Annotated in this window: 106 protein-coding genes, 1 tRNA gene and 1 other RNA gene (2 of these 108 cut by a window edge); 76 read left to right on the top strand and 32 right to left on the bottom strand. The window is 59.1% G+C overall.

Going from position 1 to position 115343, the window contains the following annotated elements; all coding sequences use genetic code 11:
* Positions 1-63, bottom strand: partial view of a DUF1476 domain-containing protein gene (locus PhaeoP97_RS06615; protein WP_072504399.1) — the 5' portion only. It extends 255 nt beyond the left edge of the window; only the first 63 of its 318 coding nucleotides appear in the window; its start codon is at positions 61-63; its stop codon lies beyond the left edge, outside the window.
* Positions 64-343: 280 nt separating this feature from the next.
* On the opposite strand from PhaeoP97_RS06615, the gene purC reads away from it, so the two are divergent.
* The 7 genes from purC (at position 344) to PhaeoP97_RS06650 (ending at position 9391) form a co-directional block, all read left to right on the top strand.
* Positions 344-1105 carry a phosphoribosylaminoimidazolesuccinocarboxamide synthase gene (gene purC / locus PhaeoP97_RS06620; RefSeq protein ID WP_072504400.1) on the top strand — a complete coding sequence of 254 codons (762 nt, stop codon included), beginning with the start codon at positions 344-346 and terminating at the stop codon, positions 1103-1105.
* Between the two features lie 109 nt (positions 1106-1214).
* On the top strand, positions 1215-1448 hold the full coding sequence (purS, locus tag PhaeoP97_RS06625) for a phosphoribosylformylglycinamidine synthase subunit PurS (RefSeq protein ID WP_072504401.1): 234 nt from the start codon (positions 1215-1217) through the stop codon (positions 1446-1448).
* Complete coding sequence (purQ, locus tag PhaeoP97_RS06630) at positions 1445-2113, top strand: phosphoribosylformylglycinamidine synthase subunit PurQ (RefSeq protein ID WP_072504402.1); 669 nt, start codon at positions 1445-1447, stop codon at positions 2111-2113. Before purS ends, purQ begins: the two co-directional genes overlap by 4 nt.
* Positions 2114-2150: 37 nt before the next feature.
* Positions 2151-3920, top strand: coding sequence for an ATP-binding protein (locus PhaeoP97_RS06635; RefSeq protein WP_072504403.1), 1770 nt, complete (start codon positions 2151-2153; stop codon positions 3918-3920).
* Positions 3921-3949: 29 nt separating this feature from the next.
* Positions 3950-5287, top strand: coding sequence for a sigma-54-dependent transcriptional regulator (locus PhaeoP97_RS06640; protein ID WP_072504404.1), 1338 nt, complete (start codon positions 3950-3952; stop codon positions 5285-5287).
* A gap of 576 nt (positions 5288-5863) precedes the next feature.
* A complete protein-coding gene (locus tag PhaeoP97_RS06645) occupies positions 5864-8899 on the top strand; it encodes an Rne/Rng family ribonuclease (protein ID WP_072504405.1) in 3036 nt (1011 codons plus the stop codon).
* Positions 8900-8974: 75 nt separating this feature from the next.
* A complete protein-coding gene (locus tag PhaeoP97_RS06650; RefSeq protein ID WP_192849684.1) occupies positions 8975-9391 on the top strand; it encodes a nuclear transport factor 2 family protein in 417 nt (138 codons plus the stop codon).
* Positions 9392-9420: 29 nt separating this feature from the next.
* On the opposite strand, the gene PhaeoP97_RS06655 is transcribed toward PhaeoP97_RS06650, so the two are convergent.
* The gene (locus PhaeoP97_RS06655; protein ID WP_072506344.1) at positions 9421-9654 is read right to left on the bottom strand and encodes a sulfurtransferase TusA family protein; all 234 of its coding nucleotides are present in this window, start codon (positions 9652-9654) and stop codon (positions 9421-9423) included.
* A 93-nt stretch (positions 9655-9747) separates the two neighbouring features.
* Here PhaeoP97_RS06655 and PhaeoP97_RS06660 point away from each other — a divergent pair, with 93 nt between their 5' ends.
* The 3 genes from PhaeoP97_RS06660 (at position 9748) to PhaeoP97_RS06670 (ending at position 13439) form a co-directional block, all read left to right on the top strand.
* A complete protein-coding gene (locus PhaeoP97_RS06660; RefSeq protein WP_072504407.1) occupies positions 9748-10500 on the top strand; it encodes a cytochrome c biogenesis CcdA family protein in 753 nt (250 codons plus the stop codon).
* Between the two features lie 144 nt (positions 10501-10644).
* Positions 10645-11961, top strand: coding sequence for a hypothetical protein (locus tag PhaeoP97_RS06665; RefSeq protein ID WP_237029016.1), 1317 nt, complete (start codon positions 10645-10647; stop codon positions 11959-11961).
* An 86-nt stretch (positions 11962-12047) separates the two neighbouring features.
* A complete protein-coding gene (locus tag PhaeoP97_RS06670; RefSeq protein WP_072506346.1) occupies positions 12048-13439 on the top strand; it encodes a cytochrome P450 in 1392 nt (463 codons plus the stop codon).
* Here the strand turns inward: PhaeoP97_RS06670 and PhaeoP97_RS06675 are convergent.
* The 4 genes from PhaeoP97_RS06675 to fumC form a co-directional block, all read right to left on the bottom strand.
* Positions 13436-13714 carry a hypothetical protein gene (locus PhaeoP97_RS06675; protein ID WP_157891236.1) on the bottom strand — a complete coding sequence of 93 codons (279 nt, stop codon included), beginning with the start codon at positions 13712-13714 and terminating at the stop codon, positions 13436-13438. The two genes, PhaeoP97_RS06670 and PhaeoP97_RS06675, sit on opposite strands and share 4 nt — an antisense overlap.
* A gap of 199 nt (positions 13715-13913) precedes the next feature.
* Positions 13914-14165, bottom strand: coding sequence for a ribbon-helix-helix domain-containing protein (locus PhaeoP97_RS06680; protein ID WP_072504409.1), 252 nt, complete (start codon positions 14163-14165; stop codon positions 13914-13916).
* On the bottom strand, positions 14158-14364 hold the full coding sequence (locus PhaeoP97_RS06685) for a DUF4169 family protein (protein ID WP_072504410.1): 207 nt from the start codon (positions 14362-14364) through the stop codon (positions 14158-14160). The genes PhaeoP97_RS06680 and PhaeoP97_RS06685 overlap by 8 nt, the downstream gene beginning before the upstream one ends.
* Complete coding sequence (gene fumC, locus PhaeoP97_RS06690) at positions 14364-15758, bottom strand: class II fumarate hydratase (protein WP_072504411.1); 1395 nt, start codon at positions 15756-15758, stop codon at positions 14364-14366. Before fumC ends, PhaeoP97_RS06685 begins: the two co-directional genes overlap by 1 nt.
* A 220-nt stretch (positions 15759-15978) precedes the next feature.
* Between fumC and PhaeoP97_RS06695 the strand changes: the two genes are divergently transcribed.
* The gene (locus PhaeoP97_RS06695; protein WP_096740451.1) at positions 15979-16557 is read left to right on the top strand and encodes a hypothetical protein; all 579 of its coding nucleotides are present in this window, start codon (positions 15979-15981) and stop codon (positions 16555-16557) included.
* A 213-nt stretch (positions 16558-16770) separates the two neighbouring features.
* Here PhaeoP97_RS06695 and PhaeoP97_RS06700 read toward each other — a convergent pair whose 3' ends face one another.
* From PhaeoP97_RS06700 to PhaeoP97_RS06710, 3 genes are all read right to left on the bottom strand, one after another.
* Positions 16771-17247, bottom strand: a complete 477-nt coding sequence (locus tag PhaeoP97_RS06700; RefSeq protein WP_072504412.1) for an SspB family protein — start codon at positions 17245-17247, stop codon at positions 16771-16773.
* Between the two features lie 135 nt (positions 17248-17382).
* Positions 17383-18681, bottom strand: coding sequence for a chromate efflux transporter (gene chrA, locus PhaeoP97_RS06705; protein WP_072506348.1), 1299 nt, complete (start codon positions 18679-18681; stop codon positions 17383-17385).
* 102 nt (positions 18682-18783) lie between these two features.
* A complete protein-coding gene (locus PhaeoP97_RS06710; RefSeq protein ID WP_072504413.1) occupies positions 18784-19248 on the bottom strand; it encodes an ester cyclase in 465 nt (154 codons plus the stop codon).
* Positions 19249-19716: 468 nt separating this feature from the next.
* On the opposite strand from PhaeoP97_RS06710, the gene PhaeoP97_RS06715 reads away from it, so the two are divergent.
* The 26 genes from PhaeoP97_RS06715 to PhaeoP97_RS06840 all read left to right on the top strand — a co-directional run bounded on the left by PhaeoP97_RS06715 (position 19717) and on the right by PhaeoP97_RS06840 (position 48144).
* Entirely contained in the window at positions 19717-20826 is a 1110-nt protein-coding gene (locus PhaeoP97_RS06715) for an efflux RND transporter periplasmic adaptor subunit (RefSeq protein WP_237028988.1), read from the top strand.
* A gap of 27 nt (positions 20827-20853) precedes the next feature.
* Positions 20854-21561: an ABC transporter ATP-binding protein gene (locus PhaeoP97_RS06720; RefSeq protein ID WP_014874477.1), complete on the top strand. Its 708-nt coding sequence runs from the start codon at positions 20854-20856 to the stop codon at positions 21559-21561.
* Complete coding sequence (locus PhaeoP97_RS06725) at positions 21558-22700, top strand: ABC transporter permease (protein ID WP_072504415.1); 1143 nt, start codon at positions 21558-21560, stop codon at positions 22698-22700. The genes PhaeoP97_RS06720 and PhaeoP97_RS06725 overlap by 4 nt, the downstream gene beginning before the upstream one ends.
* 15 nt (positions 22701-22715) lie before the next feature.
* The gene (locus PhaeoP97_RS06730; RefSeq protein WP_237028989.1) at positions 22716-23906 is read left to right on the top strand and encodes an ABC transporter permease; all 1191 of its coding nucleotides are present in this window, start codon (positions 22716-22718) and stop codon (positions 23904-23906) included.
* Positions 23907-24576: 670 nt separating this feature from the next.
* Positions 24577-25524, top strand: coding sequence for a 3-oxoacyl-[acyl-carrier-protein] synthase III C-terminal domain-containing protein (locus PhaeoP97_RS06735; RefSeq protein ID WP_072504417.1), 948 nt, complete (start codon positions 24577-24579; stop codon positions 25522-25524).
* Between the two features lie 24 nt (positions 25525-25548).
* The gene (locus tag PhaeoP97_RS06740; protein ID WP_014879848.1) at positions 25549-25809 is read left to right on the top strand and encodes a phosphopantetheine-binding protein; all 261 of its coding nucleotides are present in this window, start codon (positions 25549-25551) and stop codon (positions 25807-25809) included.
* Positions 25802-26482, top strand: coding sequence for a hypothetical protein (locus tag PhaeoP97_RS06745; protein ID WP_072504418.1), 681 nt, complete (start codon positions 25802-25804; stop codon positions 26480-26482). Before PhaeoP97_RS06740 ends, PhaeoP97_RS06745 begins: the two co-directional genes overlap by 8 nt.
* Before the next feature lie 146 nt (positions 26483-26628).
* Positions 26629-27021 carry a hypothetical protein gene (locus PhaeoP97_RS06750; protein WP_237028990.1) on the top strand — a complete coding sequence of 131 codons (393 nt, stop codon included), beginning with the start codon at positions 26629-26631 and terminating at the stop codon, positions 27019-27021.
* 4 nt (positions 27022-27025) lie between these two features.
* Positions 27026-28402 carry an MATE family efflux transporter gene (locus PhaeoP97_RS06755; protein WP_072504420.1) on the top strand — a complete coding sequence of 459 codons (1377 nt, stop codon included), beginning with the start codon at positions 27026-27028 and terminating at the stop codon, positions 28400-28402.
* Positions 28392-29342 (top strand): alpha/beta fold hydrolase, encoded by a 951-nt coding sequence (locus tag PhaeoP97_RS06760; protein WP_072504421.1) that lies wholly within the window; start codon positions 28392-28394, stop codon positions 29340-29342. The genes PhaeoP97_RS06755 and PhaeoP97_RS06760 overlap by 11 nt, the downstream gene beginning before the upstream one ends.
* Positions 29342-30268 (top strand): 3-oxoacyl-[acyl-carrier-protein] synthase III C-terminal domain-containing protein, encoded by a 927-nt coding sequence (locus PhaeoP97_RS06765; protein WP_072504422.1) that lies wholly within the window; start codon positions 29342-29344, stop codon positions 30266-30268. The genes PhaeoP97_RS06760 and PhaeoP97_RS06765 overlap by 1 nt, the downstream gene beginning before the upstream one ends.
* Before the next feature lie 33 nt (positions 30269-30301).
* Positions 30302-30583 carry a hypothetical protein gene (locus tag PhaeoP97_RS06770; RefSeq protein WP_072504423.1) on the top strand — a complete coding sequence of 94 codons (282 nt, stop codon included), beginning with the start codon at positions 30302-30304 and terminating at the stop codon, positions 30581-30583.
* A 3-nt stretch (positions 30584-30586) separates the two neighbouring features.
* Positions 30587-33073, top strand: coding sequence for an acyl-CoA dehydrogenase family protein (locus tag PhaeoP97_RS06775; protein ID WP_072504424.1), 2487 nt, complete (start codon positions 30587-30589; stop codon positions 33071-33073).
* Positions 33070-33945: a beta-ketoacyl-[acyl-carrier-protein] synthase family protein gene (locus PhaeoP97_RS06780; RefSeq protein WP_072504425.1), complete on the top strand. Its 876-nt coding sequence runs from the start codon at positions 33070-33072 to the stop codon at positions 33943-33945. Before PhaeoP97_RS06775 ends, PhaeoP97_RS06780 begins: the two co-directional genes overlap by 4 nt.
* A complete protein-coding gene (locus tag PhaeoP97_RS06785; protein WP_072504426.1) occupies positions 33942-34958 on the top strand; it encodes a beta-ketoacyl-[acyl-carrier-protein] synthase family protein in 1017 nt (338 codons plus the stop codon). Before PhaeoP97_RS06780 ends, PhaeoP97_RS06785 begins: the two co-directional genes overlap by 4 nt.
* The gene (locus PhaeoP97_RS06790) at positions 34948-36549 is read left to right on the top strand and encodes a class I adenylate-forming enzyme family protein (protein ID WP_072504427.1); all 1602 of its coding nucleotides are present in this window, start codon (positions 34948-34950) and stop codon (positions 36547-36549) included. The genes PhaeoP97_RS06785 and PhaeoP97_RS06790 overlap by 11 nt, the downstream gene beginning before the upstream one ends.
* 36 nt (positions 36550-36585) lie before the next feature.
* Entirely contained in the window at positions 36586-36849 is a 264-nt protein-coding gene (locus PhaeoP97_RS06795; RefSeq protein WP_027247433.1) for an acyl carrier protein, read from the top strand.
* The gene (locus PhaeoP97_RS06800; protein WP_072504428.1) at positions 36846-38450 is read left to right on the top strand and encodes an AMP-binding protein; all 1605 of its coding nucleotides are present in this window, start codon (positions 36846-36848) and stop codon (positions 38448-38450) included. Before PhaeoP97_RS06795 ends, PhaeoP97_RS06800 begins: the two co-directional genes overlap by 4 nt.
* Positions 38447-39805, top strand: a complete 1359-nt coding sequence (locus PhaeoP97_RS06805; protein WP_072504429.1) for a cytochrome P450 — start codon at positions 38447-38449, stop codon at positions 39803-39805. The genes PhaeoP97_RS06800 and PhaeoP97_RS06805 overlap by 4 nt, the downstream gene beginning before the upstream one ends.
* A 41-nt stretch (positions 39806-39846) precedes the next feature.
* Entirely contained in the window at positions 39847-41406 is a 1560-nt protein-coding gene (locus PhaeoP97_RS06810) for an AMP-binding protein (RefSeq protein ID WP_072504430.1), read from the top strand.
* Positions 41403-42815, top strand: a complete 1413-nt coding sequence (locus PhaeoP97_RS06815) for an NAD(P)/FAD-dependent oxidoreductase (protein WP_072504431.1) — start codon at positions 41403-41405, stop codon at positions 42813-42815. Before PhaeoP97_RS06810 ends, PhaeoP97_RS06815 begins: the two co-directional genes overlap by 4 nt.
* Before the next feature lie 16 nt (positions 42816-42831).
* Positions 42832-43824: an LLM class flavin-dependent oxidoreductase gene (locus PhaeoP97_RS06820; protein ID WP_072504432.1), complete on the top strand. Its 993-nt coding sequence runs from the start codon at positions 42832-42834 to the stop codon at positions 43822-43824.
* 9 nt (positions 43825-43833) lie between these two features.
* Positions 43834-44997: an acyl-CoA dehydrogenase family protein gene (locus tag PhaeoP97_RS06825; RefSeq protein WP_072504433.1), complete on the top strand. Its 1164-nt coding sequence runs from the start codon at positions 43834-43836 to the stop codon at positions 44995-44997.
* 8 nt (positions 44998-45005) lie between these two features.
* A complete protein-coding gene (locus PhaeoP97_RS06830) occupies positions 45006-45779 on the top strand; it encodes a 4'-phosphopantetheinyl transferase family protein (RefSeq protein ID WP_072504434.1) in 774 nt (257 codons plus the stop codon).
* 150 nt (positions 45780-45929) lie between these two features.
* Positions 45930-46520: a hypothetical protein gene (locus tag PhaeoP97_RS06835; protein ID WP_072504435.1), complete on the top strand. Its 591-nt coding sequence runs from the start codon at positions 45930-45932 to the stop codon at positions 46518-46520.
* A gap of 556 nt (positions 46521-47076) precedes the next feature.
* Positions 47077-48144, top strand: coding sequence for a helix-turn-helix domain-containing protein (locus PhaeoP97_RS06840; protein ID WP_072504436.1), 1068 nt, complete (start codon positions 47077-47079; stop codon positions 48142-48144).
* A gap of 63 nt (positions 48145-48207) precedes the next feature.
* Here the strand turns inward: PhaeoP97_RS06840 and ssrA are convergent.
* Positions 48208-48560, bottom strand: a transfer-messenger RNA (tmRNA) gene (gene ssrA / locus PhaeoP97_RS06845).
* A gap of 60 nt (positions 48561-48620) precedes the next feature.
* Positions 48621-49370 (bottom strand): FadR/GntR family transcriptional regulator, encoded by a 750-nt coding sequence (locus PhaeoP97_RS06850; protein WP_072506349.1) that lies wholly within the window; start codon positions 49368-49370, stop codon positions 48621-48623.
* A 188-nt stretch (positions 49371-49558) separates the two neighbouring features.
* Here PhaeoP97_RS06850 and acuI point away from each other — a divergent pair, with 188 nt between their 5' ends.
* Both acuI and PhaeoP97_RS06860 read left to right on the top strand, forming a co-directional pair.
* Positions 49559-50551: an acryloyl-CoA reductase gene (gene acuI, locus PhaeoP97_RS06855; protein ID WP_072504437.1), complete on the top strand. Its 993-nt coding sequence runs from the start codon at positions 49559-49561 to the stop codon at positions 50549-50551.
* A 383-nt stretch (positions 50552-50934) separates the two neighbouring features.
* The gene (locus PhaeoP97_RS06860) at positions 50935-52572 is read left to right on the top strand and encodes a BCCT family transporter (protein WP_072504438.1); all 1638 of its coding nucleotides are present in this window, start codon (positions 50935-50937) and stop codon (positions 52570-52572) included.
* A 67-nt stretch (positions 52573-52639) separates the two neighbouring features.
* Here the strand turns inward: PhaeoP97_RS06860 and PhaeoP97_RS06865 are convergent, their stop codons facing one another.
* On the bottom strand, positions 52640-53020 hold the full coding sequence (locus PhaeoP97_RS06865) for a VOC family protein (RefSeq protein WP_072504439.1): 381 nt from the start codon (positions 53018-53020) through the stop codon (positions 52640-52642).
* Positions 53021-53160: 140 nt separating this feature from the next.
* On the opposite strand from PhaeoP97_RS06865, the gene PhaeoP97_RS06870 reads away from it, so the two are divergent.
* The 13 genes from PhaeoP97_RS06870 to PhaeoP97_RS06930 all read left to right on the top strand — a co-directional run bounded on the left by PhaeoP97_RS06870 (position 53161) and on the right by PhaeoP97_RS06930 (position 68398).
* Positions 53161-54384: an aminotransferase class V-fold PLP-dependent enzyme gene (locus PhaeoP97_RS06870; RefSeq protein ID WP_072504440.1), complete on the top strand. Its 1224-nt coding sequence runs from the start codon at positions 53161-53163 to the stop codon at positions 54382-54384.
* A 32-nt stretch (positions 54385-54416) separates the two neighbouring features.
* A complete protein-coding gene (locus PhaeoP97_RS06875; protein WP_072504441.1) occupies positions 54417-55856 on the top strand; it encodes a cryptochrome/photolyase family protein in 1440 nt (479 codons plus the stop codon).
* Between the two features lie 68 nt (positions 55857-55924).
* A complete protein-coding gene (locus PhaeoP97_RS06880) occupies positions 55925-57130 on the top strand; it encodes an SAM-dependent methyltransferase (protein WP_072504442.1) in 1206 nt (401 codons plus the stop codon).
* Between the two features lie 15 nt (positions 57131-57145).
* Entirely contained in the window at positions 57146-57586 is a 441-nt protein-coding gene (locus PhaeoP97_RS06885; protein ID WP_072504443.1) for a TrgA family protein, read from the top strand.
* Positions 57587-57614: 28 nt separating this feature from the next.
* A complete protein-coding gene (locus tag PhaeoP97_RS06890) occupies positions 57615-58733 on the top strand; it encodes an NUDIX domain-containing protein (RefSeq protein WP_072504444.1) in 1119 nt (372 codons plus the stop codon).
* A 90-nt stretch (positions 58734-58823) separates the two neighbouring features.
* Positions 58824-59858, top strand: a complete 1035-nt coding sequence (locus PhaeoP97_RS06895) for a cysteine synthase A (protein WP_072506350.1) — start codon at positions 58824-58826, stop codon at positions 59856-59858.
* A gap of 8 nt (positions 59859-59866) precedes the next feature.
* Complete coding sequence (locus tag PhaeoP97_RS06900) at positions 59867-62341, top strand: DUF3772 domain-containing protein (RefSeq protein ID WP_420848998.1); 2475 nt, start codon at positions 59867-59869, stop codon at positions 62339-62341.
* Positions 62338-63069, top strand: a complete 732-nt coding sequence (locus PhaeoP97_RS06905) for an alanyl-tRNA editing protein (RefSeq protein WP_072504446.1) — start codon at positions 62338-62340, stop codon at positions 63067-63069. The genes PhaeoP97_RS06900 and PhaeoP97_RS06905 overlap by 4 nt, the downstream gene beginning before the upstream one ends.
* 91 nt (positions 63070-63160) lie before the next feature.
* A tRNA-Ser gene (locus PhaeoP97_RS06910) sits at positions 63161-63250 on the top strand.
* Between the two features lie 195 nt (positions 63251-63445).
* Positions 63446-64507: a LacI family DNA-binding transcriptional regulator gene (locus PhaeoP97_RS06915; protein ID WP_072504447.1), complete on the top strand. Its 1062-nt coding sequence runs from the start codon at positions 63446-63448 to the stop codon at positions 64505-64507.
* A 2-nt stretch (positions 64508-64509) separates the two neighbouring features.
* Positions 64510-65814: a xylose isomerase gene (xylA, locus tag PhaeoP97_RS06920; RefSeq protein ID WP_072504448.1), complete on the top strand. Its 1305-nt coding sequence runs from the start codon at positions 64510-64512 to the stop codon at positions 65812-65814.
* Between the two features lie 38 nt (positions 65815-65852).
* Entirely contained in the window at positions 65853-67289 is a 1437-nt protein-coding gene (xylB, locus tag PhaeoP97_RS06925; protein ID WP_072504449.1) for a xylulokinase, read from the top strand.
* Between the two features lie 521 nt (positions 67290-67810).
* Entirely contained in the window at positions 67811-68398 is a 588-nt protein-coding gene (locus PhaeoP97_RS06930; protein WP_237028991.1) for a Hint domain-containing protein, read from the top strand.
* Positions 68399-68440: 42 nt separating this feature from the next.
* Here the strand turns inward: PhaeoP97_RS06930 and PhaeoP97_RS06935 are convergent, their stop codons facing one another.
* From PhaeoP97_RS06935 to PhaeoP97_RS20430, 6 genes are all read right to left on the bottom strand, one after another.
* Positions 68441-69067, bottom strand: coding sequence for a nucleotidyltransferase family protein (locus PhaeoP97_RS06935; protein WP_072504451.1), 627 nt, complete (start codon positions 69065-69067; stop codon positions 68441-68443).
* A 244-nt stretch (positions 69068-69311) separates the two neighbouring features.
* Positions 69312-71729: a GcvT family protein gene (locus PhaeoP97_RS06940; protein ID WP_072504452.1), complete on the bottom strand. Its 2418-nt coding sequence runs from the start codon at positions 71727-71729 to the stop codon at positions 69312-69314.
* A 200-nt stretch (positions 71730-71929) separates the two neighbouring features.
* Positions 71930-73240: an HlyC/CorC family transporter gene (locus PhaeoP97_RS06945; RefSeq protein WP_072504453.1), complete on the bottom strand. Its 1311-nt coding sequence runs from the start codon at positions 73238-73240 to the stop codon at positions 71930-71932.
* Between the two features lie 106 nt (positions 73241-73346).
* The gene (locus PhaeoP97_RS06950; protein ID WP_072504454.1) at positions 73347-74357 is read right to left on the bottom strand and encodes a tyrosine recombinase; all 1011 of its coding nucleotides are present in this window, start codon (positions 74355-74357) and stop codon (positions 73347-73349) included.
* 26 nt (positions 74358-74383) lie between these two features.
* Positions 74384-76129, bottom strand: a complete 1746-nt coding sequence (locus PhaeoP97_RS06955) for a hypothetical protein (RefSeq protein WP_072504455.1) — start codon at positions 76127-76129, stop codon at positions 74384-74386.
* Positions 76119-76268 (bottom strand): hypothetical protein, encoded by a 150-nt coding sequence (locus PhaeoP97_RS20430; protein WP_192849685.1) that lies wholly within the window; start codon positions 76266-76268, stop codon positions 76119-76121. Before PhaeoP97_RS20430 ends, PhaeoP97_RS06955 begins: the two co-directional genes overlap by 11 nt.
* A gap of 81 nt (positions 76269-76349) precedes the next feature.
* Between PhaeoP97_RS20430 and PhaeoP97_RS06960 the strand changes: the two genes are divergently transcribed.
* Positions 76350-76940, top strand: a complete 591-nt coding sequence (locus tag PhaeoP97_RS06960) for a shikimate kinase (protein WP_072504456.1) — start codon at positions 76350-76352, stop codon at positions 76938-76940.
* Positions 76941-76954: 14 nt separating this feature from the next.
* On the top strand, positions 76955-78070 hold the full coding sequence (aroB, locus tag PhaeoP97_RS06965) for a 3-dehydroquinate synthase (protein WP_072504457.1): 1116 nt from the start codon (positions 76955-76957) through the stop codon (positions 78068-78070).
* 224 nt (positions 78071-78294) lie between these two features.
* On the opposite strand, the gene ssb is transcribed toward aroB, so the two are convergent.
* Positions 78295-78834, bottom strand: coding sequence for a single-stranded DNA-binding protein (ssb, locus tag PhaeoP97_RS06970; protein ID WP_072504458.1), 540 nt, complete (start codon positions 78832-78834; stop codon positions 78295-78297).
* Between the two features lie 340 nt (positions 78835-79174).
* Here ssb and PhaeoP97_RS06975 point away from each other — a divergent pair, with 340 nt between their 5' ends.
* Positions 79175-79759: a lytic transglycosylase domain-containing protein gene (locus PhaeoP97_RS06975; RefSeq protein WP_072504459.1), complete on the top strand. Its 585-nt coding sequence runs from the start codon at positions 79175-79177 to the stop codon at positions 79757-79759.
* Positions 79760-80001: 242 nt separating this feature from the next.
* Complete coding sequence (locus PhaeoP97_RS06980) at positions 80002-80382, top strand: hypothetical protein (protein ID WP_237028992.1); 381 nt, start codon at positions 80002-80004, stop codon at positions 80380-80382.
* A 77-nt stretch (positions 80383-80459) separates the two neighbouring features.
* On the opposite strand, the gene PhaeoP97_RS06985 is transcribed toward PhaeoP97_RS06980, so the two are convergent.
* The 6 genes from PhaeoP97_RS06985 to miaA form a co-directional block, all read right to left on the bottom strand.
* Positions 80460-82547, bottom strand: a complete 2088-nt coding sequence (locus PhaeoP97_RS06985) for a dipeptide ABC transporter ATP-binding protein (RefSeq protein ID WP_072504460.1) — start codon at positions 82545-82547, stop codon at positions 80460-80462.
* Between the two features lie 95 nt (positions 82548-82642).
* Positions 82643-84085, bottom strand: coding sequence for an ABC transporter permease (locus PhaeoP97_RS06990; RefSeq protein ID WP_072504461.1), 1443 nt, complete (start codon positions 84083-84085; stop codon positions 82643-82645).
* Positions 84086-84099: 14 nt separating this feature from the next.
* Positions 84100-85152 carry an ABC transporter permease gene (locus tag PhaeoP97_RS06995; protein WP_072504462.1) on the bottom strand — a complete coding sequence of 351 codons (1053 nt, stop codon included), beginning with the start codon at positions 85150-85152 and terminating at the stop codon, positions 84100-84102.
* 131 nt (positions 85153-85283) lie between these two features.
* Positions 85284-86948: an ABC transporter substrate-binding protein gene (locus tag PhaeoP97_RS07000; protein ID WP_072504463.1), complete on the bottom strand. Its 1665-nt coding sequence runs from the start codon at positions 86946-86948 to the stop codon at positions 85284-85286.
* Between the two features lie 401 nt (positions 86949-87349).
* Positions 87350-88174: a helix-turn-helix transcriptional regulator gene (locus PhaeoP97_RS07005; protein WP_072504464.1), complete on the bottom strand. Its 825-nt coding sequence runs from the start codon at positions 88172-88174 to the stop codon at positions 87350-87352.
* Between the two features lie 257 nt (positions 88175-88431).
* Entirely contained in the window at positions 88432-89304 is an 873-nt protein-coding gene (miaA, locus tag PhaeoP97_RS07010) for a tRNA (adenosine(37)-N6)-dimethylallyltransferase MiaA (protein WP_072504465.1), read from the bottom strand.
* Between the two features lie 147 nt (positions 89305-89451).
* On the opposite strand from miaA, the gene pyrH reads away from it, so the two are divergent.
* The 13 genes from pyrH (at position 89452) to lpxB (ending at position 101982) form a co-directional block, all read left to right on the top strand.
* Positions 89452-90201, top strand: a complete 750-nt coding sequence (gene pyrH / locus PhaeoP97_RS07015; protein WP_072504466.1) for a UMP kinase — start codon at positions 89452-89454, stop codon at positions 90199-90201.
* Positions 90202-90480: 279 nt separating this feature from the next.
* On the top strand, positions 90481-91044 hold the full coding sequence (gene frr, locus PhaeoP97_RS07020) for a ribosome recycling factor (RefSeq protein ID WP_072506352.1): 564 nt from the start codon (positions 90481-90483) through the stop codon (positions 91042-91044).
* A gap of 9 nt (positions 91045-91053) precedes the next feature.
* Entirely contained in the window at positions 91054-91812 is a 759-nt protein-coding gene (locus PhaeoP97_RS07025) for an isoprenyl transferase (protein WP_072504467.1), read from the top strand.
* Positions 91809-92597, top strand: coding sequence for a phosphatidate cytidylyltransferase (locus PhaeoP97_RS07030; RefSeq protein WP_072504468.1), 789 nt, complete (start codon positions 91809-91811; stop codon positions 92595-92597). The genes PhaeoP97_RS07025 and PhaeoP97_RS07030 overlap by 4 nt, the downstream gene beginning before the upstream one ends.
* On the top strand, positions 92597-93769 hold the full coding sequence (gene dxr / locus PhaeoP97_RS07035) for a 1-deoxy-D-xylulose-5-phosphate reductoisomerase (RefSeq protein ID WP_072504469.1): 1173 nt from the start codon (positions 92597-92599) through the stop codon (positions 93767-93769). The genes PhaeoP97_RS07030 and dxr overlap by 1 nt, the downstream gene beginning before the upstream one ends.
* 4 nt (positions 93770-93773) lie before the next feature.
* Positions 93774-95123, top strand: a complete 1350-nt coding sequence (rseP, locus tag PhaeoP97_RS07040; RefSeq protein WP_072504470.1) for an RIP metalloprotease RseP — start codon at positions 93774-93776, stop codon at positions 95121-95123.
* A gap of 189 nt (positions 95124-95312) precedes the next feature.
* On the top strand, positions 95313-95438 hold the full coding sequence (locus tag PhaeoP97_RS20790) for a hypothetical protein (RefSeq protein WP_257786529.1): 126 nt from the start codon (positions 95313-95315) through the stop codon (positions 95436-95438).
* Between the two features lie 125 nt (positions 95439-95563).
* Positions 95564-97960 carry an outer membrane protein assembly factor BamA gene (gene bamA / locus PhaeoP97_RS07045; RefSeq protein ID WP_072504471.1) on the top strand — a complete coding sequence of 799 codons (2397 nt, stop codon included), beginning with the start codon at positions 95564-95566 and terminating at the stop codon, positions 97958-97960.
* Positions 97961-97965: 5 nt separating this feature from the next.
* Positions 97966-98616: an OmpH/Skp family outer membrane protein gene (locus PhaeoP97_RS07050; RefSeq protein ID WP_072504472.1), complete on the top strand. Its 651-nt coding sequence runs from the start codon at positions 97966-97968 to the stop codon at positions 98614-98616.
* 154 nt (positions 98617-98770) lie between these two features.
* Positions 98771-99235, top strand: a complete 465-nt coding sequence (fabZ, locus tag PhaeoP97_RS07055) for a 3-hydroxyacyl-ACP dehydratase FabZ (RefSeq protein WP_072504473.1) — start codon at positions 98771-98773, stop codon at positions 99233-99235.
* Between the two features lie 5 nt (positions 99236-99240).
* Positions 99241-100026, top strand: coding sequence for an acyl-ACP--UDP-N-acetylglucosamine O-acyltransferase (gene lpxA, locus PhaeoP97_RS07060; protein ID WP_072504474.1), 786 nt, complete (start codon positions 99241-99243; stop codon positions 100024-100026).
* A 4-nt stretch (positions 100027-100030) separates the two neighbouring features.
* Positions 100031-100819 carry an LpxI family protein gene (locus PhaeoP97_RS07065; RefSeq protein WP_072504475.1) on the top strand — a complete coding sequence of 263 codons (789 nt, stop codon included), beginning with the start codon at positions 100031-100033 and terminating at the stop codon, positions 100817-100819.
* Positions 100816-101982 carry a lipid-A-disaccharide synthase gene (lpxB, locus tag PhaeoP97_RS07070; RefSeq protein ID WP_072504476.1) on the top strand — a complete coding sequence of 389 codons (1167 nt, stop codon included), beginning with the start codon at positions 100816-100818 and terminating at the stop codon, positions 101980-101982. The genes PhaeoP97_RS07065 and lpxB overlap by 4 nt, the downstream gene beginning before the upstream one ends.
* Positions 101983-102038: 56 nt before the next feature.
* On the opposite strand, the gene PhaeoP97_RS07075 is transcribed toward lpxB, so the two are convergent.
* Positions 102039-102506 (bottom strand): GNAT family N-acetyltransferase, encoded by a 468-nt coding sequence (locus PhaeoP97_RS07075; RefSeq protein WP_237028993.1) that lies wholly within the window; start codon positions 102504-102506, stop codon positions 102039-102041.
* Between the two features lie 19 nt (positions 102507-102525).
* Positions 102526-103671, bottom strand: a complete 1146-nt coding sequence (gene mnmA / locus PhaeoP97_RS07080; protein ID WP_072504478.1) for a tRNA 2-thiouridine(34) synthase MnmA — start codon at positions 103669-103671, stop codon at positions 102526-102528.
* A gap of 150 nt (positions 103672-103821) precedes the next feature.
* On the opposite strand from mnmA, the gene sciP reads away from it, so the two are divergent.
* The 5 genes from sciP (at position 103822) to PhaeoP97_RS20795 (ending at position 109742) form a co-directional block, all read left to right on the top strand.
* On the top strand, positions 103822-104100 hold the full coding sequence (gene sciP, locus PhaeoP97_RS07085) for a CtrA inhibitor SciP (RefSeq protein ID WP_072504479.1): 279 nt from the start codon (positions 103822-103824) through the stop codon (positions 104098-104100).
* A 126-nt stretch (positions 104101-104226) separates the two neighbouring features.
* Entirely contained in the window at positions 104227-104946 is a 720-nt protein-coding gene (ctrA, locus tag PhaeoP97_RS07090) for a response regulator transcription factor CtrA (protein ID WP_072504480.1), read from the top strand.
* A 173-nt stretch (positions 104947-105119) separates the two neighbouring features.
* Entirely contained in the window at positions 105120-107339 is a 2220-nt protein-coding gene (ligA, locus tag PhaeoP97_RS07095; protein WP_237028994.1) for an NAD-dependent DNA ligase LigA, read from the top strand.
* Positions 107336-109426, top strand: a complete 2091-nt coding sequence (gene recG, locus PhaeoP97_RS07100; protein WP_072504482.1) for an ATP-dependent DNA helicase RecG — start codon at positions 107336-107338, stop codon at positions 109424-109426. Before ligA ends, recG begins: the two co-directional genes overlap by 4 nt.
* Before the next feature lie 193 nt (positions 109427-109619).
* Complete coding sequence (locus PhaeoP97_RS20795; RefSeq protein ID WP_257786530.1) at positions 109620-109742, top strand: hypothetical protein; 123 nt, start codon at positions 109620-109622, stop codon at positions 109740-109742.
* 308 nt (positions 109743-110050) lie between these two features.
* Here the strand turns inward: PhaeoP97_RS20795 and PhaeoP97_RS07105 are convergent, their stop codons facing one another.
* On the bottom strand, positions 110051-110503 hold the full coding sequence (locus PhaeoP97_RS07105; protein WP_072504483.1) for an iron-sulfur cluster assembly scaffold protein: 453 nt from the start codon (positions 110501-110503) through the stop codon (positions 110051-110053).
* A 76-nt stretch (positions 110504-110579) separates the two neighbouring features.
* On the opposite strand from PhaeoP97_RS07105, the gene hisI reads away from it, so the two are divergent.
* Positions 110580-110939, top strand: coding sequence for a phosphoribosyl-AMP cyclohydrolase (gene hisI / locus PhaeoP97_RS07110; RefSeq protein WP_072504484.1), 360 nt, complete (start codon positions 110580-110582; stop codon positions 110937-110939).
* A 54-nt stretch (positions 110940-110993) separates the two neighbouring features.
* Here hisI and gluQRS read toward each other — a convergent pair whose 3' ends face one another.
* The 4 genes from gluQRS to PhaeoP97_RS07130 all read right to left on the bottom strand — a co-directional run bounded on the left by gluQRS (position 110994) and on the right by PhaeoP97_RS07130 (position 114999).
* The gene (gluQRS, locus tag PhaeoP97_RS07115; RefSeq protein ID WP_072504485.1) at positions 110994-111854 is read right to left on the bottom strand and encodes a tRNA glutamyl-Q(34) synthetase GluQRS; all 861 of its coding nucleotides are present in this window, start codon (positions 111852-111854) and stop codon (positions 110994-110996) included.
* Positions 111851-112465: a class I SAM-dependent DNA methyltransferase gene (locus PhaeoP97_RS07120; RefSeq protein WP_072504486.1), complete on the bottom strand. Its 615-nt coding sequence runs from the start codon at positions 112463-112465 to the stop codon at positions 111851-111853. The genes gluQRS and PhaeoP97_RS07120 overlap by 4 nt, the downstream gene beginning before the upstream one ends.
* A gap of 33 nt (positions 112466-112498) precedes the next feature.
* Complete coding sequence (gene trmFO, locus PhaeoP97_RS07125; RefSeq protein ID WP_072504487.1) at positions 112499-113842, bottom strand: methylenetetrahydrofolate--tRNA-(uracil(54)-C(5))-methyltransferase (FADH(2)-oxidizing) TrmFO; 1344 nt, start codon at positions 113840-113842, stop codon at positions 112499-112501.
* Between the two features lie 368 nt (positions 113843-114210).
* The gene (locus tag PhaeoP97_RS07130) at positions 114211-114999 is read right to left on the bottom strand and encodes an enoyl-CoA hydratase (protein WP_072504488.1); all 789 of its coding nucleotides are present in this window, start codon (positions 114997-114999) and stop codon (positions 114211-114213) included.
* 128 nt (positions 115000-115127) lie between these two features.
* On the opposite strand from PhaeoP97_RS07130, the gene PhaeoP97_RS07135 reads away from it, so the two are divergent.
* Positions 115128-115343 carry the 5' portion of a PaaI family thioesterase gene (locus PhaeoP97_RS07135; RefSeq protein ID WP_072504489.1) on the top strand. 207 nt of this gene lie beyond the right edge of the window, so 216 of the gene's 423 nt are visible here — the first part of the coding sequence; it begins with the start codon at positions 115128-115130; its stop codon lies off the right edge, out of view.

Raw genomic sequence — 115343 nt, forward strand, 5'->3', positions numbered from 1 at the left:
CATTTCCTCGTCATGGGCGTATTTCGTTTCAAATGCCTGCTCACGATTGTCGAATGTGGTCATGGTTCCTCCTTCATGATTATACCTGTGCGATATCAATATGATATGTGGACGGATGATGGCGGTAGCAAGGGGCGGGCGGGGCAGTTTCGATGTTGACTGCAGCGTTTACTCGTTCGCAATCTGACGGTTTGCCATGCCTGCCTCGCCCCATGTTACCAGCAGTCTGGTTATCACAGAAGAGCAGCTGGCATGGACCAAGCTTGCGGCAACGTTCCCCTTGCCTTATGAGGGCGGCAGTTCCCGGGCATGAGATTCCCGCTTTTTTCCCGAAAGGCTCTGCATGGCACGTCGCAAAAAGATCTACGAAGGCAAGGCGAAGACGCTTTATGAGGGTCCCGAACCGGGCACCATTGTTCAGTACTTCAAGGACGACGCAACCGCCTTTAACGCAGAAAAGCGTGATGTCATCGAAGGCAAAGGCGTGCTCAATAATTTGTTGAGCGAATTTTTCATGCTGGGTCTGGGCCAGATCGGCGTCCCGACACATTTCCTGAAGCGGCTCAATATGCGCGAACAGCTGGTACGCAGCTGCGAGATCATTCCGCTTGAAATCATCGTGCGCAACTATGCTGCCGGGTCCATTTCCAAACGCCTTGGCATCGACGAGGGCACTCAGCTGCCGCGTCCCATTGTGGAATATTGCTACAAGGATGATGCGCTTGGCGATCCGTTGGTCACCGAAGAGCATATCGCGGCCTTTGGTTGGGCCAGCCAGCAGGATATGGACGATATTCTTAGCTTGGCGCTGCGGGTCAATGATTTCCTTTCCGGCGTCATGATGGCCGTGGGCATCAAACTGGTGGACTTCAAGATCGAGATCGGACGGGTCTATGACGGTGATTTTCAGCGTCTTGTGATTGCTGATGAAATCAGCCCTGACAGCTGCCGCCTATGGGATAGTAAAACCGGGCAGAAGCTGGACAAGGACGTGTTCCGCCGCGATCTGGGCAATCTGACTGACGCCTATACCGAGGTGGCGCGGCGACTGGGCGTAATGCCGAACAATCCGCCTGCGGCTGGCAAGCCGACGCTGGTGAACTGATCCAAGAATGACATCTGATCCCGTCTTTCCAAAGGGCGGGATTTTGACAATCTATCTAAAGCCAAAGCCTGGATATGGGCTTTGTCATCGAAACCTGAGGAAAGATGCGATGAAGGCACGTGTGCATGTGATGCTGAAAAACGGGGTTCTGGATCCGCAGGGCGAGGCCGTGCGCCACGCGCTTGGCGCCATGGGCTTTGACAAGGTGGACGGCGTGCGCCAAGGCAAGGTGATCGACCTTGATCTGGCGGATGATGCGACCGAAGCCGACGTCACTGCGATGTGCGAAAAACTGTTGGCCAACACCGTCATTGAATCCTTCAGCGTTGAGATGCAGGGATGAAGGCGGCTGTTGTAGTCTTCCCCGGCTCCAACTGTGATCGCGATCTGGCGGTTGCTTTTGAACAAGCAGGCTGTGATGTCTCCATGGTCTGGCACAAGGACAGCGCGCTGCCCGAAGGTATCGATATCGTCGGCGTTCCGGGCGGTTTCTCCTATGGCGACTATCTGCGCTGCGGTGCGATTGCGGCGCAATCGCCGATCTGTCAGGCGGTTGTCGATCACGCCAACCGTGGCGGCTATGCCATCGGTGTGTGTAACGGGTTTCAGATCCTGACCGAAACCGGCGTTCTGCCGGGGGCGCTATTGCGCAACGCAGGTCTGAAATACATCTGCCGCACCGTGGACCTGGAGATCGCCACCGCCGATAGCGTCTTTACTGATGGCTACAGCGCGGGTGATGTGATTGGCGTGCCGATCGCGCATCATGATGGCAATTACTATGCCGATGCCGAGACTGTTGCTGCGTTGCAGGATCAGGACCGTGTGGCGTTCCGTTATGTCGACAACCCCAACGGTTCAGTTGCGGATATTGCAGGTATCCTTTCTGAAAACCGCCGGGTGCTGGGTATGATGCCCCACCCCGAACGGGCCGCCGATGCGGGTCATGGCGGCACCGACGGGGTGGCAGTGTTCCGCGCACTGGCCGGGCTTGTCACTGCGGCGTGACTTGTGAATGCGCCGTGGCTTGCGCTAGGTTTTGCCAATGACTGCCGCGCATGACGCATCCATAACCTCAGAAAAACCACGCTCCCGCACGACATCGTGGCGGGTGCGTCTTGCTTTGTTACTATTGATGACGGTCGCGGCGGTCACCGTTTGGGTAACCAATCGTGCACTGACACACCGCTTTACCGAGAGCACCCGCAACCGGGCCGAACTGCGCTTGGCGCTCTATTCCGGCAATTTGGTGAGCGAACTGGGTCGCCATGCCATCGTGCCGCAGCTGCTGGCACGAGATCAGGCGCTGATCTCGGCGCTGCAATCCAATGACTTCTCGCTTTCCACTCAACGGTTGATTTCCTTTGTTGAGGAGATCGGCGCCGCCTCCATCATGCTGATGGCGCAGGATGGGCGGACCGTCGCCGCCACCGATCGCAACCGACTGGGTGAGACCCACCGCAATGCCGCGTATTTTGTGGATGCACTGCGTGCCAGAACAACGGTGTTTTCCGCGATCCGGCGCGAGGTTGGGAGCTACCGGTTTACGTATTCCCGGCGCATCGTTGATACGTCGGGCATTCTTGGCGTGATCGTGGTCGAGGTCGATCTGCAAAAGTTTGAACGCGCCTGGGCGGGGATTTCTGACGCGGTGATGGTCAGCGACAGTACCGGGACAATCATTCTGGCCACGGAATCGCGCTGGCGGGGCCTGTCGGAAAGCGACGCGTTGCAGTTGCAGACACCAGAAGGCGCCATCCAGCGTGCGATCCGAGCCACCGCGGACTGGACGGCGCTGCCAGCGGATGCCTACTTGCAAGGCGAGGCTGTGATGCGGCTGGAGTCGCGGATCCCGTTTCAGGGTTGGCGGCTGACCTCTTTCACCACTTATGCGTCCATCCGAGAACGGGTGAACACGGTTTTGGCGTTGGAGATCATGGGATTCGCCATCCTATTGGCGCTGGCCTTCTACGCATTGAGCCGTCGCACCGCGCTGCGCATGGCGCTGTTCCAACGAGAGTCGGCAGAGCTTCGCGTATTGAACGCACGGCTCCAGCGGGAAATTGCCGAACGCGAACGTATGCAAGAGACGCTCGCCGTGGCTGAACAGAGCCTTGCGCAAAGCTCCAAACTGGCGGCATTGGGGGAGATGTCAGCCGCCGTCAGCCACGAGCTGAACCAGCCGTTGGCGGCGATGAAAACCTATCTTGCCGGCGCGCGTCTTCTGCTCAATCGCAACCGTCCCGAAGAGGCACTGGCGTCCTTTGGGCGGATCGACGATCTGATTGAGCGAATGGGCGCCATCACCCGCCAGCTGAAATCCTATGCGCGCAAGGGCGGCGATGCGTTCAGCCCCGTAAACATGGGCGATGCGCTGGCCTCCTCTCTGTCGATGATGGAGCCGCAGCTGCGGCAGAGGCATGTCAAAATCGCCCGCATTCTGCCTGAACAACCGGTCTATGTGATGGGGGATCGGATGCGAATTGAACAGGTTATGGTGAACCTGCTGCGAAACGCGCTAGATGCTACAAAATCAGTGGAACACCCCGAGGTCGAAATCCTGCTTGCAGCGGGTGAGACAGCGACCCTGTCGGTGCGTGACAACGGGATGGGGATCAAGGAATTTGGCAGCCTGTTTGAGCCTTTCTACACCACCAAGCAGCCCGGTGACGGTGTCGGTTTGGGTCTTGCCATCTCTTCGGGTATCGTGAACGACCTAGGCGGTCGGCTGACCGCCCGCAACGGGCAGAGCGGTGGCGCCGTATTTGAAATGCAATTGCCGATCCTTGTGGACGGCATCGAGGCCGCAGAATAGCGCGGTATCACTGGATGGAGGGCACGCGAATGGCACAGGCCATGAAAATCGCGATCGTCGATGATGAACAGGATATGCGGCAGTCGATCAGCCAATGGCTGGCACTGTCAGGCTATGACACTGAAACCTTTGCCAGCGCCGAAGATGCGTTGAAGGTGTTGGGTGCGGATTACCCCGGTATCGTCATCTCGGATATCAAAATGCCGGGGATGGACGGAATGCAGTTCCTCAAAAAGCTGATGGGCAGTGACTCTGCGTTGCCGGTGATCATGATCACCGGTCATGGCGATGTGCCCATGGCCGTTGAGGCGATGCGGGTTGGTGCCTTCGACTTTCTCGAGAAACCCTTTAACCCGGACCGCATGTCGGAATTGGCCAAGCGTGCCACCGGAGCCCGCCGTCTGACCCTCGACAACCGGGTGCTGCGGCGCGAGTTGTCCGATGGCAGCACGATCATGAAAAAGCTCATTGGCTCAAGCCCGGTGATGGAGCGGCTGCGTGAGGATATTCTGGATCTGGGGCAGGCCGACGGCCACGTGCTGATCGACGGCGAGACCGGCACCGGCAAGACACTGGTGGCGCACGCGCTGCATGCGGTCGGCAGTCGGGCGGGCAAAAAATTCGTGTTGGTTTCCTGTGCGGCACTGGAGGAAGAGGCCTTGTCCAAACGTCTGTTCGGGCCGATGCAGCCCGAGGACAGCTCGTTGCCTGCAATCGAGGAAGCCCGTGGTGGCACGCTGGTTCTGGAAGACGTCGAGGCGCTGAGCGAGACGCTGCAGGCCAAGCTTCTTAGTGTCATCAACGAGCAGGGTATCCCCGGCGAGACCCGCATCGTGGCGATCTCCAACCTCCAGGAAGCGGGCAAGACCTGCGAGGACGCGCTGCGCCCGGACTTGTTCTATCGCCTGGCGGCGTTGCGCATCACCGTGCCGCCGCTGCGCCAGCGCGGTGAGGATATCCTGACGCTGTTCACCCGCTTGTCAGAGCAATTCTCAGAGGAATATGGCTGTGACGCGCCGCAGGTCAGCGCCCAGGAGGCAGCCCAGCTGTTACAGGCTCCCTGGCCGGGCAACGTGCGCCAGTTGATCAACATTGCCGAACGCGCTGTGCTGCAATCTCGCCGCGGATCAGGCACAATTGCGTCGCTCTTGATGTCAGATCACGAGGACATGCAGCCCGTGATGACGACTGAAGGCAAGCCGCTGAAGGAATATGTCGAGGCGTTTGAGCGGATGCTGATCGACAACACCATGCGCCGTCACAAAGGCTCTATCGCCAGTGTCATGGACGAACTGTGCCTGCCGCGCCGGACGTTGAACGAAAAGATGGCCAAATATGGGTTGCAGCGCTCTGACTACCTGTCCTGATACCGAAGAACTGGATCAGTCACGCCGTTAACCAAGAAAAGCCGCGATCGCGAGGTTGCGGCTTTTGCGATTCTAGTAACCAAATATTCACGATATTTACCCTAGGAACCAATGGGATAGTATTTAGATCGCAGGTGTGACGAATGACCATTGTCATTACCTATCCACAGGTCTTATGCTGTTCAGATGGGGATGAGACCATAGTGATCTTCTCCCCTCTTGATGAGATTCGCTGCCTTTGTTTTTGTCCGGCAAGATCCGAGAAAGCAAAGTCAGACCGATTGGTCCCGCAATATTTCGGGGCAGTTTAGCACCTGACTGGGTTTTCCCAGCGGGGATATAATCAGGGCAGGGCGCGGATATTCCCACCTGTCGGAGAAGAAACGCGATGACGCGCGCGAGAGAGAACAGCAGACAGGCAGGAGGGCCGGACAGATGTTCCGGGGCTAACCGCTGTACTGCATGGGCCAATCGCACGCCACAAGACATCGCCCAGACAAGACATCACCCCGATCGCTCACGTCCGCCCGGCAACGGGCCAGATGCGCGTATGCGCGGTAGGTGCACTAAGGACACATGGCTAAGAAGATGCTTATTGACGCCACCCACGCGGAAGAGACCCGCGTCGTGGTGGTCGACGGAAACAAGGTTGAGGAGTTCGACTTTGAATCTGAAAACAAACGCCAGCTTGCTGGAAATATCTATCTCGCAAAAGTAACTCGCGTCGAACCGTCGCTGCAGGCGGCTTTTGTGGATTATGGCGGAAACCGTCATGGTTTTCTGGCATTTTCGGAGATTCATCCCGACTATTATCAGATTCCCGTCGCTGACCGTGAGGCATTGATGGAGGAAGAGCGCGCCTATGCCGAGGCTCAGCGCGCCCGAGATGACGAAGAAGATGCAAAGCCTGCTCGGCGTCAGTCGCGGTCTCGCCGTAGCCGGACCAAGGCTGCGGATGTTAAATCCGCGGATGTAGTCGAGACCAAGGATGTCAGCCTTGAGGCGGCCGAAACTGGCGCCGATATCGCGGGTATGGAAACGATCGACCTGACCGATGATATCGACGCAGGCGATACCAAACCGACCGAGACGCCAGATAGTGCGTCTGCCGGCGCGCCTGTTGCGTCTGCCGAAGCTGAGGCTCCGGTTGTGGAAGAGGCTGTCAAAGATGCCTCTGATGCGCCTGAGATGCCGGCGGTTGATACGATTGCTGAAACATCGGAGCCTCAGGCCGATGCGGGTGCTGAAACACAAGACGACAGCGCAGCAGACGCTGCTGAGGCCGAAGCCGCAACGGCCACTGAGATCGACGCACCTGAGATTGAAGCAGATGACAGCGTCGAAGAAGAGACCGCAGCTGATGCGACGTCCAAGGACGAAAGCATCGAATCTGTTGCGGATGAAGATGACAGCGAAGACATCCGCCCGGTTCGTAAACCGCGCCCACGTCGTTACAAAATTCAGGAAGTGATCAAGGTTCGTCAGGTCCTGCTTGTGCAGGTCGTGAAGGAAGAGCGCGGCAATAAAGGCGCTGCCCTCACAACCTATCTGTCTCTGGCTGGCCGGTATTGCGTGCTGATGCCCAACACCGCACGTGGTGGTGGCATTTCCCGCAAAATCACCAACGCAGTTGATCGCAAGAAACTCAAAGATATCGCGGTTGAGCTGGACGTGCCCACGGGCGCGGGCCTTATTGTTCGTACTGCCGGTGCCAAGCGCACAAAATCCGAGATCAAGCGCGACTATGAATATCTGCAACGCCTGTGGGAACAGATCCGCGAGCTGACGCTGAAATCCATCGCGCCCGCCAAAATCTACGAAGAAGGTGACCTGATCAAACGTTCGATCCGCGATCTTTACAGCCGCGAGATTGACGAAGTTCTTGTCGAGGGCGAGCGCGGCTACCGCATCGCCAAGGACTTCATGAAGATGATCATGCCGTCCCACGCCAAGAACGTGAAGAATTACCAGGACCAGCTGCCGCTCTTTGCACGGTTCCAGGTGGAAAGCTATCTGGGTGGAATGTTCAACCCGACCGTTCAGCTGAAATCGGGTGGCTATATCGTGATCGGTGTGACCGAGGCGCTGGTGGCGATTGATGTGAACTCTGGCCGGGCCACCAAGGAAGGCTCAATCGAGGAAACCGCGACTAAGACCAATCTGGAGGCTGCCGAAGAGGTGGCCCGCCAACTGCGTCTGCGCGATCTGGCTGGTCTGATCGTCATCGACTTCATCGATATGGACGAGCGCAAGAATAATGCCGCCGTCGAAAAGCGCATGAAAGACAAGCTAAAGACCGACCGCGCTCGCATTCAAGTGGGTCGTATTTCGGGTTTTGGTCTGATGGAAATGTCCCGTCAGCGTCTGCGTCCGGGGATGATTGAGGCGACAACCGCGCCGTGCCCGCATTGCCATGGCACTGGCCTGATCCGTTCGGATGACTCGCTGGCGTTGTCGATCCTGCGCCAGATCGAGGAGGAAGGCACACGCCGTCGCTCCCGCGAGGTCTTGGTGCGCTGCCCGGTCAGCATCGCCAACTATCTGATGAATCAGAAACGCGAACATATCGCTCAGATCGAAACCCGCTACGGTCTCTCCGTGCGGATCGAAGGTGACCCACATCTGGTCAGCCCTGATTTCTCGTTGGAGAAGTTCAAGACCGCGTCGCGTGTGGTCCCTGTCGCAACCGCCCCCGTGGTTTCTGTCGACACCTCGATCATGGATCAGGTTGATGCCGATGAGGCGAATGACGAGATCGAAGAGATCGAGGATGACGTGGCCGAGGTTGAGGCCGCTGAGGCCAATGCCGAGACTGGTGATGACGGCGAGGGAGACAACAAACCCAAGCGCAAGCGTCGTCGTCGGCGGCGGCGGAAGTCCTCCGGTGGCGAAGGTGACGACACCAATGGGGAGCCCCAACGCGACGCTCAGGGAGAGGCAAACAGTGACGGCCAGCCTGCTGCTGAGGGTGGCGCTGATACCGACACGGGTGAAAACGACGCCAAGGCAGATACAGCCGACGGCAAGGACGCATCCGCTGAGGGTGAAGGCGCGGTGAAGAAACGCACCCGGACTCGCACCCGCTCGCGCAGTCGGAAGAAAAAGACGGATGAGACCGTTGCAGCAGAGACGCAGGAAACTGCGGCGGCAGAGGCCAAGACCGAAGAGGCATCAGCCGAGACAATGACATCGTCTGATGCACCCGTGGCGGACACTGCGGGCGCGATAGCGAAAACCGAGGTCAAAGCTGACGCTTCAACCCTAAACGGCGCGGCCCCAGAAGCGGAATCTGCGGCAGTGGAAGCTAAGACAGACGAGACGCCGGTCGAAGTGGCAAAAGTCGCAGAGATCAAGGCCGATGATGCCACAGCGCAGGATGTCCCTGCGGAACAGGCAGAAGTCCAGGTCGAGATCCAAGCGGAAACCCCGGCAGAGCCGACGCCTGAGCCGTCTTCCGAGCAACCAGAAACAGAAACTTCCGAAGCGCCAGTGGCGGAAGAACCTGTTGCTGAGGTCAAACAGACGCCTGAACCTGCGCTTGCCGCAGCTGAGGTCGAACCAGCGAGCCCGCCCAAGCCGAAACGGCGCGGCTGGTGGTCAGTTGGCAGCTAATCTTTAACCCCAAAAAAAGGCGGGCATTTAGCCCGCCTTTTTTATGTCTTTGACCCAAGGGAAATGCCAATCAGTATGTCCATTGAAACAAATGACACCCTATCAGAACAATTGCTGCGAGAGTTGTTAGAGGCGGAAACCGCGGTCTGGACAGCCTTGCAGCAAGGCGACGTCGCGGCAGATCTTGCGGCACTGCATCCGCAGTTTCTGGGTGTCTATCCCAGTGGATTTGCCGGTCGCAATGACCATGCAGAGCAGCTGGAAAATGGCCCCTCGGTCGCGGAATTCACCATAGAGGATGTGCGTGTTCTGCCGCTTGCAGCGGGGTGTGCGTTATTGGCCTACCGCGCCTGCTACCGGCGCACTGGCCAAGACAAGACAGCTGCCATGTATGTCAGTTCCATTTGGCAGCGCTGCGACGGGGCATGGATAAACATCTTTAGTCAAGACACCGAAGCCCTGCCTGCCGGCGCGCCAAACACGCTGCCATAGATCATCTGTAATCCGGAGAACTGAGGAATTCAGCCACCCTTACGGATCAGATAGGTCTGGTGCTTCTGATTGTCGCGGATTCCCAGCAGCTCATGCCCGGCTTCATGGCAGAAATGTGGGATGTCCACTACCGCAGCTGGATCATCCGCATGGATTTCCAAAATCGCCCCGGTTTCTAATGGTTTCAAACGCTTGCGCGCCTTTAGGACGGGCAGGGGGCACAGCAGCCCGATGGCGTCGAGGGTCTCGTTCGTGTCTGTCATATCTTGCAGATAAGGCGCTTGTTTCATCCTGTCCACAAGGTTGTGACCGGCCCCCCCCGTGACCTTTGTCAGAGGCTGGTCTAAGGGTTGGGCATGTTTGGAATTGAAATCATCGACGCAGGGCTGATCCCTGCCATGCTGGTGGCGCTAATGGCTGGGTTGGTCAGCTTTCTGTCACCCTGTGTGCTGCCCATTGTGCCGCCCTATCTTGCCTATATGAGCGGTGTATCCATCGGCGAGATCCAAGGCACGTCGCAGGCGCGGCGCAAGGCCATCGTGGCGGCGCTGTTCTTTGTCATGGGTCTTTCCACCGTGTTCCTGCTGCTGGGGTTCACCGCCTCGGCATTCGGGGCGTTTGTGTTGCAAAACCAAGAGCTGTTCGCCCAGGTGTCTGGCGTTGTTGTCATCATATTTGGTCTGCATTTCCTGTCGGTGTTCCGCATCCCCATTCTGGACCGTGAGGCGCGGATGGAGACGGACCAGTCCGGGGGCTCGGCTGTTGGCGCCTATATTCTTGGCCTGGCTTTTGCTTTTGGGTGGACACCCTGTATTGGACCGCAACTGGGTGCGATCCTGTCGCTGGCCGCGACCGAAGCCTCTGTTGCGCGCGGCACGCTGTTACTGGGGATCTATGCGCTTGGGCTTGGGGTTCCGTTTTTGCTCGCGGCGGTATTTCTGACGCGCTCAATGGTACTGATGAACCGGATCAAACCTTATATGGGGCTGATTGAGAAACTCATGGGCGGGCTGCTGATCCTTGTTGGCTTTATGCTGGTCACGGGCCTGTTTTCTGAGTTCTCCTTCTGGCTCCTGGAAACTTTTCCGGCGCTTGCAACATTGGGCTGAACCGTATTGCGCCTCGACGGACCCTGTTGGATTGTATAAGCCCCGCTTGGCAGATGCCCGGCGGGGCTTACGCTTTTGATGTGACGCGGTTAAGCTGGTCCAAGACACCACATCCGGGCAGGACAGGTCGAACAGGCCGTGCAGATAGAACAGGGCAAGAGCGTATTGGCAGCGGACTGTAGCCATGACGACACCGCAGCACCCGTGCGGCGTCGCAAGCTGTTCTATATTCCGGGTTACGATCCCATCCACCCCCGTCGCTACCGCGAGCTGTACCGCAAGGAAGGCGCAGAGCAAGCGGCGATTTCTGGCTATGAAATCGCGCTATCGGCACGCCCGAACCGACAAGCTGCGCAACCAGGAGTGTCCGGCGGTGGCTATGGCTGGCAGGTTGATGCAGTGATCGACGGACACAGCACCCATACCGAGGTAGAGGTACTTGTTTGGTCCGATATCGTGCGTGGCAGCATGACCCCTTCTATCGCTGAGACATACGGGCAGATGCTGCGCACTGCGTGGATTTATATCAGCACCGGCACCCTGCGCCGCCTGATGTGGCTGCGCAAGGGGCCGGTTATCGCAGCGCTTTATCCTGTTGCAGTCTTGCTTTTGCAGGCCATTCTTGCCGCTATTCTGGCGCTGACCATTGCTAGGATTGGGCCGTGGGGCACTGCGGCATTGGGGAGGCTGGCCGCTTGGATTGACGTTCTGGTCGCCGGCCTGTTCTGGACCCTTGGCCTTGCGGCAGCGGTTATGTTGATGCGCTGGTTCCGCAGTATGGATGGCAAAATCTACGCCTATTACCTGATGCATGATTATGCCCATTCTGCGGCCTTGCGCGGCGCCTATGCACCCGAGCTGGAGCAACGTATTGCAGAATTTTCAGCAGAGGTCGCCACAGCACTGAATGATCGGGATCTGGATGAGGTTCTGGTGGTTGGCCATTCCTCCGGCGCACATGTCGGGACCAGCGTATTGGCCGATGTCATGCGCATGGGGCAGGCAGGCCGCTGTGTGCCGCTAGGGTTTCTGAGCCTCGGGCAAGTGGTGCCGATGGTGTCTTTCCTGCCCAAGGCGCAGCGCCTGCGACGCGATCTGCAAGAGCTGTCGCAGCGCGGTGATATCTGCTGGGTTGATGTTACGGCACCGGGGGATGGCTGCGCCTTTGCCCTGTGTGATCCAGTGGCTGTCAGCGGCGTTAGCACTGCGAAAACACGCTGGCCACTTGTGATTTCCGCCGCCTTTACCCAGACATTAAGCCCGCAGCGTTGGGCGACGCTGCGTTGGCGGTTTTTTCGGCTGCATTTTCAGTATCTCTGCGCGTTTGATCAGCCTGGTGATTATGATTACTTCCAGATTACTGCGGGGCCGCAGACCCTGGCTGAACGCTACCAGCACCGCAATGCGTCGGGATCGCGGATTGATGTGACAGCCTCGAAACATACGTCGGTGAGCGATTGATGGACAATGCCCCCATATCAGAGCCAGCTACCGCACCAATAGGTGCTGCTGACACCACATCCGCCAGTCAGTCTGGCCAGCAGGAAGTGCTTCCGCCCAAGCCAACGGCGCGGCAGGAAAAGGTCTCGCTTTGGCGGTATCTGCGATTGTTCCGGGCGGATTTGCTCTCGGCGCAACCGGCCAAGCTATACCGCGCCTGGATGGCAGAGTTTCGCACGCCGTTCTTTCGCTCTTATCTGGTGAATCAGCCGGAACTGGTCGACACCGTGCTAAAGTCACGGCCGGATGAGTTTCCAAAGTCGAACCGTGTCAGCGAAGGATTGCGTCCGCTGCTTGGCAATTCGGTCTTTGTCACCAATGGTGCCACCTGGAAACGCCAGCGCCGGATTATTGATCCCGCGTTTGAGGGGGGGCGCTTGAAACACAGCTATCCTGCAATGCACGCGGCGGCACAGGCGGCAGTGGCACGTCTGACCGATCGGATCGCCGCAGCACCAGATAATTCGATTGAGATAGAGGCAGAAACCTCGCATGCGGCGGCGGATGTGATCTTTCGCACGTTGTTTTCCATTCCGATCGAACACCATCTGGCACAGGAGGTGTTCCATCGGTTTCGTGCCTATCAACAGGGGCAACCGATTTTGAATCTGGCCGCCTTTGTGCCGTTGCCGCGTTGGCTGCCGCGGTTCCATCGTCGCGACACCCGCCGCAACGCCGCTCACATCCGTGCATTGATCACCCGTCTTACGGAGGAACGGATGCAGGCGATCGCAGCAGGCTCAGCGCCGCGGGATCTGGCAACGAAGATCATGACCACTGCGGACCCGGAAACCGGCGAACGGTTTTCAACCGATGAAATGGCTGATCAAGTGGCGATCTTCTTTTTGGCGGGCCATGAAACCAGCGCCTCGGCCCTGGCCTGGGCGTTATATCTGGTCGCATTGGCCCCGAAGTGGCAGGACCGCATTGCCGAAGAGGCCGCTGACCTGCCGTTAGAAACCTTCTCGGCCGCCTCAAAACTGCGCATCAGCCGCGACGTCTTTCGTGAGGCGCTGCGGCTCTATCCGCCGGTGCCGATGATGGTGCGCGAAGCCACCTGTCCACAGCAATTCCGGGGCCGTACCCTGCCGAAAGGCGCGCAAGTGGTGCTGAGCCCTTGGCATCTGCATCGCCACACGCGGCTCTGGGACAATCCCGATGGCTTTGATCCGGGACGATGGGAAACGGATAATGGTAAGACCTGTCAGAGAGAGGCCTATATACCGTTCTCAGCTGGTCCGCGCGTTTGTACCGGTGCTGGCTTCGCAATGATTGAAGGACCGCTGATCCTATCGATGATCCTGCAACGGTTTCGGGTGGAACCTGTTGCTGGCCAGGAGCCGATCCCGGTCGCCCATCTGACAGTCCGGTCAAAAAACGGGATCTGGCTGCACCTGGCGCCGCGACAGCGCGAAGCGCAGCCAGATAATGATCGCTAGTTGGTGAATTTCACCGGTGTACCTGTTGCATGGCGGCACCCCCAGCTCAGCGGACAGACCTGGATACCAGTGACATTGACGCCGATGACAGCGTCAGCGCCGACCTTGGCGGCTTCGATCCGCAGTTTTTGCTGGGCTTGTGCAACCGTGGGAGCAGGGTGGAAAGCCGTGACCTTGGCTACGGTTGTCTTGAGAGGCGGAAGGGACGTGAAGTTTCCGCCGTTAACCGTCGCCGACGAGACCAGCTTGATCTCATTCACAGGTGTCGCAGACACCGCGTTCGCAGCCTTGGACTGTTTTTCTAGCTGAGAAGGATAGCTAATTGTGTCTCCACAGGCCGACAATAGGGCCAATGCTGCAACAAGAGTTAGGTTTTATTTTAAATCCTTATTTTCAATAATGATGACGGCAAGCTTAGGGCTTTGATCCAAGCCGTTCGCGGTAAACTATTGATTGGCGTGATGTCATCCAGAGTTAAGTGGGTTTTTGCGCATCGCTGGAGACGACGCGCTGTTTTCTTAAACGTCGCAACACATGCAGACGAATGGCCGAGGCCAGACCACAGTCCACGCCTCTATTTTCGTCTATTTCAGCGGCCAGGTCGTTGATGGCTCGGTTGTCTTCGGCGGCAATCTCGCGGAAGGCCTGCCAGAACTCATCCTCCAGCGACACCGAGGTGCGGTGACCACGCAGGGTAAGCGAGTGTTTCCGTGGGCGATTAGTCATCGTTGGTCTTGGGATCGTCGCATTTTGTGCCATCCAGTCGCCGCATATCTTGCGCGTTGCGGGCCTGGTCCAGATCCTTCTCGGCCTTGGTCCGGCCATAAGTCACGGCATTCTGGTCGGCGCGGGCCTTCTTCTCAGCCCGCGCCTTTTCCTTGCGATACCGGTTCAGATTGACCGGGCCTGAACCGGAACCAGCCATCAGTCTTTCGGGCCGATCATCTGCTCTGGGCGGACAACGGCGTCAAACGTCGCCTCATCGACGAAGCCAAGCGCGATGGCCTCTTCCTTCAGCGTGGTGCCGTTCTTATGCGCGGTTTTGGCAACCTTTGTGGCATTGTCATAGCCGATGGTCGGGGCCAGAGCAGTGACCAGCATCAGCGACTCTTTCATCAGCTTGTCGATGCGCGGTTCATTGGCCTCGATGCCATTCAGCATCCGCTCGGTGAAGCTGTCCGCAGCGTCGCCCAAGAGTTGGATCGACTGCAAAAGGTTATAGGACATCATCGGGTTGTAGACGTTCAGCTCGAAATGGCCCTGCGAGCCTGCGAACTTGATCGCGGCGTCATTGCCCATCACATGGGCGGCCACCTGGGTCAGGGCCTCGGCCTGTGTTGGGTTCACTTTGCCGGGCATGATCGAGGAGCCCGGCTCGTTTTCCGGCAGGATCAACTCGCCCAGACCGGAGCGCGGACCGGAGCCAAGGAAGCGGATGTCATTGGCAATCTTGTAGCAGCTGCCTGCAATGGTCGCGAGCGCGCCCGACAGAAACACCATGGCGTCATGGGCGGCCAGTGCTTCAAACTTGTTTGGCGCGGTGACGAAGGGCAGGCCAGTGATTTCAGCCATATTGGCGGCGACGGTCTCGCCCCAGCCTTTTTGCGTGTTCAGACCGGTGCCAACAGCGGTGCCGCCTTGCGCTAGTTCATAGATGCCGGGCATCGTGGCCTCAACCCGTGCCAGACCCTGGCGGATCTGATGCGCGTAGCCGCCAAATTCCTGGCCCAGCGTCAGCGGGGTTGCATCCTGCGTATGGGTGCGGCCGATCTTGATGATATCCTTGAAGGCCTCGGATTTGGCTTCCAGCCCTTCGGCCAGCTTGGTCAGGCCGGGCAACAGTACGTCGCGCACCGACATTGCGGTGGCGATATGCATTGCGGTGGGGAAGGTATCGTTGGAGGACTGGCCCATGTTGCAGTGATCGTTTGGGTGCACCGGATCCTTGGAGCCAATGGTGCCGCCCAGGATCTCGATCGCGCGATTGGCGATGACTTCGTTGGAATTCATGTTGGACTGGGTGCCGGAGCCGGTCTGCCAGACCACCAGCGGGAAGTTGTCGTCAAACTTGCCCTCGATCACCTCGCCGGCCGCTTCGATGACTGCATCCGCGATCTTGACGTCCAGTGCGCCCGAGGCCTTGTTGGCCATGGCGCAGGCCTGCTTGATCACCCCCAGTGCGCGCACGATGGCGACAGGCTGTTTTTCCCAGCCAATCGGGAAGTTCATGATCGACCGTTGGGTCTGTGCGCCCCAGTACTTGTTGGCGGGGACCTCAAGCGGACCGAAGCTGTCGGTTTCGGTGCGGGTATCGGACATAAGTCTCTCTCCGTCTGATGATGACTAAATGTATGCGTCGGTATGCCGTGTAACCTGAGCCGGGCTATCAGGCAATTGCGCAGTTTCGCGCAGCATAGTCATTCCGAACCCGAGGTATAGAGCCCATTGCAGGATGAGCCATTGCACCGCGCCAGAAGACCGCTAGATTAACTCCAGATTGCACCAGTTGGAGGGCCTGCCTGTGTTCACATACCGACCAATGCCAATCGGCCTGGCCAAAACCTGGTTGCCCTGCATCCGCAGCGGGGTATTGGCTGTGTTCGTTGTCGCAGTGTCTCTGATCGTGACCGGGCAGGCGATGGCCGCGGACGTGCGGCCGTTCTTTGGCCGATATCAGGGGGCGTTGGTGGTGCCAAATGCGGATGGCACCGAGGAACAGCGAGACGCGACGGTGCAGATCGGTCCGATTTCCAAAGACGATGGCTTTTACGTGCAGTGGACAACTACATCGCTCAAGAACGATGGTCGGCGTAAGACCAAGTCTTATAACGTGGAATTCCAATCAACCGAGCGGGCAGATATCTTTGCCGCTGCGATGAAGCGCAATGTCTTTGGCCATACTGTTCAGCTCGACCCGATGAAGGGGGAACCTTATGTTTGGGGTCGGATCGTCGGTGATACGCTGACGGTGTTTTCCATGTTTATTGGTCCCAACGGGGACTACGAGATGCAGCAATATGATCGTAGCCTCGCCGAGGGCGGTTTGGATCTGGTCTATTCTTCGCATCGCAACGGTTTCCCGCGCAAGGAATTGAAAACGTTCTTGGAACGTCAGTGATGCAAATTTAAAACGTGGTAAACAAAGCATTACAACAGCTTGGACCGAATAGTTGAAGCGGTGCGAATAGACTGATTTGGTGATGTGGCGGTCAATCAAACGCGCGTGGTCGGGGCCAGTTTACGCGATATGGCTTGGTTACCAATAAAATATGCGCCGCACGAAACATGCAGCGCATCAGGCCTATTCCATCTATGTCACTGAATATGGAGGTTATTTGCGGAAGCTGTCCAATGACACCACATCGGCCGGCTTGTTGTCCTCAGGATCTTCGTCGACTTCTATCTCGATGTCATCGTCCAGCTCAGTGATGATTTCGTCAGGGTCGCCGTCCTCTTCGGGGGTTTCGAAGCGCAGGCCAAATTCTACAGACGGATCGACAAAGGTCTTAATCGCGTCATAGGGGATATATAGCGGTTCGGGCGCGTCACCGAAGTTTAGCGTAATCGCAAACCCGTCTTCTCCCACATCAAGATTGTCGAACCAATGCTGCATCACCACTGTCATTTCTCCGGGATAGCGGTCAGACAGCCAATCGGCCAGTTCCGCATCCGGATGTGCTGTGTCGAATGTGATGAAGAAATGATGATTTCCGGGTAACCCATGTTCGGCCACCCCGTCCAGAACCGAACGGATTAGGCCACGCATGGCCGAATGCATCAGATTTCCATAGTCAATTTCGCGGGACATTCCGATACCCTTGTTCTCTTTGAACTTAGAATACGTATTTCTGACGGAAACTAAAGGGCCGCTCGCGAGGGATTCGTAAATAATTTCTGACACTAGCAGGATGCTACTCAGACCTTTGCGCTGTGTTTATGCGGCTCAGATCGACAAGGAGACACCCACGCCAAGGCCTGCCATCACCGGCAGCAGAAATGCCAGTCGGCCGCCACAGACCAAGGCAACAACCGGCGCGGCTAGCACCAATAGCGCTGCGCTAACGTTCAGGCTGGACATCACAGGTACCATCAGCATGACAGCGGGCAGGTCCAGCACTGTGATCTCACGAAACAGTATATGCAGCAGGAACCAGACCGACAGATTGAGGATAACACCAACAACCGTTGCAGTGATCGCCCGCAGCGCCGCCCCAAGCTGGGGATGGCTGGCAATCCGCTCAACATGTGGAGCTGCGAGAAAAATCCATAGAAAACAGGGCATGAACGTCGCCCAAAGTGCAACCAGACCCGCTGCCAGAGCCATCCAAATGCCGGAGGTCAGCGCGCCGGTCAGCATCGCCACAAACTGTGTCACCAAGATCAGTGGACCGGGGGTGGTTTCCGCCATCCCCAGGGCGTCGATCATCTGGCCGGTGTCGATCCACTGATAGTGTTCGACTACAGTCTGCGACATATAGGCCAGTACGGCATAGGCACCACCAAATGTGACCACAGCAAGCTTGGCGAAGAACCAGCCAAGATCCGCAAGAAGCTGTGGACCGAACAGGCTGAGCATCGCCAGCGGCATGAGCCATAGTCCAGCCCAGATCAGCAGGGTTGGCCAAAATCGACCGGAAACGGTTGGCGGCAGGGGTGTTGCATCACTCACCCTATGCCACGCTCGCAAGCCACCTATGGCACCTGCCGCCAGTACGACCAGTGGGAAGGGCAAACCAAAGAAAAACAGTGCAACAAACCCAAACCCCGCCAGTGCCAGATCAACAGGGCCATGCAGGGCTTTCTTGCCCAAGCGTTGCAAAGCCTGCAGAACAATCGCCACAACAGCGGCTTTGATCCCTAAGAATGCTGCCTGAACAAGGGGCTGCGTGCCATAGTGGACGTAGAGAATGACCAACGCCGTGATCACTATCGCGCCCGGCAGAACAAAGAGTAACCCTGCAATCAGCCCACCAATCCCCCCGCGCAGACGCCATCCTGCATAGGTCGCAAGCTGCATCGCCTCGGGGCCGGGCAGCATCATACAAAACGACAGCGCCCGCAGAAAACCGGCGTCGCTCAGCCAGGGGCGGTCTTCGACCAGTTCCTTGTGCATCAGCGCGATCTGCGCGGCTGGTCCGCCAAATGACATCAGCCCGATGCGGCCAAAAACCCGCACAAGATCTACCATGGCAATTGTATGAGCTTGGGGCTGCACTTTGGGCTCAGGAGAGATATCGGTCATCGGCGCACCATTGGCTGGACGCTGATCTTGTATCATCCGTTGCATATTTCGCCAGTGCTCTCCGGGGATGAAGAGCCGAAATTTGGCGCTTTTACAAAAGCTTCATTCGGCGTCTTTAGGCGAGCGAATGTGATCGTCCATCCAGATCAGGCGTTCTCCGGTCATGCAAATTGGAAGACAGTCGGGCGGAAGCTGCCCGAGCTGTTCGAACATAGTCATGTAGTCAAAGTTCGACTGGAATTCGCGGATCTTACCATCCTGCATTCGTACGATCAGCTGACCAGAGTAGTCTAGGACATGATCCGGCGTGTTGCCAGATCCGCGCACCCGCATCCGCAGAGCGACAAAATCGCCGTCGTTCAATGCATGGGTAAGGCTTATATCTAGATCGTGAATAATATTGCCCAGAGTGTTCACGACTTCGCGGTAGTCCTCTGCAATCGCGATCGCTCCGTGGAGCGGGCCGTTTACCTCCAGCTCTGGGTGCAACATGGGCTCAATCCTGTCGAGGTTTCGGTCAACCCAGACATCATGGAACCATTGAAAGACCCGATCGCTATTTTTCATGATGAGTTCGACATATCCTCAATATGGGCCAACAGGCTCCTGATATCAGTGCCAGGTCTTTGGTGCTCGCTCTTACATGCTGCGCCTGGTTCCAAGTGTAAGAGTCCAGATATTCAAGTAGCTTGAGAACTCAGACTGAACCACAAATATGAACAACAATTCAATGAAAATCCTAACATGGCTCTGGAGATCGAGTGACGACATACGATCTGACATGACATTGAGCTGACACCAAAATAAGCAAATGCTCCGGCCATACGTCTGTGGATAGATATCTCTTCTTGGTGGGCGCGTCTGTCCGTTACGTCGCAGATACCAGGTCCAGCATCGTTCCGGGGGCCAGTGCGCGTTGGCTCCATTAAGTTGAGGCGTTCGATATTCGGCTGAGACGGTGCCAAATGACGATTTGGTACGTCCCGCGCGGCTTCTAGGTCGCGGTATATGGCCTCGATGGGCGATCTATTGGCCATGAACATTCAAACCGACACCCACCGCAATCTTGCTGAGGCTTTGACCCCACTTTCGGCCGTCACGGTCTCAGAGGCTCAACCGAGTTTTGAGGACAGGCAAGAGCGTGGCCCCTCTTGGACACTTCGGATTTTCCTATTGCTCGGTCTACTGGCGGCTGGCGGCGCGGTCCTGTGGCGCAGCGATCTGCCAACTCTGACCACATTGCGCAATTGGGGGGAGGGCCTGTTGGACCCGGCGTCGCAATCAGCCGCAACAAATGTGCCGGTCGCACCAACGCCTGTTTCAGATACAACGGCCCGCATCCAGCCCGCACCTGTGCCGATGCCAACGGCGGAAATAACCGGATCAGGGTATGTACTGGTACAGGACTACGCATCGGTCTTTGCAAAATACGAGGGCACAATAACGGACCTTCTTGTCGCTTTGGGTGACCCGGTTACACGCGGACAACCGCTGGCCGCAGTCAGCGATCCGGGCGCGCAATATGCCCTGAAGTCGGCATTGATTGATCAGTCACTGGCGCAGCTGCGGCTGGAAACCAAACGCATCGAGGTGGATCAGTCCGAGCGCGATTTTGACCGGCTGACATCCCTCCTTGCCAAAGACGCTGTATCAGAACGCGTGACGCAGGACGCCGCCACAGCGTTAAGCCTCGCAAAAACCGCGTTGAGACAGGCAGAACAAGACATTCATCTGGCTGATCTCAAGGTCGAGATTGCGCAGGAACACGTGGATGAACTGACGATACGCGCGCCGGTTTCTGGGACCATTACCCAGCTCAACGCCCGTATCGGCAATAGCGTTCTGGCCCGTGTCGATACCATTCGCGACACCGACTACCTCATGGTGATCACCGACACCGCCTCCATGTATCTCGATGCCGAAGTCGCCGAGACCAATGTCTCGCGACTGCGGGTCGGTCTGACGGGAGAGGCCGTGCTTGATGGTTTCCCTGACCAACCATTTGAGGTTCGCGTTGTTGGCATTTCGCCCGTTGTCTCTGCTGAGAGAGGCACGATTTCGCTGCGCCTGGAACTGGACGGTCCACCTGACGGCATCCGCCCAAACATGGCCGCCCGCATTCGTATCACCCTGAGTGATACCTGATTATCCTCTCTTATAAGGAGTACCTTTATGTCCGCGTCCCAGAAAACACCCTTTATTCAGCTGGATGCTGTCTCAAAGGGATTTACCTTCAGCAAAGAGAAGATACAGATCTTTTCTGATCTTACCTTGGGCATCGACGCAGGTGAATTCGTGGCAGTGATGGGGCCATCAGGATCCGGTAAGTCGACAATGCTCAATCTTCTCAGCGGGATTGATGCCCCTGACACGGGAAGCGTACGGATTGGGAATTCAAAACTGGAGCAATTGGGCGAGGCTAAGAAATCCAACTGGCGCGCCCATAATGTTGGCATTGTCTTTCAGTTCTACAATTTGCTTCCGACGTTGAATGTGGCTGAGAACATTGAACTGCCGCTGTTGCTCAAGCCGATTGGCCGGGCCGAACGTCGGGCGCGGGTTGAGAAAATAATTGACCTCGTTGGTCTGTCCGGACGTGGCAAACAATTGCCGTCCAGCATGTCAGGTGGTCAGCAACAGCGTGTCGGCATTGCCCGCGCTATCGTCAGCGATCCGCCGCTTCTACTCTGCGACGAACCAACCGGCGATCTTGACCGGGCCTCGGCGGATGAGGTGCTGGAAGTTCTGGGGTTTCTCAATCGCGAATTGAAGAAAACCATCGTCATGGTCACTCATGATCCCGAAGCGGCGACCCATGCAAGCCGCACCCTGCATCTGAACAAGGGGCAGTTCGTCGAAAGACAAGAGGCTGCCGCATGACTTTTCTGACACTGGCGAGGCGCAATGCCTGGCGCAAACCGATGCGGACGCTGCTACTGATGTTCTGCATCGCGGTTGCCTTTCTTATCTACGGTCTGACGGCCAGTTTCCTGTCTGGCACGCAAGGATCTGCAGGGGCCAATGACGATGTGCTGGGCGTGATGAATAAATCAGGTCGGGGCCAGACCCTGCCAATTGCGCATCTGCGCCGGATCGCAGCGTTGGACGGCGTCGCAGATGTCGCTTATATGTCCCGCCTGCGGGGGTTTAGTGAGGTCGAGCGCAATGTCGTGGTTGCCAATGCGGTGGCCGTAGATGATTTCGCCCGGATCAACGGTGACAGCCTCGCGCTGACCTCGGATCTTTTGGCCGCGCTCAAACAGGGCAGGGATCGCGTGCTGGTTGGCCGAGCCCTCGCAGATGCCCAAGGATGGCGCGCGGGACAGCGGATTGAGATCACCTCGTTCAACATTATGCAGCAGGGCGGAAACCGGAACTGGCGGTTCGAAGTCGGCGGTATTTTTGAAGGCAAAACGCCAAGCACCGATACATATTTCATGCTGGCGAACTATGACTACGTGAATGCACTGCGCAGCCGCGATGTGGATACAGTAGACGGATTTGTCGTCCAACCGGTGCCCGAAGTGACGGCCAGCGCTCTGGCGTCTCAGATCGATGCATTGTTCGCCAATACGGGTACACCGACACGCACCCAATCGGAAAAACAATTCCTCGAAGCCTTCCTGCGGCAGTTCGCCGATGTGGAATTGATCGTCTCGCTGGTTGTGGGGGCGGCATTCGTGACCATCCTGATGATCGTCATCAACACAATGCTGTTCGCGGTCCGTGAACGGACATTCGAGATCGGCGTGCTCAAGACTTTGGGCTTCAATAACCGCTTTATCGTGGTTCTCATTCTTTGTGAAACCCTGCTTATTTTTCTGGTTGGCGGGGCGGTCGGGATTGCTCTGACCAAAGCCGCAACACAGCTCACAGGCCCTGCACTTGGTCTGGTTTTGACAGGCCCAGTCGTGATCAAATCGTTGGTAATCACAGTGTTGCTGGGCGTTCTGACCGGATGTCTGCCCGCAGCGCTCGCGATGCGCACAACCGTCTCCAACGCTTTCAGAACGAGATAAGCTATGTATTTGCATATGAAACAAATCGTCGTGATGGTCTCTGCCAATCTTCGCAGCCTGCCCAAACGACTGTGGATTTCACTGTCCATGGTGCTTTCCGTGGCATTGGTGGTGGCGGTGTTGACTGGGTTCCTCGCCATGGCAAAGGGTTTTGAAACCGCGCTCGCCGGAAATGGGTCTGCTGGGATTGCGGTGATCCTTGGCGGTGGCACCAATCAGGAAACCAGCTCTGACATTCCATCCGGGGTGATCCGCAGCCTGCAAGCAACCTCAGCCGATCTTGGTCTTCAACGCGATGAAACCGGCGCCGTGATTTTCTCGCGCGAGATCGTCGTTCCGGTTGAAATCCAGTCGGCCGCCGATGGATCCCTTCAGACGTTGGCGCTGCGCGGTATGGACCTTGCGGGGATCACGCTGCGAGAGAATGCGGCTGTCGCTATTGGCCGCAACTTTGTTCCTGGCACACGGGAAATTGTTGTCGGTCGGGACCTTGCTGCGCGCGCGGGCGTCTTTGGGATTGGTCAGATCGTTCGGTTGGGGGCCGTCGACTGGCAGGTCGTTGGCCATTTTGAAACCGGTGGCGGTGCGATGGAATCTGAAATCTGGGGTGGGCTAGAGGCCGTGCAATCTGCGTTTGATCAGATGGGGCAGGTGCAGATCCTGCGAACTGCCCTTGCAGGTCCCAATGGTTTGGAAACTTTGCAGTCTGCGTTGCCTGCTCTGTCGCAAACGCCGTTGGCGGCCGTGACCGAGGTGCAATTGCTGTCCGCACAATCGGCGCGGACCTCGACGCTGATCCGCATGTTCGGCTGGCCGCTGGCAATCCTGATGTCGATTGGCGCCACGGTTGGCGCGATCAACACGATGATGACCTCAGTCGCCAATCGGTCGATGGAGATCGCCACGGTGCGCACGCTCGGCTTTTCGCGTTTGTCCGCGTTTACCGGAACCTGGGTTGAGGCGGTGGTCCTATCTGCTTTCGGTGCCGTATTGGGCGCGGCGGCATCATGGCTGGTGTTCAACGGTTGGCAGGCCAGCACGGTCGGCCCAAATAACACAACCACTGCGTTTCAACTTGAGGTCACCATCAGCGTTCTTCGCGATGGGGCATTGCTGGGGATCGCCATCGGCATGATTGGTGGCGCCTTGCCAGCCCTTGCCGCGACACGGGTGAAACTGGCCACCGCCCTTCGATCCGCAGGTTAGCCTTTCGACATTCCTAACCTGACTGCCTATGCCGACCTTCGCTATGCGGGGGTCGGCTTTTTTGATTTTGAGGTGCGTGGATATCGGCGTGTTCTGAGGGCTGGCTGATCACCGTCGCACTCCTTTCCCCCACAATCACTGCTGGGGTGCGGTCGCTGTAGTGCCACATATCCTGCGACCCTTCGTGTTAACCGTCAGTGCAGTACGCCGTTGTTGTTGGACATTGGTTGGGGCTGGAACAGTTCAGCCATTGCAATGTTGGCCGGATTTGCGAATGCCACGGGTGCAGCAGCCACATCACTATATCGTTAGATGATTCTCTTGAGACTGATTGCCGAATATCGGATCTGGCCGATTCTCGATTGAAACGCCTGTCTCGGTATTCACCCCATAAATGCACAACCTCAGATTGATTGAGGGCAGTATTGTCTGCTCTGAAAAAAGTCGGTGCTTCACCAACGTCGGCACGGAGGACTTCAGATTGCACGCTCCAGCAGCGACCGCTGCTTTCAGGCTGCCGTAGCGGAAGGAAAGGTTCGAATATACGTTTATAAGGGTACACTATCGTGAAAAAGGTCGTTCCCAGGTTGCGCGGAATTCACAGAGTACAACGTGAAATCGCTGAGCAAATCCTGTTTTCGACAGGGCTGGTCAGCAAAAAGGACCCGCCATGCTGTCTCTCGACCACATTCATTTTGCACCTGACGAAATCACGCGTGTTCCGCTGTGCGATCTTGGACCCAGCCATGGGCTGAGTGCTGGCGCCGTGAAGATGTACCAGCGCTTTTTCGAACTTGAGAGCGTCGGGCTGCAAGGGGATGATCTGAACGGGATGCTGGGCGCAGCGCTTGATGGCGTGCTCGCAACCAACGCGCAGCTTGTGACGCAGAGCGGTACTCTCTTTTATTGTCGCACCCAGACCCATCATGGGTTTGCGGATCAGGACTGGCTCCGCGGCCTCGCTGATGATCACGGTCTTGCTGGTTGGGAGGTCAATTCGCTGACGATGACCAGCTGCGCCTCTGCGCTTGCGGCGATGCGGTTTATCCAGGCGATTGAGGAAGAGCACCCCGTCATTATCCTGACAGGTGAAAAGGCGTTTCACTACAATGTGGCGCGTTTGCCCGTGGGTCTATTGGCCGAGCTGCCGACTGCCGCGTTGTTCAACGCGGGTCCAGATAAACGATCCGGGAAATGGACCGTACTCAACACCAGCGTGCGGCACATGCCGCGTTTCTTTCAGAACCCTGATGCGATGGCAGCAGATGATCGGCGTGCGCTACAGGACGAGTACCTGAGCGGAATGATTGGCTTTGTCGGGGACAGCCTGAAGAATTTCGGGGACGTCCTCAGCGATGATTTTCGGGTTTTGCCGCATAATCTCAACCTGCCCGTCACACGCGCTCTGCTGCGCCATTTCGAATGGGAACCGAGGTGCTTTCAAGGCGATGTTCAACGCCTCGGTCACGGTTATTGCTCTGACATTTTTGTCAATCTGACCGACTACGAGATTTCACACCCCAACCAGATTTCCCCCGGCACCCAGGTGTTCGTGCTGGCTGCCGGGACAGGCGTGACCTTTGCGACCTGTCTGCTGGAACGAACGGACTTCACTTAAAAGAGGTATGGAAAATTGACAGCGATGATTTTCAAGGCAATCGAAACTGCGCTCTCCGAGGTCACGGAACGCCAGGTTAGCGGTCTCACACCGGAGACCGAACTGGACAAGGCGTTCGATCTGGATTCCTACATGTTTGTTCAGTTTCTGCTGGCGCTTGAGGACCAGATCGACGGTTTGCAGTTTGACCCTGATGCCATTGGGCAGCAGGAGTTCAACCACGCAGCATCCCTGGTCAGCCACATCGAAGACCGTATTGGTGCGCGGCAGGTTGAACATGTTTGATCTGGACACATCAGACAGCTTGCCGACACTGATGGCTTTGGCGCGCAGGACTGCGCCAAAGGAAGCGTTGGCTGAGCTGGGCCGGATGCTGTCCGGACAGCCAGCCTATCCGGCATGTAATGGGATGGCGCTGCATGCGTCAGATTTTGGCACATCTGATGCTGCGATGATCCTCGATCTGAGTAATCTGGGCAAAACGCCGACCCTCACAGCACCAATGGAGGAGGTTGGTCTCGCGGCCTTCGACCTTCAATTGTCACAAAGCGATGCTGGTACGCCCAAGATTGCGGATGTCCTAAATCCAGCTTTCATAGCCCTTCGGCTGGGTTGGCTGATGCGCAGTCTTGATCTCGCCTTTGGCCATCTGGAGGGCCGCGAGAGTTTTGGCATCAAGCTGCTACATCAGCCGCTGATTAAGGCGCAATTCTCTGAAATCAGCGCTGCGGTGGATCGTCTCATGGGAGAGACCCAGCTGCCGGGCGCACCGACCGCAACAATGATGCTGTCCGCGCACCGCGACATCGGTGTTTTGTTTGGCAAGGCGGCCAAGCTGATGGGCGGACGCGGGCTGCTGGAAGGGCAATGCCACGGGCTGGAATTCCTTGATGCGGTCTTCTTCGCTCTGGTCCGACCTGCATTTGACGGGGTTTCTGATGATCGGGAACGGGGCTGATCATGACGGGTACTAGTCACTATTTATTTGATTTTAATGGGATGAAATTGGTGTCCCAGGGCCGTGTCCAAACACCTCTATCCGATCCGTCGCCATGTCAGATCTCGCTCGATCAGACGTGCAGGGGCCAAGCGGCATCCAATCCTGTGGACCGCGCGTCTGCGCCGGGACTTGGCCCGAACAGCCGCGTGCCGCTGGTCTACCTGCACCGCGATTACCACAAGGACGAGCGCTCGCCTAAATTGCTCGATATCCTGAATGTCTTGCAGCACAGCGGTCCTGTGCATGCCTTGCGTATCAGCAGTGTGGCCACAGCCAGCTCAGCGCGCGGGTTTGTGCAGGCGCTGCTGGAACTGTTTCCCACCATCGTTGTGCTTGAAGACGTGGCGCAAAGCCCAGAATTTTGGGACAGCCGGTTCTATGTGCTCTCAGCAGAGTGCTGCACCGATATGCCCATGACGGACCAAGGCGCAGGCGCTGCGCCCCTGTCCGTCCGTTTTTCCGACCTTGGCGACCTTTCCCCCTCAGTGCGGAGCTAGCACCATGCAACCAGCCATTTTTCCAGCCGGCGCGGATGACATCCTGCCACCACCGCGCCGTTCAGTCTGGTCGGTCCTGTCCGAAATCATAGTCATGGCCATTCCCTTTGCGACCGGGGCGATCATCGTGTCGGGACTGCACCTGGGGAAGGTGGCGATCCTGGCTCGTGCGCCACAGGCAACGCCGCTTGAACTGCAATCCATGTTGCAGCCTGCGTTCCTGCTGGTGCTGGCCCTGATGGAAGGCCTGGCGATCTCCAATCAGGTTTTTAGCGCCCGGTCCAAAAACAACTGGCCGCGCTCTGCAATTCTCCCAGCATCCTGGCGGATGTCAGGCTACGCTTTGATTGGTCTGAGCCTTTTTGCGGCCATCGCCTACGCCGTCTCTCAATATGTTTCGATAGAGGACCCGCTGTTTCGCGAAACGCTCGACTATCTGCCGCTATATATCCTATCCCTTAGCGCGTTTGTCGTGTTTGACATTTTCTATGCTGCCATGCGTGGGCAGGGCAAACTGGCGCGCAGCCTGCTGCCGTTTCTTGGGCTTGCAGTGCTGGATCTGGCAACCACATATGTGCTGCTAACCGAATACAATATGGGGTTTGAGTCCGTATTGATCGGCAATCTGGTCGGCCCGATTTTGATGCTGCCGGTCATCGTTTTGCTGCTCAAACGTGAGGCCGGTCAGGCCATTACCCATCTCAAGGAACAGGTCAAAGCTCGCACGACACAGTTGTTGATGTTTGTGGGCACCCCGATTGCGCTGACGATTTTGGTGGGCTCTCTCAGTGCCGCTGTGATCTTTCCGGTGCTGGCAGAGTTCGGCAGTGAATATGCCTCGGCCTTTCTTGTGGTGATGCGGTTCCGGGTGTCCTTTATGATACCGGCCATCGCCATCGGTTCCGTTATCGCGATCCTGGTGAACCAGTTGGCAGAAAACAGCACCCCGACGGCACGGCTGCAGTATCTGGGCATTGGTGTGCCCGTGATGCTGGGCTTTTACGGGTTGCTGACCGCGTTGCTGCCATTCTGGGGCGATGACATGATCCGGCTTCTTGTCTCGCCCAGCCAGAACACCAACGAATTGCGCGCGGCCACGGATCTGGTGATGCAGGGCCTGCAACTGACATTCTTCTTTGTGTCAGGGGCGGCGATGCTTCAGGTGGTGATGGAGCAGCTGGGGCGTGCAACGCAGGTCCTTATCATTGCCATCGTCACTGAAATCATCACCGGCGGTGTTGTGTTCTACGCTCAATACGTTGGCCATGATCTGAATATGGCGATCTGGCTGTTGTGCGTGGTCAGTGGTCTGACGTTCGCTTTGTTCTTACTTCAGTTTGCTTTCCTCCTACGCCAACAGGGGCGCCGCGATGCTGTATGAACTCGCCTTGCCCGGTTTACTTGCACAAGGCGGCTATCGCTGGCTCCGCGCAGTGCGGCGGTCTGCGCCGCAGGAGCCCGCGCTGCGCTTGCGAACCGCGCGGTCCCGGTTGCGGCGGCTGGAGATAGACCTGCTGGATCGTCTGTCACCTACATTGGCTGCGCGGTTGTTGTTACGGCGGTTTCATCAAAATCAGTCAGAAACGCCAACACCGATCCCAACGAACCGCGACCAGCAGCTGATCACCGCCAGCGATGCCTTTCACTGTTCAGGCATCTACGTGCGACAGTTTGGTCCTACAAACGGGCCACGTGTTCTGCTGGTTCACGGCTGGAACGCAGACGGACGCATGATGCTGCCACTGGCGCAGGATCTGGCCGACCGTGGTTTTCGGGTCGATGTGCCGGATCTGCCCGGCACCGGTGAATCGCGCGGGCCTGTGCGCAGTTTTGTGGCTGTCGCGCGGCGCCTAAAAAACATGTGCCCGCAGGATCAGCCGTATGAGGTGCTGGTCGGGCATTCAGCTGGTGGTCTGATGGCGATGATCGCACTGGGGCTGGGGTTCAAGGCGCGCCGATTGGTGACCCTTTCGGCACCATCTTCACTGGACCGCCTCATGGAGCTCTACCTGCGCTTCACCGGACAGCCCGCCAAAACCGGCGCTGCCCTGATGCGCAGATATGCAAAAACCTGCGGCAGAGAGCTGGCAGAGATCGGACCGGCCGAATGCAGGAAAACAACCCTGCCGATGTTGGTGATCCACGCACAGCACGACTGGCAGGTGCCCCCAGCCGAGGCGCAACGCATCTGTGCCGCACGCGACGGGATCACGCCAATTTACCTGCGCAACTGCAACCACAGATCGGTGCTGCACCATCCAGAGCTGCTCGGCCTGATGGAGCGGTTCTTTCATGAAACGTCAAACGCGGGGAGCCGGTGATGCTGCATATCGTTGATTTTGAACTGGATCACCCTGAGCGGACGGAGTTCCTGGAAGAGATTTCCGAGGATCTTTCGCTCAGTCGGAACCAGCGGCGCATGTTTTCGCGCTTCTTTGGTTTTGAGGCGTTTCACTACGATGAACAGGCCCCATTGGCGCAGATGACTTCAGGTGCGGTGGACAGGCTGCTGGCGCGCAATCCACGCAGTGCCGCCGCACTTAGCCATGTATCCCATTGCCATACCCTGCCGGCAATCACCCATTGCGATGGCGAAAGCTCTTCGATCCTTGCGCCATTTGCCGAACAGGGGCTGGAGGTGTTCAGCGCCACTATGAACCATTGTGCAACGGGATTGTCGATGTTGTCGGCAATGGATCAATTGCTGGGCGATGCAGATACCGGGCTTGTCCTGATCGCTGAAAAAGCTTTCCACCCTGATGTGCGGTTGATCAAGAACACCACGATTATGGGCGAATGTGCGGCGGCGGTTCTTGTGCGTCGCGAGGCCAGCCGCCTGCGGGTTGTTGACAGTCACACCCAGCATGAAACGCGGTTCTGGCAGAACACCGGACATCTTGATGAACCCTATCTTGAGGGGTTCGAAGACATGTATCTCGATTTTGCGTGCAACACTCTGACCAACGCGCTGAAGCGGTTCGGCCTTGGGATGGAGGATGTGCGTTTTATTCTGCCGCATAATGTCAACATGGCGTCCTGGATCATGATTGCTCAGATCCTTGGGTTTGACCGTCATAAGGTCTGCCTCTCGACGATTGCGCGCTTTGGGCACTGCTTTGGTGCCGACCCGTTCATCAATCTGATGCAGCTCATCAAGGACGACCAGCTGGTAGCTGGCGACCGGCTGCTTCTGTTCAGCATCGGCCTGGGCGCTACGGCGACCTGCACATTGGTTCAGGTCAACTGACCCTTTTTTAATTCAGCGTACTGGAGAAGAAACATGACAGATCACCAATCGATTGTCCGCGACGCTCTGCAAGGAATTGGCCTTGGGCCGGAACGTGTTGAAGCTGCCTTGAATGGTAGCCCTATTTATGGGGTTTCGGGTCTCCTGAACTCGCTCGAACTGGTGCAGTTTGTGACCGAACTGGGGGAAGTCACCCGGATAGATCCGACCGAGTTTTTGTCGGTTGGGGAAAGCGGACTGAACACAGTGGTATCGGGCATCTCGAGCCTCTGCGGGTTTCTTGAGACACGCATGTGTCTGCCGGAAGGGGTGTAAGGGATGACTGATTTGTTCCCAGACACCGACCTGCGCCTGATCGACGAGATTGCGACAACCGCGGGGACGCCGTTCTACCTCTATGATGCCTCGGTGTTGCGGGGGCGATTGGATGCGCTGCGCGCAGCCCTCCCGCAGGTAGATTTTTTCTACTCGCTCAAGTCCAACCCGAACCTTTCGGTGACGCGGGTGTTGCATGGCCATGGGGCTGGCTGCGAAGTGTCCTCGCTGCTGGAGCTGGAAACGAGCCTTCAGGCCGGTGCCACACCTGAACGCATCTTGATGGTGGGCCCTGGCAAATCCGAGACCGAGCTGACGCGTGCCATTGAATTGGGGATCAAGGCCATCGTGGTCGAGTCCGCCCATGAGTTGACCCAAATTGATGCCTTGGCGCGCCAGCTGGGTCGTGTCCAGAATATCGCGCTGAGGGTCAACCCAGACTTTCACGCAGGCGGTGCGAAGTTGAACATGAGCGGTCGCCCAACCCAATTTGGTATCGACCAATCTGAGCTGTCCGAAGTGCTGAAGCAGGCAGAGAGCTGCGCTCATCTGCGGCTGTGCGGTCTGCATGCCTATATGGGCACTCGTATCCTGACCCACGAAACTGTTGTCGCCAATGTGCGCAACATTCTGAACCTGGCGACCGAGGTCATATCAAGCCTCAAGGCCCCCCTCGATTTTGTCGACGTTGGTGGTGGATTTGGTATTCCCTATTACGACGGCGAGACAGAGCTGGATCTGGACGCTCTTGGTCAGGCGGTCACGCCGCTTGTTCAGAGCTTTGGCGCCACACATCCAAAGACCCGTGTTGTGATAGAACTGGGGCGCTATCTCTCTGGTCCGTCCGGGCAGTTTGTGACCCGTGTACAGCAGACCAAGAGCAGCAAGGGCGAGCATTTTGCGGTCTGCGATGGTGGCTCTAACGTCCATGTCGCTGCGGCTGGTCAGGGTTTTCTGCGCAAGAATTTCCCGATCCGCTTGTTGCGGGACGGTAAGGCAGCGATCAAGGACGAGGCGGCGCAGCCCTGGACACTGACCGGCCCGCTGTGCACACCGCAGGACGTGATCGGTAAATCTGTCCCGATGGCAACGCCGCAGGTGGGCGATTTGATCTCCGTCGGGCAATCCGGTGCTTATGGACCAACGGCCTCACCGGTGAATTTCCTCGGCTTCGGTGCCCCCGCAGAAGTCATGATCGACGGCACAGAGCTGCTGCTCGTTCGATCCCGTGACACGGTAGAGGCGCGCCTGGCAGTGCAGCAGCCATCTGACCTGCGGTCGGCCACCCACATAAATTCCAGCACCAGTCATGCTCCTGCGGCGCTGGCCGATCTTTATTCTTCGGCACCCGGAAATGGGCTGGAGGGAACACCGTTTTCAGACCCCTGTCTGGAGCGACTGACCGGATTGCAGACGCTATTTCGCGAAACCGGTGCCCGTCTGGACCGCGACCCCGAAAGCTGGACCGCACTTTGGGAGAACCCAACGGTACGTGCGCTGACCACCATCGGCGTGCCTGAGAAATTCAATGGCTTCCCGTTGCGTGACAGTGGCCTTGGCATTTCGGATTGCCCCTATGGTCTGCATGTCGCCATGGTCGAACGTCTGGCACGGTTTGACGCCAACTGCATTTTGTCGCTGCCGGGGCCGTCGCTGTCCGGTGGCGCGGTGCTGGCAACGGGCACCGACGCACAGATCGCGCGGTTCTTTGACGGATACCGATTTGGCCCGCAGGGGACGTTCTTTGCGGTGACAGAACCGGATGCTGGATCCGATGCCTCCAACGGGCGCAGTACGCTGGGTCTGAAAGACGGAAAACTGGTCCTGAATGGTGTCAAAACATTGGTTGGTGGCATTGCCCGCGCCGAAATTGGCCTGTTCTTCGCGCATATCGAGGAAACCGGTCGCATGGGGCTGGTGATGATTGCGCCATCTGATGCGCCCGACTGTGTGAAAATCGAACGGCTTGGCACCAATGGTCTGCGCGGGGCGGATCTCTGCCAGATGACTTTGACCGACTTCCCGGTGACGCAGGACATGATCCTTGGCAGCGGGGGACGATCTCTGCGGGATGGCTTTATGGCCATCAACGGTGTCTTCGAACGCAACCGCCCCATGGTTGCCGCGATGGCGCTGGGATCAGGGCGCGGCCTTATTGAGTTGATGTTGGAAGATCCGACACGGCTCCCGGCGTATCAGGACCTGTTGGCCAGCCACACTGCGCTGTTGGTGCAACTGGTTAAGGTGATCCGCGCGCAAGAAAACCGCCGCCCCAAGGTTCAGGATATCAGCAAGGTCAAAATGCAGGCCGTGAGCTTTGTCGACCAGGTGGTGCGCCGGATCACGGATCAGGATCCGATGCGCTTTTTGCAGGATGCCGAACTGCGGCGGCGATGCCGGGACGTGAAGGCCTTTGAATATATGGAGGGCACCAGCAATATCCATCTTTTGAACGCCTACCGGTCTTATACCGCAGGGGTGGATCAATGACGTTGCGCATTGCACCCGGCAGCCTGATCTGTCGAGAGTTCGGCGGATTGGAAGCCGCAGATCCCAACTGGCTCAAGGAAGTGGACTATTGGGAGGACTACAACAGCCGGTTCTTTCGTGCCAATGGCAAGACCTACCAATCTGCTGACAGCAATGTGCAGACGTGGCTGACGGCGGATGACCGGGCACCCTACGCGGCCATGACGCGGGAGTTGCTGGATGATCTGTCGTCCCGCATGGACCTGTCCGATATTGATCTGGTGCTGATGGCACATTGGTTGCCGGACATCCACCTGGGCACCTCGGTGACCAATTTCGCCCTGCATCACCTTGGGGTGAAGGATGGGTTTGGTTTTGCGATCTCTGATCGCGGGCGCACGGCACCGCTTTTTGCCATGCATTGCGCGGCCCGCTACCTCAGGTCGGGACGGCGCAAGGCGCTGGTGTTATCGATGGATCAAAAACATCTGCTTTATCGCTCACCTGTTGTTGACGCGCTGGAGCCGGTCAACAGTGCCGCTGCCATGGTGCTGGAACGCGATATCCAAAGCGGGATGCAGTATTCAGGCTATCGGCGGTTGATGCTGACCGACCAGGATGATCTGGCAACGGCTGTTACCAATCTCTGTGTTGAAATGGGGCGGGCACCAGAAAACGTCTGCCTGATCGCAGCGCCGGATCTGTTGACCAGGGCCGCGCATGCAGGGCAGGTGATTGCCCAATCCACACGGCTGCTGTGTGCTGCCCCATTTGCGGCGCTGCATGATGCACAAACCCAAGGGGTCAGTGGGGCATACTTGGTATTGAGCCAAGAGCGAAATGCGGTGTCAGCCATTATGCTCAGCGCTGATGAGATGAGACTCGCGGCATGAGACTGACGGCGCTGGCAACCTACATTCCCGAAGGGCGCATCGACGCGGAGGAGATCATTCGCGATGCGGGTGGCTCTCCTTCCGAAGCGCGGGTGTTCGAGCGGTTGTTTGGCTTGGCGCAAGTGTCGAGCTGTTCGACCAAAGAAACACGTTACGATCAATTCGCGCGTATTCTTGAAGAGTTGCAGGCCCAGAGTGGCGATGCGCCGCTGCCAGATACGCTGATTCATGTTCGGGGCCTGCCGATGCGCGATGGCCCATCTGGTGCCGTCCTGCCGCGTTTGCGTCAGGAGTTTGGCTTTCTGGCAAAAGTTCAGCAGAAGTTCGATCTGGACCAAACCAATTGCGCAGGGCTGATCTGGGCACTGGAACTTGCGCGCACCTTGATTAGGGCAGGGCGTGCACGGGTGGTCGCAGTGGTCGCTGGTGATGGTCACGAACGGCTCCGTCTGGCAGACCGCTATGTTCCGGGTAGCACACTTATGGGCGATGCGTTCTGTGGTCTCTTGCTTATGCGAGACACCGATGTGGCTGCCGATGTCGGGTTGCACATCGGTGACATCTCGCTGACCTGTCATCCCAGGTTTTCCTTTGGTTACAAGGGGACCACAGCGCAAATGGGTACATTTTATGCCGCCCATGGCGAGATTGTTAGCAAGACGCTTCAGGATCTGGGGTTCGACTGGGACTGCGGCTCGACGCTTCTCCCCCACAATGTGAACAGATTGGCCTGGCACAGTTTTTGTGCCGAAACGGGCCTTGCGGCTGATCGTATCCGCCTGGGGCTGCTGCCGGACATCGGGCATTGCTACACCGTGGATCCCTTTCTGCTTCTGAAACAGGAGCTGGACGACCGGATCCGTGATCGCGACAGCGCCCCATTCACGCCGGTGACGCTGCTCTCCGTTGGCATGGGGGGCTATGCCGCCGGATGTCAGGTCAGTGCGGCTCGCGCAGTGGTTTCCTCTTCCCATTCCACATATTTTCAAAGGAGCGGCACACATGCTCTCTAAGCAGAATCTCCTGACAAATTTTCTTGAGCAGGCAGCGTCTGATTATCCGCACTCGACCGCAGCGGAAGACAGCACCAGACAGCTGACATTTGCCGAAATGCGCGACCGCGCCCAGCGCGTGGCGCAACTGCTGAAACAACAGGGCGTTGCGCGCGGCGATCATGTGGTTCTCTGCATGAGCAATTCTGTCGGTTTCTGTGTGGCCTTCTGGGCCACGCTCTACGCTGGTGCCGCTGCAGTTCCGCTCAATACGGACACAAAGGCGGCCAAACTCGCTTTTGTCCTTGGCGATTGTGCGGCAACGGCGGTGATCCACGATGATGATCAGTCCACAAAGATCACTCAATCCCTGCAAGATGCAGGTTCCGATGCTGCCGTGATCAGTTTCGGTGCCGAGACCGCGTTCTCTGCTGCGCTGGATGGCGCAGGCGACAGGCCTCAACAGGCCCCTGCAACAGTGTTGGACCAGGATCTGGCCGCCATCATCTACACCTCCGGGTCCACCGGAAACCCCAAGGGCGTGATGCTGTCGCATCTCAATATGACCAGCGCTGCCCGTTCGGTGGCTGAGTATCTTGGTTATCAGGCCACGGATCGCATCTTTTGCGCCATCCCGATGACCTTTGACTATGGGCTGCATCAGCTGACCATGGCGACGCTCACAGGTGCCTGCCTACTGGTAGAGCCCTCCTTTGCACGGCCGCTCTTTGCGCTCCAACGCCTGGCCAAAAGTGGCGCAACCGTATTCCCGGTGGTGCCGACAATGGTGCCCCTGATTGCGCCACTTGCGGCGCGGTATGATTTCTCTGCTGTTCGCAGCATCTCCAGCACGGCAGCGGCCCTCCATGCGCCGTTCATCGACCAGCTTGAGGTGATTTTTCCAAATGCCACGGTGTTCTCCATGTATGGCCTCACCGAATGCCACCGCTGCACCTACCTTAACCCCGCGGAACTGACGCGTCGCCGAACCAGCGTGGGCAAGGCCATCCCGAACACCGAACTTTGGGTCGTGGACGCTGATGGGAACTCGCATCGGCGCAATGCCACCGGAGAATTGGTTATTCGCGGCTCGACCGTGATGAAGGGCTATCTCAATAACCCTGAAAAGACGGCAGAAAAGCTGCGTCCCGGGCCGATGCCGGGCGAGCAGGTGCTCTATACCGGTGATACCTGCCGACTGGATGAGGACGGCTTTGTCTACTTTATCAGCCGTTCAGACGACATCCTCAAAGTCGCCGGAGAAAAGGTCGCCCCCAGTGAGGTCGAAACCGCTCTTATCGCCCATCCTGATGTCGACGAAGTTTGTGCGCTGGGCGTAGATCACCCGGTTTATGGCCAACAATGTTGCGCTGTTGTGAGCGGGCCGGATGTGTCCTCGCCCGATAGTGCGCGTGCTTTGAAAACATGGTGCGCCGACCGGTTGGAGGCGCATGTGGTGCCCGCGCGTATTCTGGTCGTCGAGGCATTGGCCCGCAACGGCAATGGCAAGGTCGATCGCCATCTGCTGCGTGAATGGCTGGATGCGGGCACCTCGTCCGGAAACCAATCTGACGCCGTCAGCCGGTCCCACGCTGATCCTGTCCCATCCTGACCCAGTTCAGTCCTGACCCTTTACCGAGGTACAATTATGCAAAATATCGAACAGATCATCACCGATGCGCTTATCGAGCTTCTGGATATGCCCGACAACAGCCAGATCACGGCCCAAAGTCGTCTGCAAGAGGATCTCGGTGTCGACAGTGGCTTGCTGCTGGAGCTGTTTATGGCAGTCGAAGAAAGCCTGCCGCAGGCGGTTCTGGATCCGGCGATCATGAAGCCAGAGGATATCACCACGGTCGGCAGCTTTGTCGGAATGGTTCGCGACAGCATGGTCGAAGAGGCGCCGGCATGACGTGTTTCGCTGTCGCGACATCTGACAGCACAGAGGCACACGCACGGCTGCGAGAGATCTTTGCCGCCTTTGAGGGGGACAGCCGACCGGCCTATTGTGTCGCCGGGGCCGAGTTGAGCTTTGCGGTGCTCTTTGATCATGCCCGCGCTCTTGGTCAGCGGTTACATGAACAGACCAGCGGTGGCCGTCACAAGCCGGTTCTGATTCATGGCCACAAGGATATTCGCTATCCCGTTGCCTACTGGGCCTGTCTGCTGGCCGGGCGCACCCTGATCCCGGTTGAGCCGGAAACGCCTGCGTCGCGCATTAAGCAGATTGCCGAAACCTGTGGAGCTTCCACACTGCTGATCGCAGCGCCTGGCGGGACCGATCTGTCGGGGGTTCTGTCGTCAACCTCACTCGCGATGGTGCCGGTGCCGGATCCACTTGGCCCAATCCCTGAGGGGCTGCGGGACGCATCGCAGACCGATGTCATCAAGGACCAAGATCTGGCCTATTTGATGTTCTCTTCCGGCACGTTGGGGCAGCCCAAAGGCATCGGCATCACCTATGCCAATCTTGTGGACTTTATCGACTGGCTAGATGTGCTCTACCCAGAAAATATCGAGATGACTGGTGTCTCTGGCGTGATCCGCCATTGCTTTGATGTGTCCTTGTTTGAACTGTGGATGTCGTGGACACGTCGTCTCCCGTTGGTTGCGTTGGATCATGCGGATTTTGCCAATTCGACGGCTTATATCAACCGTTTGGCAGAGCAGGGCACTAGCCTTTGGGTCTCAACCCCGTCTATTACGCGCCTGTTTCTCACAAACCGCCGGTTCAACGCCGGTCAGCTGCCAAAACTACGTAACTTTGTGTTCTGCGGCGAGGTTCTGACCAAGAAAATTGTCACTGCGCTGTTTGAGCGGTTTCCCGGATGCCGGATTACCAACACCTATGGCCCGACCGAATGTACGGTTGCCGTCACATCTGTGGATATCACCGAGCAGCATTTGCAAGCCGATCAGGATCTGCCCATTGGTGCTGCCCGGCCGGGAACCGGTTTGGAGGTTGCGGCATTGGCAGACGACCTTCCGGGAGGTGAACTTCTGATCCGGGGCGCCAGTGTTGGCGCAGGTTATGTCGGTTTGCCGGAAAAAACCAAAGCGGCCTTTCCCGAAGCCGGACTTTACCGAACCGGGGACCGCGCATGTCTGGCCAAGGACGGACTGTGGTACTTCGCAGGGCGTATCGACCGAGAGGTCAAAATCCAAGGCGTCCGCATCAACCTCAATGATGTGGAAACCCATCTGCGCAATCTGCCAGGGGTGGAGGATGCCGTGGTCGAACCGCAGATGTTGCGCGGCGTGCCACACGCTTTGTCGGCCTATGTGCTGGGGGTGCGTGCGCTTGCGGATCTGCAGCACCTGCCGGCGACCCTCGCGGCGGAATTACCGCCCTATTTGGTGCCGCGATATTGGTATGCGGATTTCCCCGCGGGCCTGAACCAGAATTCCAAATTTGATCGTGCAAGACTGGCAAACGCGGCAGCAGATGCCCGCCTGCGCCATATCCATATGCCATCTAGCGTTGCCAAAATCGCACAGGAGGAACCCGCATGACCCGCAAGGAGATCCCGATCTTCGATGCCAATTCAACCATGTTTCAGAACATTGGTTTGTTGAAAGTGGCAGAAACCGCGACCCGGCAGCATGGCGATATCGTGGCCATTCGTGTCAGCGACACCCGTGATCTCTATATCGCGGGCAGTCCTGAGTGTTTTCACTACTGGCGTGGCCATCAGGGGCATTTCCAGACCGACCTTGGTGATATTGCCAGCAATCAGGCCATCACGCGCATGTTGCTGGGCGATGAGCTGCAGGATCCCCGCTGGAGCGATGTGTGGGTGCTTACGGCCAACCGCATGTCGGCGATTGCGCGGGACTTTGATGGCTGGCTAGAAACCGCCCTTGCAGACGCAACCCGCACGTTGATCGCCGAACTGCCGCAGGATGGTACAGCGGCGGATCTACGCGATATCTGTCGTGACTGGTCTATCCGCGCGGTGTGCCCAGCGATTTTTGGCGCTGATCTGGATGTGGCTGAGATCGCGCAGGGGGTTGCCGATGTCGAAGGCTTCTACTTCGCCATGAGCACAAAAGATGCCGCCGAGACCGCCGACCATGAAACTCTGGCCGAGTTTAAGGCCGCACGCGGCTTTCTGGACAAGGCCATCACAACCGCTTTGCGCAACAGCACACCGTCTGATCCTAATTTGATTGCGCAGATCGCAACGGTCATTCCGCAGGATGTGTCCGAGGCAGATCGGCTCAATCTGTTGCGGCCAACCGTGGGCCATGTGATCACCGAAAAGCTAAATATCGGCGGTCTGAGCCTGTTGTGGACCTTGGTGCAACTTGCCCAGGATCCACAGCTGGCCGCAGACATCAGTGCGGAATGTCACGGCAATGATCCATTGACGATGCGGGATGCCGACAGCCCCCTGGCGCTGTCCTCGGTCAAGGAAGGGCTGAGATTGTTCCCGGAGTTGCCGTTCATTTACCGTATCACCAGCGAAGAGGTCCCCATTGGCGACTATGTGATCCCCTCCGGGGCGACGGTTGTCTTCGCGCCATGGCTGGTGCACCGCGACCCGCGGTTCTGGGAGTCCCCTAAACGTTTTCAAGGGGATCGCTTCCTTGATGAAGCACAGCACCGCGCCCACTACTACCCCTTCGGGGTTGGCGCCCGCATTCGCTCGCGTGCCAATTTTATGCTGCATCAGCTGACCTTGGCCGCGCGATCCATCTGCGCGGCGCACAGTCTGGCACTCTCGCCTGATTGTCCGCGCGGCAACATTCGCCCGCTGTTGCGCTCGGCGCTTATTCCGCGCGGCGTCGTTCCGGTGGTCTTTGCTCCGCGTGACGCATCAGCAATGGCTGCGGACGATCAATCATTCGCTGATGCCACTCAATGATGCCTGCCCAACCGGATCAATCACGAAAAGGAAGATCGCAGATGTTTGAGACATTTATTGCAGACCTCCGTGAAACCCTGCTCTCGCAACCGGACCGCCCGGCATTGATCACCTCTGAGGAGGTGATCAGTTTTGGCAGCTTGGCTCGCCGGGTTGAAGGCATCCTGCGCGCGCTCGACGATATGCCGCCGGGGCTCAGCCTGATTGTCGGTCATAAGGAACCGGATTGCATTGCCGCGATGATTGCCTGCGCCATTGCTGGGCGCGCTTTTGCCTTTGCCGACCGCTCCACGCCGATGGACCGCTTGGAACAGATCGCCAGCACCGCCGCGGCCAGTCATATCTTGGCCTTTGGCCAGGAAACTCTGCTAGGTGGTTTGCCGGTCCAGACGCTAAAGGACCTGCCGACACGCACGCCTCAGCTGGAATTGGGAGCTGCGCTCTCTGAGGAGGGACCCTTCTATGTGATTTTCACCTCCGGCAGCACCGGCACGCCAAAGGGGGTGCCGATTTCACGGGGCAACTATATGGCGCTGCACCGTTGGTATACGCCGCTACTGGGGGCTGTCAGACCGGAGGGGGCGCATGTGAACCATGCCAGCATGGCCTTTGACATGGGCATGTTTGATCTCTGGCCAACCCTGTCTCTGGGGCGTCCTGTGCATTTGCTCAACCATGCAAACAACATTATGCCCCGCAACAACATCCGTCATCTGACCCGCGTTGATGTGGCCTCTCCGGCGTCTTGGGCGTCGACCCCTTCGCTGTTGCAATTGATGTGCACGGACCCGCAGTTCACCGCTGAAAACCTGCCGGATCTGCGCTTTTTCGTGGTCGGCGGTGAGATGCTGCCGGGTGCGCTGGTCCAGGAACTACAGACCCGCTTTCCGCAGGCTCAGGTGCTGAATGGCTATGGCCCGTCCGAGGCGACTTGTGCGACGCATCTCTACCCGATCAGCGTCGCAGATGCTGGTGCAGATGGCGCGATGAAAATCGGCTGCGCGGTTGGGGAAAACCGGATGCAGATCATCGACGCAGACGGTGAAGACGTTCCCGCAGGCGAGCAAGGCGAGCTGGTCTTGTCCGGCCCGCAGGTTATCAGCCACTATTTGCCTCGGGATCACCCCGCCAATGCCGCACTTAACCAAGAGGACGGCATCAATACCTATCGCACCGGTGATCTCGCCCGTCTTGATGTGGATGGAAATCTGATCCTGCTGGGCCGGATCGACCGGCAGGTCAAACTTCTGGGCAACCGGATAGAATTGAACGAAATCGAGCGTATCGCAGAAGGCTACTCAGCTGTACGCAAAGCTGTCTGCCTGCCGCAAAAAGACGCCGCCGACCGCGTCACCGGGTTGCAGCTCTTTGTAGAGCCTCTGGCCGGGGCCACCTGTGAACGGGATGGCTTGTTTGCCCATATGGGCAAACATCTCTCGGCGCAGGTGCTACCGCGTGATCTGCGGATTGTGTCGGCTTTTCCGGTGACCAGCAATGGCAAGCTGGACACGCGCAGCCTGCTGGAGCTGCCGACTGCACGGACCCCCTCGCGCGGCATCGCGGCATCTGACACGGGTTTGATGGCGGAGGCTGTGAAATGAGCCTGTTCGCTGACGCCGATAGGCCCCGCTGGCCCGATCAAACGGCCGCGGTGATTGGATCCGGGTTTGCCGGCATGGTGGCCGCCGCCGTTCTGGCGCGGGTTTTTGGCACCGTCTGGCTGATTGATCGCGAAGACCATCCAAATGTGCCTGCCTTGCGCAAAACCGTTCCGCAGGCCGCCCATGTGCATGCGTTGCTGCAATCAGGTCAGAATGTGCTGGAACAGGTTTTTCCCGGCTTCGAATGCAAGGCCATCGCCCAGGGAAGCCTGCCGCTCAAGGTTCGGAGCGGCTGGCGCAGCTTCAGTGCAGGGCGCTGGTTGCCGCCGGTCGAAACCGGGGTGCAGGTTTTGTCGCAAACCCGTCCGGCACTTGATCATCTGATCAGACAGCAGATTGCTGGTATCGCGGGCATACTTCCGCTGTTGGGGCGTGTTACGGGCTTGCTGGCGGATGACGCGGGCGCGATCTCTGGTCTGCGCTTGCTGCAAGACGGTACCGAGCGTGAACTCGCCGTTGATCTGGTGGTGGATGCTGCGGGCCGGGCAGAGCAGGGCGCAGGCTGGCTTGCGGCACTTGGCCATACCGCACCGCCGGTTGAAACCGGATACCCAGAGGTTCGCTATGTCTCTGGCCTGTTCTCCCGCCAGCTTGACGCAGGTGAGGATCTTGCTGGGTGGCTCAACTTTGCCTCGGCGCCGATGACACGCGGCGCGGTTCTGGCGCCAGTAGAAGGGGGGCGCTGGATGGCCACGGCGACCTGCCGCTTTGACACGCAGGCCCCCGCAACCCCAGCAGAGTTTCGGGCGTTTCTTGAGGCGCTGCCAGACGACAAAATCAGCAGCCTGGTTAGGGACGAGACTCTGGTGAGCGAGCTGAAAAGCTATCGCATCGCCTCTGTACGCTTCAACCGCTTTGATCAGGCCACACAGCCTCTCCCGCTGGGCTACCTGCCCATTGGGGACCGGATTGCCACTTTTAACCCGCTCTATGGTCAAGGCATGTCGGTGGCGGCGCTTCAGTGTCAGGCGCTTGCGGATGCCTTGGGGCAGGTGACAACCGCTGATCCATCTTCCGACTGGCGTGCGGCTCTTGCTGCACCATACCTAGCCAGTGCTGCGGTGCCCGCCGAAGCTGCGTGGCTGATCGGTCAGGCAAGCGATATGGAGTATCCGGCCTACAGGGGTCAGCCTTCAGCGGCAGCAGTGGCCCTGAACAAGGATCTACGCCGCGCCTTTGCGACCTCAATCGGCCGGGCCGACAGGATGCGCCGCATTGATCAGGTACTGCACCTGCTTGAACCTCTCTCGCATTTGTCGTCGCTGGTCCACCGCCCCACTGGCTCGGGTGATCCGCGTCAGGATACGGCCTTGGCACAGGCGCGCGACATCTCCCCCGCTTTGAATTGATGAAAGGAATTGCCCGATGAAACTCTTTACCACGGCTCCCCCCTCTGTTCGGTCCAGCGCAGGGGATTATCTGAGCAGGATTGCCGATATCGCCCGCTGGCATGAGGATGCAGGCGTTGAGGGCATGTTGATCTACACAGACAATTCGTTGATGGACCCATGGACGGTCGCCCAGGCAACCATTGAACGCACATCCAAATTTGTGCCATTGGTCGCAACCCAGCCGCTTTATATGCATCCGTTGGCAGTGGCGCGAAAAATCTCATCGCTGGGGTTCCTCTACGGACGCAAACTGGCGTTGAATATGGTTGCAGGCGGGTTCGTGCGGGATCTCAAACAGCTTGGCGATCAGGCCGAACATGATCCGCGCTATGATCGGCTGACCGAATACAGCCAGATCATGATGGCATTGTTGCACGGCGAAACCGTGACGCTGGCTGGGGAATACTACCAGGTTGAGGGGCTGCGACTGGAGCCTGCGCTGGACGAGGCGCTGATGCCGGATCTCTTTGTGTCCGGTATGTCACCCGCCTGCCAGGCCACAGCCGCGACGCTGGGGGCCACAAGGTTGAGCTACACAAAACCGCGCGAGCAGCTGGATCAAGCCGCAGTTGCGGGCAAAAACCTTGGCGTGCGATTTGGCGTGATTGCCCGTCCACGCAGCGAAGACGCCTGGGAGGAAGCCCGTGCGCGGTTCCCGGCCGACCGGCGCGGCCAATTGGCCCATCGCATGGCACAGGGGACATCCGATTCCATCTGGCACCAGCAGATCTCAGCCGTGGCCGAAGAACTGGAAGATGCGCGGTCCGGGGCCTATTGGCTGTTTCCGATCAAGAACTACAAGACCTTCTGCCCGTATCTTGTCGGCAGCTACGAAGAGGTAGCAGACTACATCCAAAGCTATATTTCGCTGGGGTTTGAAACGCTGATCCTTGACGTGCCGCAAGGGCGCGACGATCTGGCCCACACCATGCGGGCCTTCGATCTTTGCCAGCAACCGGTGGTGTGAGCGGCGATTATGTTCAAACGCACTCTATTCGAAGCAGATCATGAAACCCTGCGCCACCAGATTGCTGACTTTCTGGAGACACAGGTGGTGCCGGATCACCCGCAATGGGTGGCGGATCGACAGGCTCCACGTGCGATCTGGCAACAGGCTGGTGCGGCAGGGTTGCTCTGTCGTACCATCCCCACCGACTGCGGCGGGCACGGTGGCGATTTTCGGGACTCAGTGGTCATCATTGAAGAAATCGCCAAACGGCGGCTCTGCGGTCTTTTGACCTTTCTTCAAAGCGATATTGTCGCCCCCTATCTGCACCGCTTGGGGAATGAGGTTCAGCGGCAGGAATATCTGCCGGGCCTGTGTTCAGGGCGGCGCATTGGGGCGATTGCCTTGACCGAACCGCAAGGCGGCTCCGATCTGCATGCGCTGAGCTGCGCGGCAGAACAGGACGGTGACGAGATTGTCCTGACGGGGGAGAAGACACATATCTCAAACGGCTCTCAGGCCGATCTCATTATCGTGGCCGCCCGTAAGGGGGGCACGGATGGGGGGACCGGACAACCCACGGGCTTTGACATGGTGCTAGTGGATGCCGACGCACCCGGCCTGACGCGCAGCCGGATCAACAAAACCGGGATGCCTGCGCTTGACACCAGCCATTTGCGGTTTGACGGTTGTCGCGTGCCACAGGGCAATCTCTTGGGGGCCAGCGGCATGGGGTTCTTCTATCTGGTGAGCTTCCTGAGCATCGAACGGCTGGTGCTTGCGGTCTATGCTCAGGCCATGACAGAGACGCTGCTGCAAGAGACGGTGAAGCTGTGCAGTACACGCCAGACCGGGCAGGGAACGACATTGGATTATCAGGCAACGCAATTCCGGCTGGCTGATCTCTATGGTGAGGCCATGGCCAACAGATCCTTTGTCGACAGCTGCATTACAGATCATCTGGCCGGACGGTTGGACAATCGCAATGCCTGTATCGCCAAACTGCGCAGTACCGAGACCTTGGCTGCGATTGCGGCGGCGAAACTGCAACTATCTGGTGCCCGCGGCTATTGCACGGAGGGACCTGACACCGCAACGCAGGACGTGCTCGACAGTGCGATTCAAACCATCTGGGGCGGCAGCAGCGAAGTGATGCGCAATGTGGTGGGAAGCAGCCTCGCAAACATCCTGTGAGGTGGTGCATGCCCGCGTCTGATCATCATGTCCCGGTCCCCGCATTGCAACCGGGGCAGGTTCACCTGTGGCAGGGGACTGTGGGCTGCGGCGCTTTGGCTGATCTTGACCCAACCGTCCTGTCACCGTCAGAGCAGGCGCGAATGGCCAGCATCGCAAACACCGACGCGCGCGCGCTTTATGCCGCGTCGCATGTGGCCCTGCGACATGTTCTTGCAGCCTATGATGGCCGTCCGGCCAGAAACCTCAGGTTCAGGACCGCTGAAGGGGGTAAGCCAGGGCTTGTTGACGGGCGCGGGCTGTCATTTAACCTGTCGCATTCCGGGCAGATGCTGCTGATCGCGGTGGCCGACGATTGCGAGCTGGGCGTCGATATTGAACAACAGCGAGGCGGCCACAGGTCCGAGGCCGTCGCCCGCCGTTTCTTTGCGCCCGAAGAATATACTGCGCTGGCAACATGTCCTGTACATCTGAGGTCAGACTATTTCACCCAGATATGGGCGCTGAAAGAGGCCTATATCAAGGCCACGGGGCAGGGGCTTGCGCAGCCACTGCAGGGATTTGCGGTCCAGTGTCTTGAGGACCGTGCCGAGCTTATGCGCTGTGACATAGGCAGGCCTGATGATTGGACATTGGTCACCTGGACACCGACACCCGGATACAAGGCTGCTCTGGCCGCTCAACGACCGGCGCTCGAGGTCCATCATTTCGATCTTTCTGAGGCAGACATCCCCAGCCCAGCAGGTTCTCTTTTCCGCAAACCACATTCTGGCCGTCCTTAATCCGTATTGAGGACGCGCGCGCTACCGCGATCAGCCAGATTGACCCCGTCCTCTGGCGCAGTCCTGATATTTCACGACAGGGGACATGACCCGCAGCAACCGGTCGCGATCTGAAATCCGCGACTGGTCAGCAGACCCAAGAGGTATCCCATGACCGCCCATCGTTTCCGCCCCCCGTCGCTATCTCATCTCACCCGCTTTATGGCCATTGGTCTGGCCGCGCTTGGCATCGGCAGCGGTGCCGCCATTGCAAAGAGCGTGCAGATCCCTGAACTGGCGACCCCGATCACCACGGTCCGGCTGATTGGCGATGAAACCACGCTGAAGCTGAGCAACGGAATCGGCGCGGCGCAAACGCTGGAAATCTCGACCGGGAACAGCGTTGGTTGCCGACTGGATGCCCGCGTCGAACAGAGCGGTGACACCTTAGAGATCCATCTGACGCGATCCGGGATCGAAACCAGCTGGTGGTGCGAACCGGAGCTGCACATCGCCATGCCGCCAGAGCTGGGCCTCAAGGTTGAGGTCGCCAAACTTGTTGCGGATATTCGCGGTGCTTTTGGTGCGGTTGATATCGCATCGGAGAACGCGGTGGTGAATTTTACCGGCGACGCGGCACATTTCAAGCTGACTGGGGCAAAGGCGATTTCCCGCCTGGAGTTCGGCCCCGCGACAAAACGTGAAAACGTGGATGTGGCAGTGCCGCTGAACCTGTCGCATGTCTCATTCCGCACGGAATAAAACACCAGCGTGGCGATGGATGCTGATCACATGCTGTTCTGGACCCTTGCGGCTTGGACCGCATGACCCAGGGGGCTATCTGGCCAAAATGTGAATATTGAGAAACGGAATTGTGCAATAAGCTCACAACCTGTTATAGAGCAGATGGAAATTGAATAACCTTATGGGAGGTCTGGATCTCTCATAGGTAAAATACACTGACGTAGGGTGACCAGCGGTGCGACCGAGGCGCAGAACAACTCAGACTTCCACGAGATTGTCCCGTCTCATCCTGCGGAGTCCCAAGCCATATCACGCGAAATTAGAGCGCTCTGGGGCAACATCATCATCGTCCCGCCGGGCCTCACACGCAGGCCCGGCGACCCTAATGTCGGCACCGCATCATGGCCCGCATCCCCCCAGGTCTTTTATTCGAACATCCCCGACACCGGATATGAAATTGACACAGTCGTTTCATCTGGACAGGGCATCGTCAAACAGAGGTGAGAGACGCGATCCTCGGCCGCGCCCGCCTCGCAATGACGTAAGACGACAGTCTCAGTAAGGCACTTACCTAATGATTTTTATCCCGATCGAATTCATGTTTTCAGCACAGATGCTGTTTCTATTCATCCATGTCGTCAGAAATGATGACTCGGCGAATAAGAACAGACCTTTTCTGATACTCATTCTCTTGAGCGCGGTTCAATCGTTTCTGCTGGGCTTGCGCTGGGGCTATGACGTCGAGGCCACATCCTACATCGTACCGATCCTCGCCACGCTGGTACCGGCTTTGGTTTATGCCGGTGTTTTGAATGTGGTGGAGCGCGACCGCTGGCCGATGGCGCCGCGGCTGGCGGTGCATTACCTGCCAACGGTTCTGGTGATCGGGTTGACGTTTGTGTGGCGCGAGGCCGTCGATATCGTCGTTGTCGTCACTTTTCTGTCTTATGCTGTAGTTATTTTGCGATTGCTGTTGCCGGGTACAGACGCGCTTGGGATTACGCCGCTGGATGGTGCGGACTCCACCTACCGGGCCATCTTCTTTGCTGCATTGTCGCTGCTATCTTTTGCCCTCCTCGACACGATCCTGTTTCTCAGTTTTATGTGGAAACATGTTGAGTATGTTCCTTCCGTCATCCTGTTTGCGAATTTTGCGGCGCTGGTGATGCTTGGCCTTGCGGCAACCCTTGCCAGCAACAGCCGCAGCGCGCCTGAAACCCCGCAACAACCCCGCCGGATCGAAGAGGAAGAAGAGCTGAGCGGTTCTGCCACAATCGTGCGTATTGAAGAGCTGATGAACGATGACAAGGTCTACCGCGACGCCAACCTGAACCTGGAAAGACTGGCGCGCAAGGCGCTGATCCCATCTCGCCAGATCTCTCAGGCAATCAACCGGTCCGCTGGCATGAATGTGTCGCAATACGTCAATGGCTACCGCATCGCAGAGGCCTGCGACCTGTTGCAGGCAACCCGTCGTTCGGTAACGGACATCATGTTCGATGTCGGGTTCCAGACCAAATCCAACTTTAATCGGGAATTCCGGCGGGTCACAGGGATGACCCCGCAGGCATGGCGGAACAAATACACACCTGGGTGCGACGGGGCAGAGGCCGCATCAAACCCAAGCTGTGCGCCTCAATAAATATTGAGACAGGACAAGGCATAAGTGCGATTTCCAGATACTGCGCGATAAAAAAGAGGAGAAAGTGCAGGTTTCTGTTGCCAGGTACCTGCGAACCCCGCCTTACGCGGCTAGGCGCAAGGACTTAGTTTCGGCGACATTAACAGCTTACGCTGCTACTGCCATTGCCGGAGCACGATTGTCATTTGCAATTGTACAAGTTTCGCCGATAACGGTGGCAGACAGCCGAAACAAAGCTAACCCCTTTAGACGTTCGTCGATCCTATTTCGACCCCATGATCCCCAAATGAAGGATGTTTGGTGGAGTCGCCGGGTACCGCCCCCGGGTCCGATCCGCTTATTACGAGCGCGTTTATGTCCATAGTCCCCGAAGGAACATCAGTAATATAGGCGGTGCATTGGCGGAGTTAAAGGGGGAAATCACATATTCTTATGACGGTGCCAGAGTTGGTAGGCGTAGGAAAATCAAGATAAGTTCAGGCTTTTACAACGTTTGGGGTCTCGCGGGCGCGCCGGGCAAAAACCGCAGCGGCAAGCGCGCGCGTCTCCTCGTCCAATTCAGTCAGCCCAGCGCTGGCGGCAACCTCGTCGCAGGCCTCAATGGCATCCGCAATGGCGCCATGCAAAGCAACAATCCGGGCGCGGTCCCGCGCGGTGAAAGTGATCATATTCATCAGCGGCTGCATCGCCTCTACGGCGCCGGCCAGCTGATAGGACAAAACCGGATTGCCCGCCGCATCCACGAGTGCCCGGTGAAAGGTCACATCAGACGCACAAAACGCCTCATCCGAAAGACCGGGCTGGCCCTGTCGGAAAATCTCTGCCCGCATGGTGGCAAGGTGATCCGCCGTGCGCCGGGTGGCCGCCAGCGGGGCGCAGGCGCGCTCCAGCGCGTAGCGGGCCTCGCAGGCGGTGTCGAAACTGACGGCATTCATGCTCAGCAGCAACGTTGATGTGGTGATCTGCTGCGCATAAGCCTCCTCAAAATTCAGCCGATTGACAAAGGCCCCGCCTGTGGCCCCGCGCTGGGTGCGGATCAGTGATTGCGCCGCCAGCCGCTTCAACGCCTCGCGCACGGTGGGTCGCGAGACCTGAAATTGCTCTGCCATCTCGGCCTCCGACGGCAAACGTTCGTCGACAATCAATGCGCCACTCACAATCGCGTCGCGGATAGACTGGGCAATCTGGGCAGAGAGATCCGCCGCGCTTTTTGGGTCCAGCTTCATATTGTCGCTCCGCTGACTTGGAAAAATCATTTGTCAGACATTTAAAAGTCTGACATTTGAATAGCAAGAGCTGAGTCGTGCACCCAGGACAGGATCCGCTGTGTTTCGGTGGGGATTTTTCTGGTTCGGGATCGGCGGATGGGCCGACCGCGCGTGGTCAGTCAAGGGACATCAGAGGAGGAGACATCATGTTCAATGCATTGCTTGTGACCAAGGATGAGGACAGCGGCAAGACTGCTGCGGCTGTGACAGAGCTGAGCCTGGATCAACTGCCTGAGGGTGAGGTGACCGTCGCCGTTGATTATTCCACCGTCAACTACAAAGACGGCCTTTGCATCGGGCCGGGCGGGGGACTGGTGCGCAAGTACCCGCATGTGCCGGGTATTGATTTCGCAGGCACGGTGGAGGCCTCCAGCGATGACCGCTACCGGCCCGGCGACAAGGTCGTGCTGACCGGCTGGCGCGTGGGAGAGGCCCATTGGGGCGGCTATGCGCAAAAGGCAAATGTGCGCGCCGATTGGCTGGTGCCGCTGCCGGAGGGGATCGACACGCGTCAGGCGATGGCAGTGGGCACCGCAGGTTTTACTGCCATGCTGTCGGTGATGGCGCTGGAGGATCACGGGCTGACGCCAGGCCACGGTCCGGTTTTGGTCACTGGTGCTGCGGGCGGTGTCGGCTCGGTTGCCACCGCCATCCTGTCGAACCTCGGCTACGAGGTGGCAGCGGTCACCGGTCGGCCAGAGACCTCCGGCTATCTGACCAGCCTGGGTGCCACCCAGATTGTGCCGCGCGAAGAGCTGAACGAAACCGTGAAGCGCCCGCTGGAGAGTGAGAACTGGGCGGGCTGTATTGATGCCGTCGGCGGCGCAATGCTGGCGCGTGTTCTGGGCCAGATGAAATATGGCGCGTCCGTTGCTGCGGTTGGGCTGGCGGGTGGGGCAGATCTGCCTGCAACCGTGATCCCATTCCTGTTGCGCGGTGTGAACCTGCTTGGCATCGATAGCGTGATGCAGCCCTACGACAACCGCCTGCGGGCCTGGCAGCGGATCGCAACGGATCTGCCGATGGACAAGCTGGAGGCGATGGTCAAACCGGCCACGCTGTCCGATCTGCCGCAGCTGGGCGCCGATATTCTGAAGGGTCAGGTAAAGGGCCGGGTTGTTGTGGATGTAAACGCCTGATCACATTGCGTGGCCGTCGCAACAGTTGGCGGCAAGCAACAAGAAAACGCGCAGCCAGTCTGCGCGTTTTCGCGTCTGGCCCGTGCGCCCTCCGGCGGCCCGCCAACTGGGATCCATAGAGCGCGACAATTTTGCAGTTTTCTGTTACACTTGGCATAGATCCATCGCTGCGTAGCTGCTGCTGCGCCTTGGGCTCAGCGCTGATGCAGTGCCGCGATCATTGCGGCAGGATACGGCGCAAGAGAGGCCAGGGCGGGATCACGGCAGGGGCTGCTCGCAGCACGCAGGTCGTTTGTTGCTATTTTTTGCAATCGGCGGGAACCTGCGCAGCCGTGGGGTTGTTGGGTCTGTGGACGTTCATAAAAACCAAAGCAGGGACGCGCATGACAGACGAAACGGCCAATCAGGGCATACCCGCCCCCGACGGTGAGGCCGCCGTCATCGACACCGAATATGAAATTGGACAGGACAATTTAGAGGGATCGGTGGGGCCGATTGGGTTTGACATCCACAATCCCGTTTTCATGGTTTCCGGCATCAGCATCATGCTGTTTGTCTTCTACGCGCTGGTCCTTCCCGAACAGGCCGCCGCTTTCTTTGGCTGGCTGCGTCCGGCGGTGACCAGCTCGTTTGACTGGTTTTTCCTCAGCGCCGGCAACTTCTTCGTCCTGTTCTGTTTTTTCCTGATCGTTTCGCCCTGGGGCAAGGTGCGTCTGGGCGGTGCGGATGCGGCACCAGATTATACCTATACTGGCTGGTTTGCGATGCTGTTCGCGGCGGGCATGGGCATCGGTCTGATGTTCTACGGCGTCAGCGAACCGATGAGCCATTATTCCACCTCCTTTGGCGGGGTAAGCATGGGCGAAAATGGGGCGCGTACCGACTGGGCCCCGCTTGGCGGCGCCGCCGGGGACAGTGCGGAATCCGTGCGTCTCGGCATGGCGGCGACGATCTATCACTGGGGCCTGCACCCTTGGGCAATCTACGCCATTGTGGCGCTGTCACTGGCACTCTTCTCCTTTAACAAAGGTCTGCCGCTCACTATCCGCTCGGCCTTCTATCCGATTTTCGGCGAACGGGTCTGGGGCTGGACTGGCCATATCATCGACATTCTGGCGGTGTTTGCCACGCTCTTTGGTCTTGCGACATCGCTTGGCTTTGGCGCGACACAGGCCAATGCCGGTTTGAATGAGCTGTTTGGCGTGCCCGTTGGGGCCACAACAGAAGTTGTTCTGATCTCGGCCATCACCGCCGTGGCGCTGATCTCTGTGCTGCGCGGCCTTGATGGCGGCGTCAAAATTTTGAGCGAAATCAACATGGGATTGGCTTTCCTGCTGCTGATCTTTGTGCTGCTGGTCGGCCCGACACTGCTGATCATCACCGGGTTTTTCGACAGCCTTCTGGCCTACGTGCAATATCTCCCGGCACTTTCGATGCCCTTCGGACGCGAGGATGCCAACTACAGCCAGGGCTGGACCGCCTTTTACTGGGCGTGGTGGATCAGCTGGTCACCCTTTGTGGGCATGTTCATTGCGCGTGTCAGCCGGGGCCGTACTGTGCGCGAGTTCATCATTTGCGTCTTGCTGATCCCCAGCCTTGTCTGCGTGTTGTGGATGAGCGTCTTTGGCGGCACCGCCATCCATCAGGTGGTGGCAGATGGCTATACTGGCGCGCAGGATGCAGCACTGGAGCTGAAACTGTTCAAGATGCTGGATCAGTTGCCCCTGGCTGCAATCACCTCCTTTGTCGGCATCCTTTTGGTGATTGTATTCTTTGTAACCTCTTCAGATTCCGGCTCGTTGGTGATTGATACAATCACCGCCGGGGGCAAGGTCGATGCCCCCATGCCGCAGCGGGTGTTCTGGTGCGTGTTCGAAGGGGCTGTTGCCATCGTTCTGCTGCTTGGCGGGGGATTGGTTGCACTACAGGCTATGGTGATCTCCACAGGCTTGCCCTTCACGGTGGTGCTGTTGCTGATGTGCTGGGCCATTGTGCGCGGCTTGCAAACCGAAACGCGATAAGCGCCGCCAGTACGATATCTGACATGATAAAACGCCCCGGAGACGATCCGGGGCGTTTCGCCTTTTATCAGGCGGTCGCCTCATAAAATCCGACCGAATTTCCATCAGGATCCTTTGCGTAGAAAAACCGTCCACCCGGCAGTGGGACAGGTTCCGAAATCACCTCGCCACCGGCCGATGTCACCCGCGTCATGACGTCGGCCAGCGTGCCCTCGGCGGCCAGATGCAGGGTAGGGCCGACGCCATCCGGGGCGGGCGTGCCGGGATAGATGCTGAGGGCCACACCATTGGCGCGATCCTTGAGGCGAAATAGCAACATCGGGTTTGGCCCGTCGGTGACCAGCTCCAGCTTGGCACCCGTTGCGGTTTCATAAAACGCGCATGCCCGATCCATATCGGTCACCGGCAGCTCTCCCCAGACCAGAAAATCCTTGGGTTCATAAGCCATCTGTCGTCTCCTCTTGGTAAATGACACCCCCTTGCTAACGGGTCGTAATGTCAGAAACTGTCATTAGCCAAGACCACCTCCGCGCTTGACCTTGGCCGCATGGAACGGCACTTCTTTTGAGACAGCAACAAGGAGAGACCATGGCCCTCGATATCGACTATGTCCGCAGCCAGTTTCCGGCGTTTTCAGCACCGAATTTGCAGGGTCAGGCCTTTTTCGAGAACGCCGGCGGCTCTTATACCTGCCAGCCGGTGATCAATCGGCTGACGCGGTTCTACACCGAACGCAAAGTGCAGCCCTATGCGCCTTATGAGGCCTCGACCCTGGCTGGGGCCGAAATGGATGAGGCGCGGCACCGCTTGGCCAAGATCATGGGTGTTGACACTGATGAGTTGAGCTTTGGCCCCTCCACCACGCAGAACACCTATGTGCTGGCGCAGGCCTTTCGTCAGCTTCTGTCTCCGGGGGAGGCAATCATCGTCACCAATCAGGACCACGAGGCCAACAGTGGTCCGTGGCGGCGTCTGGCGGATGCAGGAATTGAGGTGCGCGAGTGGCAGATCGACCCGCAGACCGGCCATCTGGCTCCGGGCGATCTGGAAAATCTGCTGGATGAAAAGGTCCGCCTGGTCTGTTTTCCCCATTGCTCCAACGTGGTCGGGGAGCTGAACCCGGTCACCGAAATCACCGCACTGGCCCATGCGGCGGGCGCTTTTGTCTGCGTTGATGGTGTCTCTTATGCGCCGCATGGCCTGCCCAATGTTGGCGAGCTGGGGCCGGATATCTATCTGTTCTCCGCCTACAAGACATATGGGCCGCATCAGGGGCTGATGGTGATCCGCCGTGCCTTGGGGGAGCTGCTGCCCAATCAGGGGCATTTCTTCAACGGTGATACGCTTTACAAACGCTTCACCCCGGCGGGGCCGGATCATGCGCAGGTCGCGGCCTGTGCCGGTATGGCCGACTATATTGCGACACTGGCCCATCATCACGGTGGCCCGCTGACCGAAGGGGCGGCACAGGGCGCTTTTGTCCACGATCTGATGCGCGCCCATGAGGTGGAGCTGCTGCAACCGCTGCTGGACATGGTGAAGGACCGCAATGATCTGCGCCTGATTGGCCCCTCGGATGCCAACAACCGTGCGCCCACCGTGGCACTGGCGCTGGATCGCCCCGCCGAAGGCGTCGCCGCAGAACTCGCAGAAGAGGGGATTATGGCCGGTGGCGGAGATTTTTATGCTCTGCGCGCGCTGAATGCGATGGGCGTTTCGATTGGTGATGGAGTGCTGCGGCTCAGTTTTACGCATTACACTTCGAAAAAAGAGATGACACAGTTGATGGAGGCCCTAGATCGCGTGTTGTGAAAACACATGTGATACAAAGGCTTTGATCTTTCATGACTGACCTTACCCCGTCGAAGGCTCCGGTGATCTGGTGGCTGCGGCGCGACTTGCGCCTGGCCGACAACCCTGCCTTGGCGGCTGCTGTGGCCAATGGCACCCCTGTAATCCCGCTCTTTGTGTTTGACACGCTGGACGAGGATCTGGGCGCGGCCCCACGGCTTCGACTGGGCCTGGGCCTTGCGCATCTGGGCAAGGTGCTTGAGCGGCTCGGCAGCCGTCTGATCCTGCGGCGTGGCCCGGCAGCTGACGTGCTGGCACAGATGATTGCGGAAACCGGCGCGGGCGCAGTCCATTGGACCCGCGCCTACGATCCGCAGGCCATCGCCCGCGACACTGACATCAAGGACCAGCTGAAGGGGCAGGGAATTGCGGCCAAATCCTTTGGCGGCCATCTGCTGTTTGAACCCTGGACGGTCGAGACCAAGACTGGCGGTATGTACCGTGTCTATTCACCCTACTGGAAATCCGTGCGCGACCGCGATGTTGACGGGCTGATCGCCGCCCCATCACGAATCCCGGCGCCGGCGCAATGGCCAGCATCAGACGATCTGGACAGCTGGCGGCTGGCTGCCGCCATGCGCCGTGGCGCAGATGTGGTGGCGCAATACTGCCGCGTTGGCGAAGATGCCGCGCAGGCGCGGCTGGCGGAATTCCTTGACACCCGCGTCGCCGATTACAAACAGGACCGCGACTTTCCCGCTGTGGATGCCACCTCGGGCTTGTCAGAAAACCTCGCCTGGGGAGAGATCAGCCCGCGCCGCATGTGGCATCACGGGTTGGAGGCGCGCCGGGCAGGGAAATCCGGCGCAGAACATTTCCTAAAGGAAATCGTCTGGCGCGAATTTGCCTACCACCTGATGTTCCACACACCGCATATCCTGACCCGAAACTGGCGGCCGGAGTGGGAGAGTTTCCGCTGGTCCGAACAGGAGAACGAACAGGTCGATGCCTGGCGACGTGGCCAGACGGGGTATAATTTCGTCGATGCCGCCATGCGTGAACTCTATGTGACCGGCAAAATGCACAACCGCGCCCGGATGATCGTCGCCAGCTTTCTGACCAAACATATGCTCACCCATTGGCGCATCGGCCAGCAGTGGTTTGAGGAATGTCTGGTGGACTGGGATCCGGCCTCCAACGCCATGGGCTGGCAGTGGGTGGCCGGGTCCGGCCCCGATGCCTCGCCGTTCTTTCGGATTTTCAACCCCGATGGTCAGCTGGAGAAATTCGACCCCAAGGGCCGCTACCAATCTGCCTGGATCGCCGAAGGTCAGGCCAATCCGCCGCAAACTGCGCTGGATTTCTACCGCGCCACCCCCCTGTCCTGGGAGCTGTCGCCTCAGGACACACGCGCTGAGCCGTTCCTTGATCTGAAGGCGGGACGCGCCCGTGCGCTGGAGGCTTACGGACAGCGGGAACTGCCCGACGACTGACAGATCCCTTGCCAGAAGCGCCTGATTTGGCCTAGCCTTTTGGGCGGGCACGTCTTGGGGAGGACAGAATGGCGCTCACAACGACCGACGGACAGGCCAATCTGCCGCGCTACTTCGCAGCGATTTTTGACCAGCTGCACGCGCTGGAGGTGGGTCAGCTGGACATCCACCTGCCGGACGGGCGGGTGTTTCGCGTCAGTGGCCAACGGCCCGGACCAGCCGCTGATCTACATATCCACAATCTCGATTGCTTTGCCCGGCTGATCCGCGAGGGGGATCTGGGGTTTTCCGACGCCTATCTTGATGGCTGGTGGAGCACCTCGGACCTACAGGCCTTTATGGATCTTATACATCTTGGATCTGACACCGTTTACGACGGGTTTCCGGGGCGCGGGTTGATCCGGGCCTATGAACAATTCCGTTTCTGGCTGCAACGCAATCACCGCGCCCAGGCCAAGGCAAATATCTCCTACCACTATGACCTCGGCAACGCTTTTTACGGGCTGTGGCTGGACGATACGATGACCTATTCCAGTGCGCTGTTCAAAACCGGACAGGAAAGTCTGGAGGCTGCTCAGACCGCCAAATATGCCTCTATGGTGGATCAGATGGGGGTAAAACCCGGCGATCATGTGCTGGAGGTCGGCTGCGGCTGGGGCGGCTTTGCCGAATATGCCGCGCGCGAACGCGGCCTGCGGGTGACCGGCCTGACCATCAGCGAAGAACAGTTGAAATACGCCCGAGAGCGTATTGAAAAGGCAGGGCTTTCCGATCAGGTGGAACTCAGGATGCAGGACTACCGTGACTGCGAGGGCACCTTTGACGGGATCGCCTCCATCGAGATGTTTGAGGCGGTGGGCGAAAAATACTGGCCGGCCTATTTCAACATGATCCGCGACCGGTTGCGCCCAGGCGGGCAGGCGACCCTGCAAATCATCACCGTCGCGGACCGGCGCTGGACCGTCTACAAACGCGGCGTCGATTTCATTCAGAAGCACATCTTTCCCGGCGGCATGTTGCCCGCGCCCACGATATTGCGGACCCAGGTGGAAAATGCTGGGCTTCAGGTCATGAAATCGCTCGAATTCGGTGATAGCTATGATCAGACGTTGCGGCGCTGGCACGCCACATTCAACAACCGCTGGGATGAGATAGCCGCCATGGGATTTGATGATCGCTTCAGGAAAATGTGGAATTTCTACCTCACCTCCTGCGCTGCCGCCTTCAAGGCAGAGACCTGCGACGTGACCCAGATCACGCTTGCCCATCGCTGACCGAAAGCACAGATCATGCCCACAGCTGCCCGATTGATTGCCGCCCTCAGCATGGCCCTTGTCGGGATCGTGGTTTCATTCCTGATCATGCCGTTGATGCCTGAAGGCACCGCTTTTGGCTATTTTGTCTATGTAAATGCTGGTCTTGGCGCGGTGATTGGCTGGGTCTGGGTTGGCCGTCATGTTGGGCTGGGGGTGGTCAACGCCATCAACAACGGCCTCACCGGCGTTGGGCTTCTGGTACTGTGGGGACTGTTCTTGCAAGGCGCATGGGAGATGTTTCGCCTTGCCATGCGCAACCGATACGATGATCCGTTCGAGGCGCTCTCGGCAATTTTTGTGATCGGATTGGATTTCTTTTTTGTTATGGCGGTGCCACATGTGTTGCTGGCGCTGGTCATCGGCGGCATCTTGGCCGGTCTCGTGACCGAGAATGCTGCGGCTCGCTGGCGCTAAATGACATAATGCCAATAGGATAACGACTGTGGTTGATCTCTTTGTTTACGGCAGCCTGCGCCATGTGCCGCTGCTCGAACTGGTGTTGGGGCGGCCCAGTAGCGCGCTGGATATGCTCCCCGCCCATTTGCCGGATCACGGAGCCTTTTCGGTGGTGGATCAGCCTTTTCCCGCAATCGAGGCCCGCGCCGGTCACGGCGCACCGGGGCTCTTGCTACGTGGCCTCACACAGGACGATATCGACGCCCTGAACTTTTACGAAAGTGGGTTCGACTATGCGCTGCGCCGCGTCACGGTGGAGCTGGGCGCAGGTGGCAGCGCCCCGGCCGATGTCTATTTTCCGTACCCCGGCCTCTGGCAGACGGGGGATCCTTGGGATCTGGCGGCATGGCAGGCTGACTGGGGCGCGTTGTCCTTGCGCGCCGCAGAGGAGGTCATGGCCTATCGGGGTCGTCTGACCGCCGCTGAGGTGGCCGAGCGTTTCCGCCCCATCCGTATCCGTGCCGCGGCGTGGTTGGCGGCGCAGAACCGTCCGGGGGATCCGAATCATGATCTTGCCCGCGATGTGGTGGTGCATGAACATAAACGCGCCTACCTTAACTTCTTCGCGATGGAGGAGATGGATCTTCAGTTTCGCCGCTACGACGGCAGCCTCAGCCCGGTGGTGAACCGCGGCGTGGCGCTGGTCGGGCAGGCGGCTGTTGTCCTGCCCTATGATCCCCGCCGCGACGCCGTGTTGTTGATCGAACAATTCCGCGCCGCGACTTACATTGCAGGCAATCAGCGTCCGTGGATGTGGGAACCGGTCGCGGGCTTGATTGATCCCGGCGAAACCCCGGAACAGGCCGCCCACCGCGAGGCGATGGAGGAAGCCGGGCTGACCATCGACAAGTTGGAAACCGTGGCACAGGTCTATCCCTCCAGCGGCGCGTCGGGCGAGTTTTTGCACATATTTGTAGGCGTTTGCGACTTTGAGAACATCGCAGGCGGCGGCGGGCTGGAGAGCGAAAACGAGGATATCCGCAGCCAGATCATCCCCTATGATGTGCTGATGCAAGGCATTGATGATCAGACTTATCAGGACATGCCGCTGGTCACCTCGGCGCTGTGGCTGTCACGTCATCGTGAGCGGTTGCGGCAGGGCTAGCGGCGACAACAGGACAGTGCACATGCATCTCGGCTTGTGGTTGTCCAAACCCTTGGCTACATCTCAACGGGAATGATCGAAAGGGATACCATGCGCATTGCACATGACTTGGCCGACGCGATCGGCCACACGCCTCTGATCCGCCTGAACCGCGTCAGCGATGAAACCGGATGTGAGATTCTGGGGAAGGCCGAATTCATGAACCCCGGCCAGTCGGTCAAGGACCGCGCGGCACTTTATATCATCAAGGACGCCATCGCGCGCGGGGATCTGAAACCGGGCGGCACCATCGTTGAGGGCACCGCCGGGAACACCGGTATCGGCCTGGCGCTGGTTGGGGCCTCGATGGGGTTCAAGACGGTGATCGTCATCCCCGAGACCCAGTCCGAAGAGAAAAAGGACATGTTGCGGCTGGCCGGTGCCCAACTGGTGCAGGTGCCCGCAGCGCCGTATCGTAACCCCAACAACTTTGTCCGCTATTCGGAGCGTCTGGCCAAGGAACTGGCCAAGACCGAACCCAATGGCGCAATCTGGGCCAATCAGTTCGACAATGTCGCCAACCGTCAGGCCCATGTGGAAACAACCGCACCGGAGATCTGGGAACAGACCGAGGGCAAGGTTGATGGCTTTGTCTGCGCCGTCGGCTCCGGCGGCACGTTGGCCGGTGTGGCGGATGTGCTCCAGCCCAAGGGCGTGAAGATCGGTCTCGCAGACCCGATGGGGGCTGGGCTGTTCTCCTATTACACGACCGGTGAGATCGCGACCGAAGGTGGCTCCATTGCGGAAGGCATCGGTCAGGTCCGCATCACCAAGAATCTCGAAGGTTTCAAACCCGATTTCTGCTACCAGATTGAGGACCGGGACGCGCTGCCCTATGTCTTTGATCTCCTGCACGAAGAAGGCCTGGTTCTTGGCGGCTCTTCGGCGATCAATATCGCCGGTGCCGTGCGCATGGCCAAAGACATGGGGCCGGGAAAAACCATCGTCACCGTGCTCTGTGATTATGGCACGCGCTACCAGTCGAAGCTGTTCAATCCCGACTTCCTGCGTGAAAAGGATCTGCCGGTGCCGGATTGGATGACCCATACCCCGGCCTCTATCCCTGGCGTGTTTGAGGACGTATGACCTCTGCCATGCGTGTTGTTGTGAAATGTCTGGCCGGGCTGGTTCTTTTGATCAGCCTGGCCATACCAGCCATGGCGCAGCTCGATGCGCGCTCAAAGGCCTATTACGAAGACTGGCTGCGCACTGCCAACAGGGCTGAGAATGTCATTGATGCCAGCCGCGCCTCAAATATTGCGCTGGAACAGCTGCGCAGTGAGCTCACGGCCTTTCGGCAAACCTTTCAGACCAAGCGTGGCGAAAATGGCGAGCGTATTCAAACCCTTCAGGGTCAGGTTGACGCGCTTGGCGCCGCCCCCGGCGAGGGCGAGGAAGAGCCTGAAGACATCGCCCAGCTGCGCGCAGCACTGACCCAGCAGCTCAATCAGCTCAAGGTTCCGCGTATCGTCGCGGAGGAAGCCTACAGCCGTGCCGATGGTCTGATCAATGAGATCGACAAGATCGTCCGCGAGCGGCTGACCAAACGCCTGTTTGAACGTGGCACCTCGCCGCTCAATCCCGAACATTGGCCCGGTGCGCTGCGGGATCTGGTCCACGCCAGTCGCGCAGTGGGCAACGAAACCCTGTCGCAGCTGCGCAATGACACCACCAGTGAACGCATCAGCGGTGATCTGGTTGGCATCCTTGGCCTGCTGTTGATCGGCCTGCTGTTGATCCTGCGCGGCCGCCACTGGGCGCACCGTGCGGGCGACTATCTGCGCCGTTATGGCGCGCGTGGATCAGGGGTCTGGACGTTTGTCGTGTCACTCCTGCAGGTACTGCTGCCGCTGATTGGCGTGATCTTCTTATGTGCTGCGGTTGATGTCTCCGGCATTTTGGGGGTGCGTGGCAGCATCCTCTTGGGTTCGGTGCCGGCCTGGGCCTTTATCATGCTGTCGTTCCACTGGTTGGGAGAGCAGCTCTACGCCAATCAGATCGAAAACGACCTGCTGCCGGTGCAAGAAGGCAATCACGCCGAAACCCGCTTTCTGATCGACATGATGGCGGTGATCCTGGTGGCTCAGGATTTGTTTGCCACGATTGAGCAGATTCAGAATATCCCCGACAAAAGCTCTGCGGTTTACGCCTTTCCGCTGATCACCTGCGCCGCTCTGATCCTGCTGCGACTGCACCGTATCGGCGCCAAGCAGCGGCAGGCACAGACCGACGAAGACGGCGAGGAGGGCGCAATTGCCGCCGGTGCGAACCGGGTGATCGCCGTGGTGCGCCGCGTCATCTATTTGCTGGGCTTTGCCGGACCGGTGCTGGCGGCGCTCGGCTACCTCAATGCGGCCGAGGCGGTGATGTACCCCTCCATGGTGACGCTGGCGATGCTGGCAGGGCTTTTTGTGCTGCAAAGCTTTCTGGCGGATCTCTATGGGTTTGTGTCGCGCAAAGGCGCTGCCGCACGCGACTCGCTGTTTACCGCACTGATCGGCTTTGCACTTGCCCTTCTGGCGCTGCCGCTTTTGGCGCTGATCTGGGGCGCGCGGGTAGCTGACCTGACTGAGCTGTGGTCGAATTTCCTCGAAGGGTTCCAGGTTGGGGACACCCGTATTTCGCCCACGGCCTTCATCACCTTTGTGGCGGTCTTTGCCATTGGCTATGGGCTTACCCGGCTGGTGCAGGGCAGCCTGCGCAACACACTTCTGCCCAAGACCCGCATTGATGTCGGCGGGCAGAACGCCATTGCCTCGGGCATGGGCTATGTCGGGATCTTCCTTGCGGCTCTGGTGGCCATTTCCATGGCTGGCCTTGATCTGTCCTCGCTTGCTATTGTCGCCGGTGCGCTGTCTGTGGGCATCGGTTTCGGCCTGCAAACCATCGTGTCGAACTTTGTCTCTGGCATCATTCTGCTGGTCGAACGCCCGGTGTCCAAGGGCGACTGGATCGAGGTTGGCGGCCTGATGGGCTATGTGCGCGACATCTCTGTGCGCTCGACCCGGATCGAGACCTTTGATCGCACCGATGTGATCGTGCCGAATTCGGACCTGATCACCGGCACTGTCACCAACTACACCCGTGGCAATACCGTTGGGCGGGTAATTGTCCCCGTTGGCGTTGGCTATGGCACCGATCCACGCAAGGTAGAGGCCATCCTGACGGAGGTCGCAAAGGCCCATCCCATGGTGCTGATGAACCCGCCGCCATCGGTGGTGTTTCAGGGTTTCGGTGCCGACAGTCTGGACTTTGAGATCCGCGCCATCCTGCGGGATGTGAATTGGGTGCTGTCGGTGAAATCCGACATGAACTACGATATCGCGCGCCGGTTCGACGAGGCAGGCATCGAGATCCCCTTCGCCCAGCGCGATATCTGGATCCGCAACCCCGAAGCATTGGCGAGTGGTATCAACGATGCAGCAAGCGAAACCGCTGATACCGCCAGGCCGTCAGCCCCCGCAGCGCCTGATCCAGCCCGGAAACAACGCCCTGATACCCCGGATCTGGACGATCTCTCCAGTGGGGATGATGGGAATGGAACTGAAGACGGAGACGCCGACAGATGACGGATCAATTGTTCCTGACGAACGCCTACGCCCAACAGGCCCCGGCACAGATCACCGAACACACAAGCGACGGCGGGCTGGTTCTGAACCAGTCCGTCTTCTACGCAACTGGCGGCGGGCAACCGGGTGATATCGGCAGCCTCAGCTGGTCCGATGGGGCAGGGGATCACCATCTGCCCATCACCAACACGGTGAAGGGGGAGGCGAGCCGGATTGTTCTGATCCCCGCCGACAGCCAGCCCCTGCCAGCCGTCGGACAAGAGGTGGTGCAGACCCTCGACTGGGAGCGCCGCTTTGGCCATATGCGCGTCCACACTGCGCTGCATCTTCTGTCGGTGGTGATCCCGCTGCCGGTCTCCGGCGGCTCCATCGGCTCCGAAAAGGGGCGACTTGATTTCAACATGCCGGAGGCGCCTGAGGACAAGCAGGCGCTGGAGGATGCGCTTAACGCCCTGATCGCGCGTGATCTGGAGGTCAGCGAACGTTGGATCACCGAGGATGAATTGGATGCAAACCCCGAATTGGTGAAAACCATGTCGGTGGCACCACCCCGCGGCAATGGCCGTATCCGCCTGGTGCGGATCGGCAGCGCAGAGGAGCAGATTGACCTGCAACCCTGCGGCGGCACCCATGTGCGCAGCACCGCCGAGATTGGCGCTATCCGCCTTGGAAAGGTTGAAAAAAAAGGAAAACAGAACCGCCGCGTCTATCTGCATCTGGACGGCTGAAGGCGGGCCGAAAATTAGTTTCTGCAAGAGTGATTTTTTCCTGTTTTCGCTCTTGCAATTGTTTTCACGATCCGTCAAAAGTCCGCCCAACGGAGAGGTGGCCGAGTGGTCGAAGGCGCACGCCTGGAAAGTGTGTAGGCGGGAGACCGTCTCCAGGGTTCGAATCCCTGTCTCTCCGCCATAACATCTAGACCAAGATGATTTTATGACAGCCGCCACTGCAAGTGGTGGCTTTTTGCGTTACTGCCCTTCCTCTGTGATCTTGTCTGCAACTTGTCAAATCGTGGTGATCGGTGCCCGAACGACAAAATGATAGACGTCTATCAAATAATGATATACGTCTATCAAAACTCGCGAACGCAGAGGGGCCGCAAGGATGGGAAAACCCACATTACATGATGTCGCGGCTGCGGCGGGGGTCAGCTACGCCACGGCGGACCGGGTGCTGAACAAGCGGGGCGGCGTGGCGAAGAAATCTCAGGACCGGGTGCGCGCGGCGATTGCTGATCTGGGCTACCAGCGTGACATCACCGCCGCCAATCTGTCGCGCCGCCGCCAGTACCGCTTTGCGGTGTTGCTGCCTGCGGCGCGGGAGGGGTTCTTTGCCGCGCTGCACGACGATCTGGAACAGGAGGTGGCCGCCCGCTCTCAGGCCCGCCAACAGATCACCATCACCCATGTGCCGCCCTTCGACGCTGCCGCGCTGACCCGCGCGATAGAAGGCTGCGCCGCAGAGGGTTACGACGGTGTCTGCCTCGTCGCGGTTGAGGATCCGGGCGTTGAAGCGGCGCTGACCCGGCTGCGGGCGCAGGGCGTTGCCGTGGTGACACTGGTTGCGGACAGTGCCGCGCAGGCCCGCGATACCTATGTTGGCATTGATAACCGTAGCGCCGGGCGCACCGCTGGTGATCTGATGCGGCTGGCCCATCGCGGTGGCGCAGCCTTTCGGGGTCAGGTCCTGCCCATCACCGGCAGCCTTAGCGCCCGTGACCATGCCGACCGCTATGCGGGCTTTTGTGATGTGGTGGCCGCAGATCTACGCACCCTGCCGCCGCTGGAAACCGGCGATGATCCGGAGATCCTCGAACAGGCTTTGGGCCGCGCGCTGCGTGCCAACCCCGATATTACCGGCATTTACAATCTGGGGGCGGGTATTCCGGGCCTGATTTCGGCGCTTGCGACGATACAGCAGGACGACAGGCCGGTGGTGATCAGCCACGAACTTTGCCCGGCCACTCGCGATGCAGTGGCGCAGGGGCTCATTGATGCGGTTATTGATCAGAAACCGGCGCAGGAAATCACCGCCGCCCTTGCCGCGCTTGTCGCCCTCAGTGACGGGCAGTCGGTTGATCCAGTGGCGGGGCAAATCACCCCGGCGGTTCATTTCAAACACAACATGCCCCCGCAGTCTGCGGTCGGGCCAGAAGAGGGGGCCTGACCATGGCTGGCTATTTCGACGACATCGCGGCAATCACCTACAATCCAGATGGCGACGGGCTGGCCTATCGCCACTACAACCCCGATGAAATGATCATGGGCAAACGGATGGAGGACCACCTGCGCTTTGCCGTTTGCTACTGGCACAACTTCGTGTGGGAGGGGAACGACCCCTTTGGCGGCCAGACGTTTCAGCGCCCGTGGTTCCCCGCCGACACCATGGATCTGGCACGTATGAAGGCCGATGCCGCCTTTGACATGTTCCGCATCCTTGGCGTGCCGTATTACTGTTTCCACGATCACGATATCCGGCCAGAGGGCGACAGCCTCGCCGAAAGCCACAAACGCCTCAGCACCATGGGCGACGTGCTGGAACAGAAGATGGCTGATGGTGGCCCGAAACTTTTATGGGGCACGGCCAATATGTTCTCCAATCGCCGCTATATGTCCGGCGCCAGCACCAACCCCGACCCGGATGTCTTTGCCTATTGCGCCTCCACCGTGCGCGCCTGCATGGATTTGACCCATCGTCTGAATGGCGAGAACTATGTCCTCTGGGGCGGGCGTGAGGGCTATGAAACCCTGCTCAACACCGATCTGTCGCGGGAGCTGGAGCAGATGGGCCGCTTCCTGTCGATGGTGGTCGATTACAAACATAAAATCGGCTTCAAAGGGGCGATCCTGATCGAACCGAAGCCGCAGGAGCCGACCAAACACCAATATGACTACGACGTGGCCACGGTTTATGGCTTCCTCAAACGCTTTGGTCTTGAGGATGAGGTGAAGGTGAACATTGAACAGGGCCATGCGATCCTGGCTGGTCACAGCTTTGAACATGAGATCGCCATGGCCAACGCGCTGGGGATCTTCGGCTCCATCGACATGAACCGCAATGACTATCAGTCCGGTTGGGACACCGATCAGTTTCCCAACAATGTGCCGGAGGTGGCGCTGGCCTACTACGAAATCCTGCGCGGCGGCGGGCTGAAGACGGGTGGCACCAATTTCGACGCCAAACTGCGGCGTCAGTCACTGGATGCCGAGGATCTGATTGCCGCCCATGTGGGCGCGATGGATGTCTGCGCACGTGGCCTGCGTGCCGCCGCCGCCATGTTGGAGAGCGACAGCCTGGAGGCCAAGCGTCGGGATCGTTATGCCGGTTGGACCCGTGCCGAGGCGCAGGCCTATCTGGCCGAGGGGGCCACCCTTGACGCCATCGCCGATCAGGCTGAGGCCAAGGCGCTCAACCCGCAGCCGGTTTCCGGCCGTCAGGAACAGCTGGAGACGCTGGTCAACCGCTTTGTCTGAGGCGACAGGACCACGGCGCAATCGGGAGAGGGACAAATATGTATCTTGGCATTGATCTTGGCACATCGGGGCTGCGCGCGCTGATGACCGATGCAGCGGGCAGGCCCGTCGCCTCGGCAGAGGCGCAGTATAACGTGCAGACCCCTCACCCCGGCTGGTCGGAACAGGATCCGGGTGACTGGATCACCGCGCTGGATCAGGCGATGGACCAGCTGCGGGATACCCCCGGCTACGGAGACATTTGTGGCATTGCGGTTGCCGGTCATATGCATGGCGCGGTTTTGCTGGATGGTTCCGATCAGGTGCTGCGGCCCTGCATCCTGTGGAACGACACCCGTTCGGCGACCGAGGCCGCAGAACTGGACGCGACAGCGCAGGTCCGTGATCTGAGTGGTAATATCGTCTTCCCCGGTTTCACCGCGCCGAAACTTTTGTGGGTGCAGCGCCACGAGCCGGAGATCTTTGCCGATGTGGCCAAAGTTCTTTTGCCTGCGGCTTACCTCAACCTGCATCTGACCGGGCGCCATGTGGCGGATATGTCCGATAGCGCGGGCACCTCCTGGCTGGATGTCGGCGCGCGGGACTGGTCAGAGCAGTTGCTGAAGGCTGGGCAGATGCGGCGCGATCAAATGCCGGATCTGGTCGAGGGCTGTGCGCCAGCAGGTCAGTTGCGCAGTGATTTGGCCCGCCACTGGGGGCTGACCGGGCCTGTCACAATTGCGGGGGGCGCAGGTGACAATGCCGCTGCGGCCTGTGGCACTGGCGTGATGGCTGCGGGGCAGGGGTTTGTGTCACTTGGCACATCGGGCGTGGTGCTGACGGCGCGGGATGGGTTCCACCCTGATGCGCAGACAGCTGTGCATACCTTTTGTCACGCGATCCCGGATCGCTGGTATCAGATGGGCGTCATGCTATCGGCGACCGACTGCATGAACTGGCTGGGCCGCATCACCGGGCGCAGTCCCGCGGATCTGACGGCATGTCTTGGCGATCAGCTGCGGCCACCGGGGCCGGTGACATTCATGCCCTATCTTTCGGGAGAGCGGACACCGCATAACTCAGCCAGCCTGCGTGGTGGGTTTCAGGGGCTGTCGATCTCAACCACGTCTGAGGATTTGGCCATAGCGGTCATGGAGGGGGTTTCATACGGGTTGCGGGACTGTCTGGAGGCCTTGCGCGCCACCGGGGCCGAGCTTAGCAGCTGTCTGGTTATCGGCGGGGGCAGCAAGTCCGGCTATTGGGTCAAGCTGCTCGCCACTATATTGGATCTACCGTTGCAGCTGCCCAAAGGTGGTGAGTTTGGCGCCGCTTTAGGTGCGGCACGACTGGCGCAGATTGCGGTGACGGGTGCGGCCCCGGCAGAGATCCTGACCGCGCCGGATATCGCAGCGACGGTGATGCCGGATTCCAATCTGCGCGATGGGTTCGACGCGGGCTATGCGGCGTTTCGTGCGCGGGTGTCTGCGTTGACCTAGCGACATCTGTTGGTCAGCCAGAGAATTCTGGTGTGGACCGAATCGAATTTACCCAGCGATCTCACGACAAGTTGCTTTGAATTATCCATATTGTTGCGTGCCATAGGACAACCCGTCCTCGGCGGGCCCTGAACATCTCAGGGGTGCGCGCCTGTGTCGCGACATCGCGCAAGCGTTGATTGTTCGAGATTTGAGAACAAACCCTGCGCGATTGGGCCGTGTCCTGCACTGGCACCCGCTGCCTTGGTCGAAACCGGAAACAATCAAAGCGCGCTGCCCACGCTTCTGCGGCTGCGCTGTCCAGGAACAGCGGGGGTCGATATGACGTAATTAAGATTTTGTTCTTTTTTGGGCAGATCTCCATGCGTATGGTGAAGACACGCTGCCGGAGAATTACCGGCGCTCTCTTCATTGCTGCGCTTGTGGTGCGGCCCACTTAAATAACACTGAAAGCAGGCGATTGGCCGGTTGCAGTTTCTCTGCGACCGGGTGGGTGCCGCTTTATCGACGGAGATTTCGACGTGCCCTGTTTTGCCTCCGGGACCACAATCGCCACACCCTATGGTGCCTGCGCCGTTGAAGATCTGAGTGTGGGGGACCGCGTGGTGACCCGTGACAATGGCCTGCAACCCATTCGCTGGATCGGGCAGCGGCAGCTGGATCGCGCTGCCTTGCAGGCGGTAGCGCATCTTCAGCCCGTGCTGATCGCAGAAGGCGCACTTGGCAATGGGATGCCGGAACGGGATCTGCTGGTCAGCCCCAACCACCGCGTGCTGATCTGCAATGACAAAACAGGGTTTTATTTTGAAGACCGCGAAATCCTGGTGGCAGCAAAACATCTGACCGGTCTGTCAGGGGTCGATGCCGTTGAGACCACCTGTATCGACTATGTTCATTTTACCTGTGACGCGCATGAGGTGGTGTCGTCGGGTGGGGCCTGGATTGAATGTTTCCAGCCCGCAGATCAATCCCAACGTGGCACGGACCGTGGGCAGCGGGATGAGGTTTTGACACTGTTTCCAGAACTGGCCGCCCAGGCCCCGCTGCCCGCTCTTGCACAGCTAAAACGCGTAGGTCGCAAAACAGAGGCGCAGTGGTTCATTCACTGACCTAATCCCGAGGCCTACCCCCTTGGGCAGGGGAGCAGCCGTTCAGGATCCGGTTGGGGCGTGGCGTTGCGCGCGCCAATTTGCCCAAGCCTCTGGCGTGTCCAGATCGGTGAGCGCGTGTTGGTCTGGCAGGGCTACAGTGGCGATTTTTTCGCTGTTCTGGATCGCTGATTTGACAAGGGCGCGCGCGCCTTTATCGCCCTGTAATTGAGCCAGGGCGGTGAAATGGCGGCGCGGGAAAATCACCGGATGCCCGAAACGGCCATCGGCCGCCGTGGCGCGCAGGATCATGTCCGGCGCTGCGGCAAAACCGGAGATCACCTGCCGCAGATCCTCTTGGGTCAGCTCTGGCATGTCGGCGGGCAGAATCATCACGCCATCATAATCCGGTCCTACAGCGGCGACCCCGGTGCGGATAGAGGCCCCCATGCCTTCGGCGGCATCGGGGACATAGACCGCGGTTGCGGAGCGCATGTTGTTCAGGATCAGTGTGGCGCGGGGATGGGACGCGGCAGGCAGGGTGACATAGGTGTCATGGCCCGTGGCCAGTGCTGCCGCACAGATCCGGCTGAGCAGGGGACTGGCATCAATGTGTTCCAGCAGTTTGTCACGTCCGCGCATACGACGGGCAGCCCCGGCGGCAAGAATGAGAATGGCGATGTTGATCATCAGTATCGCCCCCTGGCGCTCGGCGGGGCTGTTGGATGCCTCCGGTGGGGATATTTTGGGTCAGAAGAGAGGGCGGGTCCAGCAAAAGCGGCGGTGAAAGGTCAGAGATGCTGACAGGATGTTTCGCGTGCGAAACATTGGGGCCGATATATGCCCCATCTGTTGCGCGATATCTGTTGTTTAGCGCGCGCCGGGCGCGCAACAGGGGGGGAGGTGGGTCAGTTCATCTGACCCACCTATGGGGTTAGCCGCGCATGCGGGCGCCGTCGGCGTCAAACAGCGGCTCGGTGATCAGCCGTGCAGCGCGCAGTTTGCCAAGGATTTCGATCTCCACCTCCAGACCGTCCTGTGCCAGATCACGGGGGATGAGCCCGAGGGCAATGGATTTCTGCGCGTGATGGGAATAGCCGCCCGACGTACAGAAGCCGACCACAGCGCCATCGTGCCAGATGGGTTCGTAGGCGACCACATCGGCGTCCTCTGCTGCCACCTCAAAGGCGCAGAGTTTGCGGGCGGGGCCTGCGTCGCGTTCGGCCTCCGCTGCGGCGCGACCGATGAAATCGGCGTCTTTCTTGAAAGAGATGAAGCGATCCAGGCCGGTTTCCGCAGCGGTGTAGTCCGGGGAGAATTCGCTGAGCCAGGAGCCGAAGAATTTATCCAGACGCAACGACATCATCGCCCGCATGCCAAAAGGCTTCATGCCATGCGTTTGGCCTGCGGACCAAAGGCTGTCCCAGAGGGCGCGTTGGCTGGGCAGGTCGCAGTAGATCTCATAGCCCAGATCACCGGTGTAGCTGACCCGCTGCACGATACAGTCGGCCATGCCAACTGTCATGCGGCGCACATCCATAAAGCGCATGTCGGAGACATCCTGACGGGTGCAGGCTTGCAGAACCTCCGTCGCGCGGGGGCCTGCGATCTGAAAACCGTTGCAGGCGTCGGAGATGTTCTCAAGGTTGATGCCCTCGTCCAGGTGCTGGAGGAACCAGCGCATATGGTAGGCCTGAAAGCCATAGGAGGCGGTAAGCTGGAATTCGTCCTCGGACAGGCAGGAGATGGTGAAATCCCCGATCAGGCGACCTTTGGGGGACAGCATCGGGGTCAGCGACAGGCGGCCCGGTTGCGGCACCCGGCCGGCCATGATGCGGTCGAGCCAGGCGCGCGCACCTGCGCCCCGAATGCGGTATTTGCCGAAGTTATGTACCTCGTTGATGCCGACGGCGTCGCGCACGGCTTTGACCTCGCGCGCGGTGGCCGCAAAGGCGTTGGAGCGGCGGAAGGACGGGGTCTCGTAGCGCGGCTCGTCCCCTTCGGCGAAGTAGTTCGGAACCTCAAGCCCGTATTGCGCGCCCCAGACCGCGCCCATGCCATCGAAAGTATCGTACATCGGCGTGGTGCGGAACGGGCGGGCGGCGGGCAGTTCTTCGTTCGGGTAGGCGATGGAGAAACGTTTCTGGTAGTTTTCAATCACCTTAGGCCGGGTGTAACCCGGTGTGATCCAATCGCCAAAGCGGGCCGTGTCCATGGCAAAGGTGTCGCGTTCGCATTCGCCCTCCACCATCCATTGCGCCAGCATCAACCCGACGCCGCCGCCCTGGGAGAAGCCGGCCATGACGGCGCAGGCGGACCAGTAGTTGCGCATGCCGGGCACCGGGCCGACCAGCGGGTTGCCATCCGGGGCAAAGGTGAAGGGGCCGTGGATTACTGATTTGACGCCTGCGCGTTCCAGCGCGGGAAAGCGGTTGTAGGCAAAGGCGATGCTGTCCTCGATTTTGTCGAAATCATCGGGCAGCAGCTCATGGCCAAAATTCCATGGGGTGCCATCGACGGCCCAGGGTTTGCAGGGTTGTTCGTAAAAGCCGATGCAGAGGCCGCGGCCCTCTTGTCTGAGATAGCTTTCACCGGCGGGGTCCATCACATGCGGATGCTCGCCACCTGCGTCGATGATACCGGCAATCTCCGGCACTTCATCGGTGACGATATACTGATGTTCCATCGGGTGCAGTGGGAAGTAGATCCCGGCCATGGCGCCGACCTCGCGCGCCCAGAGACCACCGGCGTTGACGATGTGTTCGGCGTGGATGGTGCCCTTGTCGGTGACCACATCCCAGGTGCCGTCCGGGCGCTGGTTGGTTTCAACCACCTTGCAGTGGGTCTCAATCGTGGCGCCGCCCATGCGCGCGGCCTTGGCGTAGGCGTGGGTGGTGCCGGAGGGGTCGAGGTGGCCGTCGAGCGGATCATAGAGGCCGCCAACAATGCCGTCGATATTGGTCACGGGCGCGATTTTGGCGATTTCTTCGGGGGAGACGATTTCGGTTTCCAGCCCCATGAACTGGTGTTTGGCGCGCTCTGCCTTCAACATGTCAAAGCGTTCCTGAGTTTCGGCCAGGGTGACGCCGCCAACGTGGTGGAGGCCGCAGGACATGCCGGTGATCGCTTCCAGCTCTTTATATAACTTGATGGTATAGCCCTGAAGGGCGGCCATATTGGTATCGCCATTGAGGGTATGGAAGCCGCCGGCTGCGTGCCAGGTGGAGCCGGAGGTGAGTTCCGAGCGTTCCAAGAGCATCACATCGGACCAGCCAAGCTTGGTCAGATGATAGAGCACCGAGCAGCCTACAACGCCGCCGCCAATAACTGCCACCCGTGTCGTCGTCTTCATTGTCCATCCCCTGTTAGGTTGCGTGGCTTATTCTGGACATATGTGAACAGTAGTCCAGCAAAAATACGACACAGCATGTCGCTGATGACGGGCAGATCGCCGGATCCCCGTGCCGGGCCGCTTTGTGCGAGCAGCAAAAGACAAGGCCGCAACATGTGATGCTGCGGCCCTGATGTCGGGGGATTGGGCGCGCTAAGGCGTCAGTTCAGCGGGCGGATTTTCAGCTCGGTCACCCGGTTGCCTTCGCGGGCGGTGACCTCAAGGCGGAAATTGTGGAAGGAGAACACCTGACCCACGATCGGGATCATCTGTGCCTCGTGGATGACCAGCCCGGCGATGGTATTGGCCTCTTCGTCGGGCAGGTTCCAATCGGTTGCGCGGTTGAGATCGCGGATCGTGGTGGAGCCTTCGACCAGATAATTGCCGTCGCTGGTCTTGCTGATGACGGTGTCTTCGTCCGGGTCGAATTCATCGGTGATCTCGCCGACGATTTCCTCAAGGATGTCTTCGAGCGTGATCAGCCCCTGAAGGGTGCCATATTCATCAACCACGAGCGCAAAATGGGTGCGGGCGCGCAGGAACTGGCGCATCTGTTCGTCCAGCGTCGTGGTTTCGGGGATGAAATACGGCGGCTTGGTCACGCTGGTGATGTTAAAGTTGCGCAAAGAGGCGGCATCGCCATCAGGGCCACCGATCTGGGCGTACATTTCCCGCAGCAGATCCTTGGCATGCAACACGCCGATGATGTTTTCCGGTTCGTCCTTGAACACCGGCAGGCGGGTGTGCGGCGAGGTCAGGCATTGTTCGAGGATCTTCTGCGGTTCAAGGCTGGCGTCGATCATCTCGATATTAGAGCGGTGCAGCATGATTTCTTCGACAAAGCGGTCCGAGAGGTCGAGCGCGCCGAGAATCCGGTCGCGATCTTCCTTTTCTACAACGCCTTCGGAATGGCCAAGATGCAAGGCACCGGCGATTTCTTCGCGTACCGCCATAATGTGACTGTCAGGATCAATGCGCACGCCGAACAATCCAAGTACGCCGCGCACGAAGAGCCGCACCGCGCCAACCACGGGGGCCAGCAGCGTGACCAATATGCCAATTGGGGGGGCGACGGCGGAGGCGGCTTTTTCAGGGTTCGAAATGGCGTAGGTCTTGGGCAGGACTTCGGCGAAGATCAGCACCAGCAGGGTCATGACGAGGGTCGCCAGCGCGACACCGCTTTCGCCCAATGCGCGGGTGAACAGCGCGGTCGCCAGCGATGTTGCGAGGATGTTTACCAGGTTGTTGCCCAGCAGGATTGAGCCGATCAGCCGTTCGCTGTCTTCGGTGATCGCAAGCGCGCGTTTGGCCCCGTTGGAGCCCTTGTCGGCCTGCGAACGCAGCTTGCCCCTCGAGGAGGCCGTCAAGGCGGTTTCAGAGCCAGAGAAGAATCCTGACAGAACCAATAAGAAGACAATTGCACCGGCGGTGGTCCAAAAGGTGGAGTCGGCAAAGGTCGAGGTGCTGTCCATCATATTCCCGAAAAGAGTAGTGAGATCACCATGGTTATGGGGTGCCAGCCGCGCTGTCGCAAGGGGGCGGGATGGCATGTCGCAGCCTGAGATGCTGTATTTATCTTTAGTCGTCGGATTCTGTGTCGTCCGGGTGCAGGGGGGCTGCGTGATCTGGCGGGCTCCCGGCGGGGCGGGCAAGCGGGTGATGTTCCAGCACCAGCTCGCTCAACCGGGCATCCAGTACATGGGTGTAGATTTCGGTTGTGGCGATGTCGGCATGGCCCAGCAGCGCCTGAATGGCCCGCAGATCGGCCCCATTGGTCAGAAGATGCGTGGCAAAGGCGTGGCGCAGGGTGTGGGGAGAGACAGCCTCGGGCGCGATGCCGCCGGTGACCGCAAATTCCTTGATCAGCAGATAAAACCGATGCCGGGTCAGATGGCCGGATTTCCCGCGTGAGGGGAACAGGAAACGCGATGGCGCTGCCCCTTTGGCAACGGCAGCCTCATCCGTTTTATCGCGCACCGACAGCCAGACCGCAAGCGCATCGCGGGCAGGCGGCGACAGGGGCACCATACGTTCTTTGCCGCCCTTGCCCAGCACCAGCAACATGCGCGGATCGCCCCGCGCGGCGGCGACGGGCAGGCCGACCAGCTCGCTTACCCGCATGCCGGTGGCATACAGCAGCTCCATCATGCAGGTGTTGCGCAGCCGGTCCGACAGGTTACGGCCGGATTGCCGCGCGGCGTCCAGCAGGCGATCCACCTCGATCACTTCCAGCGTTTTGGGCAGGGCTTTCTGTCGCCCCGGTCCTTTGATCTGGATCGCGGGATTGTCGCTGCGCCAGCCTTCGTCAAAGGCAAAGCGATAGATCTGTTTGATTGCAGAGAGGCGGCGCGCACGGGTGGCGCGCGACAGCCCTTCCGCATTGCAAGAGATCAGATAGGCCTCAATATCGGTGCGGTTGGCGGTGCCAAAGGCGAGACGTTTGTGTTTCAGCCAAGAGGCCGCGTCCTTCAGGTCGCGGCCATAGGCCAATAGCGTATTATGCGCCGCGCCCAGATCTGCGGCCTGCGCATCCAGAAAGGTGGCAATCCATTGCAGGTCATCCTGCGGAGCGTTGGCGGGCGGGGTCATCAGCGGGGGTATTTCATGGCGCGACGTCAGCGCCTGTCCAGCAACAACAGCTGGAGCGCGGCGCGTCGGGCAGTGTCTTCCAGGCCAACGGCACGGAAGGTCGTCAGCGCATCCGTAAGATCGCCAAGATTGCCATCGGCTCCCCGTGCAAAGAGATCCATTGCGCGCAGGATCGACTCACCCAATTGGCCGTTGTCCAAAAGCCGTTGCAGTTTGTGTGGTGCAGCACTCTCGGGACCAAAGGCGGCGGCGATGGCCTGTTCCACCCCGGTGTGGGCCAGATCAGCCGTAGGGATCCCCTGTGCCACGGCCGCGAGAAAGGCATGTTTGCCACGGGTTTGTGGCTGACTGTGAGAGGCGGTTTCATAGGTGGGGGCCAGGAGGCGGATGCGCCAGGCCAGTTCTTCGGCACTGCCGTCAAGGGGAATCCGCGCCAGCGAATCTGCAAAGAGATCGGCAAAAGCGGTTTCGATCTGCGCCGCCTTCATGGCGCGCCAGACTTTGGGCAGGGTTTTGCTCACAGCCTCGCTGCTGCCGGTTTCAAGCGCGGTTTCAAAGCGTTGCAGCGCTGCAACCCGGTCCCAGATCCCGCCCGAGGCGGCAGGCGAGCGGGCGCTATAGAGCCCTAGCAGGTGATTGGGATTTAACGCGCCAATGCGGGCCAGCCGTTCGGCGGCTTCCAGTTGGGCCTTCCAACCGGCCACATCGCGCAGATCCGCCGCGGCAAAAGCGCGTGGCAGATTGGCAGTGGGCCGACGCTCTCCGATGGTCTCATACAGGCGGAAGGTCAGCGGATCGGGCGATTTCGGCGCGCGCAGCGGGGCGGCATCTTCAAAGATATCTGGGTTGAGGAAACGGTCGAGCAGATCAAGCTGGCGGTTGTCCACCAGCTCCAGTGCATGGGCGGCCTCTAGCAGCAGCGCGGCGGTGGGCCAGTCCCCCAGCCGGGCGGCGCAGAAGATGCGGGCGGCATAATCCGGGGCCAGATGTGGCTTGACTTGCAGGGTGATGCAGGCCTTCTGCTCATCTCCGGTCAGTAATGTGGCATCGAACCAGCGTTTGAAACGCGCCTTGGTGCGATCTGGGTCGGCCTGTTCGGCCAGCGCCTGCGTGGGATCGGGTGCGCCGAGATCCATCAACCGGTCCAGCCGCGCCAGCAGCAGGGTCTCGCCGCCCTCAACCGGAGGACGGGTTTCCGACAGCAGCAGCGTGAACATCAACGATTGCATCGCGGGTGATTTCTGCACGTGGACACTGGCCAGCAGGGCGGCAACCTCATCCGCGTTGCTGCCGCGCCAGAGATCGACGGGCAGACCGGTTGAGGCAGGTTTTACCAACCCGATGGGTGTCACCAGGCTGGCCAACGGGGTGACGGTTATCTCTGGGCGGCGGGCGGTGTCGGCAACGGGCGGCTCCAGCAGAACAGTTCCCGGCAACCCTGCGTCGGGCGCAGGTGTCGCCAGCCAGTCGATTGCCGCCAGCGGATCCTGCGGTGTGGGTGCCTTGGTCGGGGTCGTTTTTGGGGCGGCTTTGGATGTCGTCTGGAGGGGCTGCACAGCTGCGGGTGCGGCGGGTGATTGCGCCGGGGCCGGAGCGGGGCCTGCAAGTGTGAAACCCGCGCAAAGCCCAAGACACAACGTCAGGTTCAGCCCACGGCGGCTTGGGCTGAACCGTGATTGCCCAGCCGGTTGGTCAGGCCCCACGCCGATGGCGCGGGATCTGAAAGACAATACGGCAGCAGATGACTCGCTGCGTTGTGGTCTAGTCGGCATTCAATACCACCGGTTTGCGGACCTCTGCGGTGGGGGCATCAAAATCAGCCCCAAACCACGGTCCGACATAGGCATAGATCACCAATCCGATCGCTGCCAGAATAACAATATAAAGTAGATATTTGATCAATCGCCCCATGGGTGTCCCGCTGACTGCTTCTTTGGCTTTTGTGCAAGTTATATATGGCCTTTTTAGCAATATCACGTCATTCACTGAAGAATGAGCGAAAAAGAGCAAACACTCAGTGGCGCGGGTGACCGCCGGGTGCCCGGAGCGCTGAAAAAAACCATCGTGATGGTGGGGATGATGGGGGCGGGGAAGACCGCCGTGGGGCGGGCCCTGGCGGCGCGTCTTAAAGCCCCGTTCCTAGACAGCGATCACGAAATCGAAACCGCAGCCAACCGCACCATCCCGGAAATTTTTGCCCGCGATGGTGAGCCGTTCTTTCGACAGAAGGAGCGACAGGTGATCCGGCGTCTTCTGGATGAAAAACGCTGTGTGCTGTCCACGGGGGGCGGCGCTTTTCTGTCTGAAGAAAACCGCAATATTATCTCAGAGCGCGGCATCGCGGTCTGGTTGCAGGCCGATCTGGATGTGCTGTGGGGCCGGGTGAAGCATCGCGATACGCGACCCCTGCTGCGCACCGATGATCCCCATGCGACATTGGCCGGGCTCTACCGTGACCGGGTGCCGTATTATGCCAAGGCCGATTTGACAGTGGTGTCAGACGGGCAGGCGTCGATTGATGATATGGCGGGTCGGGTGGTCGAGGCGCTGCGCGCGCACCCGGATGTGCTGGACTGGGTATGAGGAAAGAGAACGCGATGGAACGTGTGGTCCATGTTGCGCTGGGAGAGCGCGCTTATGATGTGGTGATCGGGCCGGATCTGCTGGCTGATGTGGGCGCCCGTCTGCGGCCGATGCTGCGCCGCCCGCAGGTGGCGGTGCTGACAGATGAGACTGTTGCGGCACATCACCTCGCAGCGTTGCGGGCCGGTCTGGCGCGTGCTGACATTGAGATGCAGGCACTGGCGCTGCCCCCGGGCGAGAGCACCAAAGCCTGGCCGCAGTTCAGCCGGGCGGTGGAATGGCTGCTGGAACAGAAGGTGGAGCGCAGTGATATCGTCATCGCCTTTGGGGGCGGTGTGATTGGTGATCTTGCGGGCTTTGCGGCAGCGGTGCTGCGGCGCGGGGTGCGGTTCGTGCAGATCCCGACCTCGCTTCTGGCGCAGGTCGACAGCTCGGTCGGGGGCAAGACCGGCATCAACGCGCCACAGGGCAAGAACCTGATCGGAGCGTTTCATCAACCTGCGCTGGTGCTGGCGGATACCTCGGTACTGGGAACCTTGCAGCCGCGCGATTTTCTGTCGGGCTATGGCGAGGTGGTGAAATACGGGCTGTTGGGTGATGCGGAGTTTTTCGCATGGCTTGAAGAAAACGGACCCGCATTGGCAGCGGGCAATATGGCGGCGCGGGTCGAGGCGGTGACGCGTTCGGTTCAGATGAAGGCCGATATCGTCGTGCGAGATGAGACCGAGCAGGGCGACCGCGCGCTCTTGAACCTTGGTCATACCTTCTGTCACGCGCTGGAGTCGGCAACCGGCTATAGCGACCGGCTGCTGCACGGTGAAGGGGTGGCAATTGGCTGTGCGCTGGCGTTTGAACTGTCGGCGCGGCTGGGTCTGTGCAGCCAGGAAGACCCCAGTCGGGTGCGCGCGCATCTAAAGGCGATGGGCATGAAAACCGACCTGTCCGACATTCCCGGCGATCTGCCCGATGCGGCGGCGCTGCTGGCGCTGATGGGGCAGGACAAAAAAGTGGTCGACGGTCAGCTGCGGTTTATTCTGGCGCGCGGCATTGGTCAGGCTTTTGTGACTGCTGACGTACCGCAGGATGCTGTCCTGACTGTGCTGAGCGATGCGCTGACGCAAAAGCCCTGATGTGATGCCAGGCTGACCGGCCGCGCAAGGCACACGGTACGCATGATGCGCTGACCACAGCCCCCGCCAAGAGGTGGGGGCTGTTTCGCATTTGCAGAGGTGCGATGTGTTCTGAGCGTGTCAGGCCCTGGCTGTGTCAGGCCAAGGCGCAAGCTTGGACGTAAAAAAATATGCAGATCCGCGACGGACCTGCATATTCAGCTGTGCAGATAATTCTGCGGTGTTTAGAACGGGATTTCGTCGTCGTCGATGTTATGCGATGCGCCGCCCTGGCTGCCGCCGCCAAAGCCGCCGCCCTGATTGCCACCGCCCTGGCTGCCGCTGTCGTAACCACCGCCGCCGCCATAGCTGCCGCCGCCACCCTGGCCGCCATAGCTACCACCGCCGCTGCCACCTTGGCCACCGCCTTCGCCGCGTCCGTCCAGCATAGTGAGGGTAGAGCCAAAGCCCTGTAGGACGACCTCGGTCGAATAACGGTCCTGACCGCTCTGATCCTGCCATTTACGTGTCTGCAACTGGCCTTCGATATAAACCTTGGAGCCTTTGCGCAGATATTGTTCTGCCACGCGCACCAGACCTTCGTTGAAGATCGCAACAGAGTGCCATTCGGTGCGCTCTTTGCGTTCGCCAGTGTTGCGATCTTTCCAGTTTTCCGAGGTGGCGATGCGCAGGTTGCACACTTTGCCGCCGTTCTGGAAACTGCGCACTTCGGGGTCACGGCCAAGGTTGCCGATCAGGATTACTTTGTTGACTGAGCCTGCCATGGGGTCTGTCCTCTTGGTCTGGTCTTTGGGGCGTGAAATTGGGCCACGGTCGGATGTTGCATAACCTCCAACCAAGCGATTTCAGCGTGCCCCATCAGGGTATGAATTCTATCCGGTCCGAATCTGGTCGCGCCGGGTTGGCGGCCACAGTATCGTTCCCGGTCGGTACATGAAAGTCGGCTGATGGCGATATCGTAACTGATCTGTGCATTTTACATCGCGGCAGGCGGGCGCGATAATCTGCGACTACGGCGCGTATGGCACGGGGCTTCCAAGGTGCTTTTCTTTTTAGTTAATCCAGCTATAGTTTCGCGCAATTGGGGCAGGGTAGGCGGTATTCATGTTTAAGCTGTTGATGGGGGTTGGTCTGGTCGCAGGTATCGTAGGCCAGATGGCGATGGCTGATATGTTCAGCACAAAAAGTCAGCGCAAGCTGTTTGCATCGCACGCCCGTGTGCTGGATGAACGCGCCGCTGGTCAGTATAAGAATTCAATCCGCCTACAGCCGCCGACCATTCATACCCCGTCGAAATATGGCAGCCTTCCCTACAGCGGCAAATATCGGGGTGAGTATCTGCATGTGGCGCGCTCCGCAGCGCAGAAACATGGCGTGCCCGAAGACCTGTTCCTGCGGCTGGTGCAACAGGAAAGCGGCTGGAACCCAAGTGCGAAATCCCACAAAGGTGCGTTGGGTCTGGCACAGCTGATGCCGGCCACCGCCAAGGCGCTTGGCGTGGATGCCACTGACCCCAAGCAGAACCTGGAAGGCGGTGCGCGCTATCTGGCGCGACAATACCGCAAGTTCGGGTCCTGGCGTCTGGCGCTGGCAGCCTATAACGCAGGCCCGGAAGCGGTGCGCAAACATGGCGGTGTGCCGCCCTACCGCGAAACCCAGAATTACGTGAAGAAGATCTGGGGCAGCTGATTGCGCAGGGTCGTGCTGGTATCGCGGCGCGGCTGATCCGGCATATGTCACCGAATATGGAATGGGCCGCTCGGCAGGGATTTGCGCATGTGAGAATGGGCTGTAAGCGGTCTTTTGCCGTCAATAGGGGATGCGTTGTTAATCTCCTGATAATTTCCCTTAATGCCGCGTTAACTTCGTTATGCCGCCAGAAAGTTGCCTTAATCTTTTGTCAATTATTCCCGAAGGTACAGAAGAGGAATATGCCGGTGACTATCAAGCGCTTTGACGAACGTCTTGCCCAGATGCAATGGCAGCCCCAGGCGGGTCCATCGCCACAGATCGTTGACAGCGTTATGGCAGAGCGCCCGTCATTGGCGATCCGTGGAGTGGAATACACGCTGGCGGGGGCAATTCTGGGCATTCTGATCGGGGTCGGGCTCAAAGGGATCTACACCCCCAGTTCGCCATGGGGGCCGGGCACCGGGACGATGGGGCTGGCCATTGGCAGTGCCGCCTTGGCCGGGGCTGGATTGTCACTGGTGGCAGCCGTTGTCGCCGCGCTGCGGTACCGCCAGATGCCACGCCTGATGCAATTTTCTTCGATGAACCTGCTGATTATCGTCATGCTGCTGCTCAGCTGAGCGGTGCCCAGGCGCGCGCAGATGCGGGCGCGCCTGAATACTGGGTCTGAATACTGGGCCTGATGAATTGCCGCCTGCTACTCTGCCGCGATCTTGATCACTGGCTCCATTTCATCCAGATCAGCATCGCTGAGGTGGCATTTCACCTGATGGCCACCCTGTAACATGCGCACCGGCGGAACCTCTATCTCACAGAGGTTGCCTGCGACCTTGGATTTCCAGCGGCACCGGGTTTGGAACGGGCAGCCGGGCGGCGGGTTCATCGCAGATGGGATATCGCCATCCAGCACGATGTGGCGTTTCTCCACTTTGGTATCGGCAATCGGCACCGCGCTCAGCAGCGCTTCGGTATAGGGGTGATAGGGGGGTGAGAACACCTGATCGGTGGTGCCCAGTTCGACCACATGGCCGAGATACATCACCATGACCCGGTCCGACAGATACCGCACGATGCTGAGGTCATGGGAGATGAACAGCAGCGTGGTTTTTTCCTTGCGTTGGATTTCCATCAACAGATCTGTGACGGCGGCCTGCACCGACACATCCAGCGCCGAGACCGGTTCGTCGGCGACAACGATACGCGCGCCACCAGCAAAGGCGCGGGCAATGCCAACGCGCTGTTTCTGACCGCCTGACAGCTGGCGCGGCATCCGATCGGCAAAGGCACGGGGCAGTTTCACCAGATCCAGCAGTTCCAGCATTCGCTCCCGGCGGGCGGCAGTGCTGTCACCGATTCCAAAGATTTCCAGCGCCCGGACGATCTGACGGCCCACGGTCATCGACGGGTTCAGCGTGTCAAACGGGTTCTGGAACACCATCTGCACATCGGACACCGTGCGGGTGTCGCGGTGCTCGATTGGGGTGGCTTCAATGTTTTTGCCATCCAGCTGGATTTCACCATCGGTGGCGGTCTCCAGTCCCATCAACACCTTGGCAAAGGTGGATTTGCCGCAGCCGCTCTCGCCGACGATGGCAAGGGTTTCGCTCTCGCGGGCCTCAAAGCTCAGCGTTTCGTTGGCCTTCACCACCTTGCGCGCGCCGCTGTCGAACAGCGCATTGGCCGAGACCTCGTAGTATTTGCGCAGATTATCGATCTTGAGCACAACCTTGCCCACGTCGGGCTTTTCTTTTTGCTCAGCGGCTTTGATCGGCGCGTTCCAGTCAATTTCGGCGTGGCGCAGGCAGCGGGTGTGATGACGGTCATTGCCATGCACTGCTGCCATCGGGATCTCTTGCGCATCGCAGCGCCCGGCCTCGAAATAATCGCAGCGTGGGCCAAAATTGCAGCCGGGGGGGCGTTCATGCGGCAGCGGGAAGTTGCCGGGGATTGCCACCAGTGGGCGGGCGTTCTTGTCCGCGCCCGGCAGCGGAATCGACCGGAACAGCGCCTGTGTATAGGGATGTTGCATCTCGTCGAATACATCATGGATGGAGCCGCGCTCCACCGCCTCGCCGGAATACATCACACACAGGCGGTCGCAGGTCTCCAGCACCAGGCCGAGGTTATGCGAGATGAACAGCATCGAGGTGCCGTATTTCTTGCCCAGATCTTTGACCAATTCGACAACAGCAGCTTCAACTGTCACATCCAGCGCGGTGGTGGGCTCATCCAGGATCAGCAGCGAGGGTTTCGACATCAGCGCCATGGCAATGACGATGCGCTGCTGCTGGCCACCCGACAGCTGATGCGGAAAAGAATTCAGCATACGTTCGGGGTCGGGCAGGCGCACATCGGTCACCACCTCTAGTGCGCGGTTATACGCTTCTTGCTTGCTGACGCCCTCATGGATCATCGGCACTTCCATCAGCTGTTTGCCGATCTTCATCGCTGGGTTCAGCGAGGCCATCGGCTCCTGATAGATCATCGCGATCTCATTGCCGCGAATGTCGCGCAGCTCATCCGGGCTGAGGGTCGCCAGATCACGGCCCTTGAACTTGATGGAGCCGCCAACGATGCGCCCATTTTTGCCCAGATCCTGCATAACGCCAAGCGCCACCGTAGACTTGCCGCACCCAGATTCCCCGACCAGCCCCACGGCCTCGCCGGGTTGCACGGCAACAGAGAAATCCATCACCGCAGGAATCTCCCGCAGTCGGGTAAAGAAAGAGATCGACAGCTTGTCGATTTCCAGTATCGGGCCGTCATACTCTGCCAGTTTGTTCATCTTGGTCTCCCTGGTGGGCCAGTTGTCACCGCAAAGGCGTCTTCCAGCTCCAAATATCTCGGGGGTCCGGGGGCAGCGCCCCCGGTACGTTCACTTCAATCCCTCAGGCTTTCTTCGCGCAGGCCGTCTGCCAGAAGATTGAGCCCCAGAACCAGTGTCAGCAGGGCAATCGCTGGTGGCAGCGCAGGGTGCAGATAGATCGACAGCAGCTTGCGTCCGTCATTGATCGTGCTGCCCCAGTCCGGGCTTTCGGGCGGCAGGCCTAACCCGAAAAACCCCAAAGTTCCCAACAGGATGGTGGTGTATCCAATGCGCAGGCAGAAATCGACGATCAACGGGCCACGGGCGTTCGGCAGGATCTCCCACAGCATGATGTACCAAGGCCGCTCTCCGCGTGTTTGGGCTGCGGCCACATAGTCGCGGGTTTTGATGTCCATCGTCAGGCCGCGCACAATGCGGAAAACCGTGGGCGAATTCACAAACACCACCGACACAAACACCACCAGAATGCCGCCGGGCACGTCAAAGAGATCGACGGGCCAGAAATCGATCTTGGACCCGGTCTCATTGATCAACGATAGATAGATGATGGCGCCCGGGACCAACACCAGCGCCAGCCACAGTGCATTGTGCTGCGGCCGCGTGCGAAACCGTGAATGGATCAGCACGCCGATAAAGATCAGAGGAAAAGCAAACAGCACCACAGCGATATATTGCGGCAGTCCGGTTTCGATGATCTCGGGTGTGACCAGCAGATAAAACAGCAGGATCACTGGAAAGGCGAGGATCAGATTGGCCATAAAGGACAGCACCGTATCCCACAGACCGCCATAATACCCCGCAGGCAGCCCCAGTGTGATCCCAACCATAAAGGCAAACAGCGTGGCCAGAGGCGCGATCTGCACCACCACCCATGCGCCGTCAATCAATCGGCTAAAGACATCACGGGCGAGGTTATCACCGCCCAAAAGATACCAGGCGGCGATGCCGCTGTCGGCCTCGGCACCGGGCAACGGTGTGCCGGGCAGCTTGTTCTTAAGGCCAGAAACCTGCGCTAGCGGGTCATGCGGTGCGATCAGATCCATGGCACCGAGAACGCCCGCGAAAACCCAGAACATTACCAAACCAAAGCCGATCATGCCGATGGGGCTGTCAAACAACTTGCCATAAAGACCAAGACGTCGCTTGAAGGTGATCGAGAAGACAAACAGCAGGATCAGCGCTGTCCATACCGGCAGCAGCAACCGTGCCATGGCACCTACGATGCCACCGCTGGCGCCAAACAGCAGTCCAAAGACGATATAGACCACGACCAATGTGGTGACGGTCAGAAAACTGTAGTGTACCGCACGTCCCGCCAGCATGTCAGGCGTCGCAGCGAGGCCTGCGCTGCCATGGGAATTCACCACAGCAGTGCGGCCCGTGGTCACAACGCTAAGCACCAGCCAAGCGACGATCGAAAATGCCAGAGCAATCAATGCAAGGATTAGCACTGGGTTTAGAAATGAGAGACTCCCGGTCCAGTTGAGAGGGTCCATTGTACGTTCCTCCTTCAGGAAATCCGGATGCGTGGGTTAAGGTAAACATAGCCGATGTCAGAGATTAGCTGCGTCAGCAGCACCACGACAACGGAGACCACCGAGACCCCCAAGAGAAGTTCGATGTCATTGTTGCCCGCCGCTTCGACCAACGCCCAGCCAAAGCCCTTGTAATTGAACAGGGTTTCGACAATGACCACGCCGTTCAAAAGCCATGGGAATTGCAGCATGATCACCGTGAAAGGCGCAATCAGCGCGTTGCGCAGAGCGTGGCGCATGACGATCTTGGGAAAGCTGACCCCCTTGAGCCGCGCGGTGCGGATATATTGCGCGGTCATCACCTCAGTCATCGAGGCGCGGGTCATTCGGGCGATATAGCCAATCCCATAGAGCGCGATGGTCAGCACCGGCAGAAAGAAATTCTCAAACGTTGGCTCTTTCATCGCTGAGGTCGCGGTGCCCTTGAACCATTTGAGGCCAACAGCTGAGGAGGTGAAGACGGCAATGAAAATCACGCCGGAGACATATTCCGGTGTTGCGGTGGTCAGGATCGAGGCCGTGGAAAGTGATCGGTCGGTGACAGAGCCTTCGCGCATGCCGGCCAGGACACCGATCAGCAGCGCTGATGGCACCATGACGATCAGCACCCACATCATCAGATAGGCGGTATTGCCCAGGCGAACCTCGATGATATCCCAGACGCCATCCTTAAACCTGGTGGAATAGCCCCAGTCCCCCTGTAGTACACCGCAGAACAACGGCGCGGCCTCGGCCTCTTCCGGCGTGGCAACACCAGCAATGCAGCGGCCGGTGACGCCCGCGTCGGTGACTGTCGTCCAGCCGGGCAGCACCCCCAACCACTGGCCATATTTCACCGGCATCGGCTGAAGATAGCCGTTTTTATCCAGCCAGCTGGCGACGGCCTCGTCCGACATGCGGAAGTTGCCCTCGGTTTTGGCTAGTTTTTCGAGGTTCGGATAGAGATTGGTCAGAAGGAACACGATGAAGGTGAGGCAGAGCGCCGTCAGGATCATCACGCCCGTGCGGCGCAGAATAAAGAGTCCCATGCAAAGTCCTGTTGGTCTGGCACGCGCGGTCGGGGCAACGCAGAGACTGCGCTACACCAGAAATCCGACTGCGGCTGAGCTGGCAGCGCCTGCCCCGAAAGGGCAGGCGCGGGCTGTGGTATCGGCGAAAATTACGCCGACCAACCCCATTTATAGTGATGATGTTCATACGAGATGTGCATATCGGCCCCGGCGACACCTTCGCGCATGTGGCGGTAGAGCGAGCGCCAGTAAGGCTGGATGGTGACACCTTCGTCCTGAATGATGGCTTCCATCTTGGCCATGACTTCGCGGCGCTTGTCCGCATCGGCGATGGCCAGCGCATCGGTCAGCAGGCCGTCGAATTCTTCGTTGGACCAGCCAAATTCGTTCCAAGCCTCACCCGAACGATAGGCCAGCGCGTGGATCTGAACGCCCAATGGGCGGTGGTTCCAGTTGGTGGAGCTGAACGGGTATTTCACCCAGTCGTTCCAGAAGGTGGAGCCGGGCAGCACGGTGCGTTTGACCTTGAAACCAGCATCGCGCAACTGCGCTGCGACCGCATCGGTGGTGTTCTTGCGCCAGTCATCGTCGATGGAGATGATTTCATGTTCGAAATCCATCATTCCGGCTTCTTCCATCAACGCCTTTGCCGCTGCGGGATCGACCTTGCGGGCGGGCAGTTCGGCATATTCGGGATGGATGGGACCGACGTGGTGGTTTTCCGCAGGTTCACCGCGACCGCCATATCCCAGCTCCAGGCAGACCGCATTGTCAACGGCCATGGAAATCGCCTGACGTACGCGTTTGTCGGCGTAAGGCTGCTTGCCATCCACCTCAGCCAGCTGGTTGGGGCGCACAACGATGGTGGCCATCGTAACAACTTCGGATTTCTGGTAACCAAGGCCATCCATCACGTCGATGAATTCACCAACCGATTCATAGAGCATGTCGACTTCTTCGGATTCCAGCGCCGCCAGCCAGGACGAGGAATCGGTGCCAAAGTCGATATATTCGATGCGGTCCAGCGCCGGGCGGCCAAAAACCTCTTCGCCCCACCACGTGTGATCTTCGTTGCGCTCCAGCGTGGCCTTCACGCCGACCTCAAGCTCGGTCAGGTTATAGGGGCCGGTACCGACATTGGCGGTGAAGTCTTCGGTCTGAAAGCTGGAGTGAACAATTGCGGCTGGATAGTCTGCCATGCCTGGGATCAGCGAGATGTCAGACGTGGGCAGGGACAGGCGTACGGTGTGGCTGTCCACAACTTCAATCGCACCGGCGCGGGCCTGACCGGACTCTTCGTCGATCAATGTGCCAAAACGGCCGGCCATGGAGTTGCCTTCCATGCCTTTGTCGCACCAGCCGGCGATATTGCGGGCCACGTCCTCGGCGGTGAAATCATCGCCATTGTTCCACTTGACGCCCTGACGGACATTAAGTGTGTAGACCGTGGCATCTTCGTTGATTTCCCAGCTGTCCAGCAACATGCCGCGCAGCGAGCCATCATTGTTGTATTCAACAAGGTACTCTAGCGTGCCGCGGCTTTCGTTGCCCATTTCGGACCAGTCATAGGTGCGCGGATCTTTCAGAGGCTTGACGAGCATCTGCATGCGCATGGTGCCGCCTTCCTGCATGTGGCCTGCGGCCTGAACCGGCGCGTCGAGCCCAAGCATGCCATAGGCGGCGGCCGAGCTGAGACCGAGGGCCGTCGCGCGGGCCATGAATTCGCGTCGATCCATCTTACCGGCAAGCGTTTCCGTCGCATACATCTTTGCCGCCGGGTGGATGTCAGTCCCGGTGATGGTGTCTTTTGTCATGTGGCTCTCCCTGTTGCACCGCTAGATATTTTGGATTTGGGACGGCGGGCCGATGTGGCCTGTCGATGCCTTTGGTGGTGCTATGATTAACGATTGTTTCCCCGTTCGGACATTCGGCCCCAGATTGGGCACGAGGTCAACGCAAGATATCGTCACTATATATGTATTTTGCGACATTTGGAGTGTCGTTTTAAGCTTTTCTTACCTTTACTCCAATCCGAAGGTCTTAGTACTGGGCAGATATGCCCAGTCTGGATTCGGTCTGAATCCCAATCATTTGGGGGCAATCGGAGTGCAGGTTGTATTGCCCATTCAGCGCGACCCGAGAGACGGGTATGGCGCGCGCATGGACATGTGGGGGCAATGCGACGCGATATTGGTCGGCGCGGATGCGAGCGGGATCAGGCGCTGCGTTTCAGCTTGTCTCGGGCCTGTTTGCGCAGGCGGCTTGGAGTCTCGCCGGTGTGCTGGGTAATGAAGCGCGTAAAATACGCGGCGCTGCCAAAGCCCAATGTGGCGGCGATATCGCGCATCGGCAGTTCGGACATGATCAGCAGGTTACGGGCGGCATGAAGCTGGCGTTCGGTGAGCAGCGCGCCGGCCGTTTTGCCGGTTTCGGATTTACAAACACGGGTCAGATGGGTCGGCGTGACATTTAGCGCGGCGGCATGATCGGCCATGCTGGCGTGTTGCGCGTAGCATTCCACGATCCGCCCGCAATACCCCTGCGCCAAGCGTTGTGCCGCGGTTGGCTTTGGGCGGCTGCCACTGCGTCCGGCCATCAGGCGTCGAATGTGGATTGCAATCAGCGTGCCATGGGCCTGCATCGCCCGGTACCATAGCGCCGGGCGATCCTGTTGTTCGGCTTGCATCGCCTGGAACATACTGTTGATCACGGCCTGATCCTGTGCGTCGGGGATGCGCAGGGCCTCTGCCGTTTCTGGGAAGTCCATCGGAGTAGAAGCCGGAACGGTCATCACTTGACCGATACATTGGCGACCAAGCTCAAGCGACCATAGCGTTCCGGCTGGCACAAAGATCACACTTTGGGGGCCAAACCCGCGTTGTTGCCCATTCAGAAAGACGCGACCCTGACCGCGAGTGATCCAAATCAGCAAGTGGTCTGAAATATCATGCGCCAGCTCGATCTGCCATGACCCGTCAGGAGTCAGCTGCGACAGCGGTGCGACAGTGATCTCGCCGATATGGGTTGGGTCAAATGGCATAAGATGGGTATGGTATGTGCTGCTCGTATTTTCGGTGCGCGCAAATGGGCATGAAAAATTGATTCTGGCAAGTTTTTGCCGAAATTTGCCCAAGGATTTAATAGAATTGTCCCGATCCAGCCTAAGAATGGGCAATTAAGTGCGCATTCCGCACGGTCAGCGGATCTCCGCGCTTTATCAGCGAGATCTTGCGAAGCCCGCGCGGCAGGCGGCGCTGTGGGGCAGAAGTGATCTGTCGGCTGGACAGGCCTGAGATCCTAGGCAGGGCGGTGCTGGATCCAGTCTTTCATCCTGGCGCGAAACCAGGTTCGCTGTCGTTTGGCAAACTGCCGGGTCGAGATCGAGGCGCGCTCGCGGGCGTCATCCTCGGATATCTGCCCCTGATAGTGCGCCATCAACTCTGGCACACCAATTGCCCGGCAAGAGGGCAGGGCGGGATCATAGCGATCCTGCATGGCGGCAATCTCATCCATCGCACCGGCAGTCATCATGGCGTCGAAACGGCGGCGAATGCGGCCCTCCAACCAGTCTTTGTCTGTGTCAAAAACAATGGCCGTACATTCCGCGATCGGCAGTGGCGGTGGGGGGGTATTGGCCTGCCAATCGGCAAGTCCGCGCCCGGTTGTGGTCAGGACCTCATAGGCGCGTTGCACGCGGGCGCGATTTTGCAGGTCGATTTTGGCAGCGGTTGCGGGGTCCAATACATCGCGCATCTCCTCCAGTGATAACCTGTCAGCGTCACAACGTATTTCCGCAGGAGTTGCGGGGATCTCGGCCAGCCCCTGTGTTAGCGCCGAAAAATACAAACCGGTGCCGCCAACGATGATCGGGCGCGGGCCTTGTTTGAGCAGCGGCAGCACCTCGCGCAGCCAATGACCGACGGAATACTCGGCGTCATAGGGGTGGTGGCCATAAAGCAGATGCGGCGCCTGCGCCTCTTCCTCGGGGGCGGGGCGGGCGGTGATGACCTGCCAGCAGTCATAGACCTGGCTGGCGTCGGCGTTGACGATGACACCGCCCTGGGTGCGCGCAATCTGAAGGGCGAGGGCCGATTTTCCAGACGCGGTCGGGCCAGCGATCAGCACCGGACGGTCGGCGGGGATGTCTGGCAGGGAGGTCGGCGGCGTCATAGTTAGGGTCCTGTTCTTCGGATGTTCTTCGGGGCGCGGGCCATCGGCGCATATCGGCTCTGAAAAACATCTCAGGCCGCATTGATCCTGCCGCCGATTTGCTTCATTTTGCGCGCAAAGTAACCCCGTCATATTCCGGAGCGCAACATGCCCCTTACCAACGATCAGCCGGAGGCCACGCCGGCGGCAACCTATAAACGTGTGATGCTGAAAATTTCAGGCGAAGCGCTGATGGGCGACCAGGGGTACGGGCTGCACCCGCCAACCGTCCAGCGCATTGCCCAGGAAGTGAAATCCGTGCGCGACATGGGTGTCGAAATCTGCATGGTGATCGGCGGCGGCAATATCTTTCGCGGGCTGTCCGGCTCTGCTCAGGGGATGGAGCGGACCACTGCGGACTACATGGGTATGCTTGCGACCGTGATGAATGCGCTGGCGATGCAGTCAGCACTGGAAGAGAACGGCGTATTCACCCGGGTGATTTCCGCCATCCGTATGGATGAGGTGGCCGAGCCCTACATTCGCCGCCGCGCGGTGCGCCACCTTGAGAAAAAACGTGTCTGCATCTTTGCCGCAGGCACAGGCAACCCCTATTTCACCACTGATACCGCAGCGACCCTGCGCGCCAATGAGATGGCCTGCGAAGCGATCTTCATGGGCAAGAACGGCGTTGATGGCGTCTACGACAAAGACCCCGCATTGCATGACGATGCCGTGCGCTATGACGAGATCAGTTATGATGAGGTTCTTGCCAAACGTCTGAAGGTTATGGACGCCTCAGCCATTGCGCTGGCGCGTGACAATAATCTGCCGCTGATGGTCTTTCCTCTGGATGAGCCGGGCGGGTTCCGCGGCATCCTGGCGGGCAAGGGGACTTATACCAAAGTCCACGGCTGACCACGGCGTCGGGCAGCAGCTGCCGACCTTGTACTGTCCGAAAACCAAACAGACCGTGCGTCCGGACCCAGGTCTGGCGCGCGGTTTTCTTGTTCTGACACGGCGGCGCAGGCTGCACCCCTGCGCATGGTTGTGCGCTTGTATGTTGCCGTGATGTTGATTCAATGGCCGCAAGATCCCGCCAGCGGCGGCTTCAAATCTGCGGCAAGATTGCTATACAACGCTCTGTCAATGTCTTATGAGCAATGCAAACACCGCCTCAAGTCAGGGGAGAGCAGAATGTCTGACGAATTTATTCTCGATACCGATGATCTACAGCGCCGCATGGATGGCGCCATGGCCAACCTCAAGACCGAATTCGCGTCTCTGCGGACCGGTCGCGCATCCGGCTCGATGCTGGAACCGGTCATGGTTGACGCGTATGGGTCTATGACACCGATCAATCAGGTGGGCACCGTCAACGTGCCTGAGCCACGCATGGTCACCATCAACGTCTGGGATAAGGGCCTGGTTGGCAAAGTCGAAAAGGCCATCCGCGAATCTGGCCTGGGCATTAACCCACAGCTCAACGGCACCATCATCATGCTGCCAATCCCAGAGCTGAACGAAGAGCGTCGCCGCGAGCTGACCAAAGTGGCCGGCCAATATGCCGAACACGCCCGCGTGTCGGTGCGAAATGTGCGCCGTGATGGGATGGATCAGATCAAGAAGGCAAAATCTGACGGCATGTCCGAAGATGACCAGAAATTCTGGGAAGGCGAAGTGCAGGAGCTGACCGACAAGATGATCAAAGCTGTCGACGCAGCCCTGGAAGTTAAACAAGCCGAAATCATGCAGGTCTGACACCTGCATATGTCACAGAGCACAGACACCGCCTTGGCGTCGGACCCGGTGGGCACAACCCTGGAACACGGGCCCAAACATGTGGCCATCATCATGGATGGTAACGGTCGTTGGGCCCAGTCGCGCGGACGGCCCCGCCTGTTCGGGCATCATGCTGGCGCCAAGCGCGTCCGTGAGGTGGTGGAATGCTGCCCCAGATTAGGCGTAAAGTATCTGACCATTTTTGCCTTCTCGACCGAGAACTGGAAGCGCACGCAAGTTGAGGTCGCTGGCCTCATGAGCCTTTTTCGCCGCTACATCTCCAAAGAAATGAAAGCGTTGTCGCAGCGCAATGTGCGGGTGCGTTTCATCGGCGATCGGGTGCGGCTGGACAAGAAACTGGTCACGCTGATGGACCAGATGGAGCGTGAGACTGCCGACAATGACGGCACCCACCTGACCATCGCGCTGAACTACGGTGGCCGCGACGAGGTGGCCCGCGCCACCAAACGGCTGGCCGAGGATGTAGCCGCAGGCAAATTGAACCCAGCTGACGTCGATGAGGAAACGCTGCCGCGGTATCTGGACACCCATGTTCTGCCAGACCCGGATCTGGTGATCCGCACCAGCGGTGAGGCGCGGATTTCCAACTTTCTGCTCTGGCAGTCTGCCTATGCGGAATATGAGTTCATCGACACACTCTGGCCGGATTTCAGCTCTGAGGAAATGGAGCGCCTGTGCCGCAGTTACGGACAGCGTGACCGTCGTTTTGGCGCGGTGAAGGCATGAATAGCGGGCGTTGGGCGGATCTGATGCCTCGGCTGATGTCTGCCGTGGTCATGGTGCTGGTTGGTGGCTGGGCCGTCTGGAGTGGCGGTGTGGTGTTTGACCTGCTGATCGCGGCGTCCTGTGGCGGCATGATCTGGGAGCTTCTGCGTATGGTGGCACCTGGCCGCCAGGGCCTGGCGCTGCCGCTGGGTGTACTGTCAACGGGGGCCGTCCTGGCGGCAGCCCTGCTGGCTGGCAGTTGGGGCGTTGGCCTGTTGATGGTGCCTGCGCTGCTGGGGGCTGCGGTGTTGGATATGCGTCGTGGGACCTATCTTGGCTTTGCGCTTTGGGTGCTATTTGCCGCCTATGCCTTTATCTGGATGCGCAGCGCGCTGGGGCTGGAGTGGATGATCTGGCTGATCTTGGTTGTCGTGGCGACCGATATCGCGGGCTATTTTGCGGGCAAAACCTTTGGCGGGCCGAAATTCTGGCCGCGGGTCAGCCCCAAGAAAACATGGTCTGGAACCTCGGCGGGCTGGATTGCAGCGGCCATTGTGGGTGCAGTTTTTGCCGCACAGGGGGCTGCCGGAATTGGCGTCGTGGTGCTGTCTGTGCTGGTGTCCATGGCGAGCCAGGCGGGTGACGTTGCCGAAAGTGCGCTGAAGCGCAAGATGGGCGTCAAGGATTCAAGTGGGCTGATCCCCGGTCATGGCGGGCTTTTTGACCGCTTTGACGGTATGTTGGGGGCCGCCGCCATGGTGCTGCTCGTGCTCAGCCTCTGGGGGCTGCCCGGCGGGGCATTGTAATGCGAAAAATCTCAATTTTCGGGGCCACCGGATCCATTGGACAAAACACAATTGATCTGATCCTTCGGGCCCCGAATGACTATGATGTGGTGGCGCTGACCGGCGGGGCGAATATCGCCCAGCTGGCGCAGGACGCAATTGCGCTGCGCGCGGATATTGCTGTCACCGCTTTTGAGGACCGCTTGCCTGATTTGCGCGCTGCATTGGCCGGGTCAGATGTGGCGGCCGCTGCGGGGCAGGCGGCCCTGACAGAGGCAGCGGCGCGTCCGGCAGATTGGGTGATGTCTGCCATTGTTGGGGCCGCGGGCCTTGCGCCGGGGCTGGAGGCGCTGAAACAGGGCGCGACACTGGCGCTGGCCAATAAGGAATCGCTGGTCTGCGCCGGCGCGCTGTTGTTGGAGACTGCCAAAACCCATAATGCGCGACTGCTGCCGGTGGACAGCGAACACTCTGCTGTGTTTCAGGGGTTGGCCGGCGAGGATATCACCGCAGTTGAACGCGTTATCATCACTGCATCCGGCGGGGCGTTTCGCGATTGGCCGATGGCGGATCTAAGGGCAGCCACGGTGGCACAGGCCTCGTCACATCCCAATTGGGATATGGGGCAGCGGATCACGATCGACAGTGCGTCCATGTTCAATAAGGCGCTGGAAGTTATTGAAACCCGCGAATTCTTTGATGTCGCACCAGAGCAGATCGAGGTTGTTGTCCACCCTGAATCTATCGTGCACGCGCTGGTCGGTTTTCGCGATGGGGCACTGATGGCGCATCTTGGCGCGCCGGATATGCGCCACGCCATTGGCTATGCGCTGCATTGGCCCGACCGGCGCGAGCTGCCTGTGGACCGCCTGGATCTGGCGCGGCTGGCACAGCTGACGTTTCGCGCCCCAGACCCCGCACGATATCCGGCCCTGCAACTGGCCTATGATGTGATGGCACGGCGCGGCTTGATGGGCGCGGTGTTCAACGCCGCCAAAGAACGCGCGCTGGATCATTTTATTGCCGGGCGTATCGGATTTCTGGATATGGCCGATATCGTCGCGCGCGTGCTGGTACAGTTTGACAGCGGTGATCGCGGGCTAGATGAGGCAATGACCCTTGATACCGTGCGCCAGATCGACCATCTCGCTCGTATCGAGGCCGACAACGTAATTCTAGACCACGTAAGGTAAACCATTGGATCTTCTCTCCTTCCTTCCGCAGCTTGGCGGGTTTTTCTATGTCATCGCCAGTTTTGTGGTTGCCCTGTCGGTGATTGTCGCGGTGCATGAATACGGTCACTACATTGTCGGGCGCTGGTCCGGGATCCATGCCGAGGTGTTTTCGCTGGGGTTCGGTCCGGTTCTGTTCAGCCGCGTCGACAAACGCGGCACCCGGTGGCAGGTGGCACTGCTGCCCTTTGGCGGCTATGTGAAATTCTTGGGCGACGCCGATGCGGCCTCGGGCAAGGATGCCAGCGCGATGGCGGATGTGGCGGCGGATCCGGTGGCATTGCGCCGGACCATGCATGGCGCCCCGCTTTGGGCGCGGTCGGCGACCGTAGCTGCGGGGCCTGTGTTCAACTTTATCATGTCGATAGTGATCTTTGCGGCTGTTTTCATGGTCCAAGGCACCACGCGTGACCCGCTGACCGTGCAGCAGCTGGTGCCGCTGCCAGGGTTGCAAACCGGCCTGCGTGAGGGGGATGCGCTCTTGCAAATTGGTGGGGTCGATGTGCCATCGCTGGAGGATGCCGCGGCTTTCAATGCGTTCCGCGATGCCATCCCGGAACAGCAGCCACTGCGCTATACCGTCTTGCGTGATGGGCAACAGACCGAGGTGGAGGGCCCATATCCTTGGCCACCGCATGTCCGGGGCGTGGCGCCGCGCAGTGCTGCTGCTGACATCGACCTGCAACCGGGTGATGTGATCACTGCGGTGGATGGCGCACCGATTTTTGCCTTTGACCAGTTGAAGCGCGCCGTTGAAAGTGCCGAAGGCAAAGTGCTGGTGTTGCAGGTCTGGCGCGCAGGAGAAGAGTTTGAGATGGCGCTGGCCCCCCGCCGCGTGGATGAGCCGCAGCCCGACGGCGGCTTTGCCACCCGCTGGCGTATGGGAATCGCCGGTGGCCTGGCTTTTGAACCTGCGACAGAGGCCTCTGGTATTGGCGCGGCCTTTGGTGCCGGTGCCGCGCAGGTCTGGAGCGTCGTGGAAATGTCCCTGTCCGGATTGAAGCATATGATCACCGGGGCGATCAGCACCTGTAACCTGTCCGGGCCGATTGGCATCGCCGAAACCTCGGGTGCGATGGCGAGCCAGGGGGCGGCAAGTTTCATTCGCTTTATCGCAGTGTTGTCCACGGCTGTGGGGTTGCTGAACCTGTTCCCGATCCCGGCATTGGATGGCGGGCATCTGGTGTTCTACGCCTATGAGGCCGTGACCGGTAAGCCACCCAGCGATGGCGCGATGCGTATTCTGATGACCTTTGGCATTGCGGCGATCCTGACGCTGATGCTGTTTGCTCTGGGCAACGACATCTTCTGCTAGGCGTTTTTCCGCCGACCGGGGTGTTCCTGGTCGGCGTGCCTGTCCGGCGCCGTGGGATCGAATGCCCAACTGTTGCCACATTGCCCCGTTAATCCTTTGGTAAGCCGCCGGTGGGCAGCGGCGCCGCATATCGCGGCGCGGTTGCGGCGGATGTGGGATCTTATTTAGATAAACGGGAGAGTGGACGCCATGAGCAGCCTGTACATCACCAATACTGGATTTGGCCTGTTTCTGCGCCTTAACTGGGACCGCGCCATGTCTGTGGCGACGATTTTGGGGGCGCTGGCGGCCGGTGCCTGGATCGGCAGTCTCTGAGTTTTCAAGCTGTTGCAAGCGATCTGGCGTGTGGGGACATACCGCGCGCCTTTTTGTTGTTTTTGACAAGTGATGATAAACCCGATACGCACGGATTAAGCTGTAAAAAAATCGGGTTTTGACTGATGGTTCGGGGGAAGCACACAGGTACATCCTGTGGGGGACGCAAATTGGGTGTCCATATTTTGTATAGAAACGTATCTGCTGCGGCATTGGCTGTTGCTTTGGGATTTGTCCTGACGCCACAGATCGTGGCGGCGCAAAGTTATAGTTTCACAAACGTTCAGGTGGAGGGCAATCAACGCATCCAGACCTCAACGATTGTGGCCTATACTGGCATTGAACGCGGCAAATCTGTGAGCGGTGGCCAGCTCAATGATGCGTATCAGCGCATTCTCGACAGCGGTGTCTTTGAGAGTGTCGAAATTGTCCCTCAGGGCAATACGCTGGTGATCAAGGTCACCGAGTTCCCGACCATCAACAAGATCAGCTTTGAGGGCAATCGCCGCATCAAGGATGATGCGATGCTGGCGCTGATCGAATCGGCACCGCGCCGGGTGTTCAACCCAACCGTTGCCGAGCGGGATGCCTCCAATCTCGCCGAAGCTTACGGCGCGCAGGGGCGGCTGGCCTCGACCGTAACGCCGCGCATTATCCGGCGCAGCGACAACCGTGTCGATCTGGTGTTCGAAATCGCTGAAGGCGACACGATTGAGGTGGAGCGTGTGTCCTTTGTCGGCAACCGCGTCTATTCCGACCGTCGCCTGCGCCGGGTTCTGGAAACCAAACAGGCGGGTTTGCTGCGGACCTTTATCCGGGCCGATACGCTGATCGAGGACCGTCTGGAGTTCGACAAGCAGGTGCTGCGCGATTTCTACCTGTCGCGGGGCTATGTTGATGTGCGCGTCAACAGCACCAACGCCGAGGTGACCGAAGAACGCGATGCAGCCTTCCTGGTGGTGGATATCACCGAAGGTCAGCAGTTTGAGTTCGGCGAGATTTCGGTCACCAGCGAGATGTCGGAAGCCGACGCGGATGAGTTCCGCAAAGTGCTGAAGGTCCGCCCCGGTGTGACCTATTCGCCAAGCGTGATTGAGAATGCGATCCGGCGCCTGGAAACGTTTGCGATCCGCAAAGGCATCGACTTTTTGCGCGTTGAACCACGGATCAGCCGCAACGACCGAGACCTAAAGCTGGATGTTGATTTTGTCCTGACCCGCGGTCCACGTGTGTTTGTTGAGCGGATCGACATCGAAGGCAATACGACGACACTGGACCGGGTGATCCGCCAGCAGTTCCGCACGGTTGAAGGCGACCCCTTCAACCCGCGTGAGATCCGCGAAAGCGCTGAACGTATCCGTGCGCTTGGGTTCTTTGCGAATGCCGATGTGGACGTCCGTGAAGGCAGCAGCTCGGGTGAAGTTGTTGTTGATGTAGATGTCGAAGAGCAGCCGACAGGCGCGCTCAACCTCGGTGGGGCCTATTCGGTCAACGACGGCTTTGGCATTAGCCTTGGCCTGACAGAGAACAACTTTCTTGGACGTGGCCAGCGCTTGTCGTTTAATATCTCGACCGCACAGGACACCGAGGAATACACGCTTGGCTTTACCGAGCCGTATCTGTTGGGCCGCGATCTGCGATTTGATCTGGATCTTGGTTATACCGAGACCGACTCCAGCTTTGCGCTCTACGACACCAAACGCGCGTTTTTCTCACCTGCGCTGACATTCCAGACCTCAGAAAACAGCACGCTTCAGGTTCGCTATACTTGGGACGACGATGAGATGATTGGCCGCGGAGACGATTCCTCTGGCTTCCCGCTGGCCGGGCCTGTCGTCACTAGTGAAATCAACCAAGGTTCATTGAACGCCAGTGCTATTGGCTTCACCTATACCGTCGACAGCCGTCTGAATGGTTTGGATCCCAATAGCGGTTACCTGATCCAAGTCGGGGCTGACTACGCGGGTCTTGGTGGCGATTCCGAATACCTGCGCAGCACTGCCAAATTCATTGCACAGCGTCGTGTCTTTAACGAAGAAGTCACCTTGCGCGCCACAATCGAGGCTGGTGCCTTTAGCTGGCAGGGAAGTGGCTTTAGCCGTTCGATCGACCGGTTTGTTCTGTCCCCCAGCATTCTGCGTGGTTTTGAGCCGGGTGGTATTGGTCCACGGGATCGCTCGCCCAATGGCGGCGGTGGGTCTTATGACGACTTCTTGGGCGGCAACTACTACGCGGCGGCCCGCTTTGACGCGGAATTCCCGCTGGGCCTGCCCGAAGAAATCGGTCTGCGCGGCGGTCTGTTCTATGATGTCGGCAACCTCTGGGGGCTGAACAATGCGGACACTGGTGCTGCCGGTGGCAATATTGTCGGGCGCGGCGGCTCTTACCGCCATGTTGTTGGCTTTTCGCTCTTGTGGACGACCGGTTTTGGCCCCTTGCGGTTCAACTTCTCCAAGGCGCTGAAGAAAGAAGACTTCGACCAGGAGCAGAGCTTTGACCTGACACTTCAGGCGCGGTTCTGATCGCAATGAAACGGGCTGTGGACACACGGCACAGGGGGGCGCTGGCCGGTTGGCTGGCGCCCTTTGTGCTGAGCCTTCTGGGGCTGCCAATGCAGAGCCTTTCGGTCACGGCACAGGAGGCAATATTGCCCCCTGCGGGGTTTCCGGTTGGAGAAACGTTGCAATTGGGGGCACCGCAGAATGGTTTGCTGACCATTCAATCCGAACGACTTTATGCTGAAAGCGCCTTTGGTCAGCGGGTCTCACGAGAGTTGGATGCCGAAGGCGCCGTGCTGACGGCTGAGAACCGCCGGATCGAAGCGGAGTTGCGGGCCGAGGAATTGGATCTGACCGCGCGGCGCAGCAGCATGGATCCTGCGGCGTTCCGTGCCCTGGCGGATGCCTTTGACGAAAAAGTTCAGGAAACCCGGCGCAGTCAGGACCAAAAGCTGCGCGAAATCAATCAGATGGGCGAGGACGCGCGGCGGGATTTCTTCACAGCCTCGCTGCCGGTGCTGCAACAGATCATGCGCGAAGCGGGCGCCGGGGCGATCCTGGAACACGCAAACGTCTTCCTTAGCGCCGATGCTGCGGATATTACGGATTTGGCGATTTCACGTATCAATAACGTATTGGGCAGCGGTGAAAGCGCCAACCCTGGCACAGGCGACGACTGAACCGCGCATGTTCAAGCAGACCGCGTTGCCGATTGCTGGATTGGAATGGCGGGGATGGGATGGCGGCAACACTCGCATCATCGGGCCTCTGGCTTGCCGAAGCAGCGACCAGTTGCTAGGAGATAGATAACATTCAGAAAACGGGAAAACCGCAATGACAACCGAGCTGAAAAGCGCCGACATTCACCTGATCCAGCGGATTCTGCCGCATCGTTACCCGTTTCTGCTGGTCGATAAGGTCGTCGAGATTGACGGCTATTCCTCGGCCTGTGGCATCAAGAATGTCACCATGAACGAACCTCATTTTCAGGGCCATTTCCCCGGTACTCCGATTATGCCCGGTGTCACCATCATCGAGGCGATGGCGCAGACTGCTGGTGTTATGCTGGGCGTCGGCATGGATATGATCGACACCGAGCTGCTGATCTATTTCATGAACATCGATAAATGCAAATTCCGTCGCAAGGTGATCCCCGGCGATGTGCTGAAAATGCGTGTGGATACCACCCGTGGCAAACCCGGTGGCAAGATCTTCAAATTCAAGGGTGTCGCGACTGTCGATGGCGAGACCGCAGCGGAAGCTGAATTCTCCGCCATGGTCGACGTACAGAAGGATTGACCCAGATGACCCGGATCCATCCCAGCGCGGTGGTCGAAGACGGGGCGACAATTGGCGCGGATTGCGTCATTGGCCCGTTCTGCCTGATTGGCCCTGACGTCGTGCTTGGCGACCGGGTTGAGCTGAAGTCACATGTGGTGGTGACTGGCCAGACCGAAATCGGCGAGGACACGGCGGTATTCTCATTTGCCGTTCTGGGGGAGATTCCGCAGGATCTGAAGTTTAAGGGCGAGCGCTGCAAGACCGTGATCGGCAAGCGCAACCGAATCCGCGAACATGTGACGGTGAATGCCGGCACCGAAGGCGGCGGCGGCGTGACCCGGATTGGCGACGATGGCTTGTTCATGGCCGGCTGTCACATCGCCCATGACGCGCAGGTCGGGGATCGGGTGATCGTTGTGAACTCAGCCGCGGTCGCGGGCCATTGCGTGCTGGAAGATGACGTGATCATCGGCGGCCTGTCTGGCATCCACCAATGGGTGCGGATCGGTCACGGTGCCATCGTCGGCGCCGTCACCATGGTCACCAATGATGTGATTCCCTATGGGCTGGTGCAGGCTCCGCGCGGCGAGCTGGACGGGCTGAACCTTGTCGGTTTGAAACGCCGGGGCGTGCAACGCTCTGATATCACCGCGCTGCGGGCGGCGTTTCAGATGCTGGCGCAGGGCGAAGGCACCTTTCAGGAGCGCGCGCGCCGTTTGGGTGCCGAAAGCGACAGCACTTATGTGCAGGAAATCGTTGAATTCATCACCGGTGAGAGCGACCGCTCTTTCCTGACACCGGGGGGCTGATCAGATGCTGGCATTGATTGCAGGGCAGGGCGCATTGCCCGCCGAACTGGCTGCGCGCCTGTCTGACCGACCGCTGATCTGCGCCATGCGTGGTTCAGAGCCGGACCACATCGAGCCGGAACTGACGTTCCGTTTGGAACAACTGGGCAGCTTTATTGCGCGATTAGCAAACTCAGGTGTGACGGAGATTTGCCTTGCAGGGGCCGTGCGTCGCCCGGCGATTGAGCCGGCAGAAATTGACGCCGAGACCCTGCCGCTGGTACCGGTGCTTCAAGGCGCTCTGGCCGCCGGCGATGACGGTGCGTTGCGGGCCATCATCGGCATTTTTGAGCAGGCTGGTATGAACGTACGCGCGGCCCATGAGGTGGCACCGGATCTGTTGATGGCCGAGGGTATTCCGACCAAGGTCAAACCGGGCGAGCTGGACAAGCCGGATGCAGAGCGTGGCGCCGAGGTTGTCGAGGCCATGAGCCGCGCCGACGTGGGCCAGTCCTGCGCGGTGCGGAGGGGGCAGGCAATTGCGGTGGAAAACCTCTTTGGCACCGATTGGATGCTGAACGCGCTGCAACAGCGCCCGGATGGCACTGGCGGCTTGTTGTTCAAGGCGCCCAAACCGGGGCAGGACCGCCGCGCGGATCTGCCCACAATCGGCGCGCAGACGGTGGAGCTGGCGGCGAAGGCCGGGTTGTCCGGTATCGTGCTTGAGGCGGGCGGTGTTATCGTTCTGAACCAGGATGACGTGGTCGCCACCTGCAACCGGTTGGGCCTGTTTCTCTGGCTGCGCAGCGCATGAGCCTACGGGTGTTCATCCTCGCGGGCGAGCCTTCTGGGGATCGTCTTGGGGGGGCGCTGATGGCTGGCTTGCGGCAGTTGCGGCCGGATGTCAGCTTTGAGGGCGTCGGTGGCGCTCTGATGGCTGAACAGGGGCTGACGTCGCGCTTTGATATGTCGGAACTGTCGGTAATGGGGCTGGCCGAGGTGCTGCCGAAATACCAGCATCTAAAACGGCGAATCCGCGAGACGGCTGAGGCCGTGCTGGAGATGAAACCGGATGTGATGATCACCATCGACAGCCCTGATTTCTCTCTTCGTGTGGCGGCTCTGGTGAAAGCGGCCAGCAATATCCGCACCGTGCATTATGTGGCCCCTTCGGTTTGGGCCTGGCGGCCGAAGCGGGCGGATAAGATGGCTAAGGTCATTGATCACGTGCTGGCGCTGCTGCCGTTTGAACCACCTTATATGCAGGCGGCTGGTATGGAGTGCAATTTTGTCGGGCACCCGGTTGTCGGGGAGCCGCAGGCCACCGAGGCCGAGATTGCCGAATTTCGCCGTCACTACCAGTTGGAAGATGTGCCCTGCGTGCTCGCCTTGCCGGGGTCTCGCCGATCGGAAGTGACCCGGCTGGCACCGGTGTTTGGCGCGGCGCTGAGGCAGTTTCAGGACAGCCATCCCGAATACCGGATTGTGGTGCCAGCTGCGGGACCGGTCGCCGATCTGGTCCGTAGCCATCTGGCGGAATGGTCGGATACTGCGGTGGTGATCGACCCCAATACGCTAAAGGCTGAAACCGCCAAGGCACATAAGCGCGCGGCCTTTGCCACAGCGGAGCTGGCGCTGGCCGCCTCTGGTACGGTTTCGCTGGAGCTGGCGGCGGCGCGCACGCCAATGGTGATCGCCTATAAGTTCCAGTGGCTCACCTGGCATATCATGCGCCGGATGGCGTTGATTGATACCGTCACGCTGGTCAATCTGGTCAGCGACACGCGGGTGGTACCAGAATGCCTTGGCCCTGAGTGCACGCCGGAGGCTATCGCCAAGGCGCTGATTAAGGTCAAAGCCGACCCATCCGCGCAGTCGGCAGCCATGGCGACCACGATGGAACGGTTGGGTGAGGGCGGTGAAGATCCAGGCCTGCGCGCAGGCCGTGCCGTATTGGACCGTCTGCCGACCGCCTAAGGCGGGGATCACACAGCTCAGGTTCGGGGTCTTTGTACTGCGGTCTGGCCGTGGGTCTAGGAAGCTAGGTGTAGATAGACGCTGTCGCACCATTTGCCGCTGATCTGGATGGTGCGCGCCGCACGGTGAGTTTCGACAAACCCCAAACCACGCAGCAGCATCAGCGAGGCTGCATTGTCGGGATCCACATCGGCAAGCATATGCGGCAAGTTCATTGTCGTAAAAAGATGTGGGATCAAAACCTCCAGCGCCTCGCGCATCAAGCCTTGCCCCCAGGCGGCGCGCTCCAGGAAAAAACCTAGTTCGGGCGCTTTCCAGATGCCCGCCTTGCCAATGACGCAACCGTCACGAACCAGCGCATATTCACGTGTGTCTGACAGTGGTGCGCGCAGGGTGCCAGTCAGCCATGCCTCGCTCTGTGCAATGTCCCTATGCGGCGTGTCGAAATACTGCATCGCCACCGGATCCGAGAAAAAGCGATGCAGATCGGTGGCGTCTCCGGCCCGCAGGGGCCGGAGGGTCAATCGTTGGGTCTGTAGCGGCTCAGGCACCTTTCCAGATCCAGCCGCCGCCAAAGATGCGGCTGCCTTCGCCTGCGTAGAATACACAGGCCTGACCGGGCGAGATGCCTTCCTCGGCCGTCAACAGTTCCACTTCGGCTTCGGTTGCGGAGATCGGCCGCACAATGGCCTCGCGCGGGGGGCGCGTGGAGCGCACTTTGACCTTGAGGTGCCATTCCGACTGCGAGGTAAAGGGGTCATCCCCCAACCAGTTGATTTCGCGCACTGGAATTGTGCGAGTTGCCAGCAGCTCTTTCGGGCCAACAACAACCTGTTTGGTGTCGACATCCAGCTTGACCACATAAAGTGGCTCGCTCAACCCGCCGATGCCCAGCCCCCTGCGCTGACCGATGGTATAGTGTATAACACCGTTATGGCTGCCAAGCACCCGGCCATCGGAATGCACAATTTCGCCTGGTTCTGCCGCGCCGGGGCGCAGTTTTTCGATCACGCTGGCGTAATCGCCATTGGGCACAAAGCAGATGTCCTGGCTGTCAGGTTTATCCGCCACGGCCAAACCGTATTGCGCAGCCATCTCGCGGGTGGCGTCCTTGGAGGGCAGATGACCGAGCGGAAAGCGCAGATAATCCAGCTGCTCTGGTGTGGTGGAAAACAGGAAGTAGCTCTGGTCGCGATTGGCATCTTCCGCCGAATGCAACTCGGCCCCATTGGGGCCATCTTTGCGCTGAATATAGTGCCCTGTGGCCATGCAGTCGGCCTCTAGGTCACGGGCGGTTTCCAGCAGATCCTTGAATTTCACCCGCTCGTTGCAGCGGATACAGGGTACCGGGGTTGCGCCAGCCAGATAGCTGTCGGCGAATTCATCAATAACGGCATCTTTAAAAATGTTCTCATAATCCAGCACGTAATGCGGAAAACCACGCTCTTCGGCGACTCGGCGCGCATCGTGGATATCAATGCCGGCACAGCAGGCGCCTTTCTTGGCCAGGGCCGCGCCATGGTCATAGAGCTGCAAGGTCACGCCCACCACGTCATAGCCCTCATCGGCCAAATGTGCAGCAACAACAGAGCTGTCGACGCCGCCGGACATGGCCACGACCACGCGCGTCTCGGACGGTGGTTTGGCAAAGCCTAGGGAATTCACGGTGGGATTGGGATCCAGCGCCATCAGGCGACTCCTCGGATATGTAGGAAAGACATCGCAGAATATAGGAAAATCCTAACGATCCTCAAGGGGGGAGGTTCACGGCTCTTTAAGGCGTTTGCGCGAAATGTGGTGACGGACCAATTTCTATGTTCCACACGAAGGAAGTTCGAGATGTTCTTGAAGAAAGTCGATGGCCCCCGTGCTGTGACCCTGCCGGATGGTACGGTGATGACGCGGGCTGATCTGCCACCAGAAACAACACGGCGCTGGGTGGCGTCACGTAAGGCGGCAGTTGTACGCGGTGTGCTCTACGGCTTGATCCCCCAAAGCGAGGCGTTGCGCCGTTATGGCTTAAGCGAAGAGGAATTTCGTGCCTGGGTTTCAGCCGTCGCAGATTTTGGCGAAGACGCCCTGAAAGCCACCCGTCTGAAAGACTATCGCAAATCCTGAGGCAAAAAAATCATTCACTCTTGAGGTGAGCGCGCAAATTAACCATCATGGTAACGGGCCATTAACTTTTTTCCATCAAGGTTAATTCAGACCTGAGGGAAACAGTGTACAGGCGGAGAAAATAATATGCGCATTCTTCTTGTTGAGGATGATCCAACAACAGCGAAAAGCATTGAGTTGATGCTGACTCATGCGAACCTCAACGTTTATTCGACCGATCTCGGCGAAGAGGGGATCGATCTAGCCAAACTATATGATTACGATCTGATTCTGCTGGATCTTAACCTGCCAGATATGAACGGCCACGAGGTGCTGCGTCAGCTGCGTATGGCCCGTATTGAAACCCCGATCCTGATCCTCTCCGGTGCTGATGACACCGAGAATAAGATCAAGGGCTTTGGCTTTGGTGCCGATGACTACCTGACAAAACCCTTCCATCGCGAGGAACTGGTGGCCCGTATTCACGCCATCATCCGCCGCTCGAAAGGACATTCTCAGTCGATTATCAACACCGGTAAGATTTCTGTTAATCTGGACGCCAAGACCGTCGAGGTTGGCGGTAAGGCCGTACATCTGACCGGCAAGGAATATCAGATGCTGGAGCTGTTGAGCCTGCGTAAAGGCACAACGCTGACAAAGGAAATGTTCCTCAACCATCTTTACGGGGGCATGGACGAGCCAGAGCTGAAAATTATCGATGTATTTATCTGTAAACTGCGCAAGAAGTTGAGCACAGCAACAGGTGGCGACAACCATATCGAGACCGTCTGGGGCCGTGGCTATGTGCTGCGCGATCCACAGGAGGATCAGATGGGTGGTGGACATCGCATGGCGGTGGGCGCCTGATCCGGCGCCTGACCACATCTCTTTACTTTGCTAGAATGATCCCGCTGCGGCGGGATTTTTCACGTCTTGGCGGTGCGGGTGGCTGGACGCGATGGCGTCACCGCCCTATCACCTAGCAAAGACAGAGCGAGGCGAGAAACGTGACACAGTCAGGCGAGACAGATCTTAACAGTTTGACTACCGACGACGCCCGCAGGCAGTTACTGGAGTTGCAGGAACAATTGCGCGCTGCCGATCTCGCCTATCATCAGGCCGATGCGCCCGAGATCAGCGACGCTGAATATGACGCCAAGAAACGTCAGTATCGTGCTTTGGTGGACCAGTTTCCGGAGCTGGCTGAGATCGCAACCCAGCTGGACATGGTTGGTGCGCCGGTGGCATCTGGTTTTGGCAAAATCACCCACGCACAACGGATGATGTCGCTGGGCAATGCCTTTGACGATGATGATGTGCGGGATTTCGACAAGGGGCTGCGCAAATACCTTGGTCTTGGCGGGACTGATCCGCTGGCCTATACAGCTGAACCAAAGATTGACGGCCTGTCGCTTTCGCTGCGCTATGAAGGCGGCAATCTGATCTATGCGGCCACGCGCGGTGACGGTGCGGTAGGCGAAAACGTCACCGATAACGCCCGCACGATTGCGGATGTACCGCACCGGGTCGAGCAGGCCCCTGATGTGCTGGAGGTCCGCGGCGAAGTTTACATGAGCCACGCGGATTTTGCGGCGTTGAATGAACGTCACGCAGCGCAAGGAGGCAAGACATTTGCCAACCCGCGCAACGCTGCCGCAGGCTCTTTGCGCCAGTTGGACGCGGAAATCACCCGTGCGCGCCCTTTGCGGTTTTTTGCTTATAGCTGGGGTGAGCTTTCTACCCCCCTTGCAGAAACGCAGTTTGCCGCATTGAAACGCCTGCAGGATCTGGGCTTTCAGACCAATCCGCTGACCAAACATTGCAAGAGCACTGCAGAGCTGATCGACCACTATCGCCAGATAGAGGCGCAGCGCGCGACCCTTGGCTATGACATTGATGGTGTGGTCTACAAGGTGGATGCGCTGGCCTTGCAAGGGCGTTTGGGCTTTCGGTCCACCACGCCGAGATGGGCGATCGCGCATAAATTCCCGGCCGAACTCGCCTGGACACATCTTGACGGCATCGACATCCAGCTGGGGCGGACCGGCGCACTGAGCCCGGTGGCCCGGTTGCAGCCGGTGACGGTTGGTGGCGTGGTCGTCTCAAATGCGACGCTGCACAATGAGGATTACATCCTTGGCCGCGATTCCAAAGGGGGGGAAATCCGGGGGGGCAAGGATATCCGGGTCGGCGATTGGGTGCAGGTTTATCGGGCCGGCGATGTGATTCCAAAGATTGCGGATGTCGATCTGTCGAAACGACCGGATGATGCCGTGCCCTTTGTCTATCCGACCACATGCCCGGAATGCGGCAGTGATGCGGTGCGCGAGGACGGCGACGCGGTGCGCCGTTGCACTGGCGGTATGATTTGCCCTGCACAGGCGGTAGAGAAGCTGAAGCATTTTGTATCACGCGCGGCCTTTGATATCGACGGGTTGGGTGCCAAACAAGTCGAGCAATTCCACGCTGACAAGTGGATCAAAGAACCATCGGATATCTTTGATCTCAAAGAGAATTATGGCTCTGGAATGCAGCAGCTCAAGAACCGTGAGGGATGGGGTGGCAAATCCGCCGACAATCTTTTTGCGGCAATCGAAGACAAGCGCCGCATACCATTGGCGAAACTGATATTTGCTTTGGGCATTCGCCATGTGGGCGAGGTTGGTGCCCGTGATCTGGCCGTACATTATGGAGATTGGCAGCTGATGGCTGATGCGCTCGACCGTGCGCAGCCTGCGGCCATGGCCCATCGTGCGGCGGATGAGGCGGAAGACCAGGAGCGCCAGCAGGCGGCAACACAGGGGCGCCGCGCGCGGATTTCTGAAACCCGTGCTGCCGTGGTTGCAGATCACAACGTTCCAGATGATGCGGCAGCGGCCTGGTCAGATTTGATCGGGATTGACGGTATTGGTGCGGTATTGGGATTGTCGCTGTGTGATGCCTTTGCCAATACAGAAGAGCGCGCGGCGTTTGACCGGCTGATCGCACAGCTCAGCATCCTGCCGCCCGAGACCCCGACCAACGACAGCCCGGTGACGGGGCTCACCGTGGTGTTCACTGGAACCTTGGAAAAAATGAGCCGTGCCGAGGCCAAGGCGCGCGCCGAAAGCCTGGGGGCTAAGGTTGCGGGATCGGTGTCAAAGAAGACCGATATTCTGGTGGCGGGTCCGGGGGCTGGGTCCAAGGAGCAGAAGGCCCGCGATCTGGGAGTGCGGATCATGGATGAAGACGGCTGGTTGAAGCTGATTGAGGGCGCATGACCGGCAGACCAGAAATCCTGTTCCCTCTGTTTGCCGGATTGGAAACCCTGCAAGGCATTGGGCCTAAGACGGCGCAGAATTTTGCACAGATTGATATAGAAACACCGCGTGACCTATTGTTTTCGCTTCCATATTCCGTGGTGGATCGACGGCGTAGGGAGAGTATTCGCGGCCTTGATTTTCCTGCGATCGCCACGGTCGAAGTGACCATCGGTACCCACCGACCCGCACGCAACAAGGGGGGGGCATATCGGATTACCGTGACGGATGCCGAGGAAGAATTTCAGTTGGTCTTCTTTCATGGCCGCAGCCGTTACCTAGAGGTGCAGCTGCCAGAAGGCGCGCGCCGCGTTGTGTCGGGCAAGCTGGAGCTGTTTGATGGGGCTGCGCAGATGGTACATCCCGATCACATGGTTGCGCTGGATGAGGCGGCGGAGATCCCCGATTTTGAACCGGTCTATCATCTGACCCATGGGGTGTCGCAAAAGACGATGTTCAAAGCGGCACAAAGCGCGCTGGACCGTCTACCGGACCTTGCTGAATGGGCGGATCCATCCCAAATCCGCAAGGAAGACTGGCCAACATGGTCAGAGGCGCTGACCTTTGCCCATAACCCGGATGGGCTGGATGCGCTGGCGGCCGAGGCACCGGCACGGGCAAGGCTGGCCTATGATGAGCTGTTTTCACATCAGCTGACTCTGGCGCTGGCACGGGCGCGTGATCGTACACTACCTGGGCGCAGCAGTGTGGCAACAGGGGCGATGCAGTCGCGTGTATTGGCGGCGCTGCCTTATCGTCCGACCAATGCGCAGGCCCGTGCCATTGATGAGATCACCACCGATATGGCGCGTTCAGATCGAATGAACCGGTTGTTGCAGGGTGATGTCGGATCAGGGAAAACTCTTGTTGCTTTCATGGCTTTGCTGGTCGCAGTTGAAGCGGGCGGGCAGGGTGTGATGATGGCCCCAACTGAAATTCTGGCGCGTCAGCATCTGGAAGCATTGTCCCCGCTGGCAGACACCGCAGGCGTGGTGCTGGAGATCCTGACAGGCCGTGACAAGGGGCGCGAGCGGGCGGCGAAATGCGCGGCGCTTGCGCGCGGTGACATCCATATCCTTGTGGGCACCCATGCGGTGTTTCAGGCGGATGTCAGCTTTCACGATCTGCGTTTGGCAATTGTGGATGAACAGCATCGGTTTGGTGTGCGCCAGCGTATGGAGTTGGCGGAAAAGGGCAAGGGCGCCGATGTGCTCGTTATGACCGCCACGCCGATCCCGCGGTCGCTGGCGTTGACGCAATATGGCGATATGGAAGTGTCGGTGCTGGATGAAAAACCGCCGGGGCGCAAACCGGTGAAAACCGCCGTCATCAGCACGGAACGGATGCAAGAGGTGGTGAGCCACCTGCGCGGCGCTATCGACGAAGGGCGGCAATGCTATTGGGTCTGCCCGTTGGTCGAAGAATCCGAGGTGATGGATCTGACCGCGGCCGAAGAGCGGTTCAAGCATCTGCGCGCCACCCTTGGCGATGGCGTCGTGGGGCTGGTGCATGGTCAGATGCCAGCGGCAGAAAAGGACGCAGCCATGGCGGCGTTTCAGGCGGGCAAGACCAAAGTACTGGTCGCCACCACGGTGATTGAGGTCGGGGTCAACGTGCCCAATGCGTCGATCATGGTGATTGAGCGGGCAGAGATCTTTGGCCTGGCGCAACTGCATCAGCTGCGCGGGCGGGTGGGGCGCGGCGATGCCGCCTCGACCTGTCTGCTGCTCTATCAGGCACCGCTCAGCAAAGGTGGGCAGAAGCGGCTGGAGATCCTGCGCGAAACCGAAGATGGCTTTCGCATCTCGGAGACCGACCTGGAAATGCGTGGCGCGGGGGATGTCATTGGCACCGCCCAGTCCGGTTTGCCACGATTTCGTATTGCGAATCTGGAACGTCAGGCAGGGTTGATGGCAATCGCACAAAGCGATGCACGGGCTTTGCTGACCTCTGACCCGGATCTGAGCAGTCCACGTGGTCAGGCGGCACGGGTTCTGTTGTGGTTGATGAAGCAGGATCAGGCAATTCGTTTGATTTCTGTCGGTTAGCAAAAAATCCTGATGTGATGACAGATTGAAACATGGCCCATGCCGCGCCGTTTCTGGTGATGGTTCTCTGTTCGTGTTCCCTGATGTTCTCAAATGTTCTTATAAAGTTCTTTACAGGTGGAGTTGAATGTGAGAACAAATAGGCAACAACCACGCCAGAGAGCGATAGCAAGACAGACAGGAGGCCCGCACCATGATGACCCAAATCAAAACAACTGTTCAGAATGCCCATTCGACACTGCTGCAAGATGCCATTGGCGCTGCGGCACTGGTGGTGATGTTGGTGGCGGGGTTGCACCTGCCCGGCCTGCTGTGATGCTACCGACCGGCCAGCTGTGAGGTTTTAGATTTCCTGATCGCACTCTTTATGCCGGACGGGGCCGCCTGTCCCAAGCTTGCCCGGTTTGCCTGCCGGTCTGGCCGACCTGCCTCAGGTCAACAGGTCCCGTTCGGGTCCCGCATGAGAGAGCATACTGCCGCCGCCACCCCCTCGGGTGTGCGGCGGTTTTTTCGTGTGGTTCGTGGAGTATGGATCCGACGGCAGCTACGCGCGGATGTCAGGGCTGTCGGCGCTACGCAGCGTTTGCACTTGCGGGCCTGTGGTCAGGCCTGAGCGCTGATCGCTCAGGCGCAGGTCTGTTCCTGATAGGTCTGCATCGCCTCCAAGGTGGCATCCAGCGCCAGCAGGATCGACGCATGGCGGTTCTTGAATTCTCGCGCGGGGATCAGCACCTGGAACCCGTCAAAGGGGGCATCTGGGACCGGCCCGTCCTCGGTCAGCATGGCCTTGAGCTGCTGGCGGGCCTGTTCAACCTCTGCCAAGGTGCGGCCAACAATGACCTCGCCGACAACGGCGGCAGAAGCCTGCCCCAATGCGCAGGCTTTGACATCCTGACCAAAATCACTGATCCGCCCATCCTCTACCCGCAGGTCCACCGTCACCGTCGAACCACACAGGGGCGACCGTTTCTTGACGCTGGCGTCCGGGGCCTCGAGCCGGTCGAGATGCGGAATATCGGCGGCCAGCGCCAGGATCCGTGCGGAGTATAATTTTATCAGATCAGTCTCGCCGGACATGGGGTACCTCGGGCTTTCCCTTACGCGCTGTTCTCAATACATAGGGGGCGAGTTCCCAGATGCAAAGGTTTTTGCCATGTCTTTTGATCCTCTTAGCCTAAAGTACAATGAGGCCGGTCTGATCCCCTGCATCGCGCAGGAAGAGGGCAGTGGCGAAATCCTTATGATGGCCTGGATGAATGCGCAGTCGGTCATGCGGACGTTGGAGACACATAAGGTGACATATTGGTCGCGTTCGCGTCAGGCATTCTGGGTCAAGGGCGAGAGTTCAGGGCATTTGCAGGAACTGGTGGATTTGCGGATCGACTGTGATCGCGATTGCCTTCTGGCGGTGGTGCGTCAGACCGGCCCTGCCTGTCACACCAATCGGCGCAGTTGTTTCTACACTGCCATTCGCGATGGCGAAGAGCTGGAGCTGATGCAGCCGATGGTCTGATGGCGCTGATAGCTGGGGACGGCCCTGACGCGCAGTGCCTCCGGCGGGGATATTTTAGCCAGAAGAAGCGGGCAGGCCGATCATGGCGCGAATATCAAGCGGAGTTACCCCCTCCCTGCGGTATTTGGCGATGGCGCGGGCGTCATCCCGTTTGGCGAGGCGTTTGCCCTGATCGTCACGGATCAGCGGGTGGTGGTGGTAGACCGGCGTCGGCAGGCCAAGCAGCGCTTGCAGCAGCACGTGGATCTGCGTGGCCTCAAACAGATCTGCGCCCCGCACCACATGGGTGATGTGCTGGTCGGCATCATCCACCACCACCGAGAGATGATAGGCGCTGCCCATGCCGCGGCGCACAAGAATGATATCACCGACCGTTGTTATCAGTCGCCGGGGGTCCAGTGGGTGTTGGCCGTTATAGGTCTCGCCGGTCTCGGAGAAGGGCCGTAGCCGGGCAGCGCGCACGGCGCTTTCCATATTGAGGCGGATCACATCCTCGGCGCCAGCGTCCGCCATCGCGCGGTTCCGGCAGGTGCCGGGGTAGATGCGTCCGTCGGGGCCAAATTGCGGCACGCCCTCTTGCGGAGCACCTGCAGCGGCCTCGATATCGCGGCGATTGCAGCGGCAGGGATAGGTGAGTCCCATAGCGGTCAGCTGATCGAGCGCGGCCCGGTAACGGGGCAGTCGCTGCGACTGGCACATCACCGGCTGCGGCCAGTCAAGGCCCAGCCAGACCAGATCCTCATAGATCTGCTGTTCCCAGTGCGGGCGGGACCGGGCCGTGTCGATGTCCTCAATCCGCAGCAGAAAACGGCCACCGCTGGCCTGTGCCATATCATGCGCCAGAAGTGCGGAATAGGCGTGGCCCAAATGCAGTGGTCCAGTTGGCGACGGGGCAAAGCGGGTGGTAAATATCAAGACTTCTCAATTACGTAGACTGTGGACTTAAGGTCAATACCAGGGAGGTGATCGCCGTGCTCCCGAGATAGCAGTCGCGCGGCGGAACAGTCCAGCCATTCATTGAGTTTCCCGGTGTAGGCCGAGTCTTCCAACGCGTGGTCATTGTAGGAAAACACAAATAACCCACCCCGTGGCAGGGCGTGCATAATCATATCAAATACTTCTGGAGGGGCGGCACCGGTGCCCAATACGCCGCAGCCGGTGATCAGACGATAGGCACCTTTGGCGATTGGTTGGGGATCTGTTACTTCTATCTGCGTCAGGTGCCGATAGGCGCCTTTGCCTCGGGCCTGTTCCAGCATTTCGCCGGAGGGTTCCATCCCGTCGATGGTCTGAAATCCCTGGCGTCGCAGTGCGAGGCCCGACAGGCCAGTGCCGCAGCCAAAATCCAGAACCGGTTCGGTCACATCAGGATGGGCGCCTGCCAAAGCCTCGGCAATGCGTCCCGGTGTGGCATACCCATTCTCAGCAATCTCGGCGTCATAGGAGGCGGCCCAGTCATCGTAGTGTTTCTGGGTCGCTTCCGGTGTGTCAAGGTCATAGGCCTTGTCGAGAAACTTTTCGCTCATACGGACAGCTTAGGCGCTGCCCGCATGAGGCGTCTAGGAAAAGTTTGCCAGCCACTCCTGCCAGGCGGCCTTTGCCCGGTCAGTATAGGCCTTGTAGCGGTCTTTGCGGCCACGGCGTCCGCCTTTGAGGCCATCGACCGTGCGGAACAGGCCGAAGTTCACATTCATCGGCTGGAAGGTCTTGGCCTCGGCGCCGCCGGTGATGTGGTGGATCAGCGCACCCGTGGCGCTGTCCTGTGGCACCTCAGGCAGATCCCGGCCAAGGATTTCCGATGCTGCCATCCGGCCCGCTAGCAGGCCCATCGCAGCACTTTCAACATAGCCCTCAACGCCAGTGATCTGGCCAGCAAAGCGGATGTTGGGCCTGGACTTCAGGCGCATCTGATTGTCCAGCAGCGTGGGCGAGTTCAGGAAAGTGTTGCGATGAATGCCACCAAGACGGGCGAAACTGGCGTTTTCCAGCCCCGGGATCATCCGCAACACCTCTGTCTGGGCGCCGTATTTCATCTTGGTCTGGAAGCCGACGATGTTGAACAGGGTCCCCAGCGCATTGTCGCGGCGCAGCTGGACGACCGCATGAGCCTTGACCTCTGGCTGATGCGGATTGGTCAGGCCGACGGGCTTCATCGGGCCATGGCGCAGGGTTTCGCGACCGCGTTCGGCCATCACCTCGATCGGCAGGCAGCCGTCGAAATAGCCAGCGGTTTCGCCCTCGTGGAATTCGGTCTTGTCGGCGGCGAGCAGCGCGTCGATGAAGGCCTCGTATTGGTCCTTGTCCATCGGGCAGTTGAGGTAGGCGGTGCGTTCTTCCTCGGTCTCACCCTTGTCATACCGGGACTGCATCCAGGCCTTCGACATGTCGATGCTGTCGGCGTAGATGATCGGGGCGATGGCGTCGAAGAAGGCTAGCGCCTCGGCTCCGGTCTCCTGTTGAATGGCCTGTCCCAGGCTGGCGGAGGTCAGCGGGCCGGTGGCAAAGATCCAGTGGCCGTCCGTGGGCAGGTCGGTGATCTCTTCATAGGAGACAGTGACATTTGGCAGCGCCTTCAGCCGGGCCGTCACGGTTTCGGCAAAGGGCTCGCGGTCCACGGCCAATGCGCCCCCTGCAGGCAGGCGATGCTGCTCAGCAGTGGACATGATCAGGCCATTGGCAGCGCGCATTTCCCAATGCAGCAGGCCGACAGCGTTCTGTTCATCATCGTCCGAGCGGAAGGAGTTGGAGCAGACCATCTCACCCAGATTGCCGGTTTGATGGGCAAAGGTCTCCACCTTGGGGCGCATTTCATGCAGCACCACGTCTACGCCCAAATGTGCGGCCTGCCATGCGGCCTCTGAGCCGGCCATGCCGCCGCCCACGATATGCAATGTTTTTGTCATGCCCGCCACATAGGGCAGCTGGGGCCGTCACGCAATATTGCGCGGTGCTGCTTGTGCTGATCGATGCGAAAAACTGGGGTTTTTGGGGTCTGTGCAATCCCATCGCCATCAGTAGCAATGTCGATTGGTCTGACCGGGAGGGGTATTGGGGTCGCTGGGGAACTGTCTGGCCGGGGGAGAGACCCGGTGGAGGGACGGTCCGCATCAGCGACCCTAATTGTGCCGGGGATTGTGACCATGTCTCACAAGCCCTGCCCAATCTTTGCCATGATCTTGCCTTGTTTGAAAGACCCGACATGGAAACAATAAATCGCCAATCGTAAACAAAGACTAAAATTTTCGACGTCTTTTAGGTTTTTTTGAGTGGATCAGCGATTTTTCCAGTCGGGGTCGCGCTTTTCCAGAAAGGCATCAATGCCTTCGATGGTGTCGCGCAGCATCAGGTTTTCGACCATGACCGCGCCGGTATGGGCATAGGCATCGGCTGTGGGCAGCTGAAGCTGGTCATAAAAAGCGCGTTTGCCGATCTTGACGGCGGCGTCCAGTTTGGTTGCCACGGTTTGAGCGAGGGTGTTTGTGGTCTGGTCCAGATCCTCAGGTGCGGCGATGCGGTTGATCAGACCTAATTCCTCGGCGCGCGCGGCGTTGATGAATTCACCGGTGGTTAGCATCTCAAACGCATGTTTGCGCGAGATATTACGGGTGAGTGCCACCATTGGGGTGGAGCAAAACAGGCCGATGTTGACGCCATTGACGCCGAACCGCGTGCCTTCGACAGCGACAGCCATATCGCAGGAGGCGACCAGCTGGCAGCCGGCTGCGGTGGCAATGCCGTGGACCTGCGCGATTACCGGCTGGGGGATCTGTTGCAGGCCCAGCATCACCTTGGTGCAGCGGCCAAAAAGATCGGCGAAATAGGCCTGCCCGCCATCTTCAGCCTGACGCCCCGCCGTCATTTCGCGCAGATCATGGCCCGCACAGAAGGCTTTGCCCCGCCCGGCTAGGATCACCACGCGGGTCTCGCGGTCGTCGCGCAGGCTGTCGATCTGCGCCTGCAAGGCGGCCAGCATAGCATCTGAGAGCGCATTCAACCGCTCCGGTGCGTTCAGATGAAGCGTGGCGATGCCGTTGCTGTCGTGACGTTCCAAAATTGTCATCTTGTGTCCCTCCCCGGATTGAGGCCAACGTTAGACCATGTTGCGCAGAGGGGGGAACCGGTATTGCGCCGCAGCCCCATGCGACATCCGCTCGCAGGGAACCGGGACTATAAGGGAGAGATAGCACGATGGGATTGGCGTTTGATGCCGCAGGGCTGGGGGCGTATCTGCAGGAGGTCTTTGCAGAGGTGGCCAATGACTTTGTCATCGACAGATTGGACGAGGACGGTATCACCATGCGGCTTCTGGTGGATGAACGCCACCTGCGCCCCGGCGGGACGATCTCCGGTCCGTCAATGTTCGGGCTGGCCGATGTCACGGTTTATGCGCTGGTTCTGTCGCAA

It is taken from the genome of Phaeobacter porticola, assembly GCF_001888185.1.
GTDB lineage: Bacteria > Pseudomonadota > Alphaproteobacteria > Rhodobacterales > Rhodobacteraceae > Phaeobacter > Phaeobacter porticola.

Excerpts from the sequence above, each read along its gene's own strand:
- sciP (WP_072504479.1), top strand. The coding sequence starts at position 103,822 with ATGTTCTTGAAGAAAGTCGATGGCCCCCGTGCTGTGACCCTGCCGGAT.
- miaA (WP_072504465.1), bottom strand. The coding sequence starts at position 89,304 with ATGACGCCGCCGACCTCCCTGCCAGACATCCCCGCCGACCGTCCGGTG.
- acuI (WP_072504437.1), top strand. The coding sequence starts at position 49,559 with ATGTTCAATGCATTGCTTGTGACCAAGGATGAGGACAGCGGCAAGACT.
- PhaeoP97_RS06780 (WP_072504425.1), top strand. The coding sequence starts at position 33,070 with ATGACGTTGCGCATTGCACCCGGCAGCCTGATCTGTCGAGAGTTCGGC.
- PhaeoP97_RS06800 (WP_072504428.1), top strand. The coding sequence starts at position 36,846 with ATGACGTGTTTCGCTGTCGCGACATCTGACAGCACAGAGGCACACGCA.
- PhaeoP97_RS06770 (WP_072504423.1), top strand. The coding sequence starts at position 30,302 with ATGACAGATCACCAATCGATTGTCCGCGACGCTCTGCAAGGAATTGGC.
- PhaeoP97_RS07000 (WP_072504463.1), bottom strand. The coding sequence starts at position 86,948 with ATGACAAAAGACACCATCACCGGGACTGACATCCACCCGGCGGCAAAG.
- purS (WP_072504401.1), top strand. The coding sequence starts at position 1,215 with ATGAAGGCACGTGTGCATGTGATGCTGAAAAACGGGGTTCTGGATCCG.
- PhaeoP97_RS06695 (WP_096740451.1), top strand. The coding sequence starts at position 15,979 with ATGCCAATCGGCCTGGCCAAAACCTGGTTGCCCTGCATCCGCAGCGGG.
- PhaeoP97_RS06990 (WP_072504461.1), bottom strand. The coding sequence starts at position 84,085 with ATGGACCCTCTCAACTGGACCGGGAGTCTCTCATTTCTAAACCCAGTG.
- PhaeoP97_RS06900 (WP_420848998.1), top strand. The coding sequence starts at position 59,867 with ATGCGTGTTGTTGTGAAATGTCTGGCCGGGCTGGTTCTTTTGATCAGC.
- PhaeoP97_RS06795 (WP_027247433.1), top strand. The coding sequence starts at position 36,586 with ATGCAAAATATCGAACAGATCATCACCGATGCGCTTATCGAGCTTCTG.
- fumC (WP_072504411.1), bottom strand. The coding sequence starts at position 15,758 with ATGTCCGATACCCGCACCGAAACCGACAGCTTCGGTCCGCTTGAGGTC.
- PhaeoP97_RS06805 (WP_072504429.1), top strand. The coding sequence starts at position 38,447 with ATGACCCGCAAGGAGATCCCGATCTTCGATGCCAATTCAACCATGTTT.
- PhaeoP97_RS06725 (WP_072504415.1), top strand. The coding sequence starts at position 21,558 with ATGACTTTTCTGACACTGGCGAGGCGCAATGCCTGGCGCAAACCGATG.
- PhaeoP97_RS06790 (WP_072504427.1), top strand. The coding sequence starts at position 34,948 with ATGCTCTCTAAGCAGAATCTCCTGACAAATTTTCTTGAGCAGGCAGCG.
- ssb (WP_072504458.1), bottom strand. The coding sequence starts at position 78,834 with ATGGCAGGCTCAGTCAACAAAGTAATCCTGATCGGCAACCTTGGCCGT.
- PhaeoP97_RS06680 (WP_072504409.1), bottom strand. The coding sequence starts at position 14,165 with ATGACTAATCGCCCACGGAAACACTCGCTTACCCTGCGTGGTCACCGC.
- purC (WP_072504400.1), top strand. The coding sequence starts at position 344 with ATGGCACGTCGCAAAAAGATCTACGAAGGCAAGGCGAAGACGCTTTAT.
- PhaeoP97_RS06635 (WP_072504403.1), top strand. The coding sequence starts at position 2,151 with ATGACTGCCGCGCATGACGCATCCATAACCTCAGAAAAACCACGCTCC.
- PhaeoP97_RS06655 (WP_072506344.1), bottom strand. The coding sequence starts at position 9,654 with ATGACAGACACGAACGAGACCCTCGACGCCATCGGGCTGCTGTGCCCC.
- mnmA (WP_072504478.1), bottom strand. The coding sequence starts at position 103,671 with ATGGCGCTGGATCCCAATCCCACCGTGAATTCCCTAGGCTTTGCCAAA.
- PhaeoP97_RS07025 (WP_072504467.1), top strand. The coding sequence starts at position 91,054 with ATGTCACAGAGCACAGACACCGCCTTGGCGTCGGACCCGGTGGGCACA.
- PhaeoP97_RS06765 (WP_072504422.1), top strand. The coding sequence starts at position 29,342 with ATGCTGCATATCGTTGATTTTGAACTGGATCACCCTGAGCGGACGGAG.
- ctrA (WP_072504480.1), top strand. The coding sequence starts at position 104,227 with ATGCGCATTCTTCTTGTTGAGGATGATCCAACAACAGCGAAAAGCATT.
- hisI (WP_072504484.1), top strand. The coding sequence starts at position 110,580 with ATGTCTTTTGATCCTCTTAGCCTAAAGTACAATGAGGCCGGTCTGATC.
- PhaeoP97_RS06860 (WP_072504438.1), top strand. The coding sequence starts at position 50,935 with ATGACAGACGAAACGGCCAATCAGGGCATACCCGCCCCCGACGGTGAG.
- PhaeoP97_RS06835 (WP_072504435.1), top strand. The coding sequence starts at position 45,930 with ATGACCGCCCATCGTTTCCGCCCCCCGTCGCTATCTCATCTCACCCGC.
- PhaeoP97_RS06730 (WP_237028989.1), top strand. The coding sequence starts at position 22,716 with ATGAAACAAATCGTCGTGATGGTCTCTGCCAATCTTCGCAGCCTGCCC.
- PhaeoP97_RS06905 (WP_072504446.1), top strand. The coding sequence starts at position 62,338 with ATGACGGATCAATTGTTCCTGACGAACGCCTACGCCCAACAGGCCCCG.
- PhaeoP97_RS07120 (WP_072504486.1), bottom strand. The coding sequence starts at position 112,465 with ATGAGCGAAAAGTTTCTCGACAAGGCCTATGACCTTGACACACCGGAA.
- PhaeoP97_RS06700 (WP_072504412.1), bottom strand. The coding sequence starts at position 17,247 with ATGTCCCGCGAAATTGACTATGGAAATCTGATGCATTCGGCCATGCGT.
- PhaeoP97_RS06850 (WP_072506349.1), bottom strand. The coding sequence starts at position 49,370 with ATGAAGCTGGACCCAAAAAGCGCGGCGGATCTCTCTGCCCAGATTGCC.
- PhaeoP97_RS06740 (WP_014879848.1), top strand. The coding sequence starts at position 25,549 with ATGATTTTCAAGGCAATCGAAACTGCGCTCTCCGAGGTCACGGAACGC.
- PhaeoP97_RS06810 (WP_072504430.1), top strand. The coding sequence starts at position 39,847 with ATGTTTGAGACATTTATTGCAGACCTCCGTGAAACCCTGCTCTCGCAA.
- PhaeoP97_RS06885 (WP_072504443.1), top strand. The coding sequence starts at position 57,146 with ATGCCCACAGCTGCCCGATTGATTGCCGCCCTCAGCATGGCCCTTGTC.
- PhaeoP97_RS06875 (WP_072504441.1), top strand. The coding sequence starts at position 54,417 with ATGACTGACCTTACCCCGTCGAAGGCTCCGGTGATCTGGTGGCTGCGG.
- PhaeoP97_RS06650 (WP_192849684.1), top strand. The coding sequence starts at position 8,975 with ATGTCCATTGAAACAAATGACACCCTATCAGAACAATTGCTGCGAGAG.
- PhaeoP97_RS06735 (WP_072504417.1), top strand. The coding sequence starts at position 24,577 with ATGCTGTCTCTCGACCACATTCATTTTGCACCTGACGAAATCACGCGT.
- PhaeoP97_RS06785 (WP_072504426.1), top strand. The coding sequence starts at position 33,942 with ATGAGACTGACGGCGCTGGCAACCTACATTCCCGAAGGGCGCATCGAC.
- PhaeoP97_RS06955 (WP_072504455.1), bottom strand. The coding sequence starts at position 76,129 with ATGCCGACTAGACCACAACGCAGCGAGTCATCTGCTGCCGTATTGTCT.
- PhaeoP97_RS06720 (WP_014874477.1), top strand. The coding sequence starts at position 20,854 with ATGTCCGCGTCCCAGAAAACACCCTTTATTCAGCTGGATGCTGTCTCA.
- pyrH (WP_072504466.1), top strand. The coding sequence starts at position 89,452 with ATGCCCCTTACCAACGATCAGCCGGAGGCCACGCCGGCGGCAACCTAT.
- frr (WP_072506352.1), top strand. The coding sequence starts at position 90,481 with ATGTCTGACGAATTTATTCTCGATACCGATGATCTACAGCGCCGCATG.
- PhaeoP97_RS06880 (WP_072504442.1), top strand. The coding sequence starts at position 55,925 with ATGGCGCTCACAACGACCGACGGACAGGCCAATCTGCCGCGCTACTTC.
- PhaeoP97_RS06745 (WP_072504418.1), top strand. The coding sequence starts at position 25,802 with ATGTTTGATCTGGACACATCAGACAGCTTGCCGACACTGATGGCTTTG.
- PhaeoP97_RS06945 (WP_072504453.1), bottom strand. The coding sequence starts at position 73,240 with ATGGACAGCACCTCGACCTTTGCCGACTCCACCTTTTGGACCACCGCC.
- PhaeoP97_RS06685 (WP_072504410.1), bottom strand. The coding sequence starts at position 14,364 with ATGGCTGGTTCCGGTTCAGGCCCGGTCAATCTGAACCGGTATCGCAAG.
- PhaeoP97_RS06830 (WP_072504434.1), top strand. The coding sequence starts at position 45,006 with ATGCCCGCGTCTGATCATCATGTCCCGGTCCCCGCATTGCAACCGGGG.
- PhaeoP97_RS07030 (WP_072504468.1), top strand. The coding sequence starts at position 91,809 with ATGAATAGCGGGCGTTGGGCGGATCTGATGCCTCGGCTGATGTCTGCC.
- PhaeoP97_RS06660 (WP_072504407.1), top strand. The coding sequence starts at position 9,748 with ATGTTTGGAATTGAAATCATCGACGCAGGGCTGATCCCTGCCATGCTG.
- PhaeoP97_RS06985 (WP_072504460.1), bottom strand. The coding sequence starts at position 82,547 with ATGAACAAACTGGCAGAGTATGACGGCCCGATACTGGAAATCGACAAG.
- PhaeoP97_RS06935 (WP_072504451.1), bottom strand. The coding sequence starts at position 69,067 with ATGATCAACATCGCCATTCTCATTCTTGCCGCCGGGGCTGCCCGTCGT.
- PhaeoP97_RS06960 (WP_072504456.1), top strand. The coding sequence starts at position 76,350 with ATGAGCGAAAAAGAGCAAACACTCAGTGGCGCGGGTGACCGCCGGGTG.
- PhaeoP97_RS06815 (WP_072504431.1), top strand. The coding sequence starts at position 41,403 with ATGAGCCTGTTCGCTGACGCCGATAGGCCCCGCTGGCCCGATCAAACG.
- PhaeoP97_RS07065 (WP_072504475.1), top strand. The coding sequence starts at position 100,031 with ATGCTGGCATTGATTGCAGGGCAGGGCGCATTGCCCGCCGAACTGGCT.
- lpxA (WP_072504474.1), top strand. The coding sequence starts at position 99,241 with ATGACCCGGATCCATCCCAGCGCGGTGGTCGAAGACGGGGCGACAATT.
- PhaeoP97_RS07050 (WP_072504472.1), top strand. The coding sequence starts at position 97,966 with ATGAAACGGGCTGTGGACACACGGCACAGGGGGGCGCTGGCCGGTTGG.
- xylA (WP_072504448.1), top strand. The coding sequence starts at position 64,510 with ATGGCTGGCTATTTCGACGACATCGCGGCAATCACCTACAATCCAGAT.
- trmFO (WP_072504487.1), bottom strand. The coding sequence starts at position 113,842 with ATGACAAAAACATTGCATATCGTGGGCGGCGGCATGGCCGGCTCAGAG.
- PhaeoP97_RS07130 (WP_072504488.1), bottom strand. The coding sequence starts at position 114,999 with ATGACAATTTTGGAACGTCACGACAGCAACGGCATCGCCACGCTTCAT.
- PhaeoP97_RS06645 (WP_072504405.1), top strand. The coding sequence starts at position 5,864 with ATGGCTAAGAAGATGCTTATTGACGCCACCCACGCGGAAGAGACCCGC.
- PhaeoP97_RS20790 (WP_257786529.1), top strand. The coding sequence starts at position 95,313 with ATGAGCAGCCTGTACATCACCAATACTGGATTTGGCCTGTTTCTGCGC.
- chrA (WP_072506348.1), bottom strand. The coding sequence starts at position 18,681 with ATGACCGATATCTCTCCTGAGCCCAAAGTGCAGCCCCAAGCTCATACA.
- xylB (WP_072504449.1), top strand. The coding sequence starts at position 65,853 with ATGTATCTTGGCATTGATCTTGGCACATCGGGGCTGCGCGCGCTGATG.
- PhaeoP97_RS06870 (WP_072504440.1), top strand. The coding sequence starts at position 53,161 with ATGGCCCTCGATATCGACTATGTCCGCAGCCAGTTTCCGGCGTTTTCA.
- PhaeoP97_RS06820 (WP_072504432.1), top strand. The coding sequence starts at position 42,832 with ATGAAACTCTTTACCACGGCTCCCCCCTCTGTTCGGTCCAGCGCAGGG.
- PhaeoP97_RS06775 (WP_072504424.1), top strand. The coding sequence starts at position 30,587 with ATGACTGATTTGTTCCCAGACACCGACCTGCGCCTGATCGACGAGATT.
- recG (WP_072504482.1), top strand. The coding sequence starts at position 107,336 with ATGACCGGCAGACCAGAAATCCTGTTCCCTCTGTTTGCCGGATTGGAA.
- PhaeoP97_RS07105 (WP_072504483.1), bottom strand. The coding sequence starts at position 110,503 with ATGTCCGGCGAGACTGATCTGATAAAATTATACTCCGCACGGATCCTG.
- PhaeoP97_RS06980 (WP_237028992.1), top strand. The coding sequence starts at position 80,002 with ATGCCGGTGACTATCAAGCGCTTTGACGAACGTCTTGCCCAGATGCAA.
- dxr (WP_072504469.1), top strand. The coding sequence starts at position 92,597 with ATGCGAAAAATCTCAATTTTCGGGGCCACCGGATCCATTGGACAAAAC.
- purQ (WP_072504402.1), top strand. The coding sequence starts at position 1,445 with ATGAAGGCGGCTGTTGTAGTCTTCCCCGGCTCCAACTGTGATCGCGAT.
- PhaeoP97_RS06995 (WP_072504462.1), bottom strand. The coding sequence starts at position 85,152 with ATGGGACTCTTTATTCTGCGCCGCACGGGCGTGATGATCCTGACGGCG.
- PhaeoP97_RS06950 (WP_072504454.1), bottom strand. The coding sequence starts at position 74,357 with ATGACCCCGCCCGCCAACGCTCCGCAGGATGACCTGCAATGGATTGCC.
- PhaeoP97_RS06825 (WP_072504433.1), top strand. The coding sequence starts at position 43,834 with ATGTTCAAACGCACTCTATTCGAAGCAGATCATGAAACCCTGCGCCAC.
- PhaeoP97_RS20795 (WP_257786530.1), top strand. The coding sequence starts at position 109,620 with ATGATGACCCAAATCAAAACAACTGTTCAGAATGCCCATTCGACACTG.
- PhaeoP97_RS06895 (WP_072506350.1), top strand. The coding sequence starts at position 58,824 with ATGCGCATTGCACATGACTTGGCCGACGCGATCGGCCACACGCCTCTG.
- PhaeoP97_RS06940 (WP_072504452.1), bottom strand. The coding sequence starts at position 71,729 with ATGAAGACGACGACACGGGTGGCAGTTATTGGCGGCGGCGTTGTAGGC.
- PhaeoP97_RS20430 (WP_192849685.1), bottom strand. The coding sequence starts at position 76,268 with ATGGGGCGATTGATCAAATATCTACTTTATATTGTTATTCTGGCAGCG.
- PhaeoP97_RS06975 (WP_072504459.1), top strand. The coding sequence starts at position 79,175 with ATGTTTAAGCTGTTGATGGGGGTTGGTCTGGTCGCAGGTATCGTAGGC.
- bamA (WP_072504471.1), top strand. The coding sequence starts at position 95,564 with ATGGTTCGGGGGAAGCACACAGGTACATCCTGTGGGGGACGCAAATTG.
- PhaeoP97_RS06710 (WP_072504413.1), bottom strand. The coding sequence starts at position 19,248 with ATGAAAAATAGCGATCGGGTCTTTCAATGGTTCCATGATGTCTGGGTT.
- PhaeoP97_RS06915 (WP_072504447.1), top strand. The coding sequence starts at position 63,446 with ATGGGAAAACCCACATTACATGATGTCGCGGCTGCGGCGGGGGTCAGC.
- aroB (WP_072504457.1), top strand. The coding sequence starts at position 76,955 with ATGGAACGTGTGGTCCATGTTGCGCTGGGAGAGCGCGCTTATGATGTG.
- PhaeoP97_RS06760 (WP_072504421.1), top strand. The coding sequence starts at position 28,392 with ATGCTGTATGAACTCGCCTTGCCCGGTTTACTTGCACAAGGCGGCTAT.
- PhaeoP97_RS06865 (WP_072504439.1), bottom strand. The coding sequence starts at position 53,020 with ATGGCTTATGAACCCAAGGATTTTCTGGTCTGGGGAGAGCTGCCGGTG.
- PhaeoP97_RS06840 (WP_072504436.1), top strand. The coding sequence starts at position 47,077 with ATGATTTTTATCCCGATCGAATTCATGTTTTCAGCACAGATGCTGTTT.
- PhaeoP97_RS06640 (WP_072504404.1), top strand. The coding sequence starts at position 3,950 with ATGGCACAGGCCATGAAAATCGCGATCGTCGATGATGAACAGGATATG.
- PhaeoP97_RS06715 (WP_237028988.1), top strand. The coding sequence starts at position 19,717 with ATGAACATTCAAACCGACACCCACCGCAATCTTGCTGAGGCTTTGACC.
- lpxB (WP_072504476.1), top strand. The coding sequence starts at position 100,816 with ATGAGCCTACGGGTGTTCATCCTCGCGGGCGAGCCTTCTGGGGATCGT.
- fabZ (WP_072504473.1), top strand. The coding sequence starts at position 98,771 with ATGACAACCGAGCTGAAAAGCGCCGACATTCACCTGATCCAGCGGATT.
- PhaeoP97_RS06755 (WP_072504420.1), top strand. The coding sequence starts at position 27,026 with ATGCAACCAGCCATTTTTCCAGCCGGCGCGGATGACATCCTGCCACCA.
- PhaeoP97_RS07005 (WP_072504464.1), bottom strand. The coding sequence starts at position 88,174 with ATGCCATTTGACCCAACCCATATCGGCGAGATCACTGTCGCACCGCTG.